Below are 115,343 nucleotides of genomic sequence, written 5' to 3'. Positions count from 1 at the left end.
CCATGTATTGTTCACCCCAGGATCAGGCCGTACGCGAACCCAGCGAGGGCCGAGAAGACGATCACGAGCACTGCATAGACGATGGTCTTCTTCGGCCCCATGATCCGGGAGATCACCAGGAGCGAGGGCAGACTCACGCTCGGTCCGGAGAGGAGGAGGGCGAGCGCCGGGCCGCCGGCCATCACGCCCGAGGTGTAGCCGAAGGTGGTGCCGATCACCGGCACCTCGAGGAGCGTGGGCATGTACAGGATCGTCCCGACGATCGAGGCGAGCAGGGTCGACTGGAGGGAGTTCGTCCCGAAGAAGGGGCCGAAGGTCTCGGGCGGGAGGAAGTAGGCGAGCATGCCGAGGGCGAAGGTGCCGATGATCAGGATCGGGAAGATCTTCTTCGTCAGGTCCCAGGTCTCCCAGCCCCACTCGGTCACCTCGTCACGCTCGAAGAAGTAGATGAGGAGGTAGGCCGTGCCCAGGGTGAGGGCGTAGATGACCGGGAACTTGATCATCCAGTCGGCCTGGGCGGTGCCGGCGATCAGGATCCCGACCAGCATGACGAAGAACGCCGGGACGACCCAGCGGGGGCGCTCCTCCCCGCCGCCGGCGGGCACCTGCGGCGTCGCCGCCATCTTCTTCCGCGTCTCGACATCGTGGGAGCGGAAGAGGGTGGCCATGACAAGACCGATGACGATCGCCAGGATAATTGCAAAGACCGCCCGCGCCAGCCCCAGGTCGAAGCCGAGCACCTTTGCCGTATAGACGATCGCCAGGATGTTGATCGCCGGTCCGGCGTACAGGAAGGTCGTCGCCGGCCCGATGCCGCTGCCCCGCTTGAAGAGCCCGGCGAACATCGGCAGGATCGTGCAGGAGCAGACGGCGAGCACCGTCCCTGAGACCGAGGCGAGGCCGTAGGCGACGCTCTTCTTCGCGTCCGGGCTGAAGTATTTGAGGATCGCCTCCTTCTTGATGAACGCCGCAATGGCGCCGGCGATGAAGAACGCCGGGACCAGGCAGGTGATGACGTGCTCGGCCAGGTAGCCGAGCAGGGTCTCCCAGCCCATGAGGAGCGAGCCAATGAGGATGTCTATCATGATCTTCTCTCTTGTGCTGTTGGTGTTTGAGGTGTGGTGTGTTCCTTCTCATTTATGCCGGGAGCATGACGCCGAAGGCAAACCCGGCAAGGACGGCGATCCCGAGCACGGTGACGACGAAGGCCGCCACCAGGCGCCGCTCGAAGATCGCCGAGAGCAGCGTGATCTCCGGGATGCTCGCCCCGGCGCCGCCGATGATCAGGGCCATCACCGCCCCGGCGCCCATCCCCTTCTGGAGGAGGACGGCGCTGATCGGGATGATCGTCTCAGCCCTGATATACATTGGTATGCCGATCAGGGCGGCGGCCGGGATGGCGAGGGGGTTGTCAGGCCCGGCGACCGAGACGATGAGGTCGGCCGGGACGAAACCGTAGATGAAGGCCCCGATGGCGGCGCCGAGGACGAGGTACGGGAAGACCTGGCGGAAGAGCGAGACGGCGAAGTGCAGGGCGGCGGAGAACCGCGGGCCGTGACGCTCCGCAAAGGTGCCCCCCTCGCACCCGCACGCCGGCGCCGCCGCCATCCCCTCGACGGTCACCTCCTTCACGTATCGCGCAAACCCGAGCCGCCCCAGGAGGGTGGCGAGCACGAGGGCGGCGCAGAAGGTGATGACGGCGTACATCGCCGTCGGCACCGGGCCGATGAGGGCGGCCAGGAGGGAGAGGATCACCGGGTTTAAGAGGGGCGAGGCGAGCAGGAAGGCCATGCAGGCGGCGAACGGGATCCCGGCGTTGAGCAGACCGACCAGGATCGGGATCGTGGAGCAGGAGCAGAAGGGCGTGAGCGCCCCGAAGACGCCGCCGAGGACGGTGGAGGCACCTTCGCCCCGTCCGGCCAGGGTCCGCCTGATCCGCTCCTCCGGGATGTAGGCCTGGAGCAGACCGACCAGGAAACTGACCCCGACAAAGAGGATGACCAGTTCGCCGGCGATCACGACGAAGAACCCGCCCGCTTCAAGAAGCGTCTCAGTGAGCGCCGTCGCTCTCCCTCCGTCCCGTTCCCGGACCCATCCCTCTCACTTACTCCTTCTCTTCGGCCTTCTTCTCTTTCGGTACGATCTTCACGCCGCCGCAGCAGCCGCATCCGCAGTCCTGTCCGCCCATCGAGCGCAGGCGGGAGAGGAACCCGCCTTCTTTCTTTACCGTATCTTTTTCAGTCAATTTCATCACCATGTAGCAGTGTTTCAAATTTGTTTGAATCTTCGATTGGCTGCGCCGGTGTATATAGGTTGCGGTTTCACTAATTTTTGAAATAGGCAGGGCGGCGCAGGACCCGCGCCTGACCGAACCCTATATCTGGCATCATTTCATAATCGTTTGAACTATCGGAGGAGAAACAAGCGTGGACGAGAAGAAGTGTTGTGGAGAGGGATACCGCGGCATCCCCTCGGAGATCGAAGCGTCGCTCTGCCGGTGCGGCGGCATCGAAGGGCTGATCGAACGTCTGCCCGACCACGCCGCGATCGCGGCGAGGTGCGCCGTCCACCGGGCGCTCGCCGACCCCTTCCGCCAGAAGATCCTCGCCATGCTCGCCGTCCAGCCCCTCTGCGTCTGCGTGATCAAGGCGGTGCTCGAGATCGCCGACTCCAAACTCTCCTACCACCTCTCGGTGCTCAAAAAAGCCGGACTGATCCAGGGCGATCAGCAGGGCAACTGGATCATCTACCGCCTCACCGGCGAGGGCGAGCGGTGGGCGCCGCCCCGCACCTGAATCAGATCCGCCCCTGGACCGTGCGCTCGTGCAGGGCCATGGCGACCCCGCCGAAGAGGAGGGCGAACCCGGCAAGGGCGGCGAGATCGGCGAACACCGGGAAGGTGTGGGTGCCCATCAGGGCGTAGCGGGCGATATCGGTGAAATAGGTGAGCGGCGAGCAGACGGCCAGCGCCTGCCCCCAGAGCGGGAGTTCCTCCACCGGGATGAAAACACCGCTGATGAAGATGAGCGGGAACTTCACCAGGGACGAGAGCATCATGATGTTCGACGGGACGTTCGTCGGCGGCGTCGAGAGGAGGAGGCCAAGCGCCGAGAAGCAGACGCCCCCGAGGACGATCCCGGCGAGGAGCACCGCTGCGTGGACCGGCACCGCCCCGGCGGCGCACCCGATCCCGACCGTGACGGCGGCGATGCCGAGGGTGAAGATGAGCGACGCCAGCATGTCCCCGGCGATGAGCGTCCCCATCGTGACCGGACAGACGATCAGTCGCTCCAGCGTCCGGGCCTGCGCCTCCCAGGGCTGGATCACCGGCGAGACGGCGGTGGCGGTGAAGAAGAGGGTCATCGCAAGGAGACCCGAGACGAGAAACGGCACCGAGAACCCCCGGTTGCCGACGGCGAACGCGAGGAAGAGGAAGAGCGGCATGATGAGGCCATAGATCATCACCGGTCCCTTCGCGTAGTAGATCCTGATGTCCTTTTTTGTGATCGCAAGGGCGCGGCGCATCTGCTCGAACGGGTGCTCCGGGTTCATCCCGTCCCCTCCGTCAGCCTGAGGAATGCCTCGTCCAGGGTCGGCGCCGGGGTGTTCAGGCGCTGGATCCGCAGGCCCTCTGCCCCGGCGAACTCGACGAGGGCGCGCACGGCGGCGTCCACGTCCGCGGTGGAGACCATCCACCGGTCCCCTTCCCGGTCGGCAGAGACGATCCCGGCCAGGGCGGCAAGGGCGCCCGCCTCCACCCGACCGTCAAAACTCACCTCGACGGTGTGGAGACGCTCGATCGCCATCTTCAGGCGGTCCGGGGCGTCGAGGGCGACGATCCGGCCCGTGCGCATGATCGCCACCCGGTCGCAGAGGCGGTTCGCCTCGTCCATGTTGTGGGTGGTGAGGAAGATCGTCGTCCCGGCAGCGTTGAGGTCGCGCAGCATCGAGAGGATCAGGTGCGTGCTCTGGACGTCGAGGCCGCTCGTCGGTTCGTCGAGGAAGAGGAGGTCGGGCTCGTGCAGGAGGGCCATCGCCAGGATGAGCCGCTGTTTCATCCCCTTCGAGAACCCCTGCACCTTCGAGTCCCGCCGCTCGAAGAGGCCGAGGTCGGCGAGCAGCGCCGCCGCCCGCTCTTCGGCGACCGGGCGGTCGAGGCCGTAGAGTTCGGCCATGAGCATCAGGTTCTGCCGGGCGGTGAGGTCGGCATAGGCGTTTGCGGTCTCGGGCACGACGCCGAACCCCTGTTTCGCCCGCACCGGCGCCCTGACGATATCGTGCCCCAGGACCCGGGCCGACCCGCCGTCCGGCCTGATCACCCCGGTGAGCATCCTGACCGTCGTCGTCTTGCCGGCGCCGTTCGGGCCGAGGAAACCAAAGATTTCTCCTTCACGGACGAAAAAAGAGACGCCATCGACCGCCTTGATATCCCCGAAGGTCTTTTGCAGGTCCACCGCCTCGATGGCGCCGGTCATCGTCGCACCCCTGACGCGTCGTCCCGTGCGTCTATCCTGTCCATTGTCAAACCTCTCCTATGACCCCAAGAGATCAAAACAATATTTATTCCCAGAAGTACGGTGCTGGCGACACCCTCTGCCAGCAGTGCAGTACACGGGTCGGACAACCATCTGGTGATGGGAGGGATATATTCTGTATCCCCATCTCTGTAAAGATCAATTCCCTGGTGGGATTTACAGGGACTGCTGCCCCCTGCTCTCCACAGCGATAGGGGGATACGGAATCGGCAGGCACACCCACTGCATCAGAGATGAGAAAAGAATCTCTTCAGGTCCCGGAACAGACACGCCGGCGAGTGCCGTTTCGCACGGTCGGCAGCCTTTCAGGGAGATAGGATCCGGGAAGAGTCTGCGGGAGCAGGATCTTTTCCCGTACCTGAAGATCACTCTTTTTCCTCGTCATCACCGTGGTAGAAACAGACCGTCACCTCTTCCTCGGTGACCAGACCGCCATCGATGATCTTTTCCAGGACCGGTTTGATCTCCTCGATCTTCTCTCTCGAGTCCACGACCTCCACGACGACCGGGAGGTCAGTGGAAAGCCGGAGGATCGAGGCCGTATGGATCAGGCTCGTCTTGCCAAATCCCGTGATCCCGCGCAGCACGGTCACGCCATAAAATCCTTCTTTTCTGAGCAATTCAACGAGATAACGATAGAGGAGTTTTCCCTCATACCGGTCAGATTCCCCGATATAGATCCGGAGAAGCACGGCCTGTGCATTTTTTCCCAGTTTCATAGCGATGCCTCCAGGTAGCCCGCCGTCACTTTCCCTGCAAAGACGGCCAGAACGACCAGGACCGAGGTGGCGAACACGTTCAGAGCGAAGAACCCGAACTCGTGGTTTTCCAGGAGGCGGAACGATTCATAGCCGAACGTCGACATTGTCGTGAACGCCCCGAGAACGCCGAGAGTCAGGAAAATCCTGGTTTCGCCGTCAAAGACGCCCCCATACTCGGAGAGGTACATGACCAAACCGAGAAGAAAACTACCGATCACATTCACCCCCAGGGTGCCGATGGGGAAAGTGCTGACGCTCCCCTGCAGCCACCCGCTGGTGAAATATCTGAGTACGGCACCGACAAATCCGCCGATGCCCACAATGATCCATGCTTGCATCTCTCGTGGTCCTCCGGGCGGAGAGATTCAGCCCGCATGAGGATCGGTCATGTTAAAACCCGGGCGAATCCCTTCGCCCTCTGCCGGACGGACCCACAGCTACATGAAGAGCTAGAGGTGTAATGGTGTCCCATGGCATTGCACGTCCGTCCGGCGGAAAATAGACGTCATCAGTCCCGAACGGGGCGGTTGATGGCGGACGTCATCGCCTGAATAACTGTACTTCTCGCGGATATAAGGGAATATGTGCTGTTTGGAGCATCTCCCGGGATGTTACAGGACACCCATCCGTTTTTCATCGGAGACGCGCAAGGAATCGTGGCCGGTGTCGATGAGTCGAAGGATCCTGACCGCCGTCCATGTCGTCTCCAGGGTCGCCGTGCCGCCAAAGACCGAGCGGGCAAAACCCCCCGCGGGTGTCAGGCACTTGAGGACAAAGGGCCCGGCCGCCGGCGAGGGTGTGACCTCCAGAAGCCGCGCCGCGGCGACGCCGGCGGCGACGTGCTCCAGGTAGGCGGGCGAGGTGCCGGGCACGTTCACGTAGCCGTACTCCGGGTGCGTGCACCTCTGGAGGAACGCCGCCGCACCGTCTCCGCAGACAGGGGCACCGACTGCGGCGCGGATGGCAAGGGCCTGAGAGGCCTCGACGAGGGTGGCGTGACCGCCTTCTGGCGTGCGGGAGGCATGGACCGCGGCGAGCAGGCCTACCCTGACGGCAGGAGCGATCCTGATGCCGGTGTGGCGGCAGAGGCGTGCATAGAGGTACGGGCGGTGGAGAGCGCTCTCCGACTCGACCGGCCTCTCCGCCCCCGGCGCCGGGGGCACGACCGACCTGACCCAGGGGGCGGGGTCATAACGGGGCGGGGTCCTGAGGATACCGAGGGCGAGGAGGGCATAATACCCGGTCTCGAAGACCGGGTACCGTCCGTCGTCCTGCTGGCGGGAGAGCAGCCAGCGGGCGGTCGCCGGATCGGCGTCCACCGCCCCGAAGAGGCGGAGGATGTCGAGGGCGAAGAAGGTGTCCGCGGCGTTCGGTTCGTTCAGGCGGTAGAAACAGTAGCCGCCGTCCGGACAGCGCCGGTCGGCGATGTATGCGATGCAGGATTCCCTGAGTTCACGTCCGGTCATACGACTGAGTCCATGCAGAAGTCATCAGCCCGGAGGGCGGTTGACGGCGGACTTCATCGCCTGCATCCGTGTATCGGTCAGGGTTTCCTTCGCACGCACCGGATATAAGCCATTCAGCGCCCGGTGCGCCGGGATGCTGAAAAGAGTTCTTCGGTCATTTCAATCGCCCTGAAATATATATCGAGAACAGCGATGGGCGTGCAGACACAATTAGTCGCCATATGGCACTTTTTTCGATCAGAAGCGGCCCCCGGAGATTGAAATAAAAACGTATATAGCACGGAAAATTATATTCCGCGAATCTCGGCCCCCCATAAGGCATGATATCACCCCACATGCCGGGGGGCTGGTTTTCAGTTTGTGCGGAGGTCTGAAATGAGAAATATACCCCCCTTCCCGAAAAAAATACCTTTTTTCGCAGTCCTGCTGGTGGCCATGGCCTGTATCATCGGCACGGTCTCCGGCGATGGAGAGGGCGCAAGCCCGCCTGAAACTCTGGCGCCCGCCGAAATGGTCGCGAACACCACACTCCCGCTGGAAATGGAGACGCCCCCGGACGCGGCGCTTGTCCTCTCGATTACTGCCGATCCCCCCGGCGGCCCGGTGCCGCTCACCGTGCGGTTCACCGGGGCGGCGACGGGCCTCACGGTCGACCTCTGGAACTGGACGGTCGACGGCGTCGCGGCGATCGGGAACGGGTCGGACTTCACCCACACGTTCCTTCAACCCGGCACCCACACAGTCGCCCTCACTGCAAGAAACACCACCGTCCCCCTCGCGAAAACCGCTGCGATCGAGGCCGTTGCAGAGGAGATACCCCCCCTCATGATGACCGCCCCGGTGGTCGTCCTGGCCGACCCCCTGCCGGGCACTCACCCGAGGGACTGGTACGTCTCCCCGGTGCCGGGCACCGGCAACCCCCACGCGTATGAGAATGTCACCGGTCTCCTGAATATCACCGATATCGGCGCGGGCGACACCATCCACATCTGGGGTGTCGAGGGCTACACCTACGAGGGCGGCGTCGTCATCGACGTCCCCGACGTGACGGTCAAACGGTGGGAAGGGTCTCCCGTGCAACCGCTCGTCACCAATCGCTCCGGCATGTCGGCCTTCACCGTCGTTGCCGACAACGCCACCTTCCGCGGCCTCAACATCTCGGACAACCAGTTGAACGATAAGGACGGCGCCGGGATCTACGCCACAGGGACAGGTCCCGGCACCCCCCTGGAGCGCCTCTCCATCATCGACTGCACCTTTGTCGGGAACGACGCACCCTACGGCGGCGGGGCATACTTCGAGTTCTGCGATGCCGCCACGCTCACCAAAACCTCCTTCATCGGCAACAGCGCACGATTCGGAGGCGGCGGGGCATACTTCGCCCTTTCATCCGACGCCACGATCACCGCCACCACCTTCACCGGCAATTCCGCAACCAACGGCGGCGGAGTATACTTCTATTCCAGCCGTCGCGCCACGCTCACCGACACCGAATTCACCGGCAACTCCGCAACTGAGCACGGTGGCGGAGCATGGTTCTATGATTCCAATGCCGCCACCATAACCAGCACCACCTTCGCCCGCAACACCGCAACCGATCACGGCGGGGGGGTATATTTTGAGACCTGCCGTGCCGCCACGCTTACCAACTGCCGCTTCGACAACCCCACCAACATCTATGCAGAGATGTCCTTCGGCGCCACCCTCAATGCCGCCCGCACCCGCGGCACGAACATCGCCGGCGGGCCGTACCTCGGCGGCAACGTCTGGCTGAATGACCCCGCCCAGAACATCTCCGGGTGGGGGACGGACGACGACTTCGACGGCATCTGCGACCAACCGCTGAACATCACCAACAGAGAAGACCCAGACTACCTCTTCGGCACCGACTCCCTCCCGCTGATACACGGCGGCGGCACGGTGCAAGTCGCCGCCACCCCCACCGACGACGCCTTCGTCTACATTGACGGCGCGAACACCACCCGCACCGCGAACGACGCCTTCTATCTCCCGGTCGGCGACCGCACCGTCTCGGTGCGGAAGGACGGCTACCTCCCCGGCGAGAAGCGGATCTCCGTCACCCCCGGTGCGAACGCCCCCCTCGCCTTCGCCCTCATTGAGATCAAACACCCGATGGACTGGTACGTTTCGCCGATGCCGGGTAACGGCAACTTCACGAACATCTCCGCAATCCCCGATCTCGGCGCGGGCGACACCATCCACATCTGGGGCGTCGAAGGCCATGCGTACGAAGGCGGGGTCGTCATTGACAAACCCCACGTGATGGTCAAACGCTGGGAAGGCTCACCCGCACAACCGCTCGTCACCAACACCTCGCACACCGCCCCCGCGTTCACCGTTGTTGCCGACAACGCCACCTTCCGCGGCCTCAATATTTCCGGGAACAGGTTGAATAATGATACAAGCAGCGGCGCCGGGATCAATGCTACCGGGAGTGAAACAGACCGCCTGAAGCACCTCACCATCGCCGACTGCACATTCTCCGGGAATAAGGTGAACGGGACCGATGCAGCCGGCGGTGCGCTCTCTGCCACGTACGTCAATGACCTCCTGGTCGAGAGAACCGCGTTCACCGGCAACAACGCCACCAGGTACGGCGGCGGGGCACAGTTCATGTACTGCAACGACTCCGTGCTCACCGACACCACCTTCACCGACAACGCCGCACGATTCGGCGGCGGGGTACAGTTCCTCTTCTGCAACGGCTCCGCGCTCACCGACACCACCGTCACCGGCAACCGTGCCTCCAGTTGCGGCGGCGGCGCGGACTTCTTGTATTCACGCGGGCCTGTCACGATCACCGACTCCACCTTCAACGACAACGCCGCCGCCAGCCAGGGCGGCGGCTCACGCTTCTACATTGCCGATGGCTCCTGCGCCACGCTCACCAACACCACTCTCACCGGCAACTCCGCATTCTTAGGCGGCGGGGCATATTTCCAGGGACCCAATCGCGTCATGCTCCCCACGGCCGTGCTCGCCGGCTCCACCTTCACCAACAACACCGCGGAGAGGGGCGGCGGCGGGGCATACTTCGTGGACTGCGATGAAGCCATGCTCACCGACCTCTCCTTCACCGGGAACAGCGCGGACTACGGCGGCGGGGCAGACTTCTATCAGTGCGATGACGTCACGCTCAACACCTCCGCCTTCGCCGGCAACCGCGCCGCCCATGCAGGCGGTGCGGTCAATGTCAGCGGGTTCTTACGTTCATACCGGGTGCCCATACAGCACTTCACCATCGCCGACTGCACCTTTGCCGGGAACGCGGCAGACGTATCCGGCGGTGCGCTCTCTGCCAGAGCGGTCGACAATCTCTCGGTGGAGAGGACGACGTTCACCGGGAACGACGCACCCGACGGCGGCGGGACGTACGTCTCGTGGTGCAATGACACCTTCGTCGCCGACTGCCGCTTCGAGAACCCCACCAACATCCACGCTGAGAACTCCACCGGCGTCCTCAATGCCGCTCGCACCATCGGCACGAACATCGCGGGCGGCCCGTACCTCGGCGGCAACCTCTGGCTGAATGACCCCGCACAGAACATCTCAGAAAGCGGCACGGACGCTGACTTCGACGGCATCTGCGACGAATCACTGGAGATCCCGAACCTCGGCACCGACTATCTCCCGCTGGTGTACGGCGGGACGGTGGGGATCGCCTCGACGCCCGCGGGGGCGTCCGTCCACCTGGACGGCGTGATGATCGGCCGCACAACCGACACCTCCCTCTACCTCCCTGTCGGCGATCATATGGTCACCATCACCCTCGACGGCTACGTGACGCCGGCACAGAGGGTGGTGACAGTCGTGCCGGGGGAGACGGTGCCCGTCGCCTTCGCCCTCGAACCTGTGTCATCCCCCTCCGGTTCCGGAGGCGGCCACTCTGACATATCCGCCGCGTCGGCAGGGAAGATCCCGCCCGGTGGCAACGCCTCCCTCACGTTCTCGGGCCCGGCCATCTACGAGATCAGGGTGACGGCCGCAACCGAGATCCCGAATCTGCTGGTCACGATCGGGCGGACAGGCCTCCTCTCCGGCGTCGACGCCCCTGCTGGCCTGGTCTTTGAGTACGACGAGGTGACGATCTACCACACGACCGACGACGCCATCGAAGGCACCCTGATCTTCTTCAGCATCCCGAAGGCGTGGCTGGAGGAGAACAGCCTCGACCCGGCAGACGTGGTGCTGTACCGGTACCACGACGGCGCGTGGCAGGCCCTCCCCACCGAGGTCATCGGGGAGGACGCAACCTTCTGGTACTTCTCGGCCAGGAGTCCGGGCTTCTCCCTCTTTGCGATCGGCGGAGACCCGGCACCGGTCGCGGTCGAAACCCCTGACGCCGGCGCACAGGCAGGGACGACCGAACCCATCCCCCCGGTGACGACGGTCGAAACGACCTCTCCTCCGACGGAGACCTCCCAGCCGTTCCCCTCCGTGCTCGTCCTCGTCTGCGGTGCGGCGGCCGCCCTCATCATCGCGGCGGTCGTGCTCAGGAAGAGGAGATAGACAGACCCACACTTTTTTCGCGGCACAACGCCGCACTCCCCGATACAAAAAAAGAGCCCTCAACCGCCTCCGGGTACGTCTCAAAGACGCCGTTTTCGGGACAGAACAGAAGATCAAGAACCATCTAAGCACGGAACCGATAATCTACCGGTGTCCACAAGGGTCCATATCTGCATTTCTCCTGGCCCTCCTGTGGCGAATGGGCTGTCCATGGGTGAACCTGCAACTGCATGAGAAGGAGAGACGGCACGGTGTCTCATGGCAGTGCAGGTCCAATCGAAAAAAGGCGCCAGGAATCCTGTAACGGGGGCGGTTGACAACGGACGTCATCACCCGAATGCATGGATTCTTACATGGAGAGAGGGGCGCTTTGGAAGACCTGTTCTGGGGTTTGGTGACAGGAGAATATGAGGAGAGATGGTGGATTTGCGCTCTCATCAGTGTCGGGAAAATGAAGCAATCACATATTTTATTGATGCCCTCTATAATCAGAACGATGGAGGATTGTACCGTCAGTATCAGAGACCTCCTCTCAGATGCCGGTGCGTCCCTTGCCGGGATCGCCGACCTCTCGCCTGAAGGCCTCAGTCCCATCCCCGATCTCGGGACCGCCGTGGTCTGGGGTCTTGCTCTGGACCCAACAATTGTGCGGACGCTTGCAACCGGCCCGTCGGTCGCCTATAGCCGGGAGTACACCGCCGTCAACGCGAGGCTTGCGGCACAGGAGGAACGCGTGGTCGCTTACCTCGAAAAGATGGGCTGCCGGGCCGTCGGGATCTCTCCCACGACCGGCGACTTCGATACAACGACTCTTTCCGCCGAATTTCCGCACAAGACCGCCGCCACCCGCGCCGGCCTCGGCTGGGTGGGGAAGTGCGCCCTGCTCGTCACCAGAGATTACGGCTCTGCGATCAGGTTTACGTCCGTCCTCACCGATGCGCCTCTCACGCCGGACGCACCGGTCGAGCGTTCATATTGCGGGACGTGCGAGGAGTGCCGGACCGCGTGCCCGGTCGCCGCCCCCTCAGGCAGGCAATGGGAACCGGGAATCGAGCGGGATGCCTTCTGGGACAGTCGGGCGTGTTATATGTACTGCCGTAAGATGGCCGACGAACGGGGACTTGACCTGGTGTGCGGGATGTGTATCGTCGCATGTCCGTGGACCAGGAAGTACCTGAAGAGAAGTGAGTGAGGGGTACTTTGCCCCGCCGTTGTCGTCCCCGACCGAAACGTTCTACCTGCCGCACCCCACGAAGAAATGCTTCGCCGGATCTATGGATGGTCGGACGTTGAGAGAGCGTTTGCCCGGCGGCCGGGACAGACTGGTGCTTCAATACCTGAACAACCTCAGGGTCGCGTTTTCGTCCTTCAGGATGGCGTCTGACGAGGACAGGGAACTCCTCGCCTACGTGCGGCAGTGTGCGGGAGACCTAGTCTGACCCCCTCACAGACCCCTGAGCACCGCCCCGAACTCGTCCAGGTACTCCTGCGTGCTCAGACTGCCGTCGGCGAATCTCGCGTCCGGATCCCTGCACCGTGCGATCGTCTCGTCCGATGGCACGAGAGTGACAGGCACGCCCGTGCGGGCCGACGCCTCCTTCATCGCCTCCCGAAACTCGCCCAGGCAGTAGGCCACCCGGTGCCTGTATGTGCTGCGGGTCTTCTCCAGGTACGCCGCGACGCGGACGGTCTCGATCCGCAGGAACGACCGGTGGACCGCCGGGTCGGGAGAGCGGCCGAGCATGTACCTGTACGAGGCATAGGGATACATCCTCTCCAGTTCCCGCGGCACCACCCCGCAGGTGCCGAAGACGACCTTATGGACCCTTTCCGCGGAGATAGAGGCGGCGATCACGCGGTCGAAGAGACGGTGGCTCGGGCTCGTGCTGTACGGCTTGTGGACAGAGCAGGGGAGGAAGATGGCGACATCACGCCCGCGGACAACATAGTCCCTGATGATGAACTGGAAGGCCTCCTCGAACTCGGGGCGAAAGAAAGGAGGCGTCCCGGCCCAGATCGGCTCTCTCTCCTCAGATACCATGGGGCTCCGAAAAAAAATCCATATTCTTTGCGGATGCCGATTTTGACCGAATCGTGTGCCTCTGCTTTCGTGATGTGGTCATATGCCCTCGCACGCCCCTATATATCTGAGAATCCCCTATTAATGGGTAGTCATGAAACTGCTCTTTGAACTCTCCGGAGAGCATCCAACCCTCCCCTTTGCCGAACTGGAATGCGTGGGCCGGATCACCGACAGGCACCCCCAGATCGCGGTGGCTGAGTGCCCCGACCCGGCGGCCACGGCCCGCCTCGCCCTCACCCATACGGTCATGGAATATCTCGGCGAGTGCGCTCCCACCGCCCCGGCGCTGGCGGCCCTCCTCGACGACCTCGCTCTCTCCACCGACCGCCCCTTTGCGGCTCGGGTGAAGGTCATCCCCGGCCCCGGTGAGTATCCCTCCCAGCTCGACCTGGAAAGGCTCATCGGGAGCCACATCAAGGGCCCGGTATCCCTCCGGTCCCCTGAAGTGATTTACCGGGCCGTGATCTCGGGGGACAGGTGCTACTTCGGCCGCATCATTCTGGGCGGCCTCCGGAGTACCTACGAGAGCAGGGGCCCGGCAACACGGCCCTTCTTCCACCCCGGCGTCATGATGCCGAGAATGGCGCGCACGATGGTGAACCTCTCCCTCCTCTCTCCCGGTGAGGTGATGTGCGACCCCTTCTGCGGCACAGGCGGCATGCTCCTCGAAGGGGAGATGATCGGCGTGCGGGCCGTCGGGAGTGACTTCGACCCCCTCATGATCCGCGGCTCGCGCCTGAACGTCCCTGCCGCCGCCCTCATGCTTGCGGACGCCACCGCCCTCCCCCTCAGGTCGTCGTCGGTCGATGCCGTCGTGACAGATTTCCCGTACGGCCAGTCTGTCTGCATCAAAGCCGAAACCCTCAACAAACTCTACGAGGGAGCCCTTACGGAGGTCAGGCGGGTACTCAAGGACGGGAAGAGGGCCGTCGTCATCACCCACCGCGACATCAGGCCGATCGCCGGACAATATTTCACCGTACTGCAGTTCCATGAACAGAGGGTCCACAAGAGCCTTACCCGCAGGGTTATGGTCCTTGAAAAAGAAAAACTCGCTGACCATTCATAACGTATTTACTCTCCGAACGATCAAAACAACGAAAGACAGGACATCCAATGGCATTGAATAACGGGCTGGAGATGATCGAGTGGCTGCGGACACATTTCAATACGGTCAAGCCGACACGGACACTTGCCCTCAAAGCAACGCGTCATCTCCGCAAATCTGAGAAAAAAAACCTGTTTTCTGAAGACATATCCATGATGCGGACCGCCGAAGGACGGTGGTACGAGGGGCTCATCTACGAGATGATGATCGAGGTGGCCTCCGACTGCGACCTGATCAAGGGCGTCGTGCGGAAAGGGGCCGATGCCCCCTATGTCAGGCAGAAGATCTCACAGGACCAGAACGGCACTTTCTACTCGAACTATGGCGACATCAAGGTCAGGGGCAACGGCCAGGACCTCGCTGAAGTCGATTTCCTTCTTGTCGACCGGGAGAACACCGTCGCCTTCGGCGAGATCGTCACCTCCCCCACCGACCTGAAGGAATTCGAACAGGAGATCATCTTTAAAAAACGGCTCATAGGCTATCTTTTCGGCCAGCCCATCGTCCCTTTCATCCTGGTTTCGTCGGTGGACATCTCGCGGAACTCCATCATCCAGAGGTTGATGAAGGAACCTGACTCGGTCCTGATCACGACCGCGTCCTGTGAGGAGATCAAAAGTGTGCTCAACCCGCGTGAGATCCGTTATCGGCCGAGAAAACCGATCGCCCACCCGAAACTCCTCCACCTCGCCGACATCAGGCAGAAAAGACCCTTCGACTACCGTCAACTCCATGACGAGAGGAAAGACCGGCTCCTTGAACAGATGGCCGCGGGCGTGCCTCTCGAAGCACTGACCGGACCCGACGAGATCCCGCCGATCGTCAAAAAGATCGTCTTCGGTGCGCTCTATCCCCCGTCGATCCGTCTGCTCTGTCAGCGCACCGAGGTCACGATGAAGGGCGAGGTGCTCACCTTCGAGGACATCATGAAGGACTTCTCCAAGGTGATCCTTGCGGTCAACCTCCCCGACTGCCGGCCGATCCTCTACTTCAGGTCAAAAAAGAAGAAGGAATATTACAAGATGGTCCCCTCGAAAAACGGCGGTTTCAAGTACGAGAGCAGGCGCACGCCGCATATGGCCGGTTTCTTCCTCTGGCTTGAAGGGACAAAGCCGTCTCTCGGGACGCAGATGACAAAGACGCTTCTCCGGTATTTTGTCGAGCATCCTCCTTCACCCCGGGGGAAAAAATAGCAAGCCCTGATATTTCCATCGTGCAGGGCGATAACGGCTGAGGTCGGGATGATCCGGCCCCGACCGTGCGCCCCTCACACCACCGGCGTCTCCCCGAAGAGTTTGAGGGACACAGGAGCGAACCTCTTCACCTCGTCGTAGAAGTACCTGACGTACTCCGGGTCGGAGTCGTCAAGTGCCGCCTGTATCGTTCTCCGGAGCCATTCTGGGAAGACTTCTTCTTCCTCCATTGTGTTCATGATGACGACGATCGCTTCATCAACATCTTTCCTGCTTCTCCACCTGTACGGCATGGCTCTCCCTCCCGTACCGCGCTATCTCCCAGCGCCTCTATTTATGCGTTGCGCGGATCCTTCCGGATCCCCCGTTCCCTGACCTGTCGGCAGGGGCCGGGAGACATGCGGTTTCCGGAGGTGGCATAGGGGTGGGCAGAGGTACCGGACAGATTAAAAAACCGTGACGCACCATACCTATACGGACAGATCCCATGGCAGAGCATAACATGGAGAACTACGAAGAAACCTATGCGAATTTTAAAATCGACGTTCCGGAATTCTTCAATTTCGGCTACGACGTCATTGACGCATGGGCTAAAAAAGACCGCAACCGCCTGGCCATGATCTGGGTTGACCAGAAAGGCAACGAGAGGAAGTTCACCTATCGCGACATGATGAACCTCTCGAACCAGGCGGCGAATATCCTTCTCAAATACGGGATTAACAAGGGTGACCGTGTACTCATCCTCCTCCCGCGGATCCCCGAGTGGTGGATCTTTGTCATTGCTCTGATCAAACTCGGCGCCGTATACTGTCCATGCCCCTCCCTCCTCACGCCGAAGGACCTCGAGTACCGGATCAATGCCGGGAACTTCAAGATGGTCATCACCGATCTCGAAAATTCCTGGAAGATCGATGAGATCTGCAGGGAGTGTCCCTCTCTCCAGGTCCGCTTCCTGGTGGACGGCGAACTCGAGGGCTGGGCCAACTTCCCGTACGAACTGATATACCCGGCCCCGGTCTCGCACCGCACGGTCTCGATGCCGGTTGCGAAGAAGACACGGGCCACCGACCCGATGCTCATCTACTTCACGTCGGGCACGACCGGCGAGCCGAAGATGGTGCTGCACAACAACGCCCATCCCCTCGGCCACATCGTCACCGCAAAGTTCTGGCACGACCTCACCGAGCACGACCTTCACCTCACCCTCTCCGACACCGGGTGGGCGAAGTGCGGGTGGGGCAAGATCTTCGGGCAGTGGATCTGCGGTGCCGCTATCTTCGTCTACGATATCCGCGGCAAGTTCTCGGCGACCGAGATCCTGCCTCTTCTGGAGAAGTACGAGGTCACCACGTTCTGCGCCCCGCCGACGATCTACAGGATGCTGATCCTGGCAGACCTCAAGAAGTACGACCTCCGTGAACTCCGTCACTGCACGAGCGCGGGCGAACCCCTCAACCCGGAAGTGATCCGGATCTGGCAGGAAGGGACAGGCCTCACCATCAGGGAGGGCTACGGCCAGACCGAGACGGTCTGCGCGATCGCCACTTTCCCATGCCTGGAACCGAAACTCGGTTCGATGGGCAAACCCTCGCCCGGCTGGCATGTGGAGATCCATGACGAGAACGGCACGCCCTGTGAAGCATTTGAGGAGGGCCGGATCGCCATCTCTCTCAAGCCGCGGCCGCCCGGCCTGATCGTCGAATACCTCGACAACAAGGAAGCGAACGCGGAGTCCTTCCAGAACGGCTTTTATTACACCGGCGACCGTGCCTACTATGACGAGGACGGTTACTTCTGGTTTGTGGGCCGCGACGACGACGTGATCAAGAGTTCGGGTTACAGGATCGGCCCCTTCGAGGTGGAGTCGGCCCTGATGGAGCACCCCGCTGTGCAGGAATGCGCGGTCGTCGGGTCCCCGGACCTCATCCGCGGCCTCCTTGTCAAGGCGTTCGTGGTGCTGAAAGCCGGATACAAGCCTTCAGAGGCGCTGGTCAAGGACATTCAGAGGTATGTGAAGAGGACGACCGCACCGTACAAGTACCCGCGGGCCATCGAGTTCGTGGACGATCTCCCGAAGACGATCTCCGGGAAGATCAAGCGGAAAGAACTGAAGATGCTCGAAATGAAGAGATACGAGAATAACCACACGGATGAAGGCCCTCAGGCCTGACGGCCCCGGTCTCTCGTCCTCTTTTTTTAGTTTTATTGGGTTCCCGGGAAAACCCCGGGCACCGGCTTGCGATTGGCCCGGAGAAGACAGAACAGATATCCTGAGGCGGGAGATTGCCCTATCCCTGCCTATCCCGAGCGGGGGTTTCGGGGGCGTAGTCCGCCAGCGAACTATAATGATACGATCGTGGACCCGCACAGGAGGATCTCTCCATAGTCCCGTTTCAAGTTTTCCGCGCAGATTCTGGCATATGTGCCACGATGAAGGCTTCTGGCACGATGGCCCCCCAGGTCTGCCCGACCCCTGAATCTGACTTCCACCACCGTCCAGAAAGTATCGTGCACTATATCTACCCCGTAACCCCATTGATATATCGTTATGCACGACGCCGAGCATACAAAAATGGAACCCGAGGACGTCCTCTCCTCCTATCTGGAGGAGGTGCCGGAGTATTTCAACTTCGGCTTTGACGTCGTCGATATGTGGGCAAAGAAAGATCGCAACCGTCTTGCGATGATCTGGACCGATCAGGAAGGGCACGAGAAGGACTTCACCTTCCGCCACCTGATGAACCTCTCGAACCAGGCAGCGAACATGCTCCTGAAGTACGGGATTAACAAGGGGGACCGGGTCATGATTATGCTCCACCGCGTGCCTGAGTGGTGGATCTTTGCTATTGCAGCCATTAAGCTCGGCGCCATTTTCTGCCCCACCCCCACGATGCTGACCCCGAAGGACCTCAAGTACCGCGTGAATGTCGGGAAGTTCAAGATGATCGTCACTGACGTCGAGAACTCCGGGAAGGTCGATGAGATCTGCAGCGAATGCCCCACTCTTGTCTCCCGCTTTGTGGTGGACGGAGAGATCCCGGGATGGCTCAGTTACCCCATCGAACTCACCTACCCTGCCCCGGCCTCCACCAATCTCGTCCAGTTACCGGGCATGAAGAGGACAAAGTCGTCTGACCCGATGCTCATCTTCTTCTCCTCGGGCACGAGCGGCGAGCCGAAGATGGTCCTGCACAGCGAGGCACACGCGATCGGCCATGTCCTCACCGGGAAGTACTGGCTCGATATCAAGCCGAACGACCTCCATTTCACCCTGGCGGATACGGGCTGGGGCAAGTGCGCCTGGGGCAAGCTCTTCGGCCCCTGGATGCAGGGGGCCTGCACGCTTGTCTATGACATCCGCGGAAAGTTCAAGGCGACCGCACTCCTCCCGGTTTTGGAGAAGTACGAGGTCACCACCTTCTGCGCACCACCGACGGTGTACCGCATGCTCATCCTCGCCGACCTCGACAAGTTCGACCTCTCCCAGCTGCGCCACTGTTCGAGTGCCGGCGAACCCCTGAATCCCGAGGTGATCAGGGTGTGGGAGAAGGGGACAGGACTGACGATCTATGAGGGCTACGGCCAGACCGAGACGGTGCTCTGCATCGGCACGCTCAGCGACATGGAGCCGAAGCTCGGGTCCATGGGCAAACCGGTACCCGGATGGAAGATCGAACTCCATGATGATGACGGCAAGCCAGTCTCGGTCGGCGAAGAGGGCCGGATCGCTATCTGGAGCAAACCCAAGCCGCCAGGCCTGTTCCTGGAGTACGTCGGCAACCCTGACGCCAACAGAGAAGCGTTCCAGGACGGCTGGTACTATACCGGCGACAAGGCCTACATGGATGAAGACGGCTACTTCTGGTTTGTGGGCCGCGCCGACGACGTGATCAAGAGTTCGGGATATCGGATAGGCCCCTTCGAGGTGGAGTCGGCCCTGATGGAGCACCCGGCCGTTCAGGAATGCGCGGTCGTCGGGTCGCCTGACGTCATCAGGGGCATGATTGTCAAGGCCTTTGTCATCCTCGCGCCCGGCTTCGAGCCTTCCGAGGCACTTGTCAAGGACATCCAGAAGTACGTGAAGCGGACGACCGCCCCGTACAAGTACCCGCGGGCCATCGAGTTCGTGGACGAACTCCCGAAGACGATCTCAGGAAAGATCCGGAGGAACGTGCTGCGTGACCTCGAACTTGAGCGGCACAACTCCAATCACGGGACAGAATAAAATCTTTTTTGACTCTGTAGAAATCCTATTCTTGAGATAGGTGATGGGAGGCTGCCGCCCCCCAATCCCCCTGCCTTAGGATAAGGGGGTAGAGGGTCGTTTCCCCTTCAAAATACAAGATTTACCCGTTCGAGGTCTAATCCCGAGCTTGAGAAGACGAGGTCTTCGAGGACGGGGCGTAGTCCCCGGGCCAGATCGTGAGGAAGGCGGTGGACCCGCGTACCTCTTCATGGGATCAGGGGATAATCGATCCAAGGATGAGGGTTTCTACAAAACCCCTTTTTTCTTGCTCTGGAGAATCGGGGGAACACCTACACCCTGATTTCCCCGTACAGAATAGCCTGAAGCGCTATTTTTGGGTCGGTTCCGGGGTCTCGCCCCGTCACCCATTCTGGTTTATCAAGTGGATGAGGGCGGCAAAGCCGTCGAGTTCCATCTGGAGTACTTCTTCTTTCCGCATCCCCATCGAGGTCTCGGCGTCGGCGGTGAGCATCTCAGGGCCGCGGAGCACCGTCCGCACCGTCCCGTCACGGCCAAGCACCTCCGCCGCCTGGCGGTCATGAACAAAGGCGCGGCCTGGCAGGATCACGGTCTCCTCAAGGTCTGCCAGGTCGAGGGCCGCAAGGTCGTCGATGGTGATCAGGCAGGCGATCTCCTTCTGCACGGGCACGACCCTGCACCCACCGCCGCAGGCGTCCAGGACCTGCTGGATGAAGGGTGCGGCGACACTTCCGGTGACCACCGAGACCTTCCCCCGCACGCGGGGGAGTCTCGCAAGGAGGTCGGGTTCCTGGAGGATGGCGAAGGGCGACCCGATCTCCGGGTCCCAGAGAGGCGTGCCACTGATCTTGAGGGAGAACCGGGCATTCAGGTCGGTGACGCGGTCCCTGAACGCCTCGACGCTCTCGACCCGCTGGCCCGGGATTATCGGCGCATTGCCAAGGATCAGGCCCTGGTCGGTCGTGTTTGCAAATCTCATCAGGATCAGGCCCTTCGCCCCCGCACCGTCGAGCCACTCGCAGGTCTTTTCGAGGTCTTCGCCGTCATTGACGCCAGGGATGACCACCGCGGCGGCATAGACGTCGATCTTTTCGCAGAGGCGGCGCATCACCGCAAGGGAGGCCTCGGGCGTGGGGTCGTGCATGTACCGCCGCCGACGTTCGGGGTCGGCCGAGAAGATCGTGTACGATACCTCTGAGAGCCCGTTGTCGATGAGGAAGTCGGCGATCTCCGGGTCGTCAAAACCCTTCCCACTGGTATATCCGATATGGAGGGGCACGCCCATGCTTCCCAGGATCTCGACAAGGTCGCGGAATTCGGGGTAACAACTCGGGTCTCCCCCGCCGCTGATGGTGATCCGGGAGAGATCGTCCCCGATCATCTGGAGCTGGGCAAGGGTGTCGTCGGCGACCGCGGAGAGAGGTTTGAACCCGCTGTACTGCTCTTTCACGCCTCGTGTGCAGTAATCGCAGCCCACTTTGAAGGGCAGGCAGTACCTGCACCCGAAGGGTTCGACCTTCCCGACATGCTTGAAATAGCAGTACTCGCAGAAGCCCCGGCAGTCAACGCCCGGGCGCCCGCCAATGTCCACGGTCAGATGAGCCATCTGCTACTCTGTCTGTGCTGAAGGGTTATATGGTATGGCATCCGAACCGGTACCAGCATCTCTCTGTCCTCCCCCGGGAGGATAGAAGCCGATATCTTCATCACTTGACAAATATAATTGTGTGCTGGTGGCGAACCATGAACATGTTTATCAGTAAAAAAAGGATGCTTGGCGGCATTCTCTCCCTTCTCCTCATCGGAGCACTCGTGATGCCTGCCGGTGCCTTTACCGCCGAAAAACTCACGATAGATGTTGAAGAAGACGGTGCCGCAACGGTCACCTTCGACTATTCCCTCACCTGGCTCGAAAATATCGCGGTCTTCCTGAAGATCGCAGACCCGAATGAAGAGTTTAGAAAGGCACTGGAAAAGTACTCCGGATCTGAGGTCGAATCTGTCGCCATAAGCGATCGGTCCGCCTCCTTCAGGGCAGAGAAATTTGCCCGCGTCTCCCGGGTCGACAATGCAACAGTCTATACGACACCGGCGCTCCATCTCGAAGAGGCTGAGAAGGCACTGAACGATTACTGGTTTGCGCCGCTGGTGCAGGCAGACTTCTCCCCTGCAGTGACCGAGATCACCTTTGTCGACGGGAGGAACGAGACCCTCAGGGACGTTGCGGAGATCCCCTCCTGCACTCACCAGGTCCCGGCCACCCCCTGAACTCTTTTTTCTTCTCTCTTCAGACCGCCATCTCGATGATCACGGCGACTGCGGCAATGACAAGACTTGCTGCCGAGAGGGGGAGGGCGTACCGCCAGAGCACCGCGGGGACGGAATCACCGCTTGCGTTCCTGACCACCCAGAAGAAGGGATCGCTGAAGGCCGAGACCGAGAGGGTTCCCGCCGCGATCATCAGCATGAGGGGGACCTGGCCGATCGCCGTTGCATAATCCGACGAGAGGACCATGGTCGCGGTGATCACGGCAGTCACCACCCGCGACCCCTGGGCCGCCTGGAGGAGGATGCCGAGGAGGAAAGGCACCAGCACCGGCGGGACCGCGTCTCCGAAGAGGGCGAAGGCGTCGGTGGCGAAGGTGCTCGCCATGATCGTCGCCCCGAGGGCGCCGGCCCCGCAGAGGTCGTAGATGATCACGCCGGCGTGTTTTGTCCCGTCTTTGAGGGCGGCGTACCGCAGGTCGGGCGCGAGGACGAGGAGAGCGCCGGCCATCCCGACGAGTAGCGCGGCCGAGATCGACCCTTTCCCGAAGACTGGCCAGACGACCGCCGCCGCGGTCAGGGCGAGGGGGAGGAGGAGGGGTATCCATGCCCGCCGCCCTGTCTCAGGGGCGCAGACCATGTCCCCGCCCTCTGCAGTGCTCTTCTGCCGCCCGATCCCGATGCCGACCGCAAGCAGGAGGACGATGGAGAGGGGGAGGGCGACGGTCATGTACTCCCCTGCCGAAAAACCCTGGGCTGCCGACGCGGCGGCGATCGTTACCGGCGTCGGGTAGATGAGGGAGAAGGAGAGGGTGCTCCCGATGGCTGCGCCGTAGATGGCCTTCTTCTTATCGGAGAAACAGGAGAGGAGGGGAGAGATCACGATGAAGGCGGTGATGCAGCACATGAACGGCACCGCGAGGATGAACCCGGCGAATCCGCCGGTCAGCGCGGGTCGATGGGTAAAGGACCTGAGGTCGCTGAAGATACGCTCCTGGAACCTCCCCTTTTCGAGCACCTTCGCGATGACCGAACCGGCAAAGACGACCACACCGAGGAGGGCAAAAATCTTTCCGGCCCCTTCGGCCGCAATGCCGACGACCGACTCTACCGGGACGCCGGCAAGGACGCCGTACACAACGGCCGCCGAGAAGAGTGTGACAAAGGGGTTGAGGCGGTACCTCACCGTCGCAAGGGAGATGAAAATGAGGACAAGCACGAACGCGATGAGGGTTTGCATCGTCGGTACCTGGATTCTGGTGAATATATAGATTTTTAATGCTGCATGTGCCGATCAAATCCTGAAAGGAAATAGGATCGAAATTATGCTTCTTCTCCTCAGGGGCCGGCCTCCTCCCTTTCCCAGATCACCTCCCCCTGATAGAGGATCCTGAGCACCCGGTGGATGGGGATGTACTTCGGCCCCCGATCTGTTTCGACCACCATATGTGCCCCTTCGATCGCCGCGATTTCCCTGCCTTCGATCTGTGAGCAGTCGCCCGGGGCACCGCGATCGATGAAGACGACCGCGACCGCCGCAAAGTCGCAGGCAGGATCATGGAGGAGTCTGAGGAGGATCCGGTGGCTTGTCCGCATCGATGGAGGAGGTGGCAGTCTCTCCCTATATATCCACCCCTCGCACCAGCATCGGGGGCCAGATATTTTCAGGCCCTATTTTCAGCTATCAAGGCATGCCCTACATTGTATGCATCTGGTACAATTAATAATAGATATTACCTTTACATTCAAACACCATTCTGATGTCTCAAAAAATTCTGACGGCACTCGTGCTCTGCCTTGCAGTGTGCTGTGTGGCATTTGCGGGTTGCACCGGAAGCGACTCCAAGACCCCTGCACAGTCCGGTGCAGAGGAAAAACCAACCTATGTCGTGGGAATTGACGCCCCCTATCCGCCGTTCTCCATCATGGGCAAGGACGGCAAGCCGACCGGTTTCGACACCGAGACCATGCTCTGGATCGCGGAAAAAGAGGGTTTCAATGTCGAATTCAAGCAGATCGCCTTTGAAAGCCTTGTCCCTGCCCTGAAAGGCAAAAACATCGACCTGGTCCACTCGAGCATGACCATCACGCCGGAGAGGCTGGAACAGGTGAACTTCTCCATCCCGTACTGGACCGTCAACCAGACCGTTATCGCGCGCGAGGGGTCGGCCCTGACAATGGACGACGTCCTTGCCGGAAAGGCGACCATCGGCACCCAGCGCGGCACCACCGCCGAGATCTGGATCGACGAGAACCTCGTTCAGAAGGGCCTCATGGACAAGAAGAACCTCAAACATCATGACAACATCGCCAATGCGGTGACCGACCTTCAGAACGGCAACATCGATGCGGTTATGTTCGACAGCACCGTGATCAACGACGTCATCGCCGGCAAGAAACTCCAGAAGATCGGGTCCGTCGACACCGGCGAACAGTTCGGGATTGCGGTCCGGAAAGGCGACAACGAACTCCTCGCCACGATCAACGACGGCCTTGAGAAGTTCATGAACGACCCCTACAGGCAGGAACTCATCCAGAAGTATAAGATGGAGTGATTCCCCTCCCCCTTTTTTCTATCCTTTTATTGTGCCGAAAGCCCGTAATCGTCCAGAAGCCGACGATACTCCGCAGGACTCATGAGAGAGGAAAATGCTCTCTGGACGACCTCACCGAGGGCCGGATGGATGTGCATGCTCGCGAGGACCAGCCTTCTGGCATGCAGGTCGGTGTACATCAGGGTGACGACCTCCTGGATGAGGACCGACGCCGAAGGTCCGACGATGTGGGCGCCGAGGACATGGCCGCTTCTGTTCTCGACGATCACCTTGACGAAGCCGTCGCGGACTCCCATCGCCTCCCCCTTCGCCGTGTCCTGATACCGCTGGAAACCGATGGAGACTCTGTCGGCCCCGTACGCCTCGACGGCCTCCCTCTCTCTCATGCCGACCGCGGCGATCTCCGGCCAAGTGAAGACCGCATGCGGGACGACCCTGTAGTCGGCCCTGACGCGCTCGCCGAGAAAGGCATTGACGTACACGATCCGCGCCTCGTAGTTTGCCACGTGTTTGAAGAGGTACTTCCCGTTTGCGTCGCCGAGCGCCCAGACGCCGGTCTGCGACGTCTGGAGATAGTCGTCGACCTCGATCCAGCCGCGGGCGTCGGTTCTGACGCCCCCTCTCTCCGGGTGGAGGATGTCGGTGTTCGGGATCCGCCCTGAGGCCACGAGCACGGTGTCGGCGACGTACTCGGTCTCTTCTCCGGTGCCCCGGTCACGGGCGACAAGCCCGACCGTCCCGCCGGGGCGGTTCTCTGCGCTCCTGACCTCCTGGTCGGTGACGATGGTGAGGTGCTCCCCGAGCACTTTGCGTGCCAGCGCCGAGACCTCGGGTTCTTCCTCTGGGATGAACTGCGGGTTTCTCCCGATGACCGTGACCTTTGAACCCATGGCGGCGAGGAAGTGGCCGTACTCCGCGGCGATGTACCCGCCGCCGATGACCGCCACCGTCGGCGGGAGTGTGTCCAGTCCGAGGAGGGTGTCGCTCGTCAGGTAGGGCACCCGTTCAAGCCCCGCCACCGGAGGGACGCCGGGCTTCGAGCCGGTGCAGAGGAGGATCTTTTCCGCATGGATCCCGGTCCCGTCCACAGAGAGGGTGTACGGGGCGGTGAAAGAAGCGATCGCACGATAATAATCGACACCCGGCGACTCTTCGAGCGCCCTCCTGATCCCCGCGACATCGCGGTCGACTGTCTCCCGCATTCTCTCCATGACCCGCCGAAAGTCGATGCCCTTCAGACTCGCGTCGATGCCGAAGGCGGGCGCCCTCTCGATCTCCCTGACCAGTTCTGCCGGGTACACCAGCATCTTCGAGGGGATGCACCCCCGCGTCAGGCAGATCCCGCCGGGTTCGTCCCTGTCGATGACCGCAATGCGAGTGTCCGGGTTCTCCTCAAGGACTGCGTCCACGATGGGCATCGCCGAACCTGTGCCGATAACGATGAGGTCGTACTCCTTCATGCACCATCCCCCTCCCCCTCCATCAAAGCCGCCGGCAATAAATAGGTGCCGGACAGTCCCGCGGCATATGTATCTGGCCACAACCTCATTCTGCGCCATGTTCATCGTCGGTCACCGGGGTGCACGGGCGGCGGCCCCGGAGAACACCCTGCGTGCACTGGAGATTGGGATGGCATGCGCCGATTATGTCGAGGTCGATGCCCGTCTGAGCCGTGACAACGTACCCGTTGTCATGCACGACGCCACTCTCGACCGTACGACCGATGGCAGCGGGGCCGTATGCACGTACCTGCTCTCCGAACTGAAGGCACTCGACGCTGGAGACGGAGAACACATTCCGACTCTTCAGGAGGTCGTCTCTCTGGTCACCGGGCGTTGTGGCCTTTTTGTCGAGATCAAGGAGAAAGGGAGTGAGGAGACGGTCTGCCGCGTGCTGAGCGGATATGATCCTGAAAAACTCTTTGTCGTATCATTCCACGAAGAGAGCATTAGAAAAGTGAAGGGCCTCCTGCCCGGTGTCCGGACAGGGTTCATCTTCTCGCGATGCGGGGGGGATACCCTCTCGCTCGCCGTTTCTGTCCGTGCTGATGCGATCCTCCCCAGGAAAGACCTCCTCACGTCTTCCCTGATCGATCAGGCACATCGGCTGGGCCTCATCGTGATCCCCTGGGTGCTGAATACAGGAGACGAGGCCCTGGCGGCACAGGACATCGGTGCCGACGGCTGTGCATCGGACGACCCCTGCAGGATGAGAGCGTTTCTCAGGGACACGGAGAAGACCCGGAGACATGAATCATGATTGCTGGCCATGGAAACGTCGCGGGAATGAGGTCAGTGTGGCTGTCCAGCCTGCCCATCCAGAGGGCAGGGAAAGGTGAGAAATTCTCTCATTCCAGAGAGAATAGCCTGTGAATCGCCATTATGGAGTGCACACCGGATCCGGGCACACTCGTCAGGGAATCGACAAGATGGCTGGAAAACTTATATATATCAGATCCGAATACCTACGTCTCAAACTGTTCCCTGGAAAAGGTAGTGTCATATTTTGGGGATAATGCGAGGGATATCTGATTCATGCTGGGAATACTCAGAGAAGATCCTGAAGTCTGGGCCCTCTATACACGGAGTGAAGAATATACTCCCGGCTTCCGCGACCGGTACGATCGTTTTCCTTTCTATCTCAGCAAGAACCGGAATATTTTCGAACCGGTCGCCTCACGGTATCTGTTCGACCGGGGCTTCTGTCCCGAGTACCCTGACGGCAGGCAGTTCGCGCTCTGCCTGACACATGATATCGATACTGTGTACAGTTCTCTCCATGGCAAAGGGGTGAAAGCATTCAATGCCCTCCGCGACGGTCGTTTCTCTGATGCGAAACGGTCCCTGGTGCAGATGAAGACGAAGAGGTTACCCTGGTGCAATTTTCAGGACATTATCGCGATGGAACAGGACTATGGTGCCAGATCAACCTTTTTCTTTCTTGTTCTGGATCCTGACAGCGAGGATTATGCCTATGACATCGAAGACCTGGGGCCGGATCTGGGCATGATCGTGGACCAGGGACATGAGGTCGGCCTCCATGGGGGCCACCAGACCTATAATAATCCCGACGATATCAGGGAGAAAAAAAGACGGCTGGAAAAATTGCTGAACGAACCGGTGGTTGGTTATCGGAACCACTATCTCAAGATTAAAGTGCCTGAGACCTGGGAATATCTCTCAAAGGCCGGTTTTCAGTATGATTCGACGATGGGATTTGCTGATTGCGCTGGTTTCAGAAATGGGATGTGTTATCCGTACAAACCGTTTGACCTCAGGAATAACCGGCCGATGGACATCGTCGAGATCCCTCTCGCGATCATGGACAAGACGCTCTTTTACTACATGCATCTTGACCTGGACCTCTCGTGGGAGCTGACCCGGCAGATTATTGAGAATGTGAAGCAGTGCCACGGCGTTCTCAATGTCCTCTGGCATAACAACTGCATGTCAGGGGACTATCTGAAACTGTATAAAAGAATGCTGGATTATTGTTCAAAGGAAGGTGCGTGGATGACATCTGGCAAGGAGCTTTATGATTGGTGGTCCAGGTATCTCTGACATCTCGGTCCGGCGTCTTGGCATGGACGAACTCCCTGCATGGGACGCGGTCGTGAGATCTGCGCCTGAGGGTTCGATATTCCATTCCAGTCCGTGGCTATCTGTCATGAGCCGTGTACGGGGGATGGACTATAATATCTACGGGTGTTTCGATGGGGGAAAACTTATCGGAGGCTGTCCTCTTTTTTTCTATCAGATCGGAGGTCTCCTCCATATCGGAACATCGATCCCGCCGATGAATCCCTACGGCGGGATCGTTTTTCTGTCTCAGGAGGGGGGCAGTGGCCGTGCCCGCGAGCAGAAGCGGCAGGATGCGATACGGTCCCTGATCGGGTATATGAATGCGGAGGATTTTGACAGCCTTCATATTGTGAATGCTCCGGAGTGGAGAGATATCAGGTGCTTCATCTGGGAAGGGTGGCAGACCAATGTGTTGTATACGTACTATATCGACCCGGCCGCGGTCAGTTTGTCGAGAAATGCAAAGAGGAATGTGAAAAAAGGAACAGAAACTGGGATTGTAATCCGAAAATCAGAAGATATCGACACATTCTATGAACTCTTCGAACGTACTTTCCAGAACAGGGGTATGGCGCCACCCCTTCAGAAACCCCTGTTCCACAGCATATTCGAGACCTTCCACGCACGCGGGAACTGCGAACTGGTCACCGCGCAGAACCCGGACGGCGACGTGATCAGCGGGGATTTCTATCTCTTCGACAACCGGAGGGTCTACCGCTGGGCTGCTGCAACCAGTCACGAGTCCAAGGCTTCCGGAGCCTCCTTCCTCCTTCTCTCCGAGGCCATTCGGGAGTTCAAGGAGAGGGGATACCGCGAGATGAACCTGATGACGGCAAATATTCCCTATCTCGCCGAGTTTACCCAGAATTTCAGTCCGAACCTCGTCCCCTATTACGGGGTGACGAAAAAGTCCGCGTATCTGAAACTCTCCTCTGCGATCATGGGTACCTGAATGGGCCCATCATCCTGTTTTTTTGCTCGGGAGATAGTGTTCCTCTGCTCGCCGCCGGTCTGGAGTTTTTCTCGACCCCCTTCGGTCGTCCCTCATTCTGGATTGGCCCCGGAAAGATAAGACAGGGATCCTGATGAGGAGGGGTGCTATTCCCCGGCTCTGTAGAATCAGACATGAGTCGGGAGCACGCCTCAGGCATACCGCATGAACATTGTTCTGAGGAGTTTGTCTGGTCAACGTGCCTTCCCGCACGCTTGCGCCGGGGGCGCTGCCCCCAGACCCCCGGGATTACGATAGGGCGGGGAAGGCAGAGGGCGCACCTTTTCTGAAGGTGATTTTGTCCTCTCCATCTCCATCATGGGGTGCTCGTTGAGAGTCAAAACCTCATGAAAACCCGGAGAACTGATTTTCTGGATCATTTTCATGGCAAATCCTCTGGATGACCATCTCTGCGGGGGGCTGGCCGCCTCCCGGTCCCCCCACATCAGGATAGAACCCGGGACAGCAACTCCCCCTTCATGTTCGTTGATTTTGCCTTCCTGACCCAATCGCAGTTTTGGGGGTCCGGGGGCAGAGCCACCGGCGCGAAGATGCAGGAAGGCGGGTGAGTCACGCTCGTACCCAGAAAAGGGGAGGGGTTCTACAAAGCCTATTCCCCCTCTGTCCGGGTGTGGGGCGCGAGCGCTCGTGAACTTGAGTATGGAAGTACACCTGCAGCATTTTCATGGAGCCACCTGAAAAGAATGTTTCTGGAGTGAGTCTCCGCACTATTTATTGCTCGATCCGAACCTCTCCGGCCACAGGGCAGGATCCCTGGATCCCGTCGTCAGGGATGATCAGACTCAGATAATTTTGTATGATAAGGCCGTTCAGTCTGATCTCGGGGACAGCGCTTTCCTGGCCGACCAGTGAGACAAGGGGGGGGTAGTGCATCAGCACCTCCGGGAGGGGCAGGCGGTTTTCTTCCAGCATGGCAAGGATTTTGTTGTACCATGATGTTTTTTGTCCCCCTGTAGAGAGGAGGTGCATGAGGAAGGACGGCCCGCGCCTCGCATCTGAGAGAAAATTGTTCAGTGGTGTCTCAAATCTGCTTGTGCACTCTATCTTGCGAAGTCCCTCATATTTTCCGACAAACAATCTCTCTCTGGCATACCTCTTGTACAATTTCTGTCCGATGCGGTGGTACAGGGGCACATGCAGGTAAAAATCGATCAACTCGGCATCCCAGAAGGGCAAACTCCAGGAATAGCCGAAAAATTCGTACACACGAACCGCGTTTACGATGAACTTTGCCTGGCGTTCGTAGAAATCAAAATATTCAAGGGCGTTTGCACAGGAGTCATTGTCGTGGACCCTGATATCCCCACACCCCCGTGCAATCTTCTGTGAATAGAGGGATCGCAGACCATTGTGGTTCCAGCCCAGCAGGGAGTAATGTTTTGTGAGAAGATCGTCTATGACTTTTTCCTGCGAATATTCCCCGTCTTTCCGGTACGATGCCGGGATATGCGACCCGCTGAGCATATCTCCCGCGTGCCCCGGCACAAAGACCGCATTGTCCCGGACAATGCCCTCTTTTTTCAGCGTATGCACGGCAAAAAAATCCTGAATATGAGGTTGCGACGCCAGGTTTCCGCTATATTTCTGGTACGTCCTCATCTCAGGGGATGTGTAGCACTCTTCCCAGGCGTCCTGCGTGTACTCGATGAAATGCCAGGGGTACCCCAGTGCCTCCGCCACTTTCTGGCTTGCTCTGCTCTCCCTGTTGATGGGGTGCCCGTAATTATAGCAGACAACATCTTTCGCCCCCACCATTCGGAGCATTGCGGCGATGATCCGCGAATCGAGTCCGCCGCTCAAAGGAACGACAATCTGTTGCCCTCTTTCGGCAGTGGATGCCATCAGCCTCGTGAAGACCCGGTACAGGATCGTGTCCAGGGCATGCATCAATGCTGTCCCGTCCTCCTGGTAGTAGTCGCCATGAAGGTACCGATAGTAGGGGGTCGTATGGACCGATCCCGTTCTCTTATTCAGGACGAGGATCTCACCTGCATTCGTCTGCCTCAGGCCCTGAAAAAGCGTGCCTTCGCCGGTCACGTACCCTGTTACCAGAAACTCCGCTGCACTCTCCGGGTCCAGTGCCGGGTGCAGGGCAGACCTGATGATGTTCGCATCGTCCGAGACGATGATGCGGTCCTGGTCTATGGCATAGAAGAGAGGGACACTCCGTATCCGGTCAGATATACAGAAGAGGCGGTCGTCCGTTTCGATGACGATGCAGAACTCGCCGATGGTTCTGGCCGCGATCTCCCTGAGGCGGTCGACTTCGGGGACGCCGGAACCCTGCCCCATGACCTCCCCGACCACCTCAGGGTCAGACAGGACATCGGTCCCCCGAAAAAATGTCCCCTTGTAATAGCAATGGAACCCCCAGGATTCTGCCTGTTTCCATGGGTAATAGGGATTATTCAGGTATAGTTCCAGATGCATGCGCTCTCCGTCCTAGAAATCTCGGATCTATCGATGTCACGTCCGCGTGATGCTATAAATGTATTTTCTTCCTGCCTTCGCTGAACTGGTGTTCCCGTCGTGTCATCGACAATCATCTTCGGAAGGCAGATTTTCGTAGTGAAAGCGGTGTAAAACCATTAAAATATTAATCCGGAGTGTCCAGCATATTTAACTGGCCTATCACCCTCTCCGGGATGCCACGCGGGTCCTGCTCACCCATCCTATCCGCCCACCTGGTATGTTTGCAATCACAGTCGAGACCGTCAAAGACCTCCGTGTTGAAATCCAGATTATGCATGTCGATCCGTTCAAGGATCTCCCTGTCGCATGTCCCGCAATTTCTGGCGACGTCCAGCGACTGAACCGAATACTGGGACGGGCTGATGTACATGTCCATCCCCTCCCCGTACATCCCCTTATACTGCCGTATCACTTCGAGAACGCTCCATAACATGGGCGGGGAGTAGAGGCCCTTCTTCCAGAGTTCGTGAACGACCGTGTTCCTCTCGACCGTCGTGACTTCGAGGTCCACCCTGCGGATGCCTCGGGCATACAGGTACCCGACTGTCGCGACCACATCGGAGACGGCCTCCTGCTCGGTTAAGAAGGGGGGTTTCAGCAGGAGAAGCGGTTTGAAGGACACACCGGAACCTTTCATCTTTGCAAGATAATGGTCATAGTTCCGGGCGGTAAAGCCCTTGTTGATGCAGAGGTTCATGACCTCGGGATTGGCCGACTCGAACCCGAACAATATTTCCAGTTCCTTATCCGGGAGATATTTTTTAATCCGCTGTGCCATTTCAATGGAGTCGTCATTTATCCGGGACTCAATGACCACTCTCCGGATGCCCGGAAAACTGTTGAGGACGGACGAAATCTTTTTCTGGGCTTCGAATGAGATCTCCCTCTCGTCAAGGAAGTTGCCGTCATTGTATAATGCGACGACCGGGTAGTCGTTCAGGTCCACGGTATCGGCGACATGCTCGATCTGGTTGATATAGTCCTCGTCCGAGACCTTGACCCCCTGGTTGGTGCTGCAGTAAAAACCGCACATCGTGCACCCGCCACTTTCCCGGACCCATTCGCACCCTGTCGACCGAAGAAAAATCACAAGGCGCCTGCAGGGTTTCCCGTCCATGTGACCGACTCTCTCGTCGGTCCCGATCGGAAGTGAGTAATCAATATGATCTGTTTTAATCGTCTCATGGCCCCGTACTTTCCTGGCCAGGTCCTGAACCCGTCGGAGTGCTTCGTTATATCCTGAAGAATCCGGGACCTGCATCATGTCTGATAAGTATGCCACGTGCCCCCCCGACCATACCATATCCATTACAATATATATATTTATCCTTGATGAAAAAAAGACGGGAAATTATCGAGGGGTCTCTCTGGAGTATTCGGGAATGCCGACTTCCCAGATACATTCTTTTTTGCTTTTCAGGTTTCCTTCGTCAAGACGCGGAATATCTCCATATTGCAGGAGATATTCAAGGTTCAGAAGGCTGATGATTGTTAATGCAGACGGATCATACCTGCTCTGCATCACCATCGTCCTGACGTGAGGGTACCTGCTGCCGCTGATATCTGTCATAAGAGCATTCTTTTTGAGCAGGAGGGGCCGGAGGTCCCGGTACCACAGAGCATAGATCCCCCTGTCCGCGATACGGTCGTAGACCCGTCTGAGTTTGTTCTGTGCCGACATCCACCTCTGAGAGAGGGAATCGCTGATTCGGGTCGTACACTCAATAGATTTTAACTTTTTCAGGTCGCCCGAGAAGACCTTCTCCCGCGCGAAACGTATGTACAGTCTCTGCTTCATCCTGTACTGCAGGGGGACCTTCATGAAGAATTCCATGAATTCGTTGTCCCAGAAGGGGGTCCGCCACTCATATCCGTAATATTCGTACGTCCTGACTGAGTTGATGATATATTTCGCCTGTCTCTCCCTGTAATCATAGTATTCGATGGCGTTGGCTCCCGACTCCCTGTCGTCCCTGTGGACCGCAGGGGAGAGAGACCGGACTCTCTCTTCAAAGATCTTCCTGAGGGGTTCGTCATTACCTATGTCCCAGTAGGAATGGTGGTCGGCGAGGACATAGCGCACGGCCTCTTCGGGGGTGCACCCCTGCCTGACATCGTAGGACCGGGGTAATTTACACCCGGAGAGCACGTCGGCCCCGTGACCAGGGACAAAGACCGATCCGTCAGGTACGATCCCACGTTCTTTCAGTTCCCTGACGGCGGGCATGTCCTGGATATGAGGGAGAGACGTGAAGTTTCCGCTGTACATGAGCGCTTCTGCCAGCTCAGGCGAACGGTACAGATCGGCCCACTTTGCCGGGGTATATTCGATGAAATGCCAGGGGTACCCCAGTGCAGCGGCCACCTCCCGGCTGAACCGCGACTCCCGATTGTTCCTGATCCCGTACGTAAAGCAGGTCACGTCCTCAACTCCAAGATGTTTGAGTAGTGTCACAAGGACTCGTGAGTCGAGTCCGCCGCTTAAGGGGACGACGATATGTTTCCCCTGGTCAACGGTGGTCGTGATGAGGCGGGCGAAGACGTTCGTGCAGACCTGGTCCAGGCGCTCGATCATATCCTCTTCGGAGACCGGAAAAAAGTCCCCGTGTCCGTACCTGTAATGGGGAGAGAGGTCGGTTTTTCCCGTGATCTTATCATGCAGAAGAAACTCTCCTGCCTGTATCTGTTCAATCCCGTCAAGGAGAGTGTCTCTGCCGGTGACAAATCCGGTCACGAGAAATTCGGCCGCCCGTATGTCGTCGGGCACCGCATGCACCGACTGTTTCAGGGCCTGCGCCTCGTCGGCGACGAGGAGGCCTCCCTGAGTCCGGGAATAAAAGAGGGGGATGCTCCTGACCCTGTCGACGGCGCAGAGCACGCAGTCAGGTGCATCGACGACAACCGCATATTCTCCGTTCAGGTGACTGAAGAGTCCTGCGATATCATCGCTGTCTCTGACAGACAGAGACACCTCCCCCGAGAGATATGATGCCAGGTCTTCGTCGTCTGTCAGGATGTTGTCGACGAATATGTGGCCTTTGATATAGCAATCCGCGTTATCCGTCTCGATACGTCTCCACGGTGAAAACCGATTGGATAGGCGAATTTTTACCTGCATGTGCAGTCACCACGACCATTATTCATATTCTTGCCCAAAGGTCCCGACATCACGAGCAGGAGGTATGTGCCGTAAAGGTGCGTACGCACGCGGTCTGGCAATGAAGCCTGTTTTCCCTCTCTGCCGGTGAAAATCTCAGGTATAAGTCCCCGATGCCTGTACGCCTGATCGGCATGACGCGCTATCCGCGCAAACAGGCATGTACCTCTTCTGTCTCCCCCGATTTGTACTGCCTATAGCAATGCTTTATTTATGACTTTCGCTGGCGGCACCTTTCGCCGCCCCTTTTCTTTGTTGTCGGGATTCAGGTGTACTATTTTACCCGATCTTTAGGGAAACACCGTATTGAAAAAATCGGTATACGACACTATTTTCCGAATATATTCTGTTTCATCCGGACAATGTCGACCGGGCGTCATACTGACAATACCATTCTATTTATATGGCTCTGTAGAAACCCTTGCGGGAAAGTACTTCCTGAAGTGATAGGGGAAAAAATTCTGTTCAGAAGTGCCTGGTCCAGGGGGGCTGCCGCCCCCCATACCCCCTGCCATTACGATAGGGGCAGGGGTGGCTTCCTCCTCCAGGACTCCGACCCTTTCTTCCCGGGACCAATCCTCGCGCGGGGGTCCGGGGGCAAAAGTCCCCAGGCGAACGGGAAGGCAGAGGATCGGCACGCACTATCAACCGATGGAGGAGGATTTCTACAAAGCCAATTATATCTTTTTTCAATCAATCCCGGTAACAGGCATACTTCTCATCGAGATCAGAATGTCCAGAAATTCCCTGAAATTATCGTCGGTGTCCCCGGCCATTCTGAGACTGACGTGACGCGACCTCCGAGCAGACCTCTCCGACCTTCCGGGCGACGACCTCCCAGCTGTTGTTTTTTCGGACATACTCGCACCCGGCCCTCCCCATCTGCATCCGCTTCTCGCGGTCGACCAGGAGCATCGTAACAGCCGAAGCGATGGCCTGCGGGTCCTCAGGTCTGACCGGGATGCCCCCTCCTGAAAGGTCGAGCAGTTCTCTGACACCTGCGATGTCGCTTGCCACGACAGGTTTTCCGCACCCCATGTATTCATAAACTTTCAGGGGAGAAAGACCGATTTTGTCATTTCTATCCCTGATAAACGGTGCGACGCAGACATCGCTGGCAGTGACATAGTCGGGTACGCTCTCATAGGCCACCCTCCCGGTGAAGCAGATTCTATCGCCGACTCCAAGTTCGTCTGCCAGGGCGACACACTGTTTTCTCATCACGCCGTCGCCGACAAGCAGGAAGCGGGCTGCCGGGCAGGTGTCGCGGATCAGGGGAATGGACCTGATCAGGTCGGGCAGGCCCTGCCAGGGGGCAAAATTGCCGGTGAAACAGACATATCTTGCCGAGATGTCCAGGCCCAGCTTATTTCGCGCCTCTTCCTGGTCGCCGGGCCTGAAGATCCCGGTGTTCGCCCCGTTTTCGATGACGGTGATCTTTTTTTCGTCCACCCCGTACTCTTCGATCAGGTGGCGCTTTATCCCCGCCGTCACGGCGATGATCGCATCGGCTCTCTTGAGCAGGTACAGTTCGGAGACGGTACAGAGGGTCTGGTTCATCCATGCGGCAATGAATGATGAAGAGTGATTGTCGTCGATAAGTCTGATCTCGTCTCCGAAAAAGCCGTTGACCTCGCATATGATCGGCGTGCCATGGATCCTTCCGAAAAACAGGTCTCCCAGAACCCCGAAAAACGAGTTTCTGGTATAGATGACGTCATATCTCCGGGAAGAACCCTTGCGAAGAAGGGACCTGACAATACTTCCGTACAGTCGAAGATTGCCCCGGTCAGGTATGGGAGAGCAGATGATTTTGTCCGTATGCACAAAGGGTCGGTCGACGGTCGAAAAGATATGGAGCCTGTTGTGTCGGGCTGCAAGTCCGTCGATGAGTTCGCAACTGTGAGTTACTTTCCCGTTGGCACCTTCGAATGATTTCAAAGGTTCTATGAACAAAATATCCAGGCCGCTCCCATCTCCCGGCATCACACGCTGTAAGTGCACATCCGGATATAAAGATACCTCCGGAGGGGGAGCGCCAGGGTCGACTCCTTTGCGTATCTCCGACAGGGCGATTGATTGGTATACTGCACCGGGGCTCGAAAAAAATGAACGAAAGGTTCTTAATTGACCAGCATAATAGTGGAGTCTGCCTGCTGATGAAATGGGGCAAGAGTGTCGGAGGATCTCCCGGTCGTAATGGGGGATCGGAAACTTTTCCGGGTCTGTCAGTTCGTACCGTTTGTCCTTCTCAAAGGAGTGAAAACAGTTGATATCTGCGGATAAACGAAGGATAATTATTCTGGCGGTGGCATTCATCCTTGTTCTGACAGGTATTGCCGTTATAATTTTTCAGGCTCCTGTTCCTCCCCGCGTCGACGAGAACGTCACCCCCGAACCCGAACGTCCTCCATGGCCTGCTGGGCCGGTCGTTATTGTTGCCTCACAAACAAGCGCGGTGAAGACGCCATACCCCCCTGACTTTGTCTGCGACGGCCAGGACGATCAAAAAGAGATCGCTGCCGCATTCCGCGCTCTCCCTCCGAAAGGAGGCACGGTCGTCCTGATGGACGGCACATTTTACTGCACTGACTCGTTCGACCCCGCGAATAACTCCACACTCATGGGGCAGGGCCCGGACATGACAGTCCTGAACTTCCTCTCTGCAGGCTCGGTCAGGATGAACTCCGGGAAGGACATACGCCTCTCGAACTTCGGGATCACAGGCAAGGGCAGTGTCTATATCAGCACGTCAGATGTTGATGTCGAGGACGTGGAGGTCTTCCATGTGGACAACTCCTATATTGCGGCATTCATGATCTACGCGGCCAATGAAGTGATCGAAAATGTCACCTTCGTCAATTGCAGGGCCGTAGACGTCGACCGATGGGGTTTTGTCCACTCTGGTGAGGGAAAACCGAACATTGTGCGGGACTGCACCTATACGAACTGTCAGGCGATCAACTGCGGCCGGTATGACCAGTACTATGGTGTCGACCACCAGTACGGCGAGGCCTGGGACGTGGGTTTCGATATCGCCGAGTCTCTCCAGAGCGCGGACAATATCTCATATATCGACTGCCATGCCGAAGGATGCTGGGAGTCAGGGTTTCATGCCGAATCTCACGTCCTTCTTACCAATATAAGACTCATAAACTGTACCAGCAGTGATAATGCCCAGAAACAGAAGATTGGTGGAGAAGAGGTGGACTTCGGTGCAGGATTTCTGGTGAATGAGGGGATGTACCTTGAAAACTGTACCTCTGAAAACAATACCGCAGGCTTTCACTGTTCCAGGGTCGATGACAGTTACCTTGTCAATTGTCTTGATAGGGGGTCGGAGAAGGGTTTTTTGATGCTGACCATCGGAGAAAAAGGTCTGCACCTGCGCTCATGCGCCACCGAGGACACCGTTGAACCGGTCTATGTCTGGACCGGGCCGACACTGAACGTCACCCTGGAGGATATGGCGATCCATTCCCAGACCCTGCGCCCTGCTGCCGGGATTACCGTGAATGCACTGGCACGAAACCCGGACGGAATTTTTGTCAGGGACAGCGTGATCTCGGGGTATGATCCGGGTATCGTCAACCTGGCGGAGAATCGGGGACGTGTGAAGGTCGCGAATGTGTCGGTGATAGGGTCAGAGAAAAATTTTATAAATTGCAATGTGATCACTATATAATTCGTGGCCATTTCTTTTTTTAATTGCATAACCGGCCCACAAGTGCCTGGTGAATGACATTTGATTCCTTTTGTCTGAAAATGATATTGCGATTAAAAATATTTAATAGTCCCGACAATGAAGTTATTTTAGCAATTTGTCCTGTAGCAATGTTCTGAAGATGGGGGAGATATTTTCCTGGCTCTTCGGTCATGTGCTCTTTGTTATATATATAAATTGTTCAATCCAATATCATTTCTGAGCGCCCTTATATTTTTATTGTCATCTATCTCCATATTATCCAATAATACTCGATAATTATGCGGATATTATAAAATAGAATTGTTTATATGTGGCTACTCGAAACTAATTATTTGTAATACAAAAAACCAAAAAACGAGCAGAAGGTGAAGAACGAACGGATTAAGAGGATAGTATATGAGATTAGCATCACTATTAACACTAGTTGCGGGATTAGCCCTACTTTCCTGTCTTGTTCAGGCAGCAGGCGCGGCATCCCTTGTTGTTGCAGCAAGCGACAGCAGCAACTTAGTAAAAAATCAGGCAGATTATGTCTGTGACGGCACGAGCGATCAGGTTGAGATCAACAAGGCACTTGCTGCCCTCCCCGCAGGCGGTACGGTCGTTCTCTCCAAGGGTCATTACACCCTGGACGGAAATGTCGTCCCGAAAAGTTCCACGACCCTCAAAGGGGAAGGCGAAGATGCGACATTTCTGAATTTTGTCTCATCCGCAGCAGTCTCTCTCTCCAGCGTGAGCAATGTAAAAGTGTCCGATCTCCAGATCAACGGGAAAGGACGCGTCTACATCAGTTCGTCCCACCACATCATTGAAAATGTGAAGGTGTACAATGTCGACAACTCGTACATGGCCGCCTTCATAATCTACGCGTACAGCAAGACAGTCGAAGACATCCAGTTCATCAACTGTAAGGCGATCGACTGCGACCGCTGGGGCTTTGTCCACAACGGTGCCGGTTGGGGTACCCCCTCTGTCGTCAAGAACATCAGGTACACGGATTGCCAGGCCATCAACTGCGGCAGGTACGACCAGTACTATGGTGAGAGGCACCAGTACGGCGAGGCCTGGGATGTCGGTTTCGACATCGCCGAGTACATCGACACTGTCCAGGACGTCACCTATACCAGGTGCGTCGCCGAGGGCACCTGGGAGTCCGGTTTCCACTCCGAACCGCCCCCGACGCTGAAGAACGTCAGGCTCATCGACTGTGTCAGCCGTGACAACGGCTATAAGCAGAAGACAGGCGCACCCAGCCCCGACTTCGGTGCCGGGTACATCGTCATGGAGGGCATGACCCTTGAGAACTGTATCTCCGAGGACAACATCGTCGGCTTTATGTGCGACTACCCCGACGGCAGTTCCATTAGCGGGTCCAGCGACAAGGGCTCACTGATCGGTTTCCGCATCCTCAGTGTCGGTGCGGGCGGTCTGCAGATCGCATCGTCTTCGGTTGCGAACTCCCCCGAACCAGTCCTCTTCCTTGCTGGCGGCTCCAAGGTGAACATGAACGGGCTGACCATCTCGTCCGACAAGGCCCGCTCGACCGCAGGCATCAGGGTGCAGTCGAAGGTCTCCGCTCCAGCGTCCATCCAGGTCGCAAACTCGAAGATCTCGGGATATGCAACAGGTATCAACAACCAGGCCTCTGCGAACGGTCTGGTGCAGGTCTCCAATGTCGAGGTGACCGGCGCGAAGACCAACTTCATCGGCACCAAGGTCATTGGTCCGGTGATCCCGCCGACTCCGACCCCGACACCTGAGCCCACACCGATCCCAACTCCAACACCCACACCAACCATCACACCAACCCCGACACCCACGGCCGAGCCCACACCCGAACCCACCCCTGAATCGGACAATGGCAAGGATGTGCTGCTGATCACCGGGAACTCATACCTGAGCCCCGGCGACAAAGCTGTGAAGGATCACCTTGAGTCCGCAGGCTACACGGTAACGACGAAAGAAGACGACCTTGTTGCCGCGGCAGATGCGGAGGGCAAGGACGTCGTGATCATCTCGTCCAGTTTCAACAGCGGGACTGTCGGTGCGACTCTCAAGGACGTTGCCGTGCCGGTGATCTCCTGCGAAGCATGGCAGTATGACGACCTCAAGATGACCGGCACCGTGGTCGGCACCGACTACGCCGCGGCTGCAGGTCAGACCCAGGTGGCCATCACCGATGCGGCGAGCCCGCTCGCGGCAGGCCTCGAAGGCACCGTGCGAGTCACCGGCACCGCCGGCTACGAGATGTTCGGCCTTCCGTCTGCAGGTGCGGCAAAGGTCGCCACCGTCGTCGGTCAGCCCGACAAGGTGACAGTCTTCGCCTATGACACCGGCGCAGAGATGGTCGGCATGAAGGCCCCGGCACCCCGTGTCGGTTTCTTCCTCCACGACCAGGTCGCAATCAGCACCACACCCGAAGGGTGGGCGCTCTTCGATGCAGCCGTGAAATGGGCGGCTGAAGCCGGCGATTCAGGGAACGTGACCCCCGAACCCACGCCGGAACCGACCCCCGAACCCACACCCGGGCCCGGCGAACCTGCAAAGGTGCTGCTGGTCATCGGGAACTCGTACCTGAGCCCCGGCGACAAAGCGGTGAAGAACCACCTCGAGTCCGCGGGCTACACAGTAACGACGAAAGAAGACGACCTTGTTGCCGCGGCAGATGCGGAGGGCAAGGACGTCGTGATCATCTCGTCCAGCTTCAACAGCGGGACTGTCGGTGCGACTCTCAAGGACGTTGCCGTGCCGGTGATCTCCTGTGAGGCCTGGCAGTACGACGACCTCAAGATGACCGGCACCGTGGTCGGCACCGACTACGCCGCGGCTGCAGGTCAGACCCAGGTGGCCATCACCGATGCGGCGAGCCCGCTCGCCGCCGGCCTCGAAGGCACCGTGAAAGTCACCGGCACCGCCGGCTACGAGATGTTCGGCCTTCCGTCTGCAGGTGCGGCAAAGGTCGCCACCGTCGTCGGTCAGCCCGACAAGGTGACGGTCTTCGCCTATGACACCGGCGCCGAGATGGTCGGCATGAAGGCACCCGCACCCCGTGTCGGTTTCTTCCTCCACGACCAGGTCGCAGCCAGCACCACACCCGAAGGGTGGGCGCTCTTCGATGCAGCTGTAAAGTGGGCTGCGGGTACGGACGGTTCGACGGAAGTCTCCCCGACCCCTGACCCCACACCCGAACCCACACCCGAACCCAGCGAACCTGCAAAGGTGCTGTTCATCACCGGGAAAGCAACCCTGGAAACCGGTGACCTTGCGATCCAGAAGCACCTCGAATCCGCGGGCTACACCGTGACAACGAAGGAAGACAACCTTGTCACTGCAGCAGATGTAGAAGGCAAGGATCTGGTCATCATCTCGTCCAGCCTTGGCGGCGGGACTGTCGGCACGACGCTCAGAAACGTCGCCGTGCCGGTGATCTCCTGCGAGGCCTGGCTCTATGACGACCTCAGGATGACCGGCACCTCCCGCGGCACCGACTACTCTGCGGCTGCAAGCCAGACGCAGGTGGCCATCGCCGATGCGGCAAGCCCGCTCGCGGCAGGCCTCGAAGGCACGGTGAAAGTCACCGGCACTGCCGGTTCGGAGATGTACGGCCTTCCGTCTGCAGGTGCAACGAAGGTCGCCACCATTGTCGGTCAGCCCGACAAGGTGACGGTCTTCGCCTATGACACCGGCGCCGATATGGTCGGCATGAAGGCACCCGCACCCCGTGTCGGTTTCTTCCTCCACGACCAGGTCGCAGCCAGCACCACACCTGAAGGGTGGGCGCTCTTCGACGCAGCCGTGAAATGGGCGATCAGCAACGCGTAAATGATCCGCCCCTAACCTTTTTTTTAATTCCCCTCTCCCTCCAGGGTCGCACGCACTTTTGCCCGGTGATAATTTCCGTCCTCCTGCTTGCCGGGAATTCTCGACTTCTTATGGTCACCACTCGAAAACCTACGGTTTTTTCAAGCTCCCTTCGGTCGCACCCCCCATCATCAGGATAGGCAGGGATACGGCAATCTCTCTCCCTGTGATACCCTGTTTCTTCCCAATCAAGTGCTGCTCTGCCAGGTGCATCCGGGTCAAATACGCTCGAATCAACCCCCGATCTGGGCATTGCGCCTCCCATCCGGGGCCGTACCGGGGAGATCCGGCGATCCCGGAATGCCGGGGCCTGTGGGCGAAACAGGACAAAATCCGGCAGGACTCAACGCCCTCTCGCCGTCGGTATGACTTCAGGTAATGCCGCCCCCTCTCCCGGTCCCCCCGGTGCCGCCGAGGAGGAGGGAGAGGGGGCGGATATTGCCCGGATCCGGGATCCGTGAGTATCTATGGCGGCGGCAGATCGGCGTTCTTCTCCGGGGGGCAGAGCTCCCCGATCTCCCCACTATTAGAATTGGAGGGGATGGAATTTTCCCCATTTATTTCCGGTTCTGTCTTCCCCGGTCCGATCCTAAGTTCGGGGACGCCCGGAGGGATTCGAGACGGTCTTCGACCTTCGAACCCTCCTTTCATTCACCCGGTCCAGATCGTGGCCCCGCCATTGGCGTAAACCTTACTCTTGTGCCGGAAAAGCTGGGCGAACTCGTCCATGTCGCGGTATTTCCCGTCGAAATCGATAAGGTTGCCGTCCACCACGTTTTTGTGCCTGAGATAGACATAACTCTCGCGAGAGACCCAGCCGTACTGGACAAAGGAGGCAAGAGACGAGGGCGGCATCATACCCAGACTCATCAGCCGCGATATCCCGAAGCCGTCGGCAAAAATTCTCATCTCCGGATCCATCCTCTGTTTTAACCAGACTGCGCCCTGTGCTTCCGTTTCATGGACATACTTCATGTCGTACTGCGGCCCGTCCGCATGGAAGACGACATCGCGGTGGTCGCCGTACAGGGTGTGCAGGACGCCCGTCACCGAGAGGAAGTACGGGAGCAGGACGACAAGGATCACCGCCAGCGACATCTTCAGCAGCATGTCCCGTCCGCCGCCCCGCGAAGGGGTCAGGTGCTGCTCTCTCCGTCCCCTCTCTTCAGGGTACCGTACGACAAAACGCAGGGCTTCGGCAATCGCAATCCCCCCGACCACGAACATGACCGAAAGGATCGTGTTGGAGAGGGGGAGCACCCGGGCGAGGTCGTATCCGTCAGAGACATAGGGCACGACGACCATCAGGCCGAGGAGACCGGTGACGATGATGACCAGGACAAAAAACAGGCCGCTGAACTTTTTCTTCAGGTACTCCGCCGTCTCCCTGCCCGGAAGGACCGTGCGCCTGAGGTCCAGGGCCACTGCAAGAGACCCGATCGCGATGAGGCCGATACTGACCCAGGACAGTGCCAGCTGGACAACATAGGGGAGGCCCTTGTCGAGAGCATGTGCGCCGAATAACCTCTGGACGTCCTGGCCGCGCGTCCCTGGCGTCAGGAACTGGTCCAGGTTTTCAATGGTCTTGTCGATGAACTCCAGGAACATCTGCGACGGAACGACCGTGACCAGGGCGTACCAGACATACATCAGGGCAAGAAAGATCACCAGGATATCGACCGACGGCGCGGGACGGACAGGGTACCTGAGGGAGAGGATGCCGGTCCCGACCCATGCAAAAACCAGGATTCCAAAGAAGATAAACGACGTCGAGTAGTGGGAAAAAATTGCGGCAGCGATGAAGAGGACGATCAGAGCCTTCTTCCGTGCAGGATTCAGCCCCTCGTTCAGGAGCAGCATGATGGTCAGCATAAAGAAGAGCAGGGCGAGGACAGTCCTGCTGTTCGATGCGGCCGTCATGAACTGAGGCTGGATCATGAAAAATGCCGCGGCGAGAAAGGCATAGACCCTGGCCAGGTACTGTTTTGCAATGCTATAGACGATCAGGGGAGAGATCGAGAATATCAATGCAAAGAGAACCTTAAAAAGCATCATCGGCGGGACGCCCGTGAAGATCTGGAAGACCGACGGCAGGATAGATATGCTGAGGCACGAGTCGAGTTGCGCGCTCCCGATGATGGACCAGTGCGCGTTCTCCAGCGTGGTTATAAAGGTGAAATACTCAAAGTGCGAGTCGGTCCCGATGATATAGTTCGATCTGAGGGCGAGCGGCAGGATGAGGGTGACGCTCAGGAGCAGGATGGCGGCAGGCATGAGCCAGGGCGAGACCCTTGCATGGCAGATGCTCAGCGCGGCGATATAGACGAGGACGGCGATCAGGAGGCCGAGAAGGAGGAGGTTGTTCCCGGCCGTATTGATCTGGTGCATGCCAAGGACGCTCAGTGACGGGAAGACCAGACCCGGCAGGAGGAACGCCATGTCCGCCGCCTTCATCGACAGATCCGGGAGAGAAAACGACCTATCGTTATTGGCGATGTACCAGACCGCGGCGAGGGCGATGATCGCCAGGTTGTAGAAGTCGAGGAGCAACCGTCCGGAAAATGGGTTCTGGATTCCGAGATACATCAGGAGATTGTTATACAGCAGTCCGCCGATCATCAGGAAGGCGATGCTCGCCCCGACGGCAAGGAGACAGTATTCCAGCAGGGTGATCTTTCCCGGCCTGACGATGGAGAGGATCAGCATGCCCGGGATGACCGCGATGACCACTGCTCCCAGCACCTCGCGCAGGATTGGTATGTCCAGGAGAAAGGCCCCGTCGAAGAGAAGAAGAATCCCGACGAGGGCTATCAGACGTTCGCGTGCAGAGAGTTCCATGATGACCTCATGACGATATGTGTGCGAGTATCTGTCCGTACTGCCTGACCGCGGCGTCATACGTATAGGACCGCTCGATCAGTTCCCGCGCCTTCTTGCCGACACCCTCCCTGCCGGGGTGTCTCAGTGCCCGCCTGATATTCCGTGAGAGAGTTGCAGGCGCGTTGTCTTCGGAGATGAACCCGGTCACGCCGTCCCTGACCAGGGCCGGTATCCCCCCCACAGGCGTGGCAAGGACGATGCACCCGCATGCCATTGCTTCGAGCACGATGTTGGGGAGTCCTTCCCTGTACGACGGCACGACAAGGACTTTGATAGTGTTCAGGTACTGGGGGAGGTCCGCGTTGTCTATCCAGCCGATGACGTCGACAGACGCCTGGATATGATCTCGCGCAAGGATGGCCTCGACCTCACCCCTGAGGTCGCCGTCGCCGATGAGGGCCACCCGGCACTCTTCTCCATGCAGCGCGGTCCCGAGGGCGGAGACGAACTCGACGATCCCTTTCTCGCGGGAGAAACGTCCGACAAACCCGAGGTCGTACTCCCTCTCCGAGATCCCCTTCTGGACGGCAAAACGCGCCGTGTCGACGTACAGACTGCCCGGCCAGGTCTTTTTCTCGTAATGCCCGAGGTCGTAGAGGCCGATGAAGGCCTCGCTTTCCGGGATGATCGCATCGGATATTCCGTAGGTGACCGCTTCGACCCCCTGGTACAGCATCTGCAGGGGACGGTTTTTCTTCTGCCAGTACTTCCCGATGACGCGGGAGGTCCTTCCGTCCGTACGGAGGGCCACCTGTTTTCCCTTCAGTTTTGCGGCAAGCATCGGGAGGACAAAGTAGTCGGCACCGAATGCGAAGATCACGATGTCCTGGTCCTTCCCGAGGCAGAGCACCTGGCGGACCACCCGCATCTGGTGGAGGACGAGATACCAGAGGCGGACGAGGAGAGGTCTCTCGACCGTCCGGTCGGGGATCTTCAGGAGCGTGAACTCGCCTGCAGGGTAGTTCTTGTCCTCCTGTTCGGTGATGATCCAGGTGATGTCCCGGGAAAGGGGTTTCAGGATCTGCACCAGTTTCAAAGCCGTAAAGTAGAGGTTCTGGTTCTTGAACCACCGCGATGTGATCAGGACAATGCGAGGCTTTGGTTCCATAGATGTCCTCTCAGGGGGCGGACGTATGGTCGTAATCTGCATCATGGTATATATGTATTCTCTCCACCTCGGAGGGGGATCGCCGGGTTACCTTTTTTTCGTCGTTCCGTTCCTCTATCAGGTGCCGGTCGGGCCCTGAAAGTCCGGCAAGATCTCCGGCCTATCTTTAGATAAGGCTCTTTCCGCTCCCACCCCTGCCGTCTCCCCCTATTCCGAGAATCTCCAGGATCGTGGGGCTGACGTCCTCCAGACCCGCCTCTGTCAGGGGCTGATTGCTGGCGCCGGGTGCCCGGAGGAAGAAGACCGGGGTGTCCCCCCGGTGGGAACCCGGATAGAAACTGTGGGTGTTCGACGTCGAGAAGACCGACTCGTGGATCGCCCAACCAGCACCGTACCCCTCCCTCAGTTTGAAGAGGATGTCCGGGTACTTGTCCAGGTGCCGCCCCTGGTAGAGTGCCTCCCTTTCACGGACCCACTCGAAGGCCGGTGCACCGCCTGGCAGGGTGTACGAGGTGAGGAGGTCGATGATCTCCCTCCTCACCTCGTCGTACCGCTTCTCCCCCAGTTTCTCCCGCGCAACGAGGATCCCCCCGTAGTTGTAGGCCTTCATGCCGGAGAGGTCGGTGCAGTGCGCCACCGTCCGACCGAAGTCGATGGACGAGGGGACCGTGTAGTACTCCTTGATCCCCGGGTGTTTCCTGAGGATCCTGAGAGCGGTCCCGCGGAGTGCCGTCCTCTGGATGATGTTCACCGCCGCCCTTTTCGCCTTCTCCCCGGCATTTTTTATCGGCGCCGAGATCCCGTTGTTCGCGACAAGATAGCCCTTCAGCCGCAGGACCTCGTTGATGTTGACGAGGTCTGACGGCCGCATCGTGTGGCCGTGGTCGCTCATGACGATCACGGCGGTGTCGGGCGGGAGGTCGGTGGTGAGGGACCCGACGACCTCGTCGTAGGTGCGGTAGAAGTGCCTGATGGTGTCCCGGAAGGGGTTGTCGTCGCCCGGATACATGGGATCCTTCGGGTCGCAGTAATTCCAGAAGATGTGCTGGACAAAGTCGAGGGCCGAGGAATAAAAGAAGAAGAGGTCCCACCGGGTCGAGCGCATCAGGTCTCCGGCGACGGCGGCCTCCTTCCTGACGACGGATTCGAGGCGTTCGAGGTACTCCTGGTATTCCCCTTTCGAGTCAGGGATCCTGTCGGGCATCAGGAGGCCGTCGCCGGCGATAACGGCGGCGGTCTCGGGATAAGCCTGGACGCCGGTATTCTTCGGGCTCCTGCTCACCATCGTGCCGTTGACCGCCCAGACGGGGTACCCGATATGCGGGTTGACGACACAGACCTTCTTTCCTGCCTCCCCTGCAGCGTCCCAGAAGGTCCTGCCCCGCACCAGGGATGAGTCGAGGTAGTCTGTCTGGTAGATCGAGGTCTTCTCCAGGGGGTCGACGAAGTGGACCACCCCGTGCTCAGCCGGGTTCAGGCCGGTGTAGATGGTCGCCCATGCCGTGTCAGAGTCCGGGGGAAAGACCGAGTGCATGGCGATCGGCGGTGATGCCTCCTTCAGTCGCCTGAGGTTCGGCAGGTCGTCGATAAAGGCGTCGACAAGCAGGGAGTCCATGCTGTCGATCCCGATCACGGCAAGCCGCGTCATGACGCCATCCCCGTGTACCTGAGGACGCTCTGCCTGATCGTCTCGCCTGGCAGAGACCCGTCGAGGACGACGGCGCCGACGGTCGCCGCCGACATGAGGTACAGCCGCCGCCTCTCCTCAAGGTACCGGACAGAGGGCGTGTCGTCCTTTCGTTTCATTGCTACCTCTTCGGGCAGATCGATCAGGAAGGTGATGTCTGGCCGCGGGAAACGGCCGTACATCTTCCGGATCACCTCCTCCACCTCCTCCTCAGAGTAGTGGAAGTCGACGGCGAGGTCGGTGACGATGGTGTCGATGATATAACGGTCGCAGACAAGGGTCCTGTTGAAGAGGGCGACCGGGAGGGAGACCCTGAGGGTCAACTGGAGGGCGTACTCCCAGAAGAGGAGGCGCTGATAGAGGCGGGCGAGCAGGGTGTGCTCCTGTGCCGTCTCCTTCTTCGACCCCGCATAATCGGAGTAGTCCTGGAACATATCCTTGTTCCGGAAAAAGAGGAGTTTCCCCAGGTACATCAGGGGCCTGAGCGCGGCGGGCTGATACCGTCCATAGACATACCGGGTGTCGACCCCACGCCTGTGCAGTTCGTCAGTCAGATACTTTGCAAGGGTCGTCTTCCCTGACCCGTCAATCCCGGTAAAGCAGATGATCTTTCCTCGTCTCATGGTCTTCCTCCGCAGAGCGTTCGGTACATGCCACTGATCTCGTCGGCCACGCGGCCCCAGGAGCAGGGGAGCACCTTCTCCCGTGTTGCGACTGTCCCTCTCTCCTCCAGTGCCATGCGCACATATCCTGAATACTCTTCTCCCGACCTGGCGACGAAGAGGCCCTTCCCTTCAGGGAAGAACGGCGTGATCCCGTCGAAGGGGGCGGTAACCACCGGGAGGTTGCAGGCCATCGCCTCCATGACCGTGAGGGGGAGAAAGAGCGTCTTTCCCCGGGGAAAGACGTAGCAGTCGGCAAGCTGGTAGAGTTCCTCGATCCGGCTGTAATATCCCTCCATGACGATGCACCCGTGCTCCCTGAGGTACGCTGCATATTTTCGGTCCCGCGCGAAGCGGGGGCTCCCGACGATGACGACCTGACAGTCCGGGATAGTCTGCTGGAGCCGGAGAAGTTGTCCGAGGCCGCGGTCGGGTTTGACGTGGCCGACATGGAGGAGGACGAAGACGTCCCTGTCGAGGTCGTACTTCTCCCGCAGCCTCCCCTTCTCACCCACAGCAACCGGCCTGAACCTCACGGTATCGACGCCGTGCGGAAGAAGCCGTACCCGCGCCCCGGTCTCTTTCAGGAGGCGGGATGCCTCCGGCGACTGGGTGATGATGAGGTCGGGCGGGAAACGGGGGACGAGAGCGCGGACGACCGGGTTCCTGAGCACAGGGAGGCAATTCGGGTGCAGGGCCGACATCACCAGTTTCGTGTCGTTTCTGGAGAGGGCCCTCGCCGCCTTCAGCGCCAGGAAACTGGAGAATGTCGGTGCTGTCATGTAGTGGACGACATCGGGGGAGACGTCCCGCACCATCTTCCAGAAGAGGGGGGAGGAGATCCCGCCGACGTCGAGGGGGATGACGTCGTGGCGGTTGCCGAGGTGTTCGACAAACCGTGCGGTGACATTCCTGAACCCCTCGTCCTCCTCGCCGGAGAGGGGGCCGATGATGCCGACCCTCACCTGAGCACCTCCTCGTAGACTGCCTGGTGTGCCGCGGCGATCCTGTCCCAGTTCAGGTTCTGCACGGCAGACCGTGCATTCCTGCCCATTCTCTCCCTCTCCTCCCTCGCAGCGATCAGGCGGAGAATTTTTGCGCCGAGGTCCCCAGGATCGCCAGTCCTGCTGAAGAGTCCGTTCTCGCCGTCGCGGACCTGGGCCCTGAAGACTGCAAGCCCGCTCACCACCGCCGGCAGTCCGCACGCGGCCGCCTCCAGGATGGTGAGGGGGTACGCCTCCCCGAAGGAGGGGAGGGCAAAGATGTCCGCGGCATGGTACAGCATCTTTTTCGTTTCCTCCCCCACGGTCCCGGTGAAGACGACGTTCTTCTCCAGGGAGAGGGCCCGCGCCTCTTCCCTGAGGCCCTCCCCGAAGGGCGTGATCGTCCCGGCAAGGACGAGGGTGGTGTCGGGCGCCTCCCTGAGGACGGTCTGCATCGACGTGAGGAGGACGTGCGGCCCTTTCCGGGGCACGAGGTTCCCGAGGAAGAGGACGATCGTTCCCTCGTCCGGGAGTCCTAACCTGTTCCTGCACTCTTTTTTCGCGAGGGGCGTCTCCAGTTCGGCGATATCGATCCCATTCGGGATGACGCTGATCCGATCCCGGAAAGGCCGGAGGTGCGGGGACGAGGCGACGACCTCCTGCGACAGGGCGATGATCCGGTCGCTCTTTGCAAAAGACTGTCTCAGGTAATATCCTGAATAGCCGTACAGCAATGCCCGCCTGAGGAGGTTTCCCGACCCCATGTCGGGGTCGAGGTGATGGGTGACGACAAAGGGCGTCCGGTTTTTTCTGAGATGGCCGAGTGCCGCAAGGGTGGCAGGCGGCGACCCGGCGTGGAGGTGGATGACGTCGAGGGACGGGGTGTCCCGCCCCCGCAGGTACTTCAGGGAGATCTCGGTCTCCGCAAGTTTCAGGTCTTTCCCGTACCGGAAAACCGTAATCCCGCCCGTCTCCTCGGTGTGGTCGTCTCTGTCGGCCGAGGTCGTGAAGATCCCGATCTCATGGCCGAGTTTCTCCAGTTCCAGGGCAAGGTGATAGACGACCTCGCCGACGCCGCTCCTGACATAGGCACCGCCTTCGGGGACCTCGTCCACAAAGGGTTTTTTATAGGGGAAATCGGTCGTAAACAGTCCCACCCGCATCTTCACGCCCCCATCGAGCGGTATATCGACTCGTAGGCCTTCGAGACCCGGCTCCAGACATATTTCCCGGTGACCAGGTCCTGTCCTGCCCGGGCGAGTCTGGCCGTCAGGTTCTTATCGTCGATGACGCTCAAGATCGCGCGCGCGAGCGATGCCTCGTCTTTCGGCGGCACAAGGAGAGCAGATCCCGCGAAGTGGTCCCTAACCCCGGGAATGTCGGTCGTGACGACAGGCATGCCGAAGTACATCGCCTCCAGCACGACGGTCGGGCAGACTTCGGAGAGTGATGGGAGGACAAAGAGGTCGGCGTGCCGATACAGGTATACGAGTTCGTCGAGACCGACGTCGCCTGCCAGCACCACCGACCCTTCGACTCCCTGCTCCCTGATCAGGCGCTCGAAGTATTCCCTGTCCTCCCCCTCGCCGACCAGGATGCACCTGACGTCCCGGCCATTGCCCGACTGCTTGATGATGGCCATCGCTCTGATCAACCATTCCAGGCCCTTTCTCCGGATCAACCTGCCGACATAGAGGAGGTTGGTCCTGCCGCTGAGGTCGAAGATCCCGTTTGCGCCCCTGACGCTGTCGAAAAATTCGGGGTCGATGGCGTTGTGGAGGATATCGATCTTGTCCGAGACGGAGGCGTTGATGGAGAGGACATAGTCCCTGTCGTCCGTGGAGTTCACGGCGATCCTGTCCACACGGGAAAAAATGCCCCTGCCGATGGTCTTGCTGTAGACCTTTTCCAGGGTGTCCCTGAAATTGTCGCCGAAGATCAACTGGCCGTGGCAGGTCAGGATGAGAGGGGCGCACCTGCCGTTCCTGAGAAACGCAGCCGCCATGGCGGCGGTGCTGTGTTCGTTATGGGTATGGACGATGTCGCACTCCCTGCTCTCCCGCGTCAGGGTCATGAACGCGGGGGTGAGGGGGTTTCTCATGGGGCGGGCGAGACAGCGGTGCCGGGTTATTCTGATGCCTTCTGAGGTCTCGCACTTCTGGCTGTATGGATAGTTCGAGGTGATGATCTCGACGTCATGGCCGTGCCTGACAAGATATTTGCTGAGGTTGTAGACATAGCGCTCCTGCCCGCCATGATAGGGGAGACAGTAGGGAACGATCTGGAGTATTTTCATGGATGGTCCCTCCTCAGGGTGGTCTATAGATGGGGTGAGGCTGTGACCGAATGCACAAGAGCGGTGCCCTGCGGGGGCGGGTCGCCGGGTCGCTCTTCGGGGGTTCTGACGGATAATCCAGAGATACGATCCCCTCTGTCGTCTGTTCAGGATCCATCCTGTCGCAGTGCCCTGGGCCGTAACTCTTTTAGACCCCGGAGTCACGCATGTCTGCCGTGTGACAGGTCAGAGAAGATACCTGACGATTGAATCTGAACGAAAACCGTCCCCCCGTGGTTCGGTCGTATCGTCACTACACGATGATTATATTTATATTTTATCCATCCGGCCTGTTATGCTCCCGATAGTATGATTGAAATCTCAAACCTCTGCGGGATTGAGGTAGATATATGCCGATTCTGGGGAGTGTCCACGGGGAAAACAAAAGAATATCATTATTGTTTCTGTGTCTGGTCCGCTATGCCCGGTTCAGGTCCAGGATATGCACTTTAATGTTCCCCTCGCAGTTCCTGCTCCGGGCGTCAGGTGGCCCTTTCCTGACTGTCTGTTGGGTGATAAAGTCCTCTTATCTCATTGAATATGGGCATAATTCTGTCTGGCTGCCGATGTGCCTGCGTATGTTCATATTTTTATATTCGTGGTGACATTTCATGCAGGAGACGGTGACAATGATCGGTCCGCAGATGGTCGGCCAGGACTTCAGGGTCGAGATGATGGAGAAAGTGGAAGCGCTCTTTGATGCTCATGGCGGCAAACCTTTTGCCGACATCGCAGGAGATCTTGGAGACTGGGGCTTTGTGCAGAAAGGAGGAGACCCGGCGACGGTGGTGATGGAGCACGGCGATCTTCAGTTGTACCTGGAGATCGAACTGGACGATTTCGGGAAGGTGCACGGGTACGCCCTCCTCCCCTTCGACGAGATGGCCAGAAAGCAGGAGAAGTTCCGGTGGTAGATGTCTCCCGGTGTTCCGGGACACCTTTATCTTTCCAGTTCCTTTTTTCTCCGTCTGTATTCCTCCTCCGATATCTCCCCCATTGTATATCTCTCTCCTTGAGCATATCGAGCGCACGGTCCCTCTCTGAGACCTGACTCCGGTCAGACGTTTCCCTCACGAGGACGTAGAGGATGAGAAAGATGGTCCCGACAGAGGGGAGGATGATCAGGATGAACCAGAGCAGGCCGTTCATTCCCCTCTGCTCGGCGTCGCGGTACACCAGCCAGCCGATGGCAAGGAGAAGGGCCCACCAGAGGAGCACCATTCTCCACCGAAAACGGGAGTCCGAACCAGGTTTCCATATAGTGATGTCCGTCCCGGAAGGGGTTCATGAGGCCGTTCATGGGGGGGTGATGTGCCGGACCCGTTGAAGATATCGCATCCGCGCGTGAAGAGTACGGGCGTTCGGGATCTCCGCGTGGCCCTGCCGGATCCGGCCGACCGCCCTGCACTCCGGAGACCGAAGGATTATATGAGATCGGTGTATCTTGGGTGTCTACGAAGGAGGAAGGACCATGGTACGGATCACTATTGACCGCGAGGACTGCACGGGGTGTGCCCTGTGCTGGGAGACCTGTCCTGATGTGTTTGAGGAGAGCCCTGACGACACGCTGAGCCAGATCGTCGGAGAATACAGGGCCGGAGGGGATCCTGCGGAGGGAGAGGCGCCCGAAGAACTGGAAGACTGCGTGCGGGAGGCCGCGGAGGGGTGCCCGGTCGAGGTCATCCATATCTCCTGATTTATTCTCGACCTTTTTTTGTCCGGGGTAGATCCTATAGGCCGACGTCGCCTCTCCGTTCGCATGCCACAGATACGGGGGTCGCCCGGGCCTTCGAGGCGCGGGAGATAGTGGAGGGTGTCGGTGAGGCTGCAGCGGGTCTTCGGCCACCGGGAGGTGCCGCTCTTCGATCCCTTCCTGATGCTCGACGGCTTCAGGTCCGACCATCTGGAGGACTATCTTAACGGTTTTCCCTGGCACCCGCACAGTGGCATCGAGATGGTCACCATCATGCTCGACGGGTGGGTGGAGCACGGTGACAGACCGCATCGGCAATGCCGGGACCATCGGTGCGGGAGACGTGCAGTGGATGACCGCAGGGGTGGGGTTCGTCTACCCGGAAATGCCCAAACCTGTCGGCGGAAAGATGGGTGGCTTCCAGTTCCGGGTGAACCTGCCCCGCTCGCACAGGATGATGGAGCCGCGCTACCCGGAGATCAGGTCGGAAGATCACGGTGGTCCGCGATGGGGACGGAGCGAGGTCAGGGTGATCGCGGGGTGGCGGGAGGGGGTCGACGGCCCTGTCCGGGAGATCGTCGCTGAACCCGACGTCTTCGACGTCACGATGGCACCGGGTGCAGTCTTCGTCCACGGCGTGAGGCTTGGGCACACTGTCTATGCCTATGTCATCGGGGGGTCGGGTCGTTTCGGGGCCCTGGACCTCAGGGAATACCAGTGCGCCCTCTTCGGTGACGGTGACGAGGGCACGATCGGTTCTCCTCTCTCTTCCCTGCATTTCCTGTTCTTCTCGGGCAGGCCCATCCGCGAACCGATCGCCGGGTCGGGCTCGATCGTGATGAATACCAATGAGGAACTTGAGGAGGCGTTCCGCGAGTACAGGGAGGGGACGTTCGTCCGGGCCCGCTGAACAGGCGAGACTTCGAAAATATTCGCAGTGTTCGAGAGAGTTATGCCGACAGAGGTCCATCTCCTATCATGAAAAAGATCCTGACTCTCCTTTTTCTCGGCTGTATCCTCGCCCTCGCCGGGACGGCCGGGTGCACCTCGGCCGACACGTCGTCCCCTGTCGTGGTCGAATATCACAGGACAGGCGGGTTTGCAGGGTTCAACGACACCGTCGTCGTGTACGAGAACGGGACCGCAGAGGTCTCCCGCCACGGCGACCTCTCCGAGGTCGCTCTCGAAGCCGACGATCTCCAGAGGATACAATCGATGACGACCTCCGAGGCCTTCCTCTCCCTCCAGGACAAGTACGCCCCCGCACAGCAGGGGTACGACCTCTTCTCCTATGAGGTGACAGCCGGGGGGAAGACGGTCCGGGCCGTCGGCGGTGTGGTCCCTGAGGCGCTCGCCGGGATCATCGCAGAGATGGACGGCATCATCACGCAGAGCATGGCATAACTGATGTTTCTCCCTCCCTTTTTTCGATGAATATGTGTTCGAGGGAGGGACCAGCCCCGCTCTCTATCCACGGGAAGAGATCCGGTTCTTTGGACCTGAAGGGTAAAGAAAAAGAAGATCAGGTTTCCAGTTCAGGACTCCACGTCGAGGTCGACCTGGATGCCTCCGGACGCGGCGAAGACGAAGTTATAGATCACCGCCGCAATCGCGCCGCCGATGAATCCGCCGATCGCCCAGAGCACGATGGTGAGGAGAATCCCTCCGATCCCCGCAGTAATCGCGGCGATGATCCCCAGATCAGTTCCAGATATGGCCATCGTGACAGCGACGATTCCCGCGACAAGGCCATACAGGGCACTCAGAATTGCAAAAAAGAATGCAACGGACATCACGCCAAGGCGGCGCACTTTTACGCTCTGCTTTGTCATCTCCTTCCCCCCTCCTGTTCTTCGTCCTGTTAATAATCACAATATTATATAAATATTATTATTAAATAGACTGGCCTGAAACGCTTGCCCGGTGCAGTCCCCATGCTTTTTTTCACACTATTCCTCCCGCTGAAGGGTCAGTCAATCTGTCATGTCTCTTTATCGTCGTGTAAAAAAGACGAAATTGCTCGTGTATTACAAATTTGAATGCAATATCAAAAAACGTGCGAGATGTTCATTTGCAAAAATTGATGACGCTGGTCGACCCACACGTACTCATGCGGTGCGACATCCCATCCAGCGTCCTCCACCTTGTCACCGGTGCGGCGGTCACCCAGGTCCTGCTGATCGTCCTCTCGATGAATATCGGCGGCATCGGCCTCCCGGGCATGGCCGCCGCGGGCATCGACGGCCTGCACGTCCTCCTCTTCGGTGTCTTCGACCTCATTGGCGGGGTCGGCTTTGCCGCCCTGATGCAGCGCCAGATCGAACCTTCCCTCCAGGTCCCTGATTGACCTGCACCCTCTTCTTTTTTCCGTGTATCCTGGGCCGTGAAAAATCCCTAACATTGTTCTGCACCTACTTTAGGGACTACCAATATGCTGTCGATAAATCGACGACCTCTGATATGGTGAGAGTGCGATTTTCATGATATTGCTGTCGAGGGTAGGCATGGAGACAGCACGTGAGATTGCACCGAGCAACATGCCGTCTCCGCGGCTTTCGATCGGAGTGAAGGAAAAGGAAGAAATCTGGCTCTGTAGAAATCCTGTTTTGGAGTGCCTCTGCCGGGGGGCTGCCGCCCCCCGGTCCCCCTGCCATTAGGATAGGGGGTGGAGGGCAGTCTCCTCTTCAAAATGCAGGATTTACCCATTCAAGGTCCAATCCTGAGCGGGGGCCCGGGGGCGTAGTCCCCCGGTTAGATTGTGAGGAAGGCGGTGGATCTACGTATCTCCCCATGGGATAAGGGATACACCGATCCATCTATGAGGGATTCTACGGAGCCAGAAATTTAGCGTTCCCTCGGCAACAGGGAAAGGATGGGCAAGATCTGTTCTCAGAGAGCCAACGGTGAGATTTAAGCAGGATGAAGTTGCCTGACAATCAATGTTATCCTCCAGTCCTGATTCTCGCTGGTGATAAGGGCATAGGCTTCCCCAAGGATCTCTCTGGAGGTCTCCAGCGTCTGACTTGCTCTCATCCGTCTGATCAGTATGGTGAGTTGTCTGGCGATAGCGTCATAACGAAGGGCGTTTTTGCGATACTCTCTCTGTACCTGTATTGTTGCCAGAGCACCTCCAGATGCGGGAAGCAAAATGGCAAAGAATGTGAGAAGCGCCGGAATCTGGAGCACTGCATCATGGGCCGCCGAACTGTGACCAACTCCCAGGGCGTGGAGTGCAGAGGCGAGCATGGTAATGATAAATAGGCCGATCCCCACTTTTTCGAGGGTTTCATCCCTGTTTTCATGGCGACTGTTTGCTTTTCTATAGTATCTGGCCTGGTCTTCAAGATATTCCCCGGTGATAAAGTTAAAAATCGCCGTGTTGTTCTCGTGAATAGATTCCGGTAGAGACGGCGGGTGCTTCCAGAAATCGGCGATCACCATTCCAGTCCAATCGTCGGCGCCGTGATCTCCAGGGTCAGTTCCCCGTCTCTCTGTCGGGTTCATGCCCGCGAGGATGAGAAAGGGATATGCCCGGAGTTGCTCGGCGATGATGCGGTATTCGATCCACTTCCTGTGCCATTCGCCGCGCCGGGATATGATGATTGTCCCGATTATCGTAGCCATTTCGAGGAACTCCAGCCAGAGCACTTCTGGGTGATGGGGGATGAAGAGCACTTGAATCGTGACCGTCGCTACCGCAAGGGTGGCAAGGAGTGCGATCATGGTTCCCGCGTTGAGATGGCGTTTCTGATAGTGCATTGCCAGTTGATCAATCCGGGCGAAGGCCGGTATAATGTCCTCTTCAAGGGGTGCTATCAGGTCGCTGGACAATCCGTACTTCGCACAGCCATTCCGGAGTGTCTCGCTGAACCAGCACATCTCCTCGTCTGTTCCTCCAGGCGTTTGCTCCGCATTCAAGGTGTTTAGATGACGGAGACCCTTGAAAAATACGTTTGTTTCCGAGAGGACAGAGGTCCCGCCATCCGGATCGATGTGAATGTAAGCCCTTCCCATTTCCCGGGCGTAACTGACGATATCAGCGGTTCCCCCCCCGCCCGGCAGCCGGCTTCCCGTCCCATATGGCAATGAGCAGGTCACAGCGATCGACGACCGCATGTCCCACATCTTCATATCCCTCTTCTCGCGGTCCGTCTGTGTCCAGTACACTCGTCGATGCCGCTTTCCCGAGGAGAGCCTCAAACTCTTTTCTGGAAGATTGCGTCTTGAAATCCTGCAGATATTTTTCTTTTTCAAAAGGAAGGATCACGTCGAGGGCAGGAGGGAGCACCATATCCCCATCCCCTCCTGTCCATCCAAGGACAGTCTCAGCGACAACGCGATCGGCACCCTCGGCAAGAGGCGAGATGACACGGTACTGGTGAGGCGTATTTTCCAGAAGACCGTCGATAGTCGTGAGAACTGTGTGGATCTGTCGGAGGATCTCGGGGCGTGGGCCGACGGTACGGTGGCCGGTGACGCCGATTCTGATCTCGGTTTGTATGGGTTTTTGTGGGGTGTTCATAGTAATCTGCTTCAGTTCAGAGCACTCAAGATCGCTTTTCGGATTGTTTCAGCGATCTGCGCATCTATCCCATTGAATGCATCGACCCACTGTGCGTCGCTGATGCAGTACTGCATTGCCTTGGAGAGTTGCGTCTCTTCGATCCTGAGCGGGATGATGATCGTAGCCTTATCAAAGGCCCGTTTCACCTCTCCGTTCACATGTCTGGACGCAACTGAGTTTGACGAGCAGATCAATACCATGGCGGGACAGGTTTCGATGGCATCGATGATCTCCTCATGGTAATCCCGGCCTGGAGGGATATCCCGCGGTGCGATCCAGCAGCCGAGACCCGAATCTTCAAGTTTCGTGCAGAGCATCCCGGCAATATCCCCATCTTTTGAGGAGTGGCTGATGAAAACCATTTTTTTTGCGCCGGGTTTCGGGGGAGGAGTGGTCTTTGTATCCGTTCCATCGATTCTTTCAAGGAATTTTTTTGCATCCAGGTTGTACGGATCGATATCCAGCGCTTTCCTGCAACAGTCGCGTGCAAGGTCGGGGCGTTTTAGGCTCAGGTAACAGAGACCTTTTGTGGACCAGGCACGTGACTCATAGGGATCGATCGTCATCGCCTGGTCACAGAGGGAGAGCGCTTCCTGTTGTCTGTGGAGCATCAGAAGAGCGAGGGCTTTGCAACAGAGAAGAAAGGAGTTAGGTCTTTGCGAGGGTATCTGTTTGAGTATCTCAAGGCCTCTGCTTGCGTCCCCCATACAGACACAGGTGAGCCCTTTCCCTAAGAGAGCAGTTTCGTTCTCTGGATCGGTGGCCAGTGCCTCTTCGCAGGCTCGCATCGCCTCTTCCGGGAGATTGAACTCCGAAAGGGAGAGCCCTTTCATTGCGAGAATATGGGGATTACCCGGGCTTTTGATCAGGGCATGGTTAAAGTGGCTCTTGACCTCGACCGGATTGTTCATCTCCGCATAGCACATTCCTTCCAGTGCCAGAAGGAAAGCCTCAGCATCTGGATTATCTTCAATACCTCTGCGGGACTCATGCAGATATCGAAGCGCTTCCTCGTAACGATTCAGGTCCGCGAGTGCAGCCCCCTTAAATAACATCGCATCCATTAAATCGAGATTATCCGCCAGGGCGGCCTCAAAACACGCCAGTGCTTCTTCAGATCGAGAGAGATCAAGCAGGGTTTTTCCTTTCTCTGTGAGGATTTCCGGATTGCCGGGATCAATACGCAGGGCTTCGTCGAAGCATTCCAGGGCTTCGTTGTCCCTGATCATGAGAGAAAGAACAGTTCCTTTCCTGTACCACACGTCCACGTCTTCGGCATCGATGGCCAGAGCACGTTCGAAACACTTTAAGGCGTCATTATTCTCGGAAAGTTCCATATGTACGATGCCCTGTAGCCACCATGCAGTTCCATTGTCCTGGTTTAGAGAGATGGCATGGTCGAGACTTGATGCAGCACCTGCCATATCTCCCGTTTCGATCTGTGCCCTTCCTCTCTGGAGCCAGGGCTCTTCTGCACTCTCATTCAATGCAATGGCGTGGTCGAACGCTTCAATGGCTCCGGAAAAATCTTCCAGATCGACGAGAACCGTTCCTTTACATTCCCATGATGTCCAATCCTCTGGATTGAGACTGAGTGCGGTGTTCAGGCATTCTAATGCTTCTTCATTCTGCCCGAGATTATGGAGTAGAGAGCCTTTCTTGCTCCAGACCTCCGCATCCTGCGCGTTTAGAGTGAGTGCCCGATCGATACAGTATAATGCATCGTCATTTTCGTCGAGATCGGAATGTATTGTCCCCAAACACTTCCAGCCTTCTCCGTTTTCCTGATTCAGGTTGAGAACACGTTCAAAACATGCTGCGGCATCGGCCATATTATCAAGAAAATACTGGGCCTTCCCTTTCCTGAACCATGCATCTTCCGCATCCGGGTTCAATGAAAGAGCATGGTCATAGCATTCCACAGCCTCCTCATATCTTCTCAGATACGACAGGATATGTCCCTTCAGAGCAAGGGAATACCATTCGTCCGGTTCGAGGCTGAGGGCCTGATCGATATATTTCTCTGCCTCCTCTTCCATATCATCTCCATAGTAGAAAAAAGAATACGCAAGATAATACCAGGGAACTCCCGAATCTGGGGACTTATCAATCGCCTTACAGAAGCAATTCACTGCTTCTTCGAAACTATTGTTTTCAAGGTATTCATTCCCTTTGGCAATCCAATCATCTGCAGATTTCCAGAAAAGGCCCATTTCAATCACTGATTCATTGTAACAGGCCCAATATAAATCCATCTCTTTTTTTGTATGTCTTCCGGTATCTGTATAATAACAACATATATTTGCCAAAATTAACAGGTTCAGGTTTACACTGATTCTTCAGATATTCCTGATACAATATGGCCCAAATCTATTTTTCAAATATTAATGGAATTTGAATCCTGCAAATCAAGAAAAAAGAGAAGGATATTATCGGTGGGTGATCTTTTTCCACCGTCCATCCGGGTAATATGCTACGACCGAACCGGTGTCCTTATAGTATGGACCACCTGGGTGTTTTGCAGACCAATCGAGATTAAGCCAGTAGGTCTTTTTCCCGTTCGGTTCGAGATCGGTTGAATAATGGACAGAATGGCAATGATACCTTTGTGCGATATCCTTGCAGAGACTATCAACTTTCTTTTTATCGTCGCTAATATATACTTCGGCATATGCATGACCACCTCCATCCGGACTTTGGGCCGATTTGATCCTGCTGGCCCCTCCAATCGCCTCGACAAGCGACGCGATCAATATGGCGAAATCATCACAGTCCCCTTTTAACCCCAGATTTATTGTCCTGCTCGCCGGGGAGAAGTAATCTCCTCCTTGAGGATCATTCACATAGGTCCATTTATCATTCACTTTCTCCCACATATCACAGATCTGATCGATGTTGTAGTTCCCGGCACTCTTTTTGTTAACTAATTTCAACGCATAATCTCTTGTTGTTGGATTTCTATAATCCATGGCTGCTTTGATCTTTTCTGCTTTTTGCTGTTCAAATGATTTCACGGGTCTAGGCGGTGGTGTCGGTCTCACGATTTTATTCGGTGTCGTTGGGGGCCTGGGCGGTGGTGTCGGTCTCACAATTTTATTCGGTGTTGTTGGGGGCCTAGGCGGTGGTGTCGGTCTCACGAATTTATTCGGTGTTGTTGGGGGCCTAGGCGGTGGTGTCGGTCTCACGAATTTATTCGGTGTCGGCGGGGGACTGGCTAGTGGTGTCGGTCTCACGAATTTACTCGGTGTCGTTGAGGGCGAAGTGTACGTATATTTTTCGCTACTGTCATCACTGGAAGTGAATGATGAACACCCGGAGCAGAAGGTCATTATGATCATAATGACCAGCACCGCGAGTCCTGAAACAAGCAAATATCTCTTCTTTGTCAATATAGGATCTCCCTACGGTTTCGCTATGCAATTAACATCACTATTTTAAATTATTTTCTTTTTTATCCGTATTTAAAATTCTAATTATGTTGGATATATTTACACGATATATCTGTTATGTGGAAAAACGCCACAATCTATAGTCTTCAGAAGACAGTTTCTATCTCTGGCTATCATCTTTGCCTTTTCCCTTCCAAAACTCTCTTCCGCATCAGAACACTGAATGCCGTGCTCCGCAGTATCCGGGACAGCGGGGAGACGAACCCAATCCCGCCGACCTTCGTCAAGATGGAAGAGATGAAGCAGAAATGAGCTCGGATTAGCCGATCTGACGGTATATCTTCCCTCGCCTGAAAGATAGGGGACCATTCTCTCCCCTTCTGGGAGAAAAAATGGGTAATATTGGGATTATTTCTAAATCTGGGCCGCAAATGCCAATATTCTGAGCTCTTTTTTGGAACCTGGCGGGAAAGACCAGGGAGAGATCCAACCGAATATCCATGTTTTCCGTTATGACGATATTAATCCCCGAAGACCGCCAATGTACTCTAGGGACGAGAGCATGAAAAAAACCATCATCACTGTCGTCGGGAAAGATACCGTCGGGATCATCGCGAAGGTCTGCACCTACCTCGCCGCCAACCAGATCAATGTCGAGGACATCTCCCAGACCATCGTGCAGGGGTATTTCAACATGATGATGATCGTCGACACCAGCAGGTCCTCCAGACCCTTCGGCGAGATGGTGCATGAACTGGAGACCCTCGGCGACGAGATCGGCGTGAAGATCAGATGCCAGCACGAGGACATTTTCATAAAAATGCACCGTATCTGAGAGGTATTCGGATGATCACTCTCTTTGAGGTCAATGAGACGAACACGATGATCGAGCAGGAGAAACTCGATGTCCGCACCATCACGATGGGCATCAGCCTCCTGGACTGCTGCGACGCCGACCTGGACACCCTGAACAAAAATATTTACGAGAAGATCACCCGCGTCGCACAGGACCTCGTCTCCACCGGCAGGGAGATCGAGACCGAGTACGGCATCCCCATCGTCAACAAACGCATCTCCGTCACCCCGATCGCACTTGTGGGTGGGCGGGCCTGCACCTGTCCGGAGGACTTCGTGACGATCGCCCGGACCCTCGATAAGGCCGCACGCGACATGCAGGTGAACTTTCTCGGCGGCTACTCGGCCCTCGTCTCCAAGGGGATGACGAAGGCCGATCGCGACCTCATCCACTCCATCCCCGCGGCCCTCGCGTCCACGGAGAGGGTCTGCAGTTCGGTGAATATCGGCTCCACCAGGACCGGGATCAACATGGACGCCGTCAAACTGATGGGGGAGATCGTGAAGGAGACGGCGGAGGCGACGCAGGAGAACAGTTCCCTCGGGTGTGCGAAACTCGTCGTCTTCTGCAACGCTCCCGACGACAACCCCTTCATGGCCGGCGCCTTCCACGGCGTGACCGAGGCTGACGCCGTCATCAACGTCGGCGTCAGCGGGCCGGGCGTCGTCAAGCACGCCCTCGAAAGCGTGCGGGGCGCGAACTTCGAGGTGCTCTGCGAGACCGTGAAGAAGACGGCATTCAAGGTCACCCGCGTCGGCCAGCTGGTCGCGCAGGAGGCCTCGGAGAGGCTCGGCGTCCCCTTCGGCATCGTCGACCTCTCCCTGGCGCCGACCCCTGCCGTCGGGGACAGCGTGGCCGAGATCCTGGAGGAGATGGGGCTTGAGTCTGTCGGCGCGCCGGGGACGACCGCCGCCCTCGCCCTCCTGAACGACCAGGTGAAGAAAGGGGGCGTCATGGCGAGTTCCTTCGTCGGCGGCCTCAGCGGCGCCTTCATCCCGGTCAGCGAGGACCAGGGCATGATCGACGCCGTCAAACGCGGGGCCCTGACGATCGAAAAACTGGAGGCCATGACCTGTGTCTGCTCTGTCGGCCTGGACATGATCGCGGTCCCGGGCGACACGCCCGCGACCACGATCGCCGGCATCATCGCCGACGAGGCGGCGATCGGCATGGTGAACCAGAAGACGACCGCCGTCCGCCTCATCCCGGTCGTCGGGAAGGGCGTCGGGGACACGGTGGAGTTCGGCGGCCTCCTCGGCCATGCGCCCATTCAACCGGTCAACAGGTTCGGCTGTGCGGACTTCGTCAACCGCGGCGGCAGGATCCCCGCGCCCATCCACAGTTTCAAAAATTAAAACTCATTTTTTGCCTCAGGACGCATTGCGATCAGGTCCCTCCCCAGCGCGTACTCCCGCTCCATCTGGTCGGGCCTTTCCGTGACCGGCGGTTTTACTCCCCTCTCGCAGTCTGGTGCGATCATGCACTCCCGCACAGCAAGGTTGGACATCGCCACCGCGTCCGTGAATGAACGGAGTGCCGGCTCGAAGAGTGACGGGTCAGGCATGTTCTGCACGAAGATGAAGGAGACCGGGCAGGAACCGGGAAATGTCGGGGACATATCCATCCCGATGTACGGCACGAGCCGGTCGAGCCATGCCTTTGTCATGGCCGGGACATACCCGAAATAGACCGGTGCTGCAACAACCAGGCCGCCGGACGATTCCATCTTGATCCGGTATCCCCGGAGACGCTTGAGGATCAGATACTCCTGCTCGTTGCGGTTCTGGAAGAAGAAGGGATCGTTCACCTCGAGGACCACATTGTCCCCTGCCTCGATGCGCACCTCCCGGAGAGGTTCGGCCGGCGGGGTGCCGTTGCGGGAGAGAGCCACGATCTTCACCTCGTAGGGCTCCCTGGGGGCGGGCAGGTCTCCGATGGTGCGGCCGAGATACGAGTTCTGCGGGGATACCACTCCCTCCACGAGACGGTGGCGGTGGCGCTCTGTGTCCTGCGGCGAGAGGGTGTTGAGAGGGACGAGGCCGATGGTCGCCCACAGCGCCGGCAGGCCGTCGGTATCGGTGGAAAAGGTGAGGACATCTCCCTCCCGGAGCGTGAGTCCGGGCTCGACGGCGGGCGCCGGCCGACCGCTGCGGCGGACCGAGGCGAGGCGAAAGCCCTCTGCATGCGCCAGGCCCGACGCCTCGAGGGTCTTTCCCCGCAGATACGAGTCAGCGGCGATGAAAAACTCGGCACCGTAGAGCCGCCGCACCGCCTCTTCCCCCTCCTCCTTCTTTCGGCCGGGGAGGAGCCGCGGGCCCGCGAGGACCAGGAAGATGAGACCAACCGCGGCCGCGACCAGGCCCACCGGCGTCGGGAAGAAGATGCTCGCCCTTTCCATGGGAGGGGCTTCCGCCCCCATGGCCGCGATCGCATCGATGATCAGGCCGGCGATGATCAGGTTCGTCGACGTCCCGATGAGCGTCGAGGCCCCGCCGAGGATGGAGGCGTAGCTGAGGGGGAGGTAGAGGCGGGACGCCGCAAGCTGCGTGCTCCGGGCGATATCGCGGACCACCGGGATCATCATGGCCACGAGGGGGGTGTTGTTCAGGAAGGAGCTGCCGAGCGCCACCGGCCCCAGGACACTGACCTGTGCGGCCGTCAGGGTGGCGGGGAGGCCGACGACGCGGTCCGCGATCAGGGTGATGGCCCCGGTGGAGTACATCCCCTCGGCGACCATGAAGAGGACGCCGACGGTGAGGACGCCGGGGTTGGAGAACCCCTTGAGAAGGTCGGTGACCGGGGCGAGACCCAGGGTGATCGCGGCGGTGAGCGCCCCCAGAAAGATCACCGTCGGCGGCAGCCTCGTTGCAAAGAGGAGGAGAAAGGTGACCGCCAGGAGGGCGAGCGTGATCCCGGCGTCGACCGGGAGGGTCACCCGGCCGCCCCCTCCTGCGTCCCGCCAGCCGGATAGGGGTTCGCGGGCCAATAGGGTCTCCCCGGCCAGAGCATCGAAGGATCTCAGACTATCTCGAAAGGTATATATGTTCGCCACCATACACCCGACCCGCGAAAAACGTCCCTATGGAGGCATAACGCCGGGAGAGACCACATTTTCCGTTCCGACCCCGGCAGGTACGGAGGAGTCGAAAAAAAGAGAGCATGGAGGATTTCGTGATGGAATGGTAGACGAAACACTCGTATTCCTTGCCGCCTTCGTGACCGTGCTCTTCCTCTACAGCCTCGTCTCCCGCCGGATCGAGAGGACGGTGATCACCGCGCCGATGGTCTTCGTCGCCGCGGGCCTGCTTCTCGGGACGGGGGGCATCGGTCTCGTCACCCTGACCGTCGAGAGGTCTCTTGTGCTTTTGCTGGCGGAAACCGCGCTGGTGCTCACGCTCTTTTCCGACGCGTCCCGCATCAACATCCATGCCCTGAAAGTGAGCGGCGACCTCCCCGCACGCCTGCTGCTCCTGGGTCTGCCCCTGACCATCATTGCAGGCGTCATTGCCGCGGTGGTGCTGCTCACCGACCTCTCCCTCCTCGAGGCGGCCATCCTCGCCTGCCTCCTCGCACCCACCGACGCGGCGCTCGGCGAGGCGATCGTGACCAGCGACAAGGTGCCCCTGCGGATACGCCAGGCCCTCAATGTGGAGGCAGGCCTCAACGACGGCGCGGTGATCCCGGTGCTCACCATCCTCTGGGCCCTCGCCGTCGGGGAGGAAACATATGCCCTGGGGTCAGGCGACCTGTTCGTCCTCGCTCTCGTCCAGATCGGCATTGCCGTGCTCGTCGGCGGCGCGGTGGGGTATGCCTGCGGGTGGGTGCTGAGCAGGGCGGCGGAGAAGGAATGGATGGCGCACACCTACGAGTGGATCGCGCTCATGGGGATCGCCATCATCGCCTGGGTCCTCGCCGACCTCCTGGGAGGATCGGGTTTCATCGCCGCGTTCGTCGCCGGGTTTGCCACCGGGGCCGTCTACCGGCAGGTCGTGACGTCGCTCATCGTTTTCACCGTGGCCGAAGGGGAGGTGCTCGGCCACCTCGTCTTCTTCATCCTCGGCGTCATCTCCTATCTCCTCTTCGAGCATGTCACCTTCGTCGTGCTCCTCTATGCGGTGCTGAGCCTCACCGTCGTCCGCATGGTCCCTGTCGCCGTCTCCCTCGTCGCCACCCGGCTGAACGCGCGAACGGTGGTGTTTCTGGGGTGGTTCGGCCCCCGCGGCCTCGCCTCCATCGTGCTCATGCTCACGACCCTGGAGGAGGCGGGAGCATTGCCGGGAATGCGGACCCTGGCCGCGGCCGCCGTCGCGACCGTCATGCTGAGCGTGTTTGCCCACGGGATATCGGCCAATCCGGCGATTGCACGGTATAGCCGTCATGCCGGGGCGCTCCACGATGCCGCGCCCGAAAAAGAGGCGGCGGCGGACCTCCCCACCCGGTGGGGCGACGAGGCGACGACGGGTCCTGGCAGATGAGGTGAGATTCCGCGAACGCATCACGAAAGGAAACCGGTCTGCATGCAGGAGGAACTGTCTGGAATCGATCTCCAGCGGATCGGGATCGCGATCGGCGTCTCCCCTGTCATATCCACGCTCATCTCCCTCGGCCCGAACCTCTTGGTCTCTGAAATCAGGAAGACGCGAACATTTCCTCTCGTGAGGGCGCGTGTGCTCAATTTCATCGTCATTCCCGCAGGCGCCATTCTTATTGTCCGGGGATTGGGCCTCGACCCGGAGATCGCCTTCGGCATTCTCCTGATCGGGATGGCCCCGCTCATGCCGCTGTACCCCCTCTTCACCCCCATATACCAGGCACCCACGGCCCCATCCTCTATGCGTCTCTTGTGATGATCTTATCCCTCCCCATGACCCTGTTTCTGGGTCGGGCAGTCAGGATCGCTTCGCCTGTCCTGAATATCGATCTCGTCAACGTGCTGATCTTTGTCGTGGGGTTCCAGACGGTCCCCATCATGATTTCGCAGAACCTGTGCGAGGCCCTGGATCGACCCCGGGCGTAGCATATCTTGTACCCGGATGTGCATTCCCGACAGCGGTCGATGGGGACGGCCTTCCATCTGCAGCACGGCTATATATATGACGCACGGCGATCGCAGGTGGCGAGAGATCCCTCTCCCGGCGTGTGTCGCATGTACAGGGATTTTTTCCGGCATATCGCGCAGGGCCGCAATATTTTTATAAAAATTCCCCCATGGGAAAACCGGATTCTCTGTCCAGGTCGATGCCGGTATGGTCGAAACACTCCCCTTCACTGAATTCATTCTCGTCTTCGGTCAACTTGCCGTGCTCGTCTTCGTCGTCTGCAGCATGCTTGCGATGGGGCTCACCCTGACGGTGCCGCAGATTCTCGCACCTCTGAAGGGCATACGCCTGGTGTTGCTCGCCCTGCTGGCGAACTTCGTCCTCGTCCCTGCCGTCGCTCTCCTGGTCCTCGCCGCTCTTCCCCTCAGCGAGGGACTCACCATCGGGCTGCTGATCGTCGCCCTCTCTGCAGGCGCCCCCTTCCTGCCCAAACTGGCGCAGATCACCAGGGGAGACCCCGCCTTCTCGGTGGGGCTGATGGTGCTCCTCATGGTCGTGACGATCGGCTACCTCCCTCTCGTCCTCCCGCTTGCGCTTACCGGCGTCACGATCAGTGCCTGGGACATCGCACGGTCGCTCATCTTCCTGATGCTCCTCCCCCTGGTCGTCGGCCTCGTTGTCCGGGCGCGCTACGAGGAGATTGCAGAGAGCGTCGCACCGGCAATGTCCCAGGCATCCGGCCTCGCCCTCATCGTCCTCGTCGTCGCGTTCTTCGTGGGCTACTTCGGGGACCTCGTCGGCGTCGTCGGTTCGACCGCCATCATCGCCTCGGTCCTCTTCCTGCTCGCGGCATTCGCCATCGGATACCTCCTCGGGGGGCGGGACGGGGCGACGCGACGGGTGATGGGGCTCGGGACGGCCCAGCGCAACCTCGGAGCGGCGACCGCCGTCGCCGGGCTCAACTTCACCGACCCCGACGTCCTCGTCATGGTCCTCGTGGTGGGGCTGGTCGGGCTCGTGCTGCTGATGGTCATCGGCGGCGAACTGGGCCGGCGAGTTGAAGCGCCCGCTCCTGTGGGTCCCGAGGAGACCCTGGCAAAACGGGCGCCGCCCGGATAAAAAGCGGTTCCGTGTTTCTCCGATTGCATCTTCTCTCAGACCATCCAATTACCAATATAAATACTATCGGATATATCGTGTCCCGATCCAGTGCTGTGATTAAAGCACATTGGGAGGAGGAAATATGGCACACAAATTCAAGGGCACGGTCAATCTCGACATCCGGGATTCGGTGCCTGACTGGGATCCATTCATACAGCCCCTGGGGCCTGAGGGGGCCCCCAACATCCTGATGATCGTCTGGGACGACGTGGGCTACGGGGCAATGGACGTATTCGGAGGGCCTATCGAGACGCCCACCATGCAGCGCATTGCCGATATGGGCATACGGTACAGCAACTTCCATACCACCGCACTCTGTTCGCCCACCCGTTCGTGCCTGCTCACCGGCAGAAACGCCACCAGCAACGACATGGCCTGCATCGTGGAGGGGTCCGCCGGTTTTCCGGGGCTTTCCGCCCGTATTCCCTTCGAGAACGGGTTCATCTCGGAGGTGCTGAACGAACGGGGCTGGAACACCTACGCTGTCGGCAAGTGGCACCTGACCCCGGGAGAAGAGACCGATATGTCCTCGTGGAAGGGTCGATGGCCGCTCGGACGGGGATTCGAGCGTTACTACGGTTTTCTGGGAGGAGAGACAAACCAGTGGTATCCCGATCTCGTCTATGACAATCATCCGATAGAGCAACCGTATCGGCCGGATGAAGGCTACCACCTCTCGAAGGATATAGCCGATAAAGCGATCGAGTTCATCCGCGACTCGAAGACCATCGCTCCAGAGAAACCCTGGTTCATGTACTTCTGCCCTGGGTGCTCTCACGCCCCGCACCACGTCTTCAAGGAGTGGGCCGACCGGTACAGGGGCCGGTTCGATATGGGCTACGAGAAGATCCGCGAGCAGATCCTGGCGAACCAGAAGAAGATGGGGCTGTTGCCGGAAGACACCGAACTTTCGCCCATCAACCCCCACGGCGAGCCCAGAGTTACCGGGCCGGACGGCCAGCCCTGGCCCGCCCTCGACTTCGTACTCCCGTGGGAATCGCTGAGCGATGACGAGAAGAAGCTGTTCATCCGCATGGCAGAGGTGTATGCCGGCTTCGTCACCTATACTGACGATCAGATCGGAAGGATCCTCGATTACCTGGAAGAGTCCGGCCAGCTGGAGAACACCATCATCGTCGTGGTATCAGACAACGGCGCCAGCGCCGAGGGCGGGCCCAGCGGCTCGTTCAACGAGAACAAATTCTTCAACAACGTACCTGATACGGTCGAGGCAAACCTCCCCCATATCGACGAGCTGGGGGGGCCCGGGACCTACAACCACTACTGCAGCGGATGGGCGTGGGCGTTCGACACCCCCTTCCCCTACTGGAAACGGTTCGCCGGCTACGAGGGGGGACTCGCGGACATGTGCCTTGTGGCGTGGCCCCGCGGCATCGCTGCCCGCGGGGAGAACCGTCACCAGTACATCCACGCCGTGGACATCGTCCCCACCCTCTACGAACTGCTGGGAGTCGAGCCGCCGGAGGTGTTGAAGGGCTACACCCAGAACCCCCTCGAGGGGGAGAGTTTCAAGGCCAGTTTTACGGATCCCGATGCGCCCGGGCGGGAGACCCAGTTCTATGCGATGCTCGGCATGAGGGCGATCTATCACCAGGGCTGGCTCGCGAACACCGTTCACCCGCCAATCTCCGGCTGGAGCAACTTCGAACACGATGTCTGGGAACTCTATAACCTGACAGAGGACCGTGCCCAGATGAAAAATCTGGCCGACCTGAATCCGGACATGCTCAAGACGCTCAAGGGGTTGTGGTTCTATTATGCGGGCATCTACCATGGGATGCCTCTCGACGACCGCACCGCCATGGAGATCTTAACATCGCCGCGGCCCCAGCCCTCGAAACCGAGGAACCGCTATGTCTACTACTCGGGCACCGCCGAGGTTCCGGAGTCGGTGGCCGTCAACATCCGCAGGCGATCGTACGCCATCGCCGCCGGCGCCGTTATCGACGGTCCGGACGCCCGGGGTGTGCTCTTCGCCCACGGCGGAGTGGCCGGCGGCCACAGCCTGTACATCGCAGACGGGCGCCTGCACTATGTCTACAACTGGCTCGGGGACGCCATCCAGAAGATCTCCTCGGAAGGCGCCGTGCCCGCCGGGAGGCACGTCTTCACCGCGGAGTTCGCCAGGGACGGGGAGGATGCGGAGACAAAGAGTACGATGGGCACCCTCACCCTGTATGTGGACATGAAGAAGGTGGGAGAAGGAAGGATCAAGACTCAGCCCGGATACTTCTCCCTCACCGGCGACGGCCTCTGCGTCGGCCGCGACAGCGGGTCCCCGGTATCGCCGGATTATGCCGCACCGTTTGCCTTCACCGGCGGAACCATCGAGCGGGTGGTGGTGGACGTGAGCGGAGAACCCTACATCGACTTCGAGAAGGAGGTCACGGCCTGGGTGATGCGGGATTAGAATGCAAACCGTTGGGGTCGCGCCCCTCTCCTGCAGGAGAGGTCGCGCGATCCCGATACAGGCACCTCACCTTTATCTCTCGCAAGGACACTGATCCGGGCGAAGGAGGGACGGGGTTTAACCCCGGTCCCTCTCGTAAAAACGGAGGGGACCGAGTGAGCGGATATGACGGCGGGACGCCACCCGCCTTCCATGTCATGGCGAAACCGACGGGCGCACGGTGCAATCTCGACTGTGCCTACTGCTTCTTTCTGAAGAAGGAAGGGCTGTACCCGGGCAGCGACTTCAGGATGACCGACGAGGTGATGGAGCGGTTCATCCGCCAGACCATCGAGGGCCACCGCGTCCCCCGCGTCACGATCGCCTGGCAGGGAGGGGAGCCGACCCTGATGGGCCTGGACTTCTTCCGGCGCTCCGTTGAGGTGCAGAAGAAGTATGCCGACCCGGACACCCGTATCGAGAACACCTTCCAGACGAACGGCATCCTCCTGGACGATGCGTGGTGCCGGTTCTTCCGCGACAACACTTTTCTCGTCGGCCTGAGCATGGACGGCCCCCGCGACCTCCACGACGTCTACCGGCGGGACAGGGGGGGCCGCGGCACCTTCGACCGCGTCCTACGGGCCGCCCGTCTCCTCCAGAAGCACCATGTCGCGTTCAACATCCTCTGCACGGTCAACCGCACGAATGCCGACCGTCCGCTGGAGGTGTACCGCTTCTTCCGCGACGAACTCCGCACGCCCTATGTCCAGTTCATCCCCATCGTGGAACGGGAGAACGAGACCGGGTTCCAGGAGGGGACCACGGTCACCGACCGCTCCGTCCGTCCCGCCCAGTGGGGCCGGTTCCTCGTCGCGATCTTCGACGAGTGGGTCAGGCGGGACGTGGGCCGGATGTTTGTCCTGAACTTCGACGGGGCTCTCGCGGGCTGGCTCGGGATGGCCGGGACGGTCTGCGTCTTCGGCCCTACGTGCGGCCTCGGGGTGGCGCTCGAGCACAACGGGGACCTGTACTCCTGCGACCACTTCGTCGAACCCGACCACTACCTCGGCACCATTCTCACGACGCCGGTGGCCGACCTGGTGAACTCGGAGAAGCAGCGGCAGTTCGGTCTGGCCAAGCGTGATACCCTTCCCCGGTACTGCCGGGCGTGCGAGTTCCTCACGGTCTGCAACGGGGAGTGCCCGAAGAACCGCTTCGTCGAGACGCCCGACGGAGAGGCCGGGTTGAACTATCTCTGCAAGGGTTACAGGGATTTTTTTGCGCATGCAGACCCGTATATGAGGATCATGGCCGACCTGATCCGGAAAGGCAGATCAGCAGGGGAGATTATGAGGATGATGGGAAAGGGCAAATATAGGATGCGAAAGCGCCCGTGAAGCAGGATCGGCACGACCTATCTTCTGGGAGAAGTGTTCTTTCAGATCAGCGATGCCACGTCCATCCCATATCTTTTTGATTATTATAAAAATATAAATATTGTATAAATAATACCGGGCCGCCAGATCCTCAAGGAGGAACATATGGCAAAAGAACATCCAAATATCCTCATTCTCTGGGGGGATGATATTGGCTGGTGGAACATCAGTTACAACAACCGGGGCCAGATGGGCTACCGGACACCCAACATCGACCGCATCGCCAACGAGGGCATCGCCTTCACCGACTACTACGGCCAGCAGAGTTGCACCGCAGGGCGGGCCGCCTTCATCACCGGCCAGAACCCGATCCGGACGGGGCTGACCAAGGTTGGGATGCCCGGGGCTGATGTCGGCCTCCAGAAGGAGGACCCGACCATCGCGGAACTCGTAAAAACGCTGGGGTATGTCACGGGCCAGTTCGGAAAGAACCACCTCGGCGACAAGGACGAGTTCCTGCCGACGATGCACGGGTTCGATGAATTCTTCGGCAACCTCTATCACCTGAATGCCGAGGAGGAGCCGGAAGAACCGGACTATCCAAAGAACCCGGCATTTCAAGAGCGTTTCGGGCCGAGAGGCGTCCTTCACACCGTGTCGGACGGTCAGGGCGGGCAGACGGTCGAGGATACGGGGCTCCTCACGAAGAAGCGCATGGAGACGATCGACGAGGAGATAACCGACCATGCCCTTGAGTTCATCGAAAGAGCGCACAAAAACGGGAAGCCGTTCTTCGTCTGGTACAATACCACGGCCATGCATTTCCGGACCCACTGTGCCGAAAAACACGAAGGCAAGAGCGGCCAGGGGTTCTACAACGACGTGATGGTGGCCCACGACGAGAACATCGGGCGGATGCTTGACAAACTGGACGAGCTTGGTATCGCAGACACCACCATCGTGATGTACTCGACCGACAACGGGCCGCACTTCAACAGCTGGCCGGACGCTGCGATCACCCCGTTCAGGTCAGAAAAGAACACGAACTGGGAGGGGGGATGGCGCGTCCCGGCGTTTGTGCGCTGGCCCGGCACGTTCAAGGCCGGAACGGTGCTCAACGGGATAGTCGCCCACCAGGACTGGCTGCCGACGCTCCTGGCGGCCGCCGGCGACCCGGCGATCAAGGAGAAACTCCTCGCAGGGCATCAGGCCGGGTCGAAGACCTTCAGGGTGCATATCGACGGGTACAATATGCTCCCGTACCTGACAGGAGACGTCGCGGAGAGTCCGCGCGAGACCTTCTTCTATATCAGCGACGACGGCGATATCCTCGGCATCCGGCACAAGGACTGGAAGGTCGTGCTGATGGAACAGCGGGCAAAGCAACTCGCAACTTGGATGGAACCGTTCGTGCCGCTCCGGATCCCGAAGATGTTCAACCTGCGGCGGGACCCGTTCGAGCGGGCCGACGAGAACTCGAACACCTACTACGACTGGATGATCTCCCATGCATACCTGGTCTATGGCATGCAGGCGCTCGTCGCAGCGGAGATCGAGGCATTTACAAAGTTCCCTCCGCGCCAGAAGCCGGCCGCGTTCAATCTGGACGCCGTGATGCGACATCTCGAGGAGATGGGGAGCAGTAAACTTCATTGAATTCCTTTTTTCATGCGGCCGGGAGTTCCCGCACGTCTGGCTGAGGAAAGAAGGAACCGCGTCAGTGTATCCATGCCCCGGCTACCGATTGCCGGCCCGGGGCCGATGACCGTGTTTCCTCCTCTGAATCGATGAGATCGTATCCGCCGGGATGGGATGATCACTCGTTTATTCTCTTCTCTTCGCCCTCCGGCGTATGGAGGACGATATCCGATGCCGGCCCTGAGATGACGCCTCTCTCGAATATCCGCCTGTAGATCGCCGTGTTTAACTGGTCCACCACGATCCGGGTATCGACGTAGTCCTCTATCCAGCACCTGGCCCGGATCAGCACCCCGGTCTCCCGGAACTCCCATAGCAGCACCTGAATCGGCCTATCCCTCACCACCCAGTCCTGCTCCTCCACGGCCTCCCGTATCATCTGCCGGACGGATTCGATATCCGCACCATATGCCACGGCCACGTCCGTTTCGACCCGAAAGAACGTGTTGGGGATAGAGTAGTTCGTGACGAGGTTCTTGCCGATGAGAGAGTTGGGGATCGTGACCATACGTTTATCCCGGGTGAGGATTCGCGTTGACCGCCAGCCGACCTCCTGGACATCGCCCCAGGTGTTCAGTTCCTGGATCTCGATACGGTCGCCCGGCCGGAAGGGCTGGTCGACTCTGATCACGAGTCCGGTGATGACGTCGTTGATGATGTTCTCGGCGGCAAGTCCCACGACCAGCGTCGTCACGCCGAGTGCGGCGAGGCTCGTCGTGAGGGCTGTCCCGGTGATCCCGAAGAAGTCCATGAGGATGATGAAGGCCAGTGCGAAGATGATGATATACAGGATGTATTTTATGGGAGGCACGACTTTCTCGTGGGTCGTTCCCTCGAACCCGGGAGCGAGTGTGCCCAGGTACCAATCGGCAGTGGCAGAGATGAGGCGTACCGCAAAGTACATTCCCAGGACCCAGTAGAGGAGGAAGAAGATAGATTCGAAGAAGAGAAGATCCGGTGCGACGACCCGGAAGACCTGGTGCAGGCCGAAGATAATGATGAACAGATAGACGAACCGTTCGATAAGCGAGAGCATCTGCCGGCTCGGTGCCAGACGCGGTTTTCGGAGCGCCGGCCAGAACCACCGACGCATAATGACCCGGGCGGCGACGACGGCGACGCCGGTCACGAAAAGAATGATAAAGGCTTCTGCCAGCTGGGCACCGACACCTGTGATAGAGTCTGGAGTCACGTTCATCTCAATCGTCCCTCCGGCTCGTTCCCGATCGTGGCTCTGGCGTCTGGTATCACCCCGCACATGGCAGTGCCGCCTCCACGAGGTCAGCGTTCCGGCAGATCGAGCGCCGGTCCTCGTCGATCAGGCTGCTCGTCCGAACCTCATCCCGGATGAGTGAGACCTGGCGGCGTAGGGTCTGGCAGGGGCCGGGGGAGGTGACCTCCGTGCCGACAGCCGCAATCACGTCGAGCATGTGACGGAGAACCGGGGCGCTGTCCCGCCCTGCATGCCGGAGGGTGTCGAAGGACTCGCTGACGAGTTCGCCAAAGGTCACGGGCTCGGTCACGAGGCGGAGACGGCCGTAACGGTCATGATAGCGGGAGGTCGGTTCGCCCTGCCTGAGGTACAGTGCCAGGCCTTCGCCGAGATAATCCAGACACATCATCGCCGTGTAGGAATCGTTGTCCGACATCGCCCGCAGCGCAGTCTCCGTGAGCAGGGTGACGGCATAGACGACGTCCTGCGCGGGCGAACGCTGGTCTCCGATGTGGATAGCGTGCTGCACCTCTCTATCGAGCCCCGTGTCCACCTTTCCGGCTCGCCGGACGAGGGCAAGGACGACCCCGCGCCCGACGAAGTGGCCGGTCTTTATCCGCAGTTCGATGACGGCGTCCTTCCCGTTCGCAACCGCCAGAAGGTGGTCGTGATCGATGAACCGGATATAGCCTGCCTTCATCGCCCGTACCGGGTGGCCGCCGGCCTCCGCCATGAGATCCGGCGATCCCCCGTCCGGCCCGCTCCACGGCTCTTCCTGAGCCAGGGAGCAGATCGCGTCCTGCAGCTCCGTTCCTGCCTTCCCCACGATCGTGGGAGCCTGGATCATGGTGCTGAGATGCTGGGCGAGCAGGATCAATGAGGCGAAGGATACGAGCAGCAGGAGCACCGCTGCGGTCAGGGTGAGCTGCGGGATCTGCCAGCCTTCCTCCTCCAGAGGAAGAGACTCGGCGACGGCCCAGCAGTAGACGACCGTGCTCACGAACATGCCCAGGACGAACTGCGTCGTGCGATCGCCCATGAAAAGCCGGATCAATCGGGAGCCGTACTGGGACGCCATCGTGGAGAGCGGCAGAGTGAGCAGGGTGAAGACCACGCCTGCGGTGAGGAGAATGGTCGTGCCCAGGTTGATCAGGAACATGCGTGTCTCGGAAACGCCGCCCTTCAGGACGAGACGGCTGATCGCAGTAAAGTCATAGGGGATACGGGCGTCCACCCAGAGCAGGATCCCGGCGAGGATGATCGCGCCTGCCGACATCAGCAGGGGAGTGAACCAGAAATTCACCCGTATCCGATCCCGGGTGTACCGGATCCGGGCCCGCCGTATCTTCGCGTTGCTCATGCGGCACCAGCGTTTAGTGCACCTCGCCGTTTACCGCATCGGGCGGATTGCGGAGGTTCAGGACGAGCAGGTGGACGCTGACAGCCAGCACCCATGCCGGGAAGATCAGGAGCACCCACAGGGAGAAACCGATGCTCAGCAGCAGCACCAGGGCCAGCGCATAGGTTACGAGAGCCCAGGCGCGGTGCATCACCCCGGTGCGGAGCCAGATCGTCCCCAGGGAGATCATGAACACGCCCGCCATGCGGATGGCGTAGAGGTTGAGAACCTGATAGATCATCGTCCTGCCATAGAGGAAGACGCCGCTCTCTATCACGGTGCTCGAAAGGAGGGCATAACTGCTCAGAAGCCCTCCCACGAATGCCGCTGCGATAAACGTGAGGGTCAGGAAGAGAAGGCCGCCACCAAGGAATACCGTGGAGAAGAACCGGTCCTCGACATCGCCGAGTTGATCCCGGATCACGCCGATGAACCAGAGAAAGGCGATCCCGGAGAACGGGACCATGATCAGTGCAAATTCAACCGTTTTTGCGTGAGTTCGCACCCATTCATAATCGGCGAGAGCATAGGGAGGGATCGAGAGGACCATGAGTACCAGGGATGAACCGTACAGGACGGCAAAAATGATGCCGGCGATCGCTGCAGAGCGGGGTGCTTTGATCGAATGCCCGGGCGGGATGACCGGTTTTTCGGAGACTGTGTCGAGCAGTTTCGGCATATCCGTTCACCCCTGTCTTCAGCCGGTTCAGTAATGACCATTGTATATATTCTTTCTTCAATGTCGCCGAAATCATGCTCCACGGCCCAGAGTCGATATGTTTCGATCTGCCGGGAAGGGAGTCTCACACACATGCGGGTGTCTGCTCCACACATCTATATGATAGGTACGAGTCCAGCACCAGAAACGGAGTGCTGCTATCGGGTGTATCATAACCGTCCAGGTATGTGATCCGTTCTAGCACCATTGTATCATGCTGTAGCGTCGTCGTTGGAGTTCTGATCCGTTCGGCGATGAATAGCCGTGAGACTCGCAAAATAGAGGGGAAGAGGATCATCCGATCTTCTGGTTGTTCTCCGGGTTCATGTAGATGGGGTCACGCGGGTCGCAGGCGACTCCCTTCTCCGCAGTCGGGAACGGGAAGGACTCGTAGAGCGACGTGAAGATGTACTCGAAGAGCTTGTCGGCCGCCTTGACCGGGTCCACGACGACATACCAGTCGATCTCCCTGTCCGAATCAGGGACTCCTACCGTCACCTTGACGAAGAGGGTCTCGGCAGCAAGTTTGCCCGCCGTCTGCGTCACATACGACGCACCGAAACCGAACACCTCCTCCACGTACTTCTGGAGGGCTTTGCCCACCATTGCATCCTCCATGAGGGTGTTCACGCCCGGAACCGAGAGTTTGCCCTCGGGCATCAGGTCCTCGAGCATCCTGGCCGCCGACGAGTTCAGGAGTCTGGAGACGCCGGACGACGGGTCGTTGATCTTGTCCTTGAGGAAGCCTCCGAACTTGTTCTTGAAGAACTCAAGCGAGATGTCGGAGAACGATGAGACAATCGCATTATACAGGCTGCGTTTCCCGTTCTCGTCGAGATCGAAGGTGTAGTGGCGCACCAGGTTGAAGACGCAGAGCCCCGCGATAACCTGGGCGAGTTTCTTCGGATTCGCCTTCTGGATATCCTCGAAGCACGACTTGGTGTAGTTCTCGATCATCTCGGAGATATGCTGGCCCACCTTTACCTCTTTCCAGTTCACCCCGTTGCCCATGAAGAGGTCGGCCGAGAGCTCGCCGATCAGTTCGACGGTGAGCTCCTTCGTCGGCGTGAGAATCGCCTCGCCTGCCGCCCCCGTATAGACGGTTGCAAGGTACGAGAACGCCTGGTCGCCGAACCATTTGACGATGGAGAGATAGGTAATCCAGCTGTCCATGGAACTGGCAGTCTGCATGAAGTCTGCCGATTCCTGCGTGTGGTACACGATCGAGTCGTAGACGATCTTCTTGCTGATCAGGCGAAGCTCGTCGGCAGAGAGGTCCTTTGCGTTTTCTCTGAGGAAAAGGGCGACATCGGCATTGATGCCGAACTTCTGGATCCTCTTCTTCAGGAGGGCAAGTTCGGTCTCGCGGTCGCTGCGTACTCCAAGCTGGTCTCCGATAAGGCGGACCGGAAGATCGAGTTCATAGGTCGTGTCGCCGTACTCGCAGGCGATCGGGAGGGTCAGGTAATAGGGGTTGTTCTTCGCCTCACCGATCTGCTGGGACGGAACGAAGAGGTACGTCTTGTCGGTGTTGTCCTGCCTCTTTTCAATGGCGTATTTGAACTTCCTGACAAGGACCTCAGTCCGCTGCTCCGTCCCCTTCATCTCGCCGAACTCGGGCGTGTACTCCGCTCCTTCCAGGAGTTTTACCACGTCTTTGCCGTTCTCAGTCGTCCTGACGGCGAGATTGACAGCAAAACTCGTTTTTGCAACGTCGTCTTCTTCCGTGTCCTGGTCGTCGTACGCCGCAAACTGCGCATGCCCTTCTTTATCGTAGACGACACCGGTGACGCTGATGCCTTCGGGGTAGAAGTTTACCGTGAAGCTCTCTTCGACAGTCTCGTCGTCGGCGCGGGTGGCGATGACCCGTACAATGAAACTCTGTACCTGGGCGCCCACCTCGGGGAGGGGACTCGTGTTGACGATCTTTGCCGTGTAGTGCGTCTCGTCGACCTTTTCCAGGGAACTCGAAAGCGGCGCCTCGTCGAGCTGCGTGATCGTGATATCCTTCGGCGGCTCCAGGAAGTCGACGAGTTCGACCTCGACGTCGTATGTCTTCCCGTCGCCGTAGAGGACGTTCAGCCGCATGTCCATGGACTTCCCCTGTTCGGGGAATCTGAGCGTCGGTTCTCCGATTATGTGGAAATGGATGTTGTTCGTAAAAGATCCGCCTTTTCCGGTGTACGATACCCTGACGATACCCTCTTCGGCCTGCTCGTATTCGTCCGCGGAGACGGAAGCCGCCATATAGCCGCCGGTGAGCGTCTGGTCTTCGACACGAAGCCCGCCTCCGGAGGTTATCGATAATGCCGCGGTGAGGTCGTCTCTTTCGATCACCTCTCCCTCTGCCGTGGTCTCGACCATCTGGGCATAGAGTGTCTCGGGTTTCTCGCCGCGGACGATGATGTCGCCGAAGTCTTTTCGGACCCGCATTTTGTAGGTGCTTGTGCGCTCCGTCTCACTGCTCCCCTGACCGCCTGCCGCGGCTGCAGCGCCTGCAAGGGCGGCGCCCGCGGAGAAGATCCCGGCGACGACCACGAGCGGTATGCCGTAGTCGGTCTCGCCGGCACCTCCCGCAGGAGTGTTAAGGGAAAACGTGCCGGCCCCGTAGCCGCCGAAAACCTCGTCATAGTTCCCGACAATGAGCTTTGCTTTTGCGTTTGCCGCGTCGTTGACGACTGAGTCCAGGAACGTCATCGCGTCGGCAAGCGCCCTGTCCATCTCGGAGATTGCTGTGTTCACCTGACTCTCAGAAGGATAGGGATAACTCGACAGCACTCTGCCCATCGTGTGGGTGTAGTCGAAATTGCCGTTTATTTTAAAGTAAGCAAGCCCCGAACCCGCCGGATAGAAATCTTCCCTGATGACGTAGTAGGTGAAGGTATTGCTCCGGTGGTTGTCTGTCCGTATCCCTCCGGCCTTCCAGTTGGTGTCGTCCCTTATCTCGAGCACCCCGACAACGCGATGCCCGTTTATCGTTTTGTCGACGTACTCTATCTTCGCGCTGGAGCCTTTCACCGAATTTTGCAGGTCTGTCTTAAGATACGACGCAAAGTCGCTGACGGTTTTGTATTTCTGATTGAGACCGAAGTTCGTTATGATATACTGGCTGCCGGTAACTTTGCCCGTGCCCTGCACTTCATCGACGGAAAGGTCGCCGTATGTGTACTTGGAGACGTCTTTTGGGAGACTCGAGACATCCACCCTCCCGGCCTGGGGTTCGATCTTTCCCAGGTTGCCGACGATCAGCAGAGTGTTCTCGGTTGCAAGAAGCTTGTCTGTCCCTTTCTTGTAGACTTCAATCGGCATTTCGACAACATATTCGTCTCCTTCCATGCTGTGGACGTACTTGGGGGCCAGTTTGTAGTCGTACGCGTTCGTATCGCTGAGCGAATAGCTTGCAGCCGCGGTCCCGGAGAGGAGTGCGACCGCACAGATGACGACCAGAATGTGTGCCGTCAGCCTCATGCCGCAACACCTCCCTTCCTTTCACCGGCATACATGAGAAGGACGCCGACGACCAGAAAGATGAATCCGGCAATGTAGCAGATATAGCCGCCCACGACCGAGAGGACAACGCCGAGAGCAAATCCTCCTGCCCATCCTGCCATGACTCTCGTAAGATGTCCGGAATCGGTCTTGCCGTCCCGGGCAAAGACCGCAGCAAAGACTTTTCGTACGCAGCCCGACCTGGTCATCAGCGAACGGGTTGCGATGAGAAACGCAACGACACCCACCATGCAGTTCAGGATCGTCGATGTTCCGGCCAGGAAGTTGTAGATGAAAAGCGCTGCCCCGCCGCCGATGAGAAGGGGCGAAACAGATGCCAGATCCCATTTCCCTCCGGAGAAGTGTGCAAAAAGAGAGCGGATGCCCGAAAAGATCTCGTCCCCGGAGATCCCTCCGACGATGATGAGCGTCACGAAGTAGGCGATCAGGCCTTTCCCGACGAGGCCGCCGATAAATCCGGGAATGCCGCCGGTCAGTCCTCCCTGCGCAAAGGTCACAAAGGAGAGGGACTGGACAGGTGCAGGATTAATCCCCACTGCCGGGAGGAGGGAGAGGATCAGCCAGATTAGAGCCATGATTCCCGCAACAGTCAGCAGTTTTCTGTCGTGCAGGGCCTCTTTGAACCCGTCGATTCTGGTCTGCGCACACTTTTTCATAACCTCGCCCGGAGAGTGCGTAATCGTGATCTCCGCTCTGTCGTCCGTCGCACTGCAGACACACAACTCGCCGGAGAGCACGCATTCGCCCGCTTCCGCCGCTGCGTAGGTATCTCCATCCCGAGAAGAAACGCCGTTATCCGCACCTCTCTGTGAAGATAACGCCGATTTCTCGCGCATTTCTCTGACACCTGTGGAGATACTGGCCGATGCGGAGTTGGTCATTGCAGTTGCCATATCGGCAGCACCGGACGCTGCGTCTCTGCATTTCTCACGAATTCCGTTTAACCTATCATTCGTTGTCATCGTCGTTTAACACCCCGGAAGTTCAGGCTGACTAAGGAAAGTGAAAATGTATCAAACCGGTCAAAAGATTCTCCCGAATCGATAATAGTATGAAATTTATCTGTTTACATATAATATGTTCTAAATAGTTTGGCCGGGATATGGTCGACCGGCACCCCGCACTGATCACAAAGTCGCGATAGGGGTTCTCATTCCAGGGACCGATTCACCCCGGGTATATCGTCATGATGGGGATATGGGGACGACCTCGCCTGAGGGGAGACCATCGGGAGGGGGACCACTCCCCCTCCCTGATCTCGCCGTTATGACCTCTGTTTCGTCTCTTCTGCCCATAAAATACGGTGGTATGGCCGCCTTTTGGGGGACACCCATTTTGAGGATGTTGTGCGTATTCGGCAGGAAATTGCGCGATTTCGGAGGGCCTGGATGGGCGTTTTGTGGGGGCAGAGGTTCGGATATGATAGTGCCCGGGATCGAGGGGGAGAAGGGCGGGAAAAACGGCGGAAATCGGCGCGAATTTTTGGGGGGGGGCAGGGAAAGTCTCCCCTCCCGCAGCAGTGTATAGGAAAGGGCAGCCGGTATCGGTACCTGCCGGGCGGGAGCGGTCGCCGGGTTCTGTGATCCGCACATATCTGTCTCCATTGCGGGAGGGGATCATGTGCTCGTATCACGGCACACATGAGCACCGTGATCCCCTCACAGCGAAACGGCTCATTCCTTCTGGTACTCGTCACCTTTGCAGATGCGGCACGGCGGGAGGGTTTCGGTGGTGTGGTCGAGGGTGAGGACCTTTCCGCACCCGAGGCAGAGGTATCTTCCTTTGCCGGGTCTGTCGCCGGATGTGTATGGCATGAAGAGAGAACAGGGCGGAGGTCCGATAAAGGTGGGCTGTGCGGGGGCTGAAAGTGTGGAGGGGTCTGTCGATGGCCCGCCGTATTTGCTCAGGATCATTTTTGGTCGCGGGGGGCGCCCCCAGCTTCGTCGCTCTGGTCCGATGATTAAAGGAGGCCCGCGGTGCGATGCGATCAGGGCGAGGGAGCACGGCGAGCCGTCCCTATTTCGCGTTTCAGGACACGGCCTTCGGGAGCGGGGGATCAGGTCAACTGTATGCTGAACTATGGGTATGCGCTTCTCGAAGCCGAGTGCCTGTGGGTCATCAACAGCATGGGGCTTGATGCGCATGTGGGCTTCCTCCATGAGATGCAGCCGGGCAAGAACAGTCTGGCCTACGACATGCAGGAGTTGTTCCGGTTCCTGGTGGATCTGGCGGTGATCAACCTCGTTGAGAGGGATGTGATGGACACGAAGGACTTCGTGAGGACGGAGAATTATGCGCTCCGGCTGCGGCCCACCGGAGCGCGGAAGGTGACGGAGGAGGTCAACGCGTGGTTCAACAAGACGGTTGAGTATCAGGGCAAGGAGTTGATGTGGAGTTATGTGATGCTGTTGAAATGTCGGGAGCTGGCGCACTATCTGACAGGCAAGAAGCGCAGTCTTGATTTCATGAAGCCGGAGTATCAGGTTGACAGGGTTGATACGGTTGATATACGCAAGAAGATCCTTAGCATCTCCTACAGTGACTGGAAAAAACTCGGTTTCTCAAAGGGAGCATTGCATTACATGAAGCAGAACGCGCAGGCTGATAAGCCGTTTTCCCTCAATCAACATGTTGTTGAGCGTTTGATGCAGTGGGATCAACTCAAAAAGACGCTTCCATCCTCATATTGATCTCATTTTCTTTTCATTCTGGTCGATAATTACCGATTAGTTTCACAAGATTGATGCGTAGTGGAGATAGAGACAACTATTAGCTTGATTTTCTTCGAAATCAACTTTCTGCACCCCCCTTTGTGTGCGAGGGAGAAGAGTGGAAAATGAGTGGAAAAATAGGCAGAAACGACCCTTGCCCCTGTGGGAGTGGAAAGAAATATAAAAACTGCTGCTATGGTAGATTCGATGATGTATTTTCAAAGGTTCCAAAAGCAGAATTTGGTTTATTAAAATCATATTTTAGAACCCTTAGAGGGGAGGATCTTATTGCCACAATTGGAGGGCTTCAACTTGTTCCTGAAAACGACTATCATGCAGTTAGACTTGAGGCTGCGGCTCAGGTAGCCTGCTCAATAAAAAGGTTTGGAGATACTTGTATTGACATCGAAGACTTTTGTCAGCATCTCAATAGATATCTCCCAACAATTAGCGATATAGGATTAAAGGAAGACCCCCCAGAACACCTTTTCACAGAAAATATCTCCTATTTAAATGGTGATAATAATGTTTATCCAAGCATCTATCACGAAGAAAACTTAATTCTTGAAAATATTTTCATTACTATTAATTCCTGTCAAGATGAATTCCCAGATGATTTCAATAAGGATGTATTGTCTAGGTCTTTAGCAATTTTGACTATAAGTAATGAAATAGCAAGAAGATTGGGCCATCGCCGATACATGGACACCCCTCATGATTGGACAAGCAAACGAGAGGATATCAGCCTTCCAACGGATAGTGAATTCATTACTTATAAAGACGCAGTAACTTTCCAAAAGAAGGAAATTGAAAAAATAATTCCCGCAATCAACGAGGTGATAATTCCATTCATCTCAGATATTGGAAGTGAAAAATTTCAAAATCTTGATCCTGGTAGTAATCAGTTAGCGATTTCACCGCTAGTTAACTTCGGCAGCGAGTTTGTTGTGTTAAATCCGATCTCCTTACTTTGTGCATTAAGGCACAACATAATTCAAACCGCAATAGAATATCATATCGAGTACGATTTTGCTAAATATTATCGTGAGATATTATGGTCAAATTCGCTTAAATATCTCTTTTTAATGGGCTATGATCTGTTGGACTATCTTTTCCCGCCACTCAACGAAACTCTACCCGTTGAGGAGGGATTATTTCGTATAGATTCAGATAAAATTGCTTATGTCCAATTAATTTGTGATCCTGTTGAAGGGTACGACATCAAAAATCCAAAGGGTGAATGGGATACAAAGGAATTAATTGAGAAGATCCGAAAGAGAGACATAGAAGTTCTTGGTAGTTTGAAGAAGGATCTAAGCAGTTCTACTGACATTTTTATTTTGAAGATTATCGGCCATATTGGGCGTGAATCCTATCTCAAGTATCAAAACATCGAACAAATACGTACACTACTGATCTCGGCTGAAAATTTAAAAATAATCAGTTTGTCTGGAATGTGTGATCGGCTCACGCTATGGAAATATGTTAAAGCCGCTTCAGATGCCTCTGATTACTATCATTATTTTTCATACTCTTTTCTTGATATATTTTCATTTTACCAAGAAAAAGACACACTAATCCTAGAATCTCGAAATTTTCCAAAAGTTGTACCAATACCTCCTGGTTTGGGAAAAAAACTTAGGCTAAAAGTAGCGCGTATGTACGATTCGCATCTTGTCCCTCTGGGAGAGGGGGATCAGACCATTTATGCTCCTGTGGTGAACGCTTATTTTGATTCACAAATTCCAATATATCAACTGGAAGAACTGGTTTCAAATTGTTTTGGGTATGAGGTTGAAGGTTACTATCAGCCACTTTGGATATTGTATTACGACACTGTTGACGAACTTGCATTTGAGACATTTGAAATTGTTAAGGATTTTACAAAAACAATTGCATATTGGCTCTCACAGTTCACCCCTGGATTAAAAGAATATCTTAAGCCTCTCGGAACCAATCCTATTCATATCTTTTTGAAGTGTGAGAATATTGAGAATTGGTGTCATACTAGTAAGGCATTCTTAGACAATAATAGTGGAGATGATTCTTTTCAAATCCAAATAAAAGGAAGAAATATCGTATTCTTCATTCCCCAAACCTTTTTAAAGCAAATAATAGGCTCGGACAATTCTGGCGAGCGTGTACTATTAAACGGGCTATTAAGGGCAATCTCCTACTTTATTGAAGGAGAATTGGGTGAGAGTTCTCTCACTAGCCAACAGATAGACAGTATAATTAAGAACTACGCGCCACTCGGAATTAAAAAGCAATTGCTTCTATTTTCTAATTTGAGCAATGGCCTTCTAAGTGACGGTAATTTCCCAGAACCGAGATTAATTCAGTATCATGATGTGCAAGAGCAATCGCTTGGTCTTATGAGTGAACTAAAAGAATGTAAATTCGCCGAAAATCTCACCCAATCTGAGAAAATTGAGATCTGTAAAAAAATTGTTGAAGTATATCTTAAGAGACTAAAATCGTTGGTTAAACAATACCGGGGGGATGAAATTCTAACAATTCTTATAGGGCTAAACGATTCAATTTTGCATATGGGGGAAGAAATGCATTTTTTGGTACCATATCAAATTGCTTGCTATCCCGACGATTCTGAATATCCAAAGACTGTGATGAAAAAACTCTCAAGAATCGACCAAACAATGTTATGTGTAAGGACTTTAATTGAAATAATAGTTGCTGAACCCCCATACGGGAATAAACAGTCAAATTCTGATGATATTGACAAAATGCTAGCAATTCTTCATAACTTCATAGATTGGGCTACAGCTGCTGATTTTTATTACAATCAAATTCTTCAGTCAGAATTTCAATACGGTGAAGCAGGCAGAATTTATATTCCAATGCAAGACTTAGAAGCCAAATATATAGCATTTCTCAAGGAGAAAACAAAAGAATACGTAGAGGGATCCTATGATGGTTATAAAGAAGTATTCGATTGCGAGAAAAAACAGGATCTTCCAAGGAAAATAGTATTACTTGAGGAGATGGACAAAGCTGTTTCAACCGAATTCGGATTTGATACAACTCAATTAAGTAGGTTCTTTTGTTGCTTAATTCATAGTACAGAATTATTTATTTGCCCAGAACAGCAAGGTCCTGTATATTCTCTTAATATAAGCGAATTCAAAAAACGTGTCAAACAGGCATTAAGCTGGACTGATCAAGATGTTAACCTAGCAATAAAAGAATTTTCACTTAAAAAACGAAGATCATGGGAAGACCCACCTAGAGGATACAGTTTTGAGGCAGATATTGCTCCTTGGAAGTTTCGCCGAAGGTTATCCCATACAAGGAGGCCGCTACTTATTGGTTCAGAACCCAAAGACGACCCCATCATAATGTGGGGGTCGTTACAGTCTGAAAGATCCCTCAAATATATTGCGGAATTGATTGCTAATGGAAGGTATGATGTAACATTTTCCACGCCAGAAATGAAATCTTTTATTCATAAAATTCTCCTCTTGAAGGGGGGTGAATTTACTAGTTACGTTGAAGAGTGGTTCAGTAAAAATTCAACGTGGTTTGTCAAGAAAAATATTGACATACCTATATCCATTGAGAAAAAATCGAATTGGGACAATTTAGGAGATGTTGACGTTCTCGGAATTGATGAAGTAAATGGTGTGATCTATTCAATAGAATGTAAAAATATCAATTTCGGGAGAAATGCCCGGGAAATGGCAAATGAAATTGTCAGATTTTACCACGGATCTGAAGAAGAGGATTCTTGGATAGCGAAGCATAAAAGGCGGGATACATGGCTCAAAGAAAACTACGATATAGTAATAAGATATTTTTCACGCCTATCAAAACAGTATCAAGTAAAATCACTGGTATTAACATCAGAGGCAATTCCCTCAGCCTATCTCCATGACTTGGATCCTGAAATTCCGATTATCTCCCTCAATCAAATTGAACGGGATGGTCTTGGGGTGTTGCAAAAAATGTAACATCGTACAGGCACATTGCTAACTCAAGGGCGCGGTTAATGATAAACAGATATTGGAGATCCAAGAGGGCATAAGGAATGTTCTGCAAAAAATGGACAGAACTTTGATCCTATCTTAGGGTTTCTTTTACTTATCAAAACTCAAACTTAGGTCAAACTGCCATTTTCCTTTTCATATCCCTCAATATAGTTTAAAAATTCACAACCAAAATCGGTTATTTCCAGCGCTTCAAAGGGAGCGATTCCAATCCGTCCCAATCCATCATCAAAGAGGAGGGACTTTGAGACTAGATCCTGAATGTAAAACAGATATTTTGACTGTTCGAGGTCATAATGCGAAGGTAAACGATGGGAGGAGATTATCGTTTTTTTGCTCCCTGCAGTTCCACCATCAACTAAATTGCGTTTAGGTATACCATCTTCAGCTGACGGATTTTCTCTGAATTTCCGATATTCGTTGAGTATCGTGATTTGATCTTCATTGATTTTCGATACGACATCAAGATACGTTTCTATAGTCCGAATGATAGGTGTTTTTCATGTCTTGAACAAGGATCATCTTGAAGCGATTGATTTTCTCCTCAGACCCCGTTAATAACACTTTTCGGATGATCGCCTCAAAGATGTCGCCAAACTCATCGCTTTTTAAGTAGGTAAAATCGATCTCCTCTTCCCGAACTGAACTCATATACTCTTTAAGCAATTCTATGAACTTGTTTAATCTATTCTGATACATCCGACCGCGACCTTCAAAAGCGATTTCGTCTAGGGCAGCACCAACAATGGGTATTGCACTCAAACAGACTTTCGCGCCAGATTTTTCACATTCTTTTAAGGCCATCATACTATCTTCAGAGAGGGATAGATACGTTTTCATCGCTTCAACTCCAGAATAGGCCCATTTAATCCATATTTAATGGCAAGACTAATAAATACTATACGTAGTGCTCATGCTCTACATCTCAGGTATCAGACTCTCCAAAACCTGCTCTTTATAGAGAAGTTTAAGTTGCTTGAATAACAGCGAAAAGAAGATACGATCTGAACAAGGTCTTGAATCCAAACTTCAGCAAGTCATGGGAACGACCGACCGATTCATGGAGGGTTGAACAGAGTCACTAGGTCTCTATTCCGATAGTGGCATTTTTCACTACTAACTATAACCCACAGAAAGAATGCGAGGGATGGGATTCGAACCCATGGACACCTTCGTGACCGGATCTTAAGTCCGGCGCCTTTGGCCGACTTGGCTACCCTCGCTCTCCTACTACATGGACAGCGGACGACAAAAAGGTGATGGCGGCGGAGGTGCGGCGGCAACCGACCCTGAGCGGTCGGAACATTTCGGGAACTCCCCCTCGCCCGGCCCGCATACTTTTATCATGCCCCTCCACCTATCGACGGCCGGGTGAGTCATATGGCAGAGGGAGAAAACGGGAATTTCTGGCTCGGCGTCGTCGTCGGGTGGGTGATCATGGTGATCGTCGACCTCGTCGTCCCGGTGGTCGGGCCCCTCGCAGGCGGGTTTGCCGCGGGGTACATCGCACGGGGGGGAGCGTGGAACGGCGGCAAGGCCGGGGCGCTTGCCGGCATACTTGGTGGGGTCATCGTCGCCATTCTGATCCTGATCGGTGCGACCGCCTTCCTTGGGGGCGTCGGCTTCCTCGCGGGGTTCTTCGTCGGCACCCTGCTCGTCGTCGGCGTCTTCCTGTACCTCGGCATCCTCGCCTTTATCGGCGGGGCCATCGCGGGGGCGATGCGGGACTGATCAGGTGTAATCCTTTTTTTCGCCCAGTTTTTCGAGCGCCCTCTCGACAGGCGTCTCCGGGCCGTGGAATGTCCGCTCCGTGATGGCGGTGAGGACGACATTCTCCGCAGGGTCGGACACCCTCTCGCTCCACGAGGCGTCGCCCTGCCAGACGCACTCGAACTCGTCCCTCTCCTTCGCCTCCTGCAGGGGGCCGACCGCCCGTCTGTCCCCGATCTCGCCGAGGGCCCAGGCCGCGACCCAGACATAGTCTGAGCAGGCGCTGGAGAGGCCCTGGATGAGGGAGTCGGCCGCCCGCGGGTCTTTCAATTTCCCGAGGGCCCAGGCGGCGGCCATGTTCAGGGTGAATGTCCCTTCTCCCACGACCATGGGGCCGGCGAAGTCCAGGGAGGCGATGAGAGGGTCGACGGCGCGGCTGTCGCCGAGATGGCCGAGGGCCCACGCGGCCTTCCACCGCACGGCGATATCGTCGTCGGCGAGTTTCTCTATCAGGGACGCCGCCGGGTCGTCGCCAAGGTCGGCGAACTCGTCTTTCCAGTCCCAGGACTCCTTCTCAAGTGCTCGGGTCGTGCTGCCCATATGCCGTGGACATATAGGCCATGCCATATATCTTTTCCTGGAGCGGAGAGAACCGACTTGCGGAGGACCTGGCCCGACAAAAGGGTAATGGTGATTCGGTATAAATGATGTACAATGATTTCCGGGATGGGAGATGGATCAAGAGAGGAAAGAAAATGTCCGGTGGTCCTGGTCCATGGGTGGAAGAGTCATCCTGGCGTCTGGAAACGCCTGGTCCCACAGATGGAGAGTGCATCGATACCATACTGGGTCTTCGACTACAGCGGAATGATGAGCAACACCCCGCTCACCGAGATCGCCGCTGCATTCGGGGACTATATCGCTCTGATGCGGGAGGAGACCGGTTATGCCGGCCCTGTCGATATGGTCTGCCACTCCGTCGGGGGCTGCATTGCCCGCTACCTCCTCGAAGTCATGGAAAGGGAAGAGAGAGTCAGGCAGTTGATCTGCATTGGCACGCCGAACAACGGGTCTTCCCTTTCAGAACTCTTCAACGATCCCGAACATGGCCCGCAGATTCTCGACCGCCTTGCCGGGGTCTTCGTGCCCCACCGCTATGATCCTGCCGACGACGTCATCGCCCAGGAGGTCCGCCCGCACAGCAGGACCATTGCCGCGCTGCGGGGTGCGAAGGGCCGCGACGACATCGCCTACAGGTTGATCCTCACTGCCAACCTCTCTGCCACGCCCGCCTTCTTCCCGTACTTCGAGGGGAAGACCTGGACACTTGGTCCTGAAGGGGAGTGGCAGACGACCTATGCCGGCGACGGCATCGTGCCGCACACCGATGCGTACCTGCCTGGGGCGGGTATGGACATCCTCCCGATAGACTCTGCAAGGCTGGGGGAGCACCCCGAATTGTACTGCCATATCACCCTGCCGAAGAACCCGGAGGTAATGGACAGGGTCATGGAGTACCTCCGCGACCCGGCGACGCGGCCGCAGGGTGTGTGTTCAGAGAGGGAGTGAGGGGGCTTAGGGGAGATCGTGCGAAGGGGTTTGGACTTCCCCTTCCCCGAAGATCAAAGGCAAAATCTGGTCTCAGATATTTGAAAAGGATTGACATCATGAGATTCAGGCAGGATGAAGTTGCTTGACAATCAACATTATCTTCCAGTCTGGATTTTGTTTGTACGGGGTGCAAGCGTGAAGGTGCGTCTTTTTTTCAGTGACGGATGGGAGAGCAGAGGGTAATAAGATCGATAAGTAGTGATTTCTTTAGAGTGTTTTAAAAATAAATTCATTCTCTGCCTCTTTTTATGATTCTTTTATGTCTCCTATCATACCGGGGCAATAATTTAAGCACATTTAAAGCTTCAATCTCTGTGTTAACGCCATAGATCCGATCTTCAGAGATCTCAGGGTACCTATTGCGGGAATCAATTTTCTGGTCGGCGAGTTTTCCGCTCCATCCTTCAACACGATATCCTATAATCAAGCGCTTTAAAGCCCAGGCATTCGCCATCTCAGAAAGTGTGCCTGCACCTCCACCGATTGCAATGACCGCATCTGCATTTGAAACTATAATATTCCGGCCAATGTCCAGACCAGTAGGTATACAAATATCGACGTACTGGTTTGCTTCACACGGATCATTGCCTGGGATAATACCTATTGTATCACCAGACCGATAATGGGAGGAATTTTTTGCCCCTTTTGAGGCTGCCTCCATAACTCCGCCAAGTCCACCGGTAATCAATTGAAATCCATTATCGATCAGACAACAACCAAGTTTTTCCGCCAGAATATATTTTTCAGAGTTTTCCGGCAAATTTGCATCACCAATCACTGCAATCATCTTTCGATCGGTCATAAAATTCTACGCTCCGTCTTGAATGAGTGTTTTGCATCAACAAATGCAATTTCAGCAATTTTTGTATCCGCTGAAATGACGATACCATTGAGAAATTCGATTGACTTTATCTTTTCACCAAATAAACTGTAGATTAAGGGAAAGAGAGTAATGTCATGAGCAACGAGGATTAATAACTCGCCCATGCCCGGTCCCGGATACTGCAACAAATACCCCAATGTCTCATCAGTATATTCATGCGGGTTCCGAAGGGTATTTCCGGGAATTTTCTCATCCAACCATTTTATGATGAGATTTGGCCACCCGAACGTGTTTCTTACCTTTACCAGATTATCGAGATTTACGACCGGACTTGTTATTGTCGGTTCGCATCCGAGAATCCTTGCCTGACCGTCAGAACAATATCCATCAAAAATTGACTGGGCCGTCATCTCCGCTCTTTTCGCTATGGTATGACCAAGGAGAAGTCTCTGTACAGAGGGGATTTGATTCATTGCTTCACCAAATTCTCTGGCCATTACAATGCCCTCCTCAGTAATTCCAACAGAATCACGAAGCTCGTCAGGAATCCCATTAAACGATTCTTTCTTTGAATGCCGAATGAGTGCGATTGTCCGACGATTTTTTGGTGCGTTTTTGATGAGATTAAGTACATAATCCCCGGGTTTCATTCCATACCGCCCCTTAAGATGCAGAAATCTCGGTTCAGGGGATTCTTCTCGACAATTTTAGCGATCATATCTTCCCGGCGGAGCCTGGTTGCCGGGTCTTTATTCCCCGTGGGTTCGTAGAAGTACAGAATCTTATTGACATAGAGCGGATGTCTTGCCATCTCAACCATGGGAATCATAAAAGCCCAGTCTTCGGCAAAGGAAATCCAACCGGTATCAATTTTGAAATAGGATTCCGGGATAGCATCAAAGAGATATTTCCTGAATGTTCTCAGGTGCTGCCAGACATTGCCGCCCCGTGCATTCCGGACATCCTCGAATATTGCTGGATAATCACATGATTTATCTGTTCGTATCATGGACCCTACGGTCAAATCTGCCCCCTGGCGATACTTTTCTCTGAGGCACTCGATGACATCAGTCCCGATGAGGGCATCGTCCATATCCAATGTGATAATGACACTGTCCGGATTTGAGCAGATATCTCGAATAGCAATTACATTGTTTTCAAGAGACGTCAGGGGGGAAAAATTGAGAAATGCACGGGCCCTCTCCCCCCATGTGGGTAAAAGGACTTCTTTGATATACTCGGGAACTGGATTCAAGGATCCTGCATCGATGAAGACCAGGCCAAAGCTGGAGTCTGTTTGCCGATCTACCGAATCCATACATCGTCGCAATTTTGAAATGGGAACATCTTTTCCACGGATGATGAATACACATTCATTACTGAGAGAACCGACCCAGTCATTCATTGTTCCTATGAGATCAACGGAATTATTCTGGATCTCTGGAATCTTCTTTTGTTCCGCAGACCCGAGCACAGTGAACCAAAAATTACCATTGGTTTTTGTGGTGTTGGGAACATGGATGAAAAATGTTCGCCGGTCTCCCCCACGATAGGACTGCCATTCTGATTGAACAAGTTTGGTATCGAGAGCACGATGCCAGGCAAGTTGAAGTGCGCCTGATTCATCTGCATCATTCGGGAGAGGAAGTGACGATAGAATTCGAGCCCTCGATATCAGCCCACATCGCACTTCAGTTCGCCATTTTTTCCCCTGACTATCCCGTGTGTATGGTTCATCATCAGATTTTGCGATATTGAATGAAACTGTAAGGGCATTTGGATCGGACTGGAAAATACTGACCATATCTCCCAGATAATCATGGTCACGGTCCATTCGTGCGATGATGCAGTCGCTATCCATATGGAGAATATAATCTCCCCGACACTGTTCAAACCCGAAAAGCGCCATAAAGGTCGGTTGACCATTCCGACTACGCGGGTTCGCTGAAGAAACATTAAACCATCTTATGTTGGTGTCTTCAATGATTGAGGGATCTTCAGGTGCGGTCACCACCATATCAATTATTCCTTCAGCAACGAGACGGTCAAGTTTCCTTTTGAAATCCATCAGGTTTGCCTGAGAATATTGGCGTGCGAATGGGCCCGTATAGTTATCCGTGACCACGATTTTTTCTAAAAAAGTCTGAGGTCCTTCCAATTGACTAACAATGTGTCGGATTTGAAGATCGATTGTCTCCCATTCCATTGCACCCGCACGGATGAGAAGTGAGACACTGTGGTTTTCCGGGATATTGAGAGGTTTTAACTTCAGGATGATGAAATCACTGGAAGGACAGAGGTTTTGAATGTCCAGTGTTTTGACTTCTTCAATTCCCGAGATTTCAAAGGCATGCTGGTGGAAAAGGTGTTTGTACCATGAGAACGGCCTGTGGCATTCATACCGAATCTTGCCGGTTTCCTTCATTCTTTTCTGGTAACAAAATTGTTTTTGATATTTCGTATCCTCAGGAAGGTCCAACTTGATATGGGTCTCAGATTCCGGAACAAATGATGAAAAAGGATTGCAAAGAGCAACAATTACTTCACCGTCATCTGAAACCAGCTTACGGATATTTCCCATGACCTCCTTTACTTCCGTGTTATCGCTGATTGTACAGAGAACCAGACTACAGACCACAGTGTCAAACTTCTCACCACACAATATCAGGTGTGCCAATTCGTTGGGGTCAACATAATGAGCTTTAATAGGGTTGGTAGAGTTCTTACGAAGGACTGAAAGATCTGGATCATACGCAAACACACGATACCCCATGTCTGCTAGTCTTTCTGCAATTGATCCTCTTCCACATCCATAATCAAAAATCCTTGTGGGACGGCTTTCAGCAACCAATTGAACTATTTTTTCGTTAACAAGATCATTTTTTGTTTTTTTCTTCGTAGCCTCGAAAAAATAGTTAAACCCACAGAGTTCAGGCAGGTCCGGGTCAAAGAGAGCGGTCGACATCAATTCTGATATATCTTTTCGGAAATACCAGCGGCACGTAAGATATGCCCTTCTGCACATCTGAAGGAATTCTTTTTCATTGTACGGAACAATCGAATCTCCGATATCTACCAATTTAAGCGTATCACCATTGACAATCAGGTTCTTTGGATGAAAATTTGTAAATGCGATGCCGGATTCTTTGCATTCATTCAGAATTGCGAGTATATCCTGGAGGTGACCACCCGAATATTCTTTATCGCCTTCATAGGACATGACAAAGATCAGTTCTCCATTTTCCTCAATAATATCGGTAAGAGAACTCAAATGGGGAAGAGAACTGCTGTTTAATACCTTTTTCCTGAGGATTTCAAGGCGGGCTTCCTGAAAATTCGCCAGGCCTGCATAGAAATATTTGTACACGTTTTTGCCATCAGTGAATACGGCTCCTTCATGACCATACCCTATGTTCCGCAGGGGAATCGATATGTCGCGATATCTTTTCCTAAGGATTCTTTCCGTAACCTGTTTTGCATATCTGATATGTTCCGGACAAATCTCCTGGGAAAGGTTGTGGTGATAGGTCTTCACATATTCTTTGAAATGACCGAGAAACAGATCCAGGTCAGTACGGTTCCAGCACTTCCCCTCATGATAGGTCTTCCAGATATTCTCAGGAGAGTAGAGTTGTTTCAGTGAGTTCAGGAATGAATGTACCTCGTAGATCCTCTGGACATCACAAAAGACTTCTGACTCTAATGTATTCTCAATTGAACCGATTAAACCCCGAATGCGATAGGCATTCATTACAAAATGGGAAAGTCTCCTATTCAGATGACTCCCGAACAGTGACGAGATCATTTCCCTGCCATTATTATCTATTGAGAGTCTGAGACGACGGGGAACGGAACCGGTTTCCTGAATTTTTCTCTCATAGTACTGATCCATCGCACGGATGAAGGCACTGCCATAAAAATCTGCAAGAAGTGTGCTAAAATCATGTGCCCGCGTCGTTTCAGATGTTCTTTCCTGCCGTACGGCAAGGGGGAATAAACCTACCCTGGTCGCCTTGATGCGATTGTTGAGGATACACCAGAACGTATCCCCGCGGCGGGCATTCAATTGTCCAATTCTGGGAGACAGGTTGGGAAATTCACGAAGACACTCCAGATTGAGAACGATGGTATTCCCTCCCCGAGGGATAATGGACGGCGATGATACAGACACTTTGCTACAGGATGAACAGGGTTGGGTTATAACCGGACGGGAGATATTTTTCCCAAACCCGATTTCAGGGATCTTCTGGATGAGATCATCAATTGTCGGGATTTCCATCAGTGATTCTCGAAAAGGCAATTCAAGGTGTGCAGTGTGTTCGCCCGAATAGTCATAGTAATAATCCGGAAATTTCCCAGATAAGTTATCAGTCTGGTGAATATGCTTGATTTGAGTATTTTTTTGCCCTGAAGATTCAGAGACTAGTACCTGTTCCCTGCGTTTCAATTCTGAGAAAATATCGAGAAGTTGAACCCGAAGAGTACTATGCACTGGGAGCGGCGCGTCGCCGGTTATTTTTCCAACGGCGATGCTAATACCCTGACTTTTCAGTCTCACTATTGTGTCCTGCACATCCTGATAGGACAATTTGACAATAGTATGCTCATTTGTGAGATATTCGAGCCTTATGTCGTCGTCCAACACCCATACAACAGAACCGGGTATTTTTTTGGCCTCTTTGTAAAGATGGTGATGAAGGACAGTCCTTCCTGAAGAAATACCCTTCCGTTGTTCTTTATCCTGCAGATATGATCCAAATACTCCTGCATCACATTCTTCATCGATGGTTTTTCTGCTGATCAGCGTGCAGTTCAGCGATCGATACTGTTCGCGACCAAGCAACTGTTTGAGAACTTCGGTTGATGGTGTGTTGTCACAGATTACAACCCTTCGAATACCAGAAGAATCCCCAAAAAAAGCATGAAGATCGTTGAGGAGACTTTCAGTGGATGTCATCCGCGTCGCAATGAAACCAACGACCAGAGGAACTGTTGATTCGGTTTGATAACAACGTGGTCTGTCTAGAGGTATCGATTTGGCTCCATCAGGCATTCCAACGGAATGAATTTCACATCCAAACAGCTTCAGGGCACGATGCCTGAATGCATCCTGTTCCTGAGAGTTCATGCGTGGAGCATATTTGTTGTAAAATTCTGTTAAACCCTGAATCTTACGGGGGGACTGCGGTTCAGAAAGCCGGTTTGTATTGGGAAGAGCCCAGTGATGTACCAGATGTTTTTGAATATACCCAACCTTGCATGAACTCAGATCGAGTATTCGAATACATACATCCCTGTCTGTCGTACTTTCCAGATTTTCGTCAAACCCCCCTGCTGCAAGAAGTGTCGAGAACCGGACAAAAAGATTTGAACCCTGGACATGGGGATTTCCAACAAAAAAATCACCGACACTAAGAGCGTCAGGGATAGATAATCGCACCCCATCAACATCCTGCTTTTCATGACGGATAAGGCCCGATATAACAACATCCCGGTTTTCTGATTCGGCTTTTTCGAGGCAGAGGGAGAGATACTCCGGTTCCCACTCATCGTCGTCATCAAGAAGGGCACAGTATGTAGATTCAGGGATGTAATTATCTTCAATAAGAGTTTGAAGCCCTGTGTTTATTGCGCCGGAGAGATTTTTTGTCCTCTGATTTTCTATCAAGCGAATTTGTGGAAATGTCAGGGCAATCTCATGGATAATTCGATCTGTTGCTTTCTCGTGTTCGGAATCACAATCACTGACAACAAAAATTGTATCCGGCTGAGTTGTCTGACGGATAATCGAATGAAGCGCATTTTTCAGGGATTCCGGGCGGTTTTTTGTGGCAATAAGTACAGCAAGTTGCGTCATAATTTTCTCGTGCCCCCTTAGCAGATCCGTTTCTCAGTCGGTTGTGAGACGGCAGTTTTCACATCGAGGGGAAACCTCTTGTTCAGGAGAGTGTTATTTACAGTCTCTGCCGCTTTGAGGAGTATCGTATTGCGTGAGGCATTGATCAGTTCCCTGGTATCTTTCGGGACGCACTTCCCGCCATAGGGACCAAGTCCCGGTCGCAGATGTTCCTGGGACTTTACGCGTCTGTCGGCATGGATTACACTCATTACCCGGTTTGGATCGGCGCCGTGTTCCTGAGAAATCTGTTCAATTTCATTTGTGAAACTAACGAGGAGTGCAATTCTTGCATTATGAGCAAGTTTTCCAATTTCTGCTTCGATATAAGACATCCGTAAAACCGGCACCGTGTCATAGAGCCCGTCTACCCAGGTGAATAATTCCAGCACAGTATCGATATCCTGATCGTCTCCGCTTACAACGATTCTGTCAGGGTTGACAAACCAGGTGAAGTTGCTTTTTTCGCGTAAAAATTCCGGCATGTAAACGATTCGCAGACACGGGAAACGTCTCACCGCTGAATCTGTATACCCAACTCCAACAGTGCTTTTTATCACGCAAATACCGGAATGCCCACTTTCGTTGAGCCGGGACAAAACATTATCAACCGCTGAACAGTCAAGGCGACTGTCAATGCCTTCCGGCGTCGAAACGGTGATAAAAGTCACCTGTGTTTCCAGAATGTCACTCCATGAACCGATACCTTTTATGTCATAACCGGTGCAGGGATAGTAGAAACTCAGTGCGTGTTTAACAGCAGAACCAACCGATCCAAGGCCAACAATACCGACCTTGAAATTAACGTCTTGTTGATTGCTCATTTTATTGACTCCAATTGTGCTTAGAGCCAATAACAAAATGGATCGGCAAACGTCACCGTTTGCGGTGTATCTTTCGATGGGATCACCATCCCGGATACCATGGAACACATGCTCCATGCATAACATCCATCGATGCTATTGACTGATTTTCAATATGGGGGAAATCCCATATATTATTTTTGGTTTTGTGGCGGGTCTGGTTCTAGAAACTTTTTTTTCTTCACGGTGTGAAAAAGGGTATCATGCAATCCATAATTATGAATGATTCAGGTATTTCCTGAATTTTTATGCCTTTGAATTATTTATCCCTATGTGCCGGTACAGCGCCTCCACCCCGGGCTCTCTCCCCAGGAAATTCTCAAGGAGCACCATCCCGTCCTCCATGTTGCCCCTCGACAGGACCTCATCCCTGAATGTCATGCCGAGAGTCCGGTTGGTCATGCCGTCCTCCTTGAACTCGTCGACGATATCGAGGGCATAGACCTTCGACCAGAGATACCCGTAATAGCCAGCATCGTATCCGCCCATGAGGTGCTCGAACGATGCAGGCTGATGGGTGCCGGCAGGGGGCCGCGTGCCGGTCACGTCCTCACAGGTCTGGTACCAGACCTCGGTCACGTTGATGGGGCCTGTCGCAGTGTGGAAACGCATATCCTCAAGAGAGTCGGCGAGGAGGTGGCGGGTGTAGAAAGTCCCTGTACCGACGTTTCGCGCCGCAATGACGCGGTCGCGAAGGTCTGCCGGAATCTTTCTGGACGCATTTGTATAATGGCCAGATGCCGACTCCAGGACCTCGGGGTCCCATGCCCACTCCTCAAGTGTCTGGGAGGGAGTCTCGACGAAATCGAACGCCACGTTGAACCCGGAGAGGGAGCCATAGGGTGCGGTCGTCAGGAGATGGTGCATCGCATGCCCGGTCTCGTGGAAGAGCGTCTCTATCTCGTACATTGAGAGAAGAGACGGCCTTTCACCCTCGGGCCTGTTGAAATTCCCCAGGATCGCAACGACCGGCGTCGCGTACGTGCCGTCTTTCAGCCTCCCGCCGACCAGCGGGGCCGCACAGAAGTGCCCGTACTTCCCGTCACGCGGATAGAGGTCGAGGTACAGGTAACCGATCGTCTCGTTGTCTGCCCGGTCCGTCACCGCATACAGCCTGACATCGGGAGACCAGACCTGAGCGTCCCCGACCTCGGAGAACTTGATGTCGAAGAGGGTCCCGTAGGTCTCGAAGAGGCCATGAAGGACGGTGTCGAGAGGGAAGTACTCCCTGACCTCCTCCTCGTCATAGGCGTACTCCTGCGTCTTCTGTTTCTCCTGGAGGTACGTGATGTCCCAGGGGTCGACGGCCGTTGCCGCCGGGTCCAGACTCTTCTTCAGGATGAGGAGGTCTTCCATCTCGTCGTCGTACTTTCCCTTCAGGGGCGCCTGCAGGGAGGTGAGAAAGCCCATCACAGTGCTCGTGTTCCCGGCCATCCTGCCGTCGGTCTGGTAGTCGGCCCATGTGGCGTACCCCAGTTCCCGTGCAATTTTCTGGCGCAGGACGATTGCTTCTTCGAGCAGGGCGGTGTTCGCCTCCGCCTGCCGGTTGCTGGACGCTTCGTACATCCTCGTGCGTGTCTCGACATTGTCGGCATAGGTCATCACCGCGATAAAGTCGGGATACTTCATGGTGACGATATATGTCCCCTGCGGGGTCTGCGAGAACGCGGCCATCGCCGCCGGCGGTATTCCAGCGAGTTCGTCGGCTGTACACTCAAGCGTGGTGTTATCGTTGTTCAGGTTGGCCGCGTACCGGATCTCAAGGCCGCTCAACTCAGTCCGCATCTCCCTGACCTTCGCGAGACGGTCGTCCGGGAGGTTCAGGCCGTTCTTCTCGAAGTCCCTGATGGTCATGTCGTATAGGCGGGCTTCCTCGGGCGTGTGTGGCGTCTGGCCGCGGAGGGCGTCGTAGAGGTCGCGCCGGGTGAAAACGGCGGTCTTGAAGGCGGATGTGGATTCCTCGCAGGCCATGCCCTCGGCGGCGATCCCGGCATCGGGATACACATATCCCATCAGCGTAAGGGGAGCGACCGCATCGGAATAATCGGCCATGACCCGGTCGAAGGCGAGGACCGTGGTCTCGAAGGTGCGTTTTTCCGGAGGGATCTCGGCGATGGCGTTGAGAGAGGCGTTTGCAGTCTCCTCTGCGGCCTCGCTCAACCGGGTAATTTCGCCGGGGGAGTAGTGCGTCTGGATGGGACTCGTCTCTTCCGGCACGGAGACGGGGCCGTCCTGCGGTCTGTCCTGGAGGCACCCTGCCGTCATGAGGGAGACGGCGATCAGGAGAAGTGCCCATAGATGGATGGGGCGAACGCTGGTATGCATGGGGGATCAGTGATCGTTAGGTCTCTCTGATGGGGGATAAAGGCGTACGAGATGTTTCCGGCCCAATCCTCAGAGACAGGAGTCTCGCAGGGAAAAAAAAGGATCAGATCCTCTCCAGGATCTGGTCGATAGAGACGTTTTTGGGGAACCACACGCTCTCGCCGGTGTAGTTCAGGCCCGGCGTGGCGCGGAGGCGTTCGAGGTCGTAGACCCTGGGGCCGTACTGGTATCCTGCCTCCTGGTACCACCATGCCGGATATCCGGGTTCGTCGACGTCCTCCGTCGCCGGGTCGGTGACGAGGCCGTTCGAGTACTTCACGATGAGCATCGCCGAGAGGTCCTGCCACTCGTTGATGATCTCATCGCCCCTCTGCACGGTGACATTGGTGAGGAGGCGGCGGGCGCTGGCTTCGTCGCCCGCGGCGATCATCCCTGCCGCCTCTGCATCGGTCTCCCCGACCAGCCTCATCGACTCTGCTTCGAGTCTGACCTGTTCTGCCAGGATGTCCTCGATCATCGCGTCATAGCGGAGCATCGCCCAGTTGGTCACGAAATCGAATGTCCAGTAGGCGGCGTCGGGGTCGTACTCCGTCCGCGTCCCGGTCGTGTAGGACGTCGAGACATCCTCCGACCCGGCGTAGATCGGGGCGTACACTGTCTCGTAGGCCACGGCAGGGCCGAACCAGAGGACGCCGCCGACAGGGTCGGGGAGGCCGGACCGCGCCTCCGCAACATAACTGTAACTGCAGAAGATCGCCGAGACAGGCCGCGGGTTCGCACCCGGCCGCACCTCGATGGAGGTATCGTTCTGGAAATTGGTGTGGGCGTCCGCGGGACCGAGGTACCTGTACGGGTTTCCGAAGGGCCCGGCGGCGATGCCTGCCGTCAGATCAAAGTCCGTTCCCTCATAGTGGTCCCTGAAGAGGGAGAGGGCGGTCGTGCGGTTGACGGGCGTGTCGGGCACGACCGTGAAGGGCAGGGCTGTCGTGTACGAGTCCTCGACATAGGGGCTCACCTTCAGCGAGGGCGCAAGCCTGTTCTGGATGCTCCAGACCCGCATCAGTGAGTAATAGGGGTGGGAGTATTCGCCGTAACTTGTCGCCTCCAGCCAGTCGAAGGTGCCCTCAGAGGGAGACCAGAGGCCGTACTCCTCGGCGACCGAGAAGAGGTCGGGGGTGTACAGCATGTCCGGGTCGCCCGCCGTGACATTCCTGACCCTGAACTCGTTCCCGGCAACAAAGACCTCGCCGTCCGGTATCTTCTCCGCGACCCAGAGGCCGCCTGTGCCTGCCGGACTGGAGCACATCTCGATGACCCACGCCTCCGTGGGGTCGGCGAAGATGAGCGTCTCGCCTGTCCCGTAATAGCCGTAGGCGTCGATGAGGCTGCCGACCAGTTCGACCGCGTCCCGTGCGGTAGTGCAGCGTTCCAGCGCAATATTCGAGAGTTCGGACGAGTAGAAGATCCTCTTCCCCTCCTCGGCATTGAGTTCGACCTTCGCATAGTCGGTGCACTCGGCGCTGAGGAGCTGGTGCTCGTTCATCATGGCGTAGGACGCGGTGTAATACGCGTAGGTGTGCGGCACCTGCTCGATCTCTCCGAGGACCAGGTGCGAGGTGTTCCCTGCCTTCTTGCCGGCGGCGTCGGAACCGCTGTTCGGGTCGAAGTAGACGGGCCGCGTCTCTCCCGGCGCATGGTCGGCCGCCGGGACATAGGTCAGGACGATGTCGTCGATGTTTCTCCAATCGGGCCCGACGCCGTCGTTGGTGTGGCCGAGATACATGGTGCCGTTCCCGGAGGCGCCCGGCGTGACCGCGAAGATGGTGCACGCCGAGACAGGTGCGGATGCAAGAAGGACCATCAGTACCAGAAAAATTCCTGTACTTTTCATACTGGGAGATGGAGATAGCGGAAATAAAAGTATTGCAGTTGTGTTCTCGCCCCCCGGTCCTGTTGGACCGGGCCGGAGACGCTCTCCTGCCGGTGTTTCCCCGTGCATCTCTTTTCAGGGCGTGATGAGGCGTCGATTTCTTGTCCTCCTCTGTCGATAGGTGATCCATGGAATCTCATGTATGGGCGATCGCTCTCGCCCTGGCGGCGGCCTCCCTTCTCTGTGCGGGATGCACGGCCCCGGCGGAGAGCGGAGCCTCTGACGACGCCGCCCGCGTTGAGATGCTCTCTCTCCTCGGTGGGATGCAGGGGGCGGTCACCGGAAACCTGACGGCAATCGACCGGGCGGCGGCGGAGACGGCTGCGGGCCTTGAGAGCGCCGGTCTTTCGGGGCCGCGGGCGGAGGCGCTCCTCGACGGTGCGCTGGCGGTCGATCCGTCAGTTTACTCTGCGATCGTGGTCGCGCGCAACGGCACGGTCACTGCCGCCAGGCCCGCGGGCATCGGACTTGTGGGGAGCAATCTGGGCGAGCAGGCGGTTGTGCGGGAGGTGTTCGACCGGAAGGCGCCGGTGATGTCAGACCTCTTCCCCCTTGCAGAGGGAGGGTACGCGGCGACGATCGAGTGCCCGGTCTTCTCGCCGGACGAAAAGATGATCGGCCTTGTGAGCGTCGCCTTCCTGCCCGACCGTCTCGTCGGCGGGCACGCGGAGGCCACGGTCAAAGGGACGCCCTATACCGTGATGGCCGCCCAGTCGGGCGGTCGTGTGCTCTACGATGCCGACCCCGAAGAGATCGGGAAGGAAACCTTCAACGAATCCCTGTATGCGGACTTCCCGGAGGTTCTCGACACGGCACGATCTTTTTCCGACAACTGGTCGGGGCATGCGGCCTACTCCTTCTATGACACCGGGTTTGGGGGGGTCGTCAGGAAGGAGGCGTACTGGACGACTGTCGGCCTGCACGGTACGGAGTGGCGTCTGGTCATCATCCGCCCCCTCGTCTGAGGGCGGGCCCGGATCACTTTTTTCGGCCCTGTAGAAACCCTCACGGGGAAGTACTTCCTGAAGCGATAACGAGAAAAATTCTGTTCAGAAGTGCCTAGGCTGGGGGGCTGCCGCCCCCCATACCCCCTGCCATTACGATAGAGGCAGGGATGGCATAATCCTCCAGAACTCCGGCCTTTTCTTCCCGGGACCAATCCCGAGCGGGGGTCCGGGGGCGTAGTCCCCCGGCGAATGGGAAGGGAAAGGAAGAGGATCAGCACACACTATCAACCGAGGTGGGAGGGATTCTACAGATCACTTTTTTTCACGACTTTCTCTCAGAAAAAAACGACCCTCGCGGCCGTTCACAAAAAATAATGAGAGGCCGTCACTCCAGCATCTCGGTCTTTTCCAGCGTCCAGGCCGGGTCGACGAAGCTCAGCATCGTGGCGTTCGCGGCCGCGACATTCCGGTAGCCCTTCATCCGGTCGGGCTGGACGTACGCGGCACTGCCGGCAGGCACCCGTATGGCGTTTCCTTCCGGCGTGAAGACCTCGACTTCGCCGCTGATGACGAGGATCACCTCTGACGACCCTTTGAGACGGTTGTAGCCGATCGACCCGCCGGGGAGGAGTTCGACATAGGCGACGCTGTAGTCGATGGGGAGGGCCATCTCCTTCATCAGCACCGGATTGGCGAGGGTATAGATCATCATGTCCGAGCCCATGTCCCACGCCATCCCGGCCCTCGGGTCGGGGATGACGACAGGCACGCCGTCTGTCGCCATATTGAGGGCGGCCAGGTCGTCTCCCGAGATCTCGATCGCTGCGGTGAAGGGAGGCTGGACCGCGTCGACATACCGGAGGTCGGTCGTCCCGACAGAGGCGATCGACTGGAGCACTCCCGCGGGCAGGAGGACGGTCTCGCCTTCGCGGGCGGTTACGGTATGGTTGTCGCACCTGATCTCGGCCGCGCCGCCGATCAGAGAGACGAACTCGGTGCTCCCGATCAGCCTGTGCAGGGGCGTCGCGTTGCCGGGCGGGATGGTGACAATCCCCATGCTGTAGTTCGCCGGGATATCGGGGGTCTCGTTGCCGATGATCCCGACGTAGGTGCCCTGGCCGTCGAAGAGGGAGAAACCCTCCGGCGGCGTGATCAGACGGACATTCTCCTCCTGCTGGGGGGGCGCCGAGAGGCAACCGGCAGAGAGGAGGATGCAGATAAGCAGAAGAGAAGCGGTCCTGTGCATGAGGAGAGAGTCGACCTGAAAAAATAAATCTGATTCCCCCGGGCACTACCCATAAGTATCGTGCGGTGGTGGAGGGGAGAGGTGAAGATGAACACGGCACTCATCGTCCTCCTGGCGGCGACGGTCGTACTGGTCGGCCTGGCCGCGGTCTTTCTGGGCCAGGAGACGGGCGTCGCCGGGGAGAGTGAGAACGAGACGGTGAAACTCCCGCAGCCGCAGACGGCGGGCAGTATCTCGGTCGAGGAGGCGCTCGCGGGGCGGCGGTCTGTCCGCGACTACGGCGCCGCCCCCATCACCCTCGCCGACCTCGGGCAACTCCTCTGGGCGGCCCAGGGGGTGACAGACGTCCGCGGCTACAGGACGGCGCCGTCGGCCGGGGCGCTCTACCCGCTTGAGGTCACCGTGGCGGCCGGCGACGTCGCCGACCTCCCCGCGGGGGTCTATCGCTACGTCCCGTCCGGCCACCTGCTCTACCGCCTCGCCGACGGCGACGCGAGGTCGGCCCTCGCCGGCGCCGCCCTCGACCAGTCGGCCATCGAGGAGGCGACGGCGGTCATCGCGATCTCCGGCGTGTACGGGCGCACGACCGGAAAATACGGGGAGAGGGGGATCAGGTACGTGCACATGGAGGCAGGCCACGCCTCCCAGAACATCTACCTCCAGGCCGTCTCCCTGGGGATAGGGACGGTCTCGATCGGGGCCTTCGACGACGAAGGCGTCGGAAAAGTGCTGATGATGGAGGAGGACGAGCGCCCCCTCTACCTGATGCCGGTCGGGAAGATGTGATCCCCCCGGATGAACCTCCGGGAGAGGAGGTATTTCAACAGGGAGATGAAGCATGCGAAGAGCGCACGCGTCTTTCCTCGGTGTCGATCTGCAGTGCCGCCAGATAGGCCTGTGCTCCATGCAGGACCAAAGAGTGCGCACACGTCCCGGCACCCCGAACGGCCCGGCCCTGCAAAGCTTTTCCGTACAGGGGACCGGGCACTGTGCTCCAAAGTATTACGGATATCCGTAATATTTATCGCCGACGCGGACGGACAGTGTACCATGGGTATGCCCGCAATCGCACGCATCCGCCTCTCGCTGGGAATGGTGCAGATCGCCATGAATATGCTCTGGGAAGTCGACCGGGGACGAAAAAGCCCCCTTTCCCCTGCTGCCACGGAGATCCTCTACACCGCCTATTTATCCCGTATCTGTATGGGCGATGTTGCCGGCATGCTCGGCGTCTCCCGGAGCACCGCCACCGATCACATCAATCATCTCGAAAAGGAGGGATATGTTCGCAGGGTCCGGGACCCGGAAGACCGGCGGACATATCGTATCGTCCCCACCAGGAAGGGAGAGGAATGGATTCTTGCGATCGAAGAACGGCTCTTCGCGTACCTTGAGGAAGGGATGGCGCGGCTGACTGAAGACGAGCAGCAGAAATTCGCCATGTTGTGCGCGAAATTCACCGGCGTTCATGATGATACGTCGTTTATGAGCGTGCTTCAGGACCTGAAAAGATCGCGGGACCGCCTGCACGTGCCCATGACGGTCGTGAGAGGGGGCAGGCTCCTGAGGCTTGAGGAAGTGGCCGATGCACGGTATCATGCACAGGAAAAAAATCAGGTGAAACCGATGTTTGAACAGAGAGAACCGGAAACGGACGACGGCATCCAGGATGAGATGACCGTTGCATTCTATGAACAGATGCAGAGGGGGCTGAGGGATGAGGGGCACCTGCCCGTCGAGGATCTTCTTGAATCGGGGATCAGATCGGGTGTTGCCCTTGAGATCGGCCCCGGCCCCGGCTACTTCGGGCTCGAGTGGCTGAAGACGACCGAAGGGACGCGGCTAGTCGGTCTTGAGATCAGCCCGGCGATGATCGCCTCTGCTGAAAAAAACGCCGCCGGTTACGGCCTTGCCTCCCGGGTCAGGTACCAGGAAGGCAATGCCCTCGCGATGCCGTTTGAAGACGGCGCCTTTGATGCAGTCTTCTCGAACGGATCTCTCCACGAATGGGGATCTCCGGGAGTGGTCTTCGACGAGATGGCGCGGGTCCTGAAGACTGGAGGGCGGTTCTGCATCACCGATCTCCGGCGCGACCTCTCCCCTGAGATCTACCGGCAGATGCACGAGTCCTGCGAACCCCCGGAGATCAGGCCAGGGTTTGAGACCTCGGTCAGGGCGGCGTATACCCGGGAGGAGATCATGGACGTGCTCGGGCGTTCGCAGCTTGGAGGCTGGCAGGTGATCGCCCATCCGTACGGGCTGGTGATCCACGGGAAAAAGCAGTGACGAGTGCTTTCGGAAAAAATTCTTTTTTTGGGTCTGTTGAAAACCTATTCTGGTGTGCCTGCGCCGGGGGACTACGCCCCCGGACCCCCGCGCGAGGATTGGCAGGGGTACGGCACTCCTCCGGATGTTCTTTTCTCTCTTCCCGAGGCTAATCGCAACCGGGGTCCGGGGGCAACGAGCGATAGCGAGTTCGAGAAAGCCGTAGGCTTTCGAGGAGCCCCCGGCAGACAGTGGGGGGAAGGCGGAGGATCCGCGTCTGCTCTCAGGGAAGGGAGAGAGACATCAATCTGAACATGAGGATTTCAACGAAGCCCTTTTTTTCTCGATCCGACGAAAATCGGCCCCTTCATCGTCCCGTCGTCGAATAGCCACTCATGCACCCTCCCAGGGCGCGGGCGAGGCGGGAGCGATCGAGGGCCATGCCGGGCGGGAGGCCGATGGACGAGATGTTCTCCAGGCTCGTCGCCATGTAGTGCTTCTCGTCCCCGCTCCCCATGTTCAGGAGGCCCACGATCTCGTCCCTGATCCTGATGGGCATGATGAGGACCGTCGCCACGCCGCTCGCCTTCACGCCAGGGGGAGGCCGGCACGGTCGGGTGTCCCCGCGTGATGGAGACGACCCTCCTCTCCCTGAAGGCCAGGTCGAAGAGGCGGTCGAAGCCGCCTGAAAGGCACATCAGCCTGAGACTCTCGGGCATGTTCCTCGCTCCACTTCGGCGCCATCATGCCTGCCCCCGTCTCCGCCGCCGCGGTCCTCCAGGTGCTCGTCGCCGTCACGGCCTTCACGCAACTCTGGGAAACCCTGAATTACACCTTCCATACCTCGCCAGGCTACGGGGCGCACATGGCGCTCGTGACGATGCTCCCGGTCTTCGCCGTCGCGGCGGTGGCCCTGTACGGGCCGTCGTCACCCTCCTCTTTTTCTGCCGCAGGAACCTTCATGCGTCTCCGGGACGATTTTTTCCGATAAGATGGTGGCGGCACATTTTCAGACACGGGATCTGGAGGTCGCCCTGAAGGCGGGGGACCGCGATGCGGTCCATGCCGCCCTCCACGACCTCATCCTGTACAGGGCGGTGGACCCCCTTGCGCCTGCTGACCTCGACGTGGTCGCAGGGGTGCTCGATCTCGGCGGGAGGGCGGCGACGATGGCCCTCCAGGTGATGTACGCCTCGGCCGTGCGGCAGGGGACTCTGCCGGCGGAGAGGGAGGAGGCGGCGGGGCGGGTCCGGGCAGCCCTCGGACGTTCCGGCGACGACCGCACGGCGGTGAGGCACGCCCTCCACCTCCTCGCGGTCCTGGGCGGCGCACGGGCGGTGGTCGAGCAGTTGGCACACGACGCACGCCGTTTCGACGGGGAGAGGGTGAGAAAAGAGGACTACTTCTCCCAGGCGGTAGCGTCGGCCCTCGGGCGCCACGACAGCGACCTCGCCGCGCTGGAGGCTACGCTCTCGGGGCAGGCGGCGGAAGACGTGCGGGCCATCAGGGAGTATGCGCAGGACCCGGCGGCCTATGAGGAGAGGGTGCGCCTGATGCAGGACGACGAGGTCGAGGTCCTGTAATACTTTCAGATCTCTTTTTCTCCCCGACATTCCTGAACCGCCCGGTCATATCGATTGGGTGCACTCCCGAGGGGTAGACGAGCACACTGGGCCTCATGTCGACAGGTTCCTCTCGATCACCGACGCCCTGTTCAGCACCCCGACGAAGATATCCATGATCTCGGCAGTATTATCATGGTCAGAATGTCTGGGATTGTTGAGCATGTATACCATTGAGATATCAGGGCTGTACCTAAATCTTCTTTTTTTGCCCATCACCGTGATTATTATGGGAAGGCTGGTTCTGTACAGCAAATTGTACGCTGGCAAAAAGCAAAGAAGATCAAGATCAAAAAATCTATATGAAGAATTTTTGGATTTCGATAAACTGGTAAATTGAGATGGGCAAAATAAATCCATCTAGAAGTAAATAGGATATAATTTAGAGATCATATGAATATTGCAATTGGCATTACTTGAATCGCTGGGCCCCGTATTTCAGTAACAAATTCGGGAGTTTTCAATCCTCCTTCTTCTGCCTGAGAGAGCATAGATGGAAATTTTTCAAAAATGTGGTTATCAAATCTACCAAATGTTGTTTTTCTTAGTAGATTTATTGGTTCTTCGGAGTCAGTTTTCACGATCCGGACAATTTTTCCCAACACATAATATTCCCCATCTATTATCTCGTCAGCATTTTGATCATTAAAATATCCCAATTTTGTTGATAATACAGATTTGATATTTTCTGAACCAAGAATATCCCCAATAATTTCGACAGACTCTGATTGAGTGAGTGATTTTAGTAGTCCATCTATTTGCTCTAAAAATTTTTCATTTGGATTTTGATCTTTTCTTTGATTCCCCTTAGCGGGTTTATTTTGTGTTTTTCCAATGCTTTTTTCTGCATTGAATAAAACAGCGATTTCCAAAAGTTGTTTTATCATCTCTATTGTATCTATTAGTGGATTTTTTTTCAATATCGCCTTATATTCGATGAAATCTCCGCTAGATAAGTTTGCAATATCATCCGGTGTTGCAATAGATTTAATTAATCCTTTCTCTTTTAGTTCTGTTCTTAAATTTGAGAATAGAGAAGTGGGAGTATGTACCTTTTGTTTTGATATTTCCTTCTGCTCTTTTTGTCCAGATTCTATTGATTTAGATCCCCCAACAGAAATATTGAAGAATTGCAGTAGTTGTGTGCCTAATGACGCTCCAATATCTGAATTCTGAGATTCATTTTGCGAGTATGATTGATTAATGGTGGAGACTACAGAAAAGCCCCCCTCTATAATAGCAAGTAAGTCAAATACAACTTGCTGGTTTAGATAAATTGGTACACATAAATCTGTCGGTATTTTGATTTTACCTTGGTCGTCCATAGAAAAGCCTTCTTCATAAGATAAATTATTAGATTGACCAAATAAAATCTTTCTTTCATTTCATTAAACTCCTGCCTCTCAATATTGATGTTGAAAAGGTCTCCTGTGTCCTAATAATAGAGGTACTCTGGCCATCGAGACCTGGGGTTCACCTACATCTCCTCATGATAGTTTAGGGTTGAAGTGTTCACATACACTTTCTTTGGCGAGAGATTTTGCCCATTTCTCATTGGAAAAAATGAAATTTTTCAGTTCCCGGGCACCATCATCTTCAGGTCGTCCGCGACGGTCGTGTTCGCCCGGATCCCGAAAGTCTCGACGAGAACCTTCAGCACGCCCGGAGAGACAAAGGCAGGGAGGCGGGGGCCGAGGGTGATGTTTTTGACGCCCAGGTGAAGGAGGGCGAGGAGGACGAGCACCGCCTTCTGCTCGTACCAGGCGATGTTGTACGAGATCGGGAGGTCGTTGATCCCGACGCCGAAGGCCTTCGCAAGCGCCTGCGCGATCACCACCAGGGAGTAGCAGTCATTGCACTGGCCGGCGTCGAGGACGCGAGGGATGCCGCCGATATCGCCGAGGTCGAGGCCGTTGTACCGGAACTTGGCGCAGCCCGCGGTCAGGATGACGGTGTCCTTCGGCAGAGCTTCTGCAAACTCCGTGTAGTAGGAGCGCTCGGCCTGCCGCCCGTCGCAGCCCGCCATGACGACGAACCGCCTGATCGCGCCCTTCTTCACCGCATCGACCACGGTGTCGGCGATGGCGAGCACCGCACCGTGGGCGCAGCCGGTGACGAGGTCCCTGTTCCCGTTGCCGCCCATCTCGCCGAAGAGAGAGACCCAGCGAGGCCTCGCCCTGCCGTGCAGGTCCTTCGGGGGCAGGCAGGCCTGTGCGTGTGCGATCACTGCGGAAAAGTCCTTCGTGCCGCCCTCGGCCGCCTGGATATGGGTGCAGCCGGCGAAACCGACCGGGCCGGTGGTGTAGACGCGGTCCCTGTACGACTCCTTCGGCGGGACCAGGCAGTTCGTCGTGACGAGCACCGGGCCGTTGAAGGCCTCGAACTCCTCCTTCTGGAAGGGCCAGGAACCGCCGTAGTTGCCGACCAGGTTCTCGTATTTCTTGAAGACCGGGTAGGCGTGGGCGGGGAGCATCTCGCCGTGGGTGTACACGTCCACGCCCTTCCCCTCTGTCTGGTCGAGGAGATCCTTCAGATCCTTCAGGTCGTGGCCGGTGACCAGGATGCCCGGCCGCGTGCCAGGCGCCGTCCTGACCGTCGTGATCGCCGGGGTGCCGAAGGTCGAGGTGTTCGCCGTATCGAGGAGGGCCAGGGTCTTCACGCCCACGCTGCCGCACTCCAGCACGATGCCGACCATCTCGTCAACCGTGAGGTCGCGGAGGGTGGAGGCGAGCGCCTTCTGGAGGAAGGCAGTGACCTCGTCGTCCTCATACCCGAGGGCGGCCGCGTGGTAGTAATACGCCCCGACGCCCTTCAGGCCGTAGACCCGGAGTTCGCGCAAAGACCTGACGTCCTCGTTTTCCGTCACCAGCACGCCAACTTCCTCCGCCTTTGCCGCGATAGCGGCGTCGTCCGCCGGCGTCCAGGTGCAGGCGTCGGGTTCGTCCTCGCCGGCAGGGGGGAGGGCGTCGCGGAGCGCGACCGCCTGCCTGATGTACGCGTGGAAGCGCTCTCTGTCGAAGTTCACGTTGGTCAGGGTCGCAAAGAGAGCTTCAGCGATGAACCTCCCGGCCTCTCTGTTCCCCTCTCCCCTCTCCATCGCCGCGAGGTTCCGCACCGCGATCCCCTTTGTCAGGAAGATCAGGACGTCCTGAAGCCCGGCGGTCTCGGCGTCCTTGCCGCAGACGCCCATACCCGTGCATCCGCACCCCTTTGCCGTCTCTTCACACTGATAGCAGTACATGGTCTGTTCTCCTTTTGTATTAAAATGATACGAAGTATAGAATTGATACTAAGGTATAAGGAGCAGAGAGTTTCTACAGATATACCATGCAGGAAGGGTGCACCGTCAATGCGACGCTCACATACCTGGGAAAGAAGTGGACGCTCCTCGTCCTCCTGGAACTCTACAAGGGCACGGGCTACACCCGCCGTTTTTCTGAACTCAAGGGCTCTCTCCCCGGGATCACCTCGAAGGTCCTCTCCGTCCGGCTGAAGGAACTCGAGGACGAGGGGCTGGTCACGAAGCGCGTGGAGGCCTCGGCCTTCCCGGTGAAGTCTGAATATACTCTGACAGAGAGCGGCGTCGAGATCATCGACGTGGTCAGGGAGATCAAGAGGTGGGCGCTGAAGTGGAAGATCGAGAACATCGCCTGCGGGGCGCAGGACTGTCGGGACTGCGTCTTATAGATCCCGAAATCCAATGCAAAAGTGTACGGTCCCCCTATCGTCGTCGGATACATTCCCAAAAATGATATCCTATCTCTTCCCATTACGACGCAGGGTAATACTATGGACCATCCTTCATACATCTCCGGCACTCTGCAGACTCTCTGCATCCTGGCGGCACTCCTCGTGATCGTCATCGGGATGCAGTACTGTGCATATATCGTCAACCTCCTGCTCGTCTCCCTGATCCTGACGATCCTTGCCCTTCCCGCAATGGAGTTTCTGAAAAAGCGCGGCCTGCCCGACATCGTCGCCATGGGGGTCATCTCAGCCGTGGCCGCCGTCGTGCTGATCATCGGGGTCGTGATCACGGTCAGTTCGTTTGAGACTCTGCTCAACGACCTTCCGACCTACCAGTCTGACCTGCAGATGCGTCTCTCAGACCTGATACTGCTGTTTCAACACTTTGGCATCGACTCCTCTCTGCTCGCCCCCACCTCATTCAACCTCGGGGAGGTCGTCACCTTCGCCAAGCCCTATGCCATCGGACTTGGAAATGTCCTGATGTACCTATTCTTTATCCTGATCACAACCATGTTCGCCGTTCTGGAGATCCCCCACATTTCCGAGCGCCTGAAGCGGGGGATCGCGCTCGAACCGAAGACTTTTGTGGGTGTCGAAAAGATGAGCAAACTCATGATGGACTTCGTGATCGTCAGGACAGAGGCGAACCTGATCCATGGCTTTCTCTTCGGCCTCTCCCTCTGGCTCATGGGGGTCCATTCCGCCGTGCTGTGGGGGACCCTCACCTTCATCCTGGCCTTCATCCCATATATCGGCCTGATCCTCGCGGCCATACCGGCAATATTCTTTGCCTGGCTCCAGTACGGCATCTGGGGGGCGGCGGCGGTCGTGGGAATTGTCATCCTCCTCAATGTGGTCGTCGAAAATCCGGTCTATGCCAAACTTGCGTCGAAGCGGTTCGACCTGCCGCCGATGGTCGTCATCCTCTCGCTCATCATATGGGGCTGGATCCTCGGCCTGCCCGGCATGATCTTTGCCGTCCCGATCACGCTCCTCCTGATCATCCTGATCCAGTGCAGCGACGAGTTGCGGTGGATAAACGACCTGCTCGGCGTCTCCGGCATCTTCAATGACAGGACGCGCAAAAAGGAGACCGAGTGAGGCGGATGGTCCCTGCCCGTATTTTTTTCAGGGGCCGGTCGCCATGAGCGTCCCCCCTCTCGACCTCCTGGTCGCGTACCTCCTCCTGAATGCCGGTGCCGCCGCAGCGTTTTACGCGGACAAGAGGCGGGCACGCCGGGGACAGTGGAGGATATCGGAGACGATGCTCCTGGCTTTCGCGTTTCTCGGGCCATTCGGTGCGCTGGCGGCGATGAAGGTCTTCAGGCACAAGACACAGAAGACGAAGTTCGTGCTCGTCCCCCTCTTTGCGGTTCTTCACCTGGTGCTCTTCGCCGTGCTTGTGTGTGCAGGTGCCGGGATGATCGCGCTGCCGTGACCGTACGTGAGTCCGGCGGAGTGGTCGTGCACGCTATCCTGCGAATGACGGAGAAAACCGATTCATTCATTCCTTTTCCGCCGAATAAACGCACATGGATGTGAACTTCTGCCGGTGCTACCCCGGCGACGGCACGCCGCCGTCGAATCGGCACTGCAGGTCCTGTCCTGATTCCGCAATCGCCTGCGACCGATTGTGGCAACGGGTGGTCGCTCTTGCCGGGTCGAAGAACGGGGAGCCGATTCCTCTTCCCGGCACCCGTGCATGGTTGTCCCCCCATCTGAAAAACCCGGATTTTGTCCGTTTACAGGTGAACTGTCGGTGGGGTCTTCCGAAAGAAGATTTTCTGCATTATATCGCCACCGGACATGCGAATATGGGGCGAAAAGGAGAGCGCAACGACCCGCGTGCGTCTCCGAGCATGACGCGGCAGGAACCGTACGTGCAGGCGATCGTCGACCTGCTCGGCGGCATGAACATCCCGGAGATCACGGCCGTGCGGGAGGTGCAAGAGGGAAGAAAAGTCTGAAAGGGTGGGTCACGGGTACATTTTCTGCCCTGCCCTGAGTGTTCTCAACCTGTTCATCGCCGCGGCGAGTTCAAAGGGCCTGAAGGCCGCAAGGCCCCCGACAGGGTGGGGGGTGAGGGCGTCGAGGCCGTCCTCCGCGACCTCCGCGGCGACGGCCCTGACCACCTCGTCGAGGGTCTTCTTCCCGTCCATCAGGCGCTTCGCCCTGAGCAGGGCATGGGCGATGGCCGCGGTCTGGGCCGGGTCCACGACCTGCGCCACGGCCGAGAGGTCAACATCATGGACGCCGAACCTGATGCCGCGGACGCCGTCGGCCGCCACCTTCTCCTCCCGCCGGCCCTTGCTGGCGTCGATGCTCCCCGCGTCCGGCACCCGCCGCCTGAAGGTGCCGAAGACGTCCTTCCGGGAGGCGAGGCGGTCCGGGGCGTGACGTGAGGCGATTGCCTTCGCCCGTGCGGTGGCGTCCTCCGGGCGGTAGG

At 57.1% G+C, this 115,343-nt stretch carries 93 protein-coding genes, 1 tRNA gene, 3 pseudogenes and 2 riboswitches (2 of these 99 cut by a window edge); of the genes and pseudogenes, 44 read left to right on the top strand and 53 right to left on the bottom strand.

The window, feature by feature from the left end; genetic code table 11:
- The 4 genes and pseudogenes from MEFOE_RS09825 to MEFOE_RS14060 form a co-directional block, all read right to left on the bottom strand.
- Positions 1–4: the 5' portion of a hypothetical protein gene (locus MEFOE_RS09825; RefSeq protein WP_067051604.1), read on the bottom strand. Its footprint begins 257 nt before the window's first position; 4 of the gene's 261 nt are visible here — the first part of the coding sequence; the start codon lies at positions 2–4; its stop codon lies off the left edge, out of view.
- 7 nt (positions 5–11) lie between these two features.
- Positions 12–1,085: a permease gene (locus MEFOE_RS09820; protein WP_067051602.1), complete on the bottom strand. Its 1,074-nt coding sequence runs from the start codon at positions 1,083–1,085 to the stop codon at positions 12–14.
- A gap of 52 nt (positions 1,086–1,137) precedes the next feature.
- Positions 1,138–2,025: pseudogene (locus tag MEFOE_RS09815) on the bottom strand (permease); the annotation flags it as partial.
- Between the two features lie 79 nt (positions 2,026–2,104).
- Entirely contained in the window at positions 2,105–2,272 is a 168-nt protein-coding gene (locus MEFOE_RS14060; RefSeq protein WP_160329532.1) for a hypothetical protein, read from the bottom strand.
- 154 nt (positions 2,273–2,426) lie between these two features.
- On the opposite strand from MEFOE_RS14060, the gene MEFOE_RS09810 reads away from it, so the two are divergent.
- Positions 2,427–2,795, top strand: a complete 369-nt coding sequence (locus MEFOE_RS09810) for an ArsR/SmtB family transcription factor (RefSeq protein WP_067051598.1) — start codon at positions 2,427–2,429, stop codon at positions 2,793–2,795.
- A 1-nt stretch (position 2,796) separates the two neighbouring features.
- On the opposite strand, the gene MEFOE_RS09805 is transcribed toward MEFOE_RS09810, so the two are convergent.
- From MEFOE_RS09805 to MEFOE_RS09785, 5 genes are all read right to left on the bottom strand, one after another.
- On the bottom strand, positions 2,797–3,552 hold the full coding sequence (locus MEFOE_RS09805; RefSeq protein ID WP_067051595.1) for an ABC transporter permease: 756 nt from the start codon (positions 3,550–3,552) through the stop codon (positions 2,797–2,799).
- Positions 3,549–4,475 carry an ABC transporter ATP-binding protein gene (locus tag MEFOE_RS09800; RefSeq protein ID WP_067051593.1) on the bottom strand — a complete coding sequence of 309 codons (927 nt, stop codon included), beginning with the start codon at positions 4,473–4,475 and terminating at the stop codon, positions 3,549–3,551. Before MEFOE_RS09800 ends, MEFOE_RS09805 begins: the two co-directional genes overlap by 4 nt.
- 425 nt (positions 4,476–4,900) lie before the next feature.
- Complete coding sequence (locus MEFOE_RS09795; protein ID WP_067051591.1) at positions 4,901–5,254, bottom strand: DUF190 domain-containing protein; 354 nt, start codon at positions 5,252–5,254, stop codon at positions 4,901–4,903.
- Complete coding sequence (gene crcB, locus MEFOE_RS09790; protein ID WP_067051589.1) at positions 5,251–5,634, bottom strand: fluoride efflux transporter CrcB; 384 nt, start codon at positions 5,632–5,634, stop codon at positions 5,251–5,253. Before crcB ends, MEFOE_RS09795 begins: the two co-directional genes overlap by 4 nt.
- 154 nt (positions 5,635–5,788) lie before the next feature.
- Positions 5,789–5,853, bottom strand: a riboswitch (Fluoride riboswitch).
- A gap of 54 nt (positions 5,854–5,907) precedes the next feature.
- A complete protein-coding gene (locus MEFOE_RS09785) occupies positions 5,908–6,762 on the bottom strand; it encodes a prenyltransferase/squalene oxidase repeat-containing protein (protein ID WP_067051587.1) in 855 nt (284 codons plus the stop codon).
- Between the two features lie 8 nt (positions 6,763–6,770).
- Positions 6,771–6,832, bottom strand: a riboswitch (Fluoride riboswitch).
- Between the two features lie 305 nt (positions 6,833–7,137).
- Here MEFOE_RS09785 and MEFOE_RS09780 point away from each other — a divergent pair.
- From MEFOE_RS09780 to MEFOE_RS14500, 3 genes are all read left to right on the top strand, one after another.
- The gene (locus MEFOE_RS09780) at positions 7,138–11,292 is read left to right on the top strand and encodes a right-handed parallel beta-helix repeat-containing protein (RefSeq protein WP_067051585.1); all 4,155 of its coding nucleotides are present in this window, start codon (positions 7,138–7,140) and stop codon (positions 11,290–11,292) included.
- 496 nt (positions 11,293–11,788) lie between these two features.
- Positions 11,789–12,484, top strand: a complete 696-nt coding sequence (locus MEFOE_RS09775) for an epoxyqueuosine reductase (RefSeq protein WP_067051583.1) — start codon at positions 11,789–11,791, stop codon at positions 12,482–12,484.
- Complete coding sequence (locus tag MEFOE_RS14500; protein ID WP_153015938.1) at positions 12,477–12,731, top strand: hypothetical protein; 255 nt, start codon at positions 12,477–12,479, stop codon at positions 12,729–12,731. Before MEFOE_RS09775 ends, MEFOE_RS14500 begins: the two co-directional genes overlap by 8 nt.
- A 5-nt stretch (positions 12,732–12,736) precedes the next feature.
- Here the strand turns inward: MEFOE_RS14500 and MEFOE_RS09770 are convergent, their stop codons facing one another.
- Positions 12,737–13,333, bottom strand: coding sequence for a DUF5591 domain-containing protein (locus MEFOE_RS09770; RefSeq protein ID WP_067051581.1), 597 nt, complete (start codon positions 13,331–13,333; stop codon positions 12,737–12,739).
- 133 nt (positions 13,334–13,466) lie between these two features.
- On the opposite strand from MEFOE_RS09770, the gene MEFOE_RS09765 reads away from it, so the two are divergent.
- Both MEFOE_RS09765 and MEFOE_RS09760 read left to right on the top strand, forming a co-directional pair.
- Entirely contained in the window at positions 13,467–14,444 is a 978-nt protein-coding gene (locus tag MEFOE_RS09765; RefSeq protein ID WP_067051579.1) for a methyltransferase domain-containing protein, read from the top strand.
- A 191-nt stretch (positions 14,445–14,635) separates the two neighbouring features.
- On the top strand, positions 14,636–15,676 hold the full coding sequence (locus tag MEFOE_RS09760; protein ID WP_328585452.1) for a hypothetical protein: 1,041 nt from the start codon (positions 14,636–14,638) through the stop codon (positions 15,674–15,676).
- A 74-nt stretch (positions 15,677–15,750) separates the two neighbouring features.
- On the opposite strand, the gene MEFOE_RS09755 is transcribed toward MEFOE_RS09760, so the two are convergent.
- On the bottom strand, positions 15,751–15,969 hold the full coding sequence (locus tag MEFOE_RS09755) for a hypothetical protein (protein ID WP_067051574.1): 219 nt from the start codon (positions 15,967–15,969) through the stop codon (positions 15,751–15,753).
- Positions 15,970–16,163: 194 nt separating this feature from the next.
- Between MEFOE_RS09755 and MEFOE_RS09750 the strand changes: the two genes are divergently transcribed.
- Together MEFOE_RS09750 and MEFOE_RS09745 are read left to right on the top strand one after the other, a co-directional pair.
- Positions 16,164–17,846, top strand: a complete 1,683-nt coding sequence (locus MEFOE_RS09750) for an AMP-binding protein (RefSeq protein WP_067051572.1) — start codon at positions 16,164–16,166, stop codon at positions 17,844–17,846.
- Between the two features lie 378 nt (positions 17,847–18,224).
- Entirely contained in the window at positions 18,225–19,901 is a 1,677-nt protein-coding gene (locus tag MEFOE_RS09745) for an AMP-binding protein (RefSeq protein ID WP_067051570.1), read from the top strand.
- A 382-nt stretch (positions 19,902–20,283) separates the two neighbouring features.
- Here MEFOE_RS09745 and mmp10 read toward each other — a convergent pair whose 3' ends face one another.
- Positions 20,284–21,507: a methyl coenzyme M reductase-arginine methyltransferase Mmp10 gene (gene mmp10, locus MEFOE_RS09740; RefSeq protein WP_067051568.1), complete on the bottom strand. Its 1,224-nt coding sequence runs from the start codon at positions 21,505–21,507 to the stop codon at positions 20,284–20,286.
- Positions 21,508–21,650: 143 nt separating this feature from the next.
- Between mmp10 and MEFOE_RS09735 the strand changes: the two genes are divergently transcribed.
- Positions 21,651–22,169, top strand: a complete 519-nt coding sequence (locus MEFOE_RS09735; RefSeq protein ID WP_235809606.1) for a hypothetical protein — start codon at positions 21,651–21,653, stop codon at positions 22,167–22,169.
- A 19-nt stretch (positions 22,170–22,188) separates the two neighbouring features.
- On the opposite strand, the gene MEFOE_RS09730 is transcribed toward MEFOE_RS09735, so the two are convergent.
- Positions 22,189–23,406 (bottom strand): GntT/GntP/DsdX family permease, encoded by a 1,218-nt coding sequence (locus MEFOE_RS09730; RefSeq protein ID WP_067051564.1) that lies wholly within the window; start codon positions 23,404–23,406, stop codon positions 22,189–22,191.
- 98 nt (positions 23,407–23,504) lie between these two features.
- Positions 23,505–23,762 (bottom strand): DUF504 domain-containing protein, encoded by a 258-nt coding sequence (locus MEFOE_RS09725; RefSeq protein WP_067051561.1) that lies wholly within the window; start codon positions 23,760–23,762, stop codon positions 23,505–23,507.
- A 164-nt stretch (positions 23,763–23,926) separates the two neighbouring features.
- Here MEFOE_RS09725 and MEFOE_RS09720 point away from each other — a divergent pair, with 164 nt between their 5' ends.
- Entirely contained in the window at positions 23,927–24,721 is a 795-nt protein-coding gene (locus MEFOE_RS09720) for a transporter substrate-binding domain-containing protein (RefSeq protein ID WP_067051560.1), read from the top strand.
- A 26-nt stretch (positions 24,722–24,747) separates the two neighbouring features.
- On the opposite strand, the gene MEFOE_RS09715 is transcribed toward MEFOE_RS09720, so the two are convergent.
- On the bottom strand, positions 24,748–26,181 hold the full coding sequence (locus tag MEFOE_RS09715; protein WP_067051557.1) for a dihydrolipoyl dehydrogenase: 1,434 nt from the start codon (positions 26,179–26,181) through the stop codon (positions 24,748–24,750).
- 67 nt (positions 26,182–26,248) lie between these two features.
- On the opposite strand from MEFOE_RS09715, the gene MEFOE_RS09710 reads away from it, so the two are divergent.
- Both MEFOE_RS09710 and MEFOE_RS09705 read left to right on the top strand, forming a co-directional pair.
- Positions 26,249–26,980: a glycerophosphodiester phosphodiesterase gene (locus MEFOE_RS09710; RefSeq protein WP_235809605.1), complete on the top strand. Its 732-nt coding sequence runs from the start codon at positions 26,249–26,251 to the stop codon at positions 26,978–26,980.
- A gap of 593 nt (positions 26,981–27,573) precedes the next feature.
- Positions 27,574–28,281 (top strand): polysaccharide deacetylase family protein, encoded by a 708-nt coding sequence (locus MEFOE_RS09705; protein ID WP_201785189.1) that lies wholly within the window; start codon positions 27,574–27,576, stop codon positions 28,279–28,281.
- 97 nt (positions 28,282–28,378) lie between these two features.
- Here the strand turns inward: MEFOE_RS09705 and MEFOE_RS14050 are convergent, their stop codons facing one another.
- On the bottom strand, positions 28,379–28,648 hold the full coding sequence (locus MEFOE_RS14050; protein WP_160329530.1) for a hypothetical protein: 270 nt from the start codon (positions 28,646–28,648) through the stop codon (positions 28,379–28,381).
- Here MEFOE_RS14050 and MEFOE_RS14045 point away from each other — a divergent pair.
- Positions 28,619–29,254 carry a GNAT family N-acetyltransferase gene (locus tag MEFOE_RS14045; RefSeq protein WP_235809656.1) on the top strand — a complete coding sequence of 212 codons (636 nt, stop codon included), beginning with the start codon at positions 28,619–28,621 and terminating at the stop codon, positions 29,252–29,254. The two genes, MEFOE_RS14050 and MEFOE_RS14045, sit on opposite strands and share 30 nt — an antisense overlap.
- 771 nt (positions 29,255–30,025) lie before the next feature.
- Here the strand turns inward: MEFOE_RS14045 and MEFOE_RS09695 are convergent.
- The 4 genes from MEFOE_RS09695 to MEFOE_RS09680 form a co-directional block, all read right to left on the bottom strand.
- Positions 30,026–31,621, bottom strand: a complete 1,596-nt coding sequence (locus tag MEFOE_RS09695; protein ID WP_067051549.1) for an asparagine synthetase B family protein — start codon at positions 31,619–31,621, stop codon at positions 30,026–30,028.
- 289 nt (positions 31,622–31,910) lie between these two features.
- Complete coding sequence (locus MEFOE_RS09690) at positions 31,911–32,819, bottom strand: hypothetical protein (RefSeq protein WP_235809604.1); 909 nt, start codon at positions 32,817–32,819, stop codon at positions 31,911–31,913.
- Between the two features lie 318 nt (positions 32,820–33,137).
- A complete protein-coding gene (locus tag MEFOE_RS09685) occupies positions 33,138–34,904 on the bottom strand; it encodes an asparagine synthase-related protein (protein WP_067051547.1) in 1,767 nt (588 codons plus the stop codon).
- A 792-nt stretch (positions 34,905–35,696) separates the two neighbouring features.
- Positions 35,697–36,929: a glycosyltransferase family 4 protein gene (locus MEFOE_RS09680; RefSeq protein WP_235809655.1), complete on the bottom strand. Its 1,233-nt coding sequence runs from the start codon at positions 36,927–36,929 to the stop codon at positions 35,697–35,699.
- 322 nt (positions 36,930–37,251) lie between these two features.
- Between MEFOE_RS09680 and MEFOE_RS09675 the strand changes: the two genes are divergently transcribed.
- Positions 37,252–38,628 (top strand): hypothetical protein, encoded by a 1,377-nt coding sequence (locus MEFOE_RS09675; RefSeq protein ID WP_153015937.1) that lies wholly within the window; start codon positions 37,252–37,254, stop codon positions 38,626–38,628.
- A 417-nt stretch (positions 38,629–39,045) separates the two neighbouring features.
- Positions 39,046–42,471, top strand: a complete 3,426-nt coding sequence (locus tag MEFOE_RS13790; RefSeq protein WP_153015936.1) for a right-handed parallel beta-helix repeat-containing protein — start codon at positions 39,046–39,048, stop codon at positions 42,469–42,471.
- Between the two features lie 690 nt (positions 42,472–43,161).
- Here MEFOE_RS13790 and MEFOE_RS09665 read toward each other — a convergent pair.
- The 7 genes from MEFOE_RS09665 to MEFOE_RS09635 form a co-directional block, all read right to left on the bottom strand.
- Positions 43,162–45,348 carry a DUF2206 domain-containing protein gene (locus MEFOE_RS09665; protein ID WP_067051540.1) on the bottom strand — a complete coding sequence of 729 codons (2,187 nt, stop codon included), beginning with the start codon at positions 45,346–45,348 and terminating at the stop codon, positions 43,162–43,164.
- 7 nt (positions 45,349–45,355) lie between these two features.
- Positions 45,356–46,498, bottom strand: a complete 1,143-nt coding sequence (locus MEFOE_RS09660) for a glycosyltransferase family 4 protein (protein ID WP_067051538.1) — start codon at positions 46,496–46,498, stop codon at positions 45,356–45,358.
- Between the two features lie 166 nt (positions 46,499–46,664).
- Positions 46,665–48,146, bottom strand: a complete 1,482-nt coding sequence (locus tag MEFOE_RS09655; protein WP_067051536.1) for an alkaline phosphatase family protein — start codon at positions 48,144–48,146, stop codon at positions 46,665–46,667.
- Positions 48,143–48,808: a dTMP kinase gene (locus MEFOE_RS09650; RefSeq protein ID WP_067051534.1), complete on the bottom strand. Its 666-nt coding sequence runs from the start codon at positions 48,806–48,808 to the stop codon at positions 48,143–48,145. Before MEFOE_RS09650 ends, MEFOE_RS09655 begins: the two co-directional genes overlap by 4 nt.
- Complete coding sequence (locus MEFOE_RS09645) at positions 48,805–49,812, bottom strand: glycosyltransferase family 4 protein (protein WP_067051532.1); 1,008 nt, start codon at positions 49,810–49,812, stop codon at positions 48,805–48,807. Before MEFOE_RS09645 ends, MEFOE_RS09650 begins: the two co-directional genes overlap by 4 nt.
- Positions 49,809–50,993, bottom strand: a complete 1,185-nt coding sequence (locus tag MEFOE_RS09640; protein WP_067051530.1) for a glycosyltransferase family 4 protein — start codon at positions 50,991–50,993, stop codon at positions 49,809–49,811. Before MEFOE_RS09640 ends, MEFOE_RS09645 begins: the two co-directional genes overlap by 4 nt.
- Before the next feature lie 2 nt (positions 50,994–50,995).
- Positions 50,996–52,126, bottom strand: coding sequence for a glycosyltransferase family 4 protein (locus MEFOE_RS09635; protein ID WP_067051528.1), 1,131 nt, complete (start codon positions 52,124–52,126; stop codon positions 50,996–50,998).
- 650 nt (positions 52,127–52,776) lie between these two features.
- On the opposite strand from MEFOE_RS09635, the gene MEFOE_RS09630 reads away from it, so the two are divergent.
- On the top strand, positions 52,777–53,079 hold the full coding sequence (locus MEFOE_RS09630) for a hypothetical protein (protein WP_067051526.1): 303 nt from the start codon (positions 52,777–52,779) through the stop codon (positions 53,077–53,079).
- A gap of 26 nt (positions 53,080–53,105) precedes the next feature.
- On the opposite strand, the pseudogene MEFOE_RS14760 reads toward MEFOE_RS09630, so the two are convergent.
- Positions 53,106–53,171: pseudogene (locus tag MEFOE_RS14760) on the bottom strand (SHOCT domain-containing protein); the annotation flags it as partial.
- 81 nt (positions 53,172–53,252) lie between these two features.
- Between MEFOE_RS14760 and MEFOE_RS14220 the strand changes: the two are divergent.
- The 5 genes and pseudogenes from MEFOE_RS14220 to MEFOE_RS09615 all read left to right on the top strand — a co-directional run bounded on the left by MEFOE_RS14220 (position 53,253) and on the right by MEFOE_RS09615 (position 55,262).
- Entirely contained in the window at positions 53,253–53,492 is a 240-nt protein-coding gene (locus tag MEFOE_RS14220) for a hypothetical protein (RefSeq protein WP_201785188.1), read from the top strand.
- A gap of 144 nt (positions 53,493–53,636) precedes the next feature.
- On the top strand, positions 53,637–53,861 hold the full coding sequence (locus tag MEFOE_RS09625; protein WP_067051524.1) for a ferredoxin: 225 nt from the start codon (positions 53,637–53,639) through the stop codon (positions 53,859–53,861).
- A 180-nt stretch (positions 53,862–54,041) separates the two neighbouring features.
- Positions 54,042–54,104: pseudogene (locus MEFOE_RS14495) on the top strand (hypothetical protein); the annotation flags it as partial.
- Positions 54,105–54,156: 52 nt separating this feature from the next.
- Positions 54,157–54,768 (top strand): pirin family protein, encoded by a 612-nt coding sequence (locus MEFOE_RS09620; protein ID WP_235809603.1) that lies wholly within the window; start codon positions 54,157–54,159, stop codon positions 54,766–54,768.
- Between the two features lie 68 nt (positions 54,769–54,836).
- On the top strand, positions 54,837–55,262 hold the full coding sequence (locus MEFOE_RS09615) for a hypothetical protein (RefSeq protein WP_067051522.1): 426 nt from the start codon (positions 54,837–54,839) through the stop codon (positions 55,260–55,262).
- 131 nt (positions 55,263–55,393) lie between these two features.
- Here MEFOE_RS09615 and MEFOE_RS09610 read toward each other — a convergent pair whose 3' ends face one another.
- On the bottom strand, positions 55,394–55,690 hold the full coding sequence (locus tag MEFOE_RS09610; RefSeq protein ID WP_067051520.1) for a hypothetical protein: 297 nt from the start codon (positions 55,688–55,690) through the stop codon (positions 55,394–55,396).
- A gap of 239 nt (positions 55,691–55,929) precedes the next feature.
- Between MEFOE_RS09610 and MEFOE_RS09605 the strand changes: the two genes are divergently transcribed.
- Positions 55,930–56,205, top strand: coding sequence for a hypothetical protein (locus MEFOE_RS09605; protein ID WP_153015935.1), 276 nt, complete (start codon positions 55,930–55,932; stop codon positions 56,203–56,205).
- Positions 56,206–56,768: 563 nt separating this feature from the next.
- On the opposite strand, the gene MEFOE_RS09600 is transcribed toward MEFOE_RS09605, so the two are convergent.
- The 3 genes from MEFOE_RS09600 to MEFOE_RS14040 form a co-directional block, all read right to left on the bottom strand.
- Positions 56,769–58,112, bottom strand: a complete 1,344-nt coding sequence (locus tag MEFOE_RS09600; RefSeq protein WP_153015934.1) for a hypothetical protein — start codon at positions 58,110–58,112, stop codon at positions 56,769–56,771.
- 279 nt (positions 58,113–58,391) lie between these two features.
- Complete coding sequence (locus MEFOE_RS09590; RefSeq protein ID WP_067051512.1) at positions 58,392–60,635, bottom strand: tetratricopeptide repeat protein; 2,244 nt, start codon at positions 60,633–60,635, stop codon at positions 58,392–58,394.
- A gap of 216 nt (positions 60,636–60,851) precedes the next feature.
- Entirely contained in the window at positions 60,852–61,391 is a 540-nt protein-coding gene (locus tag MEFOE_RS14040) for a transglutaminase domain-containing protein (RefSeq protein WP_160329526.1), read from the bottom strand.
- Here MEFOE_RS14040 and MEFOE_RS14035 point away from each other — a divergent pair.
- The 3 genes from MEFOE_RS14035 (at position 61,390) to MEFOE_RS09565 (ending at position 64,022) form a co-directional block, all read left to right on the top strand.
- Positions 61,390–61,860, top strand: coding sequence for a hypothetical protein (locus MEFOE_RS14035; RefSeq protein WP_067051509.1), 471 nt, complete (start codon positions 61,390–61,392; stop codon positions 61,858–61,860). The two genes, MEFOE_RS14040 and MEFOE_RS14035, sit on opposite strands and share 2 nt — an antisense overlap.
- A 513-nt stretch (positions 61,861–62,373) precedes the next feature.
- Positions 62,374–62,646: an ACT domain-containing protein gene (locus tag MEFOE_RS09570; protein WP_067053180.1), complete on the top strand. Its 273-nt coding sequence runs from the start codon at positions 62,374–62,376 to the stop codon at positions 62,644–62,646.
- An 11-nt stretch (positions 62,647–62,657) separates the two neighbouring features.
- Complete coding sequence (locus MEFOE_RS09565) at positions 62,658–64,022, top strand: PFL family protein (RefSeq protein ID WP_067051505.1); 1,365 nt, start codon at positions 62,658–62,660, stop codon at positions 64,020–64,022.
- On the opposite strand, the gene MEFOE_RS09560 is transcribed toward MEFOE_RS09565, so the two are convergent.
- Complete coding sequence (locus MEFOE_RS09560; RefSeq protein WP_067051503.1) at positions 64,019–65,602, bottom strand: SLC13 family permease; 1,584 nt, start codon at positions 65,600–65,602, stop codon at positions 64,019–64,021. The genes MEFOE_RS09565 and MEFOE_RS09560 overlap by 4 nt on opposite strands.
- Before the next feature lie 244 nt (positions 65,603–65,846).
- On the opposite strand from MEFOE_RS09560, the gene MEFOE_RS09555 reads away from it, so the two are divergent.
- The 6 genes from MEFOE_RS09555 to MEFOE_RS09530 all read left to right on the top strand — a co-directional run bounded on the left by MEFOE_RS09555 (position 65,847) and on the right by MEFOE_RS09530 (position 74,312).
- Positions 65,847–67,142 (top strand): cation:proton antiporter domain-containing protein, encoded by a 1,296-nt coding sequence (locus MEFOE_RS09555; protein ID WP_067051501.1) that lies wholly within the window; start codon positions 65,847–65,849, stop codon positions 67,140–67,142.
- 42 nt (positions 67,143–67,184) lie between these two features.
- Positions 67,185–67,514 (top strand): hypothetical protein, encoded by a 330-nt coding sequence (locus MEFOE_RS09550; RefSeq protein WP_067051500.1) that lies wholly within the window; start codon positions 67,185–67,187, stop codon positions 67,512–67,514.
- A 399-nt stretch (positions 67,515–67,913) separates the two neighbouring features.
- Positions 67,914–68,825 carry a bile acid:sodium symporter family protein gene (locus tag MEFOE_RS09545; protein ID WP_067051499.1) on the top strand — a complete coding sequence of 304 codons (912 nt, stop codon included), beginning with the start codon at positions 67,914–67,916 and terminating at the stop codon, positions 68,823–68,825.
- 124 nt (positions 68,826–68,949) lie between these two features.
- Positions 68,950–71,298, top strand: a complete 2,349-nt coding sequence (locus tag MEFOE_RS09540; protein ID WP_067051497.1) for an arylsulfatase — start codon at positions 68,950–68,952, stop codon at positions 71,296–71,298.
- Positions 71,299–71,453: 155 nt separating this feature from the next.
- The gene (locus MEFOE_RS09535; protein ID WP_201785187.1) at positions 71,454–72,677 is read left to right on the top strand and encodes an anaerobic sulfatase maturase; all 1,224 of its coding nucleotides are present in this window, start codon (positions 71,454–71,456) and stop codon (positions 72,675–72,677) included.
- Positions 72,678–72,821: 144 nt separating this feature from the next.
- A complete protein-coding gene (locus MEFOE_RS09530; protein WP_067051494.1) occupies positions 72,822–74,312 on the top strand; it encodes an arylsulfatase in 1,491 nt (496 codons plus the stop codon).
- Positions 74,313–74,472: 160 nt separating this feature from the next.
- On the opposite strand, the gene MEFOE_RS09525 is transcribed toward MEFOE_RS09530, so the two are convergent.
- The 6 genes from MEFOE_RS09525 to MEFOE_RS14030 form a co-directional block, all read right to left on the bottom strand.
- Positions 74,473–75,552, bottom strand: coding sequence for a mechanosensitive ion channel family protein (locus MEFOE_RS09525; RefSeq protein ID WP_067051492.1), 1,080 nt, complete (start codon positions 75,550–75,552; stop codon positions 74,473–74,475).
- Between the two features lie 49 nt (positions 75,553–75,601).
- The gene (locus MEFOE_RS09520) at positions 75,602–76,927 is read right to left on the bottom strand and encodes a DUF2254 domain-containing protein (protein WP_083523411.1); all 1,326 of its coding nucleotides are present in this window, start codon (positions 76,925–76,927) and stop codon (positions 75,602–75,604) included.
- A 13-nt stretch (positions 76,928–76,940) separates the two neighbouring features.
- A complete protein-coding gene (locus tag MEFOE_RS09515; protein WP_067051488.1) occupies positions 76,941–77,645 on the bottom strand; it encodes a hypothetical protein in 705 nt (234 codons plus the stop codon).
- A gap of 333 nt (positions 77,646–77,978) precedes the next feature.
- Positions 77,979–81,152, bottom strand: coding sequence for a hypothetical protein (locus MEFOE_RS09510; RefSeq protein ID WP_067051485.1), 3,174 nt, complete (start codon positions 81,150–81,152; stop codon positions 77,979–77,981).
- Positions 81,149–81,850 carry a hypothetical protein gene (locus MEFOE_RS09505; RefSeq protein WP_235809602.1) on the bottom strand — a complete coding sequence of 234 codons (702 nt, stop codon included), beginning with the start codon at positions 81,848–81,850 and terminating at the stop codon, positions 81,149–81,151. The genes MEFOE_RS09510 and MEFOE_RS09505 overlap by 4 nt, the downstream gene beginning before the upstream one ends.
- A 1,017-nt stretch (positions 81,851–82,867) precedes the next feature.
- Positions 82,868–83,008, bottom strand: a complete 141-nt coding sequence (locus MEFOE_RS14030) for a zinc ribbon-containing protein (protein ID WP_067051480.1) — start codon at positions 83,006–83,008, stop codon at positions 82,868–82,870.
- A gap of 162 nt (positions 83,009–83,170) precedes the next feature.
- Between MEFOE_RS14030 and cas1 the strand changes: the two genes are divergently transcribed.
- Together cas1 and MEFOE_RS14215 are read left to right on the top strand one after the other, a co-directional pair.
- Entirely contained in the window at positions 83,171–83,884 is a 714-nt protein-coding gene (gene cas1 / locus MEFOE_RS09495) for a CRISPR-associated endonuclease Cas1 (protein ID WP_268872623.1), read from the top strand.
- A gap of 146 nt (positions 83,885–84,030) precedes the next feature.
- Positions 84,031–87,873: a YecA family protein gene (locus MEFOE_RS14215; protein ID WP_201785186.1), complete on the top strand. Its 3,843-nt coding sequence runs from the start codon at positions 84,031–84,033 to the stop codon at positions 87,871–87,873.
- Between the two features lie 498 nt (positions 87,874–88,371).
- Here the strand turns inward: MEFOE_RS14215 and MEFOE_RS09485 are convergent, their stop codons facing one another.
- A complete protein-coding gene (locus MEFOE_RS09485; RefSeq protein WP_067051475.1) occupies positions 88,372–88,749 on the bottom strand; it encodes a hypothetical protein in 378 nt (125 codons plus the stop codon).
- 299 nt (positions 88,750–89,048) lie between these two features.
- Positions 89,049–89,132, bottom strand: a tRNA-Leu gene (locus MEFOE_RS09480).
- 157 nt (positions 89,133–89,289) lie between these two features.
- Between MEFOE_RS09480 and MEFOE_RS09475 the strand changes: the two genes are divergently transcribed.
- The gene (locus MEFOE_RS09475) at positions 89,290–89,640 is read left to right on the top strand and encodes a DUF5518 domain-containing protein (protein ID WP_067051473.1); all 351 of its coding nucleotides are present in this window, start codon (positions 89,290–89,292) and stop codon (positions 89,638–89,640) included.
- Here the strand turns inward: MEFOE_RS09475 and MEFOE_RS09470 are convergent, their stop codons facing one another.
- Positions 89,641–90,219: a HEAT repeat domain-containing protein gene (locus MEFOE_RS09470; protein ID WP_067051471.1), complete on the bottom strand. Its 579-nt coding sequence runs from the start codon at positions 90,217–90,219 to the stop codon at positions 89,641–89,643.
- A gap of 114 nt (positions 90,220–90,333) precedes the next feature.
- On the opposite strand from MEFOE_RS09470, the gene MEFOE_RS09465 reads away from it, so the two are divergent.
- The gene (locus MEFOE_RS09465) at positions 90,334–91,188 is read left to right on the top strand and encodes an esterase/lipase family protein (RefSeq protein WP_328585451.1); all 855 of its coding nucleotides are present in this window, start codon (positions 90,334–90,336) and stop codon (positions 91,186–91,188) included.
- 271 nt (positions 91,189–91,459) lie between these two features.
- Here MEFOE_RS09465 and MEFOE_RS13415 read toward each other — a convergent pair whose 3' ends face one another.
- From MEFOE_RS13415 to MEFOE_RS09430, 6 genes are all read right to left on the bottom strand, one after another.
- A complete protein-coding gene (locus MEFOE_RS13415) occupies positions 91,460–92,017 on the bottom strand; it encodes a TIGR00725 family protein (RefSeq protein WP_235809601.1) in 558 nt (185 codons plus the stop codon).
- 11 nt (positions 92,018–92,028) lie between these two features.
- Positions 92,029–92,703 carry a hypothetical protein gene (locus MEFOE_RS09460; protein WP_067051467.1) on the bottom strand — a complete coding sequence of 225 codons (675 nt, stop codon included), beginning with the start codon at positions 92,701–92,703 and terminating at the stop codon, positions 92,029–92,031.
- Positions 92,700–97,910: a glycosyltransferase gene (locus tag MEFOE_RS13410; protein ID WP_083523408.1), complete on the bottom strand. Its 5,211-nt coding sequence runs from the start codon at positions 97,908–97,910 to the stop codon at positions 92,700–92,702. The genes MEFOE_RS09460 and MEFOE_RS13410 overlap by 4 nt, the downstream gene beginning before the upstream one ends.
- A 17-nt stretch (positions 97,911–97,927) precedes the next feature.
- Positions 97,928–98,890: a UDP-glucose/GDP-mannose dehydrogenase family protein gene (locus MEFOE_RS09440; protein WP_160329525.1), complete on the bottom strand. Its 963-nt coding sequence runs from the start codon at positions 98,888–98,890 to the stop codon at positions 97,928–97,930.
- Positions 98,891–99,058: 168 nt separating this feature from the next.
- A complete protein-coding gene (locus tag MEFOE_RS09435; RefSeq protein ID WP_067051457.1) occupies positions 99,059–101,137 on the bottom strand; it encodes a M3 family metallopeptidase in 2,079 nt (692 codons plus the stop codon).
- A 103-nt stretch (positions 101,138–101,240) separates the two neighbouring features.
- Positions 101,241–103,028 carry a dipeptidase gene (locus tag MEFOE_RS09430; protein ID WP_067051455.1) on the bottom strand — a complete coding sequence of 596 codons (1,788 nt, stop codon included), beginning with the start codon at positions 103,026–103,028 and terminating at the stop codon, positions 101,241–101,243.
- Between the two features lie 167 nt (positions 103,029–103,195).
- Here MEFOE_RS09430 and MEFOE_RS09425 point away from each other — a divergent pair, with 167 nt between their 5' ends.
- On the top strand, positions 103,196–104,032 hold the full coding sequence (locus MEFOE_RS09425; protein ID WP_067051453.1) for a cache domain-containing protein: 837 nt from the start codon (positions 103,196–103,198) through the stop codon (positions 104,030–104,032).
- A gap of 367 nt (positions 104,033–104,399) precedes the next feature.
- On the opposite strand, the gene MEFOE_RS09420 is transcribed toward MEFOE_RS09425, so the two are convergent.
- Positions 104,400–105,260: a cupin domain-containing protein gene (locus MEFOE_RS09420; protein ID WP_067051451.1), complete on the bottom strand. Its 861-nt coding sequence runs from the start codon at positions 105,258–105,260 to the stop codon at positions 104,400–104,402.
- An 87-nt stretch (positions 105,261–105,347) separates the two neighbouring features.
- On the opposite strand from MEFOE_RS09420, the gene MEFOE_RS09415 reads away from it, so the two are divergent.
- On the top strand, positions 105,348–106,046 hold the full coding sequence (locus MEFOE_RS09415) for a SagB/ThcOx family dehydrogenase (protein WP_067053177.1): 699 nt from the start codon (positions 105,348–105,350) through the stop codon (positions 106,044–106,046).
- A 264-nt stretch (positions 106,047–106,310) separates the two neighbouring features.
- A complete protein-coding gene (locus tag MEFOE_RS13405) occupies positions 106,311–107,546 on the top strand; it encodes a methyltransferase domain-containing protein (protein ID WP_083523407.1) in 1,236 nt (411 codons plus the stop codon).
- 346 nt (positions 107,547–107,892) lie between these two features.
- Here MEFOE_RS13405 and MEFOE_RS09405 read toward each other — a convergent pair whose 3' ends face one another.
- Entirely contained in the window at positions 107,893–108,117 is a 225-nt protein-coding gene (locus MEFOE_RS09405) for a hypothetical protein (RefSeq protein WP_067051449.1), read from the bottom strand.
- 153 nt (positions 108,118–108,270) lie between these two features.
- On the opposite strand from MEFOE_RS09405, the gene MEFOE_RS09400 reads away from it, so the two are divergent.
- Together MEFOE_RS09400 and MEFOE_RS09395 are read left to right on the top strand one after the other, a co-directional pair.
- Positions 108,271–108,516: a DUF5400 family protein gene (locus tag MEFOE_RS09400; RefSeq protein ID WP_067051447.1), complete on the top strand. Its 246-nt coding sequence runs from the start codon at positions 108,271–108,273 to the stop codon at positions 108,514–108,516.
- Between the two features lies 1 nt (position 108,517).
- Complete coding sequence (locus MEFOE_RS09395) at positions 108,518–109,108, top strand: hypothetical protein (RefSeq protein ID WP_067051445.1); 591 nt, start codon at positions 108,518–108,520, stop codon at positions 109,106–109,108.
- A 428-nt stretch (positions 109,109–109,536) separates the two neighbouring features.
- Here the strand turns inward: MEFOE_RS09395 and MEFOE_RS13775 are convergent, their stop codons facing one another.
- Complete coding sequence (locus MEFOE_RS13775) at positions 109,537–110,472, bottom strand: DUF6414 family protein (protein WP_153015930.1); 936 nt, start codon at positions 110,470–110,472, stop codon at positions 109,537–109,539.
- Between the two features lie 248 nt (positions 110,473–110,720).
- Positions 110,721–112,388 carry a hydroxylamine reductase gene (gene hcp, locus MEFOE_RS09390; protein WP_067051443.1) on the bottom strand — a complete coding sequence of 556 codons (1,668 nt, stop codon included), beginning with the start codon at positions 112,386–112,388 and terminating at the stop codon, positions 110,721–110,723.
- Positions 112,389–112,474: 86 nt separating this feature from the next.
- On the opposite strand from hcp, the gene MEFOE_RS09385 reads away from it, so the two are divergent.
- The 4 genes from MEFOE_RS09385 (at position 112,475) to MEFOE_RS14490 (ending at position 114,864) form a co-directional block, all read left to right on the top strand.
- Entirely contained in the window at positions 112,475–112,834 is a 360-nt protein-coding gene (locus tag MEFOE_RS09385) for a winged helix-turn-helix transcriptional regulator (protein ID WP_067051441.1), read from the top strand.
- A gap of 102 nt (positions 112,835–112,936) precedes the next feature.
- Complete coding sequence (locus tag MEFOE_RS09380; protein WP_067051439.1) at positions 112,937–113,998, top strand: AI-2E family transporter; 1,062 nt, start codon at positions 112,937–112,939, stop codon at positions 113,996–113,998.
- 43 nt (positions 113,999–114,041) lie between these two features.
- Positions 114,042–114,335, top strand: a complete 294-nt coding sequence (locus MEFOE_RS09375) for a DUF1294 domain-containing protein (protein WP_067051437.1) — start codon at positions 114,042–114,044, stop codon at positions 114,333–114,335.
- Between the two features lie 376 nt (positions 114,336–114,711).
- Complete coding sequence (locus MEFOE_RS14490; RefSeq protein ID WP_235809600.1) at positions 114,712–114,864, top strand: hypothetical protein; 153 nt, start codon at positions 114,712–114,714, stop codon at positions 114,862–114,864.
- Positions 114,865–114,873: 9 nt separating this feature from the next.
- On the opposite strand, the gene MEFOE_RS09365 is transcribed toward MEFOE_RS14490, so the two are convergent.
- Positions 114,874–115,343: the end of an ABC-ATPase domain-containing protein gene (locus MEFOE_RS09365; protein WP_235809599.1), read on the bottom strand. 1,324 nt of this gene lie beyond the right edge of the window; the window shows 470 of its 1,794 coding nt (coding positions 1,325–1,794); its start codon lies off the right edge, out of view — the gene reads right to left on this strand; the stop codon is at positions 114,874–114,876.

It is taken from the genome of Methanofollis ethanolicus (genome assembly GCF_001571385.1).
Classification (GTDB): domain Archaea; phylum Halobacteriota; class Methanomicrobia; order Methanomicrobiales; family Methanofollaceae; genus Methanofollis; species Methanofollis ethanolicus.
This window is presented reverse-complemented; position numbering and strand designations above follow the sequence as displayed.

What these genes read in the sequence shown, in the direction of transcription:
- MEFOE_RS09420 (WP_067051451.1), bottom strand. Translation starts at nt 105,260, where the DNA reads ATGCACAGGACCGCTTCTCTTCTGCTTATCTGCATCCTCCTCTCTGCC.
- MEFOE_RS09615 (WP_067051522.1), top strand. Translation starts at nt 54,837, where the DNA reads ATGAAAAAGATCCTGACTCTCCTTTTTCTCGGCTGTATCCTCGCCCTC.
- MEFOE_RS09625 (WP_067051524.1), top strand. Translation starts at nt 53,637, where the DNA reads ATGGTACGGATCACTATTGACCGCGAGGACTGCACGGGGTGTGCCCTG.
- MEFOE_RS09485 (WP_067051475.1), bottom strand. Translation starts at nt 88,749, where the DNA reads ATGAAAACGTATCTATCCCTCTCTGAAGATAGTATGATGGCCTTAAAA.
- MEFOE_RS09795 (WP_067051591.1), bottom strand. Translation starts at nt 5,254, where the DNA reads ATGAAACTGGGAAAAAATGCACAGGCCGTGCTTCTCCGGATCTATATC.
- MEFOE_RS09530 (WP_067051494.1), top strand. Translation starts at nt 72,822, where the DNA reads ATGGCAAAAGAACATCCAAATATCCTCATTCTCTGGGGGGATGATATT.
- MEFOE_RS09515 (WP_067051488.1), bottom strand. Translation starts at nt 77,645, where the DNA reads ATGCCGAAACTGCTCGACACAGTCTCCGAAAAACCGGTCATCCCGCCC.
- MEFOE_RS09690 (WP_235809604.1), bottom strand. Translation starts at nt 32,819, where the DNA reads ATGTGCGGTTTTTACTGCAGCACCAACCAGGGGGTCAAGGTCTCGGAC.
- MEFOE_RS09590 (WP_067051512.1), bottom strand. Translation starts at nt 60,635, where the DNA reads ATGGGCCTTTTCTGGAAATCTGCAGATGATTGGATTGCCAAAGGGAAT.
- MEFOE_RS13410 (WP_083523408.1), bottom strand. Translation starts at nt 97,910, where the DNA reads ATGACGCAACTTGCTGTACTTATTGCCACAAAAAACCGCCCGGAATCC.
- MEFOE_RS09400 (WP_067051447.1), top strand. Translation starts at nt 108,271, where the DNA reads ATGCCTGCCCCCGTCTCCGCCGCCGCGGTCCTCCAGGTGCTCGTCGCC.
- MEFOE_RS09770 (WP_067051581.1), bottom strand. Translation starts at nt 13,333, where the DNA reads ATGGTATCTGAGGAGAGAGAGCCGATCTGGGCCGGGACGCCTCCTTTC.
- MEFOE_RS09430 (WP_067051455.1), bottom strand. Translation starts at nt 103,028, where the DNA reads ATGAAAAGTACAGGAATTTTTCTGGTACTGATGGTCCTTCTTGCATCC.
- MEFOE_RS09475 (WP_067051473.1), top strand. Translation starts at nt 89,290, where the DNA reads ATGGCAGAGGGAGAAAACGGGAATTTCTGGCTCGGCGTCGTCGTCGGG.
- MEFOE_RS14215 (WP_201785186.1), top strand. Translation starts at nt 84,031, where the DNA reads ATGAGTGGAAAAATAGGCAGAAACGACCCTTGCCCCTGTGGGAGTGGA.
- MEFOE_RS09540 (WP_067051497.1), top strand. Translation starts at nt 68,950, where the DNA reads ATGGCACACAAATTCAAGGGCACGGTCAATCTCGACATCCGGGATTCG.
- MEFOE_RS13405 (WP_083523407.1), top strand. Translation starts at nt 106,311, where the DNA reads ATGGGTATGCCCGCAATCGCACGCATCCGCCTCTCGCTGGGAATGGTG.
- MEFOE_RS09630 (WP_067051526.1), top strand. Translation starts at nt 52,777, where the DNA reads ATGCAGGAGACGGTGACAATGATCGGTCCGCAGATGGTCGGCCAGGAC.
- MEFOE_RS09510 (WP_067051485.1), bottom strand. Translation starts at nt 81,152, where the DNA reads ATGAGGCTGACGGCACACATTCTGGTCGTCATCTGTGCGGTCGCACTC.
- MEFOE_RS09545 (WP_067051499.1), top strand. Translation starts at nt 67,914, where the DNA reads ATGGTCGAAACACTCCCCTTCACTGAATTCATTCTCGTCTTCGGTCAA.
- MEFOE_RS09750 (WP_067051572.1), top strand. Translation starts at nt 16,164, where the DNA reads ATGGCAGAGCATAACATGGAGAACTACGAAGAAACCTATGCGAATTTT.
- MEFOE_RS09725 (WP_067051561.1), bottom strand. Translation starts at nt 23,762, where the DNA reads ATGCGGACAAGCCACCGGATCCTCCTCAGACTCCTCCATGATCCTGCC.
- MEFOE_RS14035 (WP_067051509.1), top strand. Translation starts at nt 61,390, where the DNA reads ATGGCTGCTTTGATCTTTTCTGCTTTTTGCTGTTCAAATGATTTCACG.
- MEFOE_RS14045 (WP_235809656.1), top strand. Translation starts at nt 28,619, where the DNA reads ATGAATGCGGAGGATTTTGACAGCCTTCATATTGTGAATGCTCCGGAG.
- hcp (WP_067051443.1), bottom strand. Translation starts at nt 112,388, where the DNA reads ATGTACTGCTATCAGTGTGAAGAGACGGCAAAGGGGTGCGGATGCACG.
- MEFOE_RS09635 (WP_067051528.1), bottom strand. Translation starts at nt 52,126, where the DNA reads ATGAAAATACTCCAGATCGTTCCCTACTGTCTCCCCTATCATGGCGGG.
- MEFOE_RS09660 (WP_067051538.1), bottom strand. Translation starts at nt 46,498, where the DNA reads ATGGAACCAAAGCCTCGCATTGTCCTGATCACATCGCGGTGGTTCAAG.
- crcB (WP_067051589.1), bottom strand. Translation starts at nt 5,634, where the DNA reads ATGCAAGCATGGATCATTGTGGGCATCGGCGGATTTGTCGGTGCCGTA.
- MEFOE_RS09550 (WP_067051500.1), top strand. Translation starts at nt 67,185, where the DNA reads ATGCAGGAGGAACTGTCTGGAATCGATCTCCAGCGGATCGGGATCGCG.
- MEFOE_RS09710 (WP_235809605.1), top strand. Translation starts at nt 26,249, where the DNA reads ATGTATCTGGCCACAACCTCATTCTGCGCCATGTTCATCGTCGGTCAC.
- MEFOE_RS14050 (WP_160329530.1), bottom strand. Translation starts at nt 28,648, where the DNA reads ATGAAGGCTGTCAAAATCCTCCGCATTCATATACCCGATCAGGGACCG.
- MEFOE_RS09755 (WP_067051574.1), bottom strand. Translation starts at nt 15,969, where the DNA reads ATGCCGTACAGGTGGAGAAGCAGGAAAGATGTTGATGAAGCGATCGTC.
- MEFOE_RS14040 (WP_160329526.1), bottom strand. Translation starts at nt 61,391, where the DNA reads ATGGATTATAGAAATCCAACAACAAGAGATTATGCGTTGAAATTAGTT.
- MEFOE_RS14030 (WP_067051480.1), bottom strand. Translation starts at nt 83,008, where the DNA reads ATGCCATACACATCCGGCGACAGACCCGGCAAAGGAAGATACCTCTGC.
- MEFOE_RS09570 (WP_067053180.1), top strand. Translation starts at nt 62,374, where the DNA reads ATGAAAAAAACCATCATCACTGTCGTCGGGAAAGATACCGTCGGGATC.
- MEFOE_RS09720 (WP_067051560.1), top strand. Translation starts at nt 23,927, where the DNA reads ATGTCTCAAAAAATTCTGACGGCACTCGTGCTCTGCCTTGCAGTGTGC.
- MEFOE_RS09610 (WP_067051520.1), bottom strand. Translation starts at nt 55,690, where the DNA reads ATGACAAAGCAGAGCGTAAAAGTGCGCCGCCTTGGCGTGATGTCCGTT.
- MEFOE_RS09685 (WP_067051547.1), bottom strand. Translation starts at nt 34,904, where the DNA reads ATGCAGGTAAAAATTCGCCTATCCAATCGGTTTTCACCGTGGAGACGT.
- MEFOE_RS09395 (WP_067051445.1), top strand. Translation starts at nt 108,518, where the DNA reads ATGGTGGCGGCACATTTTCAGACACGGGATCTGGAGGTCGCCCTGAAG.
- MEFOE_RS09415 (WP_067053177.1), top strand. Translation starts at nt 105,348, where the DNA reads ATGAACACGGCACTCATCGTCCTCCTGGCGGCGACGGTCGTACTGGTC.
- MEFOE_RS09760 (WP_328585452.1), top strand. Translation starts at nt 14,636, where the DNA reads ATGATGCGGACCGCCGAAGGACGGTGGTACGAGGGGCTCATCTACGAG.
- MEFOE_RS09440 (WP_160329525.1), bottom strand. Translation starts at nt 98,890, where the DNA reads ATGGAGCATGTGTTCCATGGTATCCGGGATGGTGATCCCATCGAAAGA.
- MEFOE_RS09745 (WP_067051570.1), top strand. Translation starts at nt 18,225, where the DNA reads ATGCACGACGCCGAGCATACAAAAATGGAACCCGAGGACGTCCTCTCC.
- MEFOE_RS09765 (WP_067051579.1), top strand. Translation starts at nt 13,467, where the DNA reads ATGAAACTGCTCTTTGAACTCTCCGGAGAGCATCCAACCCTCCCCTTT.
- MEFOE_RS09820 (WP_067051602.1), bottom strand. Translation starts at nt 1,085, where the DNA reads ATGATAGACATCCTCATTGGCTCGCTCCTCATGGGCTGGGAGACCCTG.
- MEFOE_RS14490 (WP_235809600.1), top strand. Translation starts at nt 114,712, where the DNA reads ATGGGGCGAAAAGGAGAGCGCAACGACCCGCGTGCGTCTCCGAGCATG.
- MEFOE_RS09520 (WP_083523411.1), bottom strand. Translation starts at nt 76,927, where the DNA reads ATGAGCAACGCGAAGATACGGCGGGCCCGGATCCGGTACACCCGGGAT.
- MEFOE_RS09465 (WP_328585451.1), top strand. Translation starts at nt 90,334, where the DNA reads ATGATTTCCGGGATGGGAGATGGATCAAGAGAGGAAAGAAAATGTCCG.
- MEFOE_RS13790 (WP_153015936.1), top strand. Translation starts at nt 39,046, where the DNA reads ATGAGATTAGCATCACTATTAACACTAGTTGCGGGATTAGCCCTACTT.
- MEFOE_RS09375 (WP_067051437.1), top strand. Translation starts at nt 114,042, where the DNA reads ATGAGCGTCCCCCCTCTCGACCTCCTGGTCGCGTACCTCCTCCTGAAT.
- MEFOE_RS14220 (WP_201785188.1), top strand. Translation starts at nt 53,253, where the DNA reads ATGAGAAAGATGGTCCCGACAGAGGGGAGGATGATCAGGATGAACCAG.
- MEFOE_RS09655 (WP_067051536.1), bottom strand. Translation starts at nt 48,146, where the DNA reads ATGACGCGGCTTGCCGTGATCGGGATCGACAGCATGGACTCCCTGCTT.
- MEFOE_RS09505 (WP_235809602.1), bottom strand. Translation starts at nt 81,850, where the DNA reads ATGAAAAAGTGTGCGCAGACCAGAATCGACGGGTTCAAAGAGGCCCTG.
- MEFOE_RS09565 (WP_067051505.1), top strand. Translation starts at nt 62,658, where the DNA reads ATGATCACTCTCTTTGAGGTCAATGAGACGAACACGATGATCGAGCAG.
- MEFOE_RS09800 (WP_067051593.1), bottom strand. Translation starts at nt 4,475, where the DNA reads ATGACCGGCGCCATCGAGGCGGTGGACCTGCAAAAGACCTTCGGGGAT.
- MEFOE_RS09715 (WP_067051557.1), bottom strand. Translation starts at nt 26,181, where the DNA reads ATGAAGGAGTACGACCTCATCGTTATCGGCACAGGTTCGGCGATGCCC.
- MEFOE_RS09640 (WP_067051530.1), bottom strand. Translation starts at nt 50,993, where the DNA reads ATGCGGGTGGGACTGTTTACGACCGATTTCCCCTATAAAAAACCCTTT.
- MEFOE_RS09470 (WP_067051471.1), bottom strand. Translation starts at nt 90,219, where the DNA reads ATGGGCAGCACGACCCGAGCACTTGAGAAGGAGTCCTGGGACTGGAAA.
- MEFOE_RS09650 (WP_067051534.1), bottom strand. Translation starts at nt 48,808, where the DNA reads ATGAGACGAGGAAAGATCATCTGCTTTACCGGGATTGACGGGTCAGGG.
- MEFOE_RS09680 (WP_235809655.1), bottom strand. Translation starts at nt 36,929, where the DNA reads ATGCCGGGAGATGGGAGCGGCCTGGATATTTTGTTCATAGAACCTTTG.
- MEFOE_RS09435 (WP_067051457.1), bottom strand. Translation starts at nt 101,137, where the DNA reads ATGCATACCAGCGTTCGCCCCATCCATCTATGGGCACTTCTCCTGATC.
- MEFOE_RS09665 (WP_067051540.1), bottom strand. Translation starts at nt 45,348, where the DNA reads ATGGAACTCTCTGCACGCGAACGTCTGATAGCCCTCGTCGGGATTCTT.
- MEFOE_RS09555 (WP_067051501.1), top strand. Translation starts at nt 65,847, where the DNA reads ATGGTAGACGAAACACTCGTATTCCTTGCCGCCTTCGTGACCGTGCTC.
- MEFOE_RS09785 (WP_067051587.1), bottom strand. Translation starts at nt 6,762, where the DNA reads ATGACCGGACGTGAACTCAGGGAATCCTGCATCGCATACATCGCCGAC.
- MEFOE_RS09425 (WP_067051453.1), top strand. Translation starts at nt 103,196, where the DNA reads ATGGAATCTCATGTATGGGCGATCGCTCTCGCCCTGGCGGCGGCCTCC.
- MEFOE_RS09525 (WP_067051492.1), bottom strand. Translation starts at nt 75,552, where the DNA reads ATGAACGTGACTCCAGACTCTATCACAGGTGTCGGTGCCCAGCTGGCA.
- MEFOE_RS09780 (WP_067051585.1), top strand. Translation starts at nt 7,138, where the DNA reads ATGAGAAATATACCCCCCTTCCCGAAAAAAATACCTTTTTTCGCAGTC.
- MEFOE_RS09705 (WP_201785189.1), top strand. Translation starts at nt 27,574, where the DNA reads ATGAAGACGAAGAGGTTACCCTGGTGCAATTTTCAGGACATTATCGCG.
- MEFOE_RS09735 (WP_235809606.1), top strand. Translation starts at nt 21,651, where the DNA reads ATGTTTATCAGTAAAAAAAGGATGCTTGGCGGCATTCTCTCCCTTCTC.
- MEFOE_RS09775 (WP_067051583.1), top strand. Translation starts at nt 11,789, where the DNA reads ATGGAGGATTGTACCGTCAGTATCAGAGACCTCCTCTCAGATGCCGGT.
- MEFOE_RS09730 (WP_067051564.1), bottom strand. Translation starts at nt 23,406, where the DNA reads ATGCAAACCCTCATCGCGTTCGTGCTTGTCCTCATTTTCATCTCCCTT.
- MEFOE_RS09805 (WP_067051595.1), bottom strand. Translation starts at nt 3,552, where the DNA reads ATGAACCCGGAGCACCCGTTCGAGCAGATGCGCCGCGCCCTTGCGATC.
- MEFOE_RS13415 (WP_235809601.1), bottom strand. Translation starts at nt 92,017, where the DNA reads ATGATTGCAGTGATTGGTGATGCAAATTTGCCGGAAAACTCTGAAAAA.
- MEFOE_RS09385 (WP_067051441.1), top strand. Translation starts at nt 112,475, where the DNA reads ATGCAGGAAGGGTGCACCGTCAATGCGACGCTCACATACCTGGGAAAG.
- MEFOE_RS13775 (WP_153015930.1), bottom strand. Translation starts at nt 110,472, where the DNA reads ATGGACGACCAAGGTAAAATCAAAATACCGACAGATTTATGTGTACCA.
- MEFOE_RS09380 (WP_067051439.1), top strand. Translation starts at nt 112,937, where the DNA reads ATGGACCATCCTTCATACATCTCCGGCACTCTGCAGACTCTCTGCATC.
- MEFOE_RS09460 (WP_067051467.1), bottom strand. Translation starts at nt 92,703, where the DNA reads ATGAAACCCGGGGATTATGTACTTAATCTCATCAAAAACGCACCAAAA.
- mmp10 (WP_067051568.1), bottom strand. Translation starts at nt 21,507, where the DNA reads ATGGCTCATCTGACCGTGGACATTGGCGGGCGCCCGGGCGTTGACTGC.